At 61.1% G+C, this 83,428-nt stretch carries 68 protein-coding genes, 2 tRNA genes and 1 pseudogene; 32 read left to right on the top strand and 39 right to left on the bottom strand.

Annotation, left to right across the window (positions count from 1 at the left end):
* Positions 1-88 precede the first annotated feature (88 nt).
* The 6 genes from NKI61_RS10090 to NKI61_RS10065 form a co-directional block, all read right to left on the bottom strand.
* Entirely contained in the window at positions 89-1,117 is a 1,029-nt protein-coding gene (locus tag NKI61_RS10090; protein WP_352839296.1) for an HNH endonuclease family protein, read from the bottom strand.
* 2 nt (positions 1,118-1,119) lie between these two features.
* Positions 1,120-3,423, bottom strand: coding sequence for an AAA family ATPase (locus tag NKI61_RS10085; RefSeq protein WP_352839294.1), 2,304 nt, complete (start codon positions 3,421-3,423; stop codon positions 1,120-1,122).
* Between the two features lie 13 nt (positions 3,424-3,436).
* Positions 3,437-5,125: a patatin-like phospholipase domain-containing protein gene (locus NKI61_RS10080; protein WP_352839292.1), complete on the bottom strand. Its 1,689-nt coding sequence runs from the start codon at positions 5,123-5,125 to the stop codon at positions 3,437-3,439.
* Positions 5,126-5,400: 275 nt separating this feature from the next.
* Complete coding sequence (locus NKI61_RS10075) at positions 5,401-6,249, bottom strand: hypothetical protein (protein WP_352839291.1); 849 nt, start codon at positions 6,247-6,249, stop codon at positions 5,401-5,403.
* Between the two features lie 381 nt (positions 6,250-6,630).
* The gene (locus NKI61_RS10070; RefSeq protein WP_352839289.1) at positions 6,631-7,710 is read right to left on the bottom strand and encodes a hypothetical protein; all 1,080 of its coding nucleotides are present in this window, start codon (positions 7,708-7,710) and stop codon (positions 6,631-6,633) included.
* Positions 7,711-7,771: 61 nt separating this feature from the next.
* Positions 7,772-10,090 (bottom strand): S8 family serine peptidase, encoded by a 2,319-nt coding sequence (locus tag NKI61_RS10065; protein ID WP_352839288.1) that lies wholly within the window; start codon positions 10,088-10,090, stop codon positions 7,772-7,774.
* A gap of 337 nt (positions 10,091-10,427) precedes the next feature.
* Between NKI61_RS10065 and NKI61_RS10060 the strand changes: the two genes are divergently transcribed.
* Complete coding sequence (locus tag NKI61_RS10060) at positions 10,428-11,474, top strand: Y4kA family protein (RefSeq protein WP_352839287.1); 1,047 nt, start codon at positions 10,428-10,430, stop codon at positions 11,472-11,474.
* Between the two features lie 27 nt (positions 11,475-11,501).
* Complete coding sequence (locus NKI61_RS10055; protein WP_352839286.1) at positions 11,502-11,735, top strand: hypothetical protein; 234 nt, start codon at positions 11,502-11,504, stop codon at positions 11,733-11,735.
* A gap of 277 nt (positions 11,736-12,012) precedes the next feature.
* Here NKI61_RS10055 and NKI61_RS10050 read toward each other — a convergent pair.
* From NKI61_RS10050 to NKI61_RS09995, 12 genes and pseudogenes are all read right to left on the bottom strand, one after another.
* Positions 12,013-13,069, bottom strand: a pseudogene (locus tag NKI61_RS10050) (IS256 family transposase).
* Between the two features lie 271 nt (positions 13,070-13,340).
* Complete coding sequence (locus NKI61_RS10045; protein WP_352839285.1) at positions 13,341-14,651, bottom strand: tyrosine-type recombinase/integrase; 1,311 nt, start codon at positions 14,649-14,651, stop codon at positions 13,341-13,343.
* A gap of 212 nt (positions 14,652-14,863) precedes the next feature.
* Positions 14,864-14,939, bottom strand: a tRNA-Phe gene (locus tag NKI61_RS10040).
* Positions 14,940-15,153: 214 nt separating this feature from the next.
* Positions 15,154-15,345, bottom strand: a complete 192-nt coding sequence (yacG, locus tag NKI61_RS10035) for a DNA gyrase inhibitor YacG (RefSeq protein WP_023669280.1) — start codon at positions 15,343-15,345, stop codon at positions 15,154-15,156.
* The gene (locus NKI61_RS10030) at positions 15,342-15,968 is read right to left on the bottom strand and encodes a Maf-like protein (RefSeq protein ID WP_023747220.1); all 627 of its coding nucleotides are present in this window, start codon (positions 15,966-15,968) and stop codon (positions 15,342-15,344) included. Before NKI61_RS10030 ends, yacG begins: the two co-directional genes overlap by 4 nt.
* Before the next feature lie 19 nt (positions 15,969-15,987).
* Positions 15,988-16,206, bottom strand: coding sequence for a translation initiation factor IF-1 (gene infA / locus NKI61_RS10025; RefSeq protein ID WP_006200926.1), 219 nt, complete (start codon positions 16,204-16,206; stop codon positions 15,988-15,990).
* A gap of 185 nt (positions 16,207-16,391) precedes the next feature.
* Entirely contained in the window at positions 16,392-16,856 is a 465-nt protein-coding gene (locus NKI61_RS10020) for an arsenate-mycothiol transferase ArsC (protein ID WP_081725519.1), read from the bottom strand.
* Positions 16,844-17,329 (bottom strand): UPF0262 family protein, encoded by a 486-nt coding sequence (locus NKI61_RS10015; RefSeq protein WP_023669283.1) that lies wholly within the window; start codon positions 17,327-17,329, stop codon positions 16,844-16,846. The genes NKI61_RS10020 and NKI61_RS10015 overlap by 13 nt, the downstream gene beginning before the upstream one ends.
* A 6-nt stretch (positions 17,330-17,335) precedes the next feature.
* On the bottom strand, positions 17,336-18,628 hold the full coding sequence (gene hisD / locus NKI61_RS10010; protein ID WP_352839284.1) for a histidinol dehydrogenase: 1,293 nt from the start codon (positions 18,626-18,628) through the stop codon (positions 17,336-17,338).
* 134 nt (positions 18,629-18,762) lie between these two features.
* A complete protein-coding gene (locus NKI61_RS10005) occupies positions 18,763-19,197 on the bottom strand; it encodes a DUF2948 family protein (RefSeq protein WP_023753868.1) in 435 nt (144 codons plus the stop codon).
* A gap of 167 nt (positions 19,198-19,364) precedes the next feature.
* Positions 19,365-20,657 carry a UDP-N-acetylglucosamine 1-carboxyvinyltransferase gene (murA, locus tag NKI61_RS10000; protein ID WP_023753869.1) on the bottom strand — a complete coding sequence of 431 codons (1,293 nt, stop codon included), beginning with the start codon at positions 20,655-20,657 and terminating at the stop codon, positions 19,365-19,367.
* 134 nt (positions 20,658-20,791) lie between these two features.
* A complete protein-coding gene (locus tag NKI61_RS09995) occupies positions 20,792-20,986 on the bottom strand; it encodes a hypothetical protein (protein ID WP_023727781.1) in 195 nt (64 codons plus the stop codon).
* Between the two features lie 150 nt (positions 20,987-21,136).
* On the opposite strand from NKI61_RS09995, the gene NKI61_RS09990 reads away from it, so the two are divergent.
* Positions 21,137-21,211 (top strand) — tRNA-Thr (locus NKI61_RS09990).
* A gap of 79 nt (positions 21,212-21,290) precedes the next feature.
* Positions 21,291-22,964, top strand: a complete 1,674-nt coding sequence (locus tag NKI61_RS09985) for a DUF6538 domain-containing protein (RefSeq protein ID WP_352839283.1) — start codon at positions 21,291-21,293, stop codon at positions 22,962-22,964.
* A 23-nt stretch (positions 22,965-22,987) separates the two neighbouring features.
* Here the strand turns inward: NKI61_RS09985 and NKI61_RS09980 are convergent, their stop codons facing one another.
* From NKI61_RS09980 to NKI61_RS09955, 6 genes are all read right to left on the bottom strand, one after another.
* Positions 22,988-26,209, bottom strand: a complete 3,222-nt coding sequence (locus tag NKI61_RS09980) for a type I restriction endonuclease subunit R (protein ID WP_352839282.1) — start codon at positions 26,207-26,209, stop codon at positions 22,988-22,990.
* On the bottom strand, positions 26,206-27,201 hold the full coding sequence (locus tag NKI61_RS09975; protein WP_352839281.1) for a DUF4268 domain-containing protein: 996 nt from the start codon (positions 27,199-27,201) through the stop codon (positions 26,206-26,208). The genes NKI61_RS09980 and NKI61_RS09975 overlap by 4 nt, the downstream gene beginning before the upstream one ends.
* Complete coding sequence (locus NKI61_RS09970; RefSeq protein ID WP_352839280.1) at positions 27,198-28,316, bottom strand: restriction endonuclease subunit S; 1,119 nt, start codon at positions 28,314-28,316, stop codon at positions 27,198-27,200. Before NKI61_RS09970 ends, NKI61_RS09975 begins: the two co-directional genes overlap by 4 nt.
* 5 nt (positions 28,317-28,321) lie before the next feature.
* Positions 28,322-29,890, bottom strand: coding sequence for a type I restriction-modification system subunit M (locus tag NKI61_RS09965; RefSeq protein WP_352839278.1), 1,569 nt, complete (start codon positions 29,888-29,890; stop codon positions 28,322-28,324).
* 82 nt (positions 29,891-29,972) lie between these two features.
* Entirely contained in the window at positions 29,973-30,194 is a 222-nt protein-coding gene (locus tag NKI61_RS09960; RefSeq protein WP_352839277.1) for a hypothetical protein, read from the bottom strand.
* Positions 30,195-30,291: 97 nt separating this feature from the next.
* Positions 30,292-30,813 carry a hypothetical protein gene (locus NKI61_RS09955; protein ID WP_352839275.1) on the bottom strand — a complete coding sequence of 174 codons (522 nt, stop codon included), beginning with the start codon at positions 30,811-30,813 and terminating at the stop codon, positions 30,292-30,294.
* A 241-nt stretch (positions 30,814-31,054) separates the two neighbouring features.
* Here NKI61_RS09955 and NKI61_RS09950 point away from each other — a divergent pair, with 241 nt between their 5' ends.
* The 4 genes from NKI61_RS09950 (at position 31,055) to NKI61_RS09935 (ending at position 33,895) form a co-directional block, all read left to right on the top strand.
* A complete protein-coding gene (locus tag NKI61_RS09950) occupies positions 31,055-31,630 on the top strand; it encodes a recombinase family protein (RefSeq protein WP_352839274.1) in 576 nt (191 codons plus the stop codon).
* A 98-nt stretch (positions 31,631-31,728) separates the two neighbouring features.
* Positions 31,729-32,586, top strand: coding sequence for a hypothetical protein (locus tag NKI61_RS09945; RefSeq protein ID WP_352839273.1), 858 nt, complete (start codon positions 31,729-31,731; stop codon positions 32,584-32,586).
* Positions 32,587-32,610: 24 nt separating this feature from the next.
* Positions 32,611-33,039 carry a hypothetical protein gene (locus NKI61_RS09940; RefSeq protein WP_352839272.1) on the top strand — a complete coding sequence of 143 codons (429 nt, stop codon included), beginning with the start codon at positions 32,611-32,613 and terminating at the stop codon, positions 33,037-33,039.
* Between the two features lie 118 nt (positions 33,040-33,157).
* The gene (locus tag NKI61_RS09935) at positions 33,158-33,895 is read left to right on the top strand and encodes a hypothetical protein (protein ID WP_352839271.1); all 738 of its coding nucleotides are present in this window, start codon (positions 33,158-33,160) and stop codon (positions 33,893-33,895) included.
* A 398-nt stretch (positions 33,896-34,293) separates the two neighbouring features.
* On the opposite strand, the gene NKI61_RS09930 is transcribed toward NKI61_RS09935, so the two are convergent.
* Positions 34,294-35,199, bottom strand: a complete 906-nt coding sequence (locus NKI61_RS09930; protein WP_352797312.1) for a hypothetical protein — start codon at positions 35,197-35,199, stop codon at positions 34,294-34,296.
* 581 nt (positions 35,200-35,780) lie between these two features.
* Between NKI61_RS09930 and NKI61_RS09925 the strand changes: the two genes are divergently transcribed.
* The 6 genes from NKI61_RS09925 to NKI61_RS09900 all read left to right on the top strand — a co-directional run bounded on the left by NKI61_RS09925 (position 35,781) and on the right by NKI61_RS09900 (position 44,577).
* Positions 35,781-39,650 carry a caspase family protein gene (locus NKI61_RS09925; RefSeq protein WP_352597383.1) on the top strand — a complete coding sequence of 1,290 codons (3,870 nt, stop codon included), beginning with the start codon at positions 35,781-35,783 and terminating at the stop codon, positions 39,648-39,650.
* A 182-nt stretch (positions 39,651-39,832) separates the two neighbouring features.
* Positions 39,833-41,227: a multicopper oxidase family protein gene (locus NKI61_RS09920; protein WP_352839270.1), complete on the top strand. Its 1,395-nt coding sequence runs from the start codon at positions 39,833-39,835 to the stop codon at positions 41,225-41,227.
* A gap of 152 nt (positions 41,228-41,379) precedes the next feature.
* A complete protein-coding gene (locus NKI61_RS09915) occupies positions 41,380-42,702 on the top strand; it encodes an NAD(P)H-dependent oxidoreductase (RefSeq protein ID WP_352839269.1) in 1,323 nt (440 codons plus the stop codon).
* Between the two features lie 71 nt (positions 42,703-42,773).
* A complete protein-coding gene (locus NKI61_RS09910; protein ID WP_023689347.1) occupies positions 42,774-43,016 on the top strand; it encodes a type II toxin-antitoxin system VapB family antitoxin in 243 nt (80 codons plus the stop codon).
* A complete protein-coding gene (locus NKI61_RS09905; RefSeq protein ID WP_352839268.1) occupies positions 43,016-43,408 on the top strand; it encodes a type II toxin-antitoxin system VapC family toxin in 393 nt (130 codons plus the stop codon). Before NKI61_RS09910 ends, NKI61_RS09905 begins: the two co-directional genes overlap by 1 nt.
* A 269-nt stretch (positions 43,409-43,677) precedes the next feature.
* Entirely contained in the window at positions 43,678-44,577 is a 900-nt protein-coding gene (locus tag NKI61_RS09900; protein ID WP_352839299.1) for an MBL fold metallo-hydrolase, read from the top strand.
* A 67-nt stretch (positions 44,578-44,644) separates the two neighbouring features.
* Here NKI61_RS09900 and proC read toward each other — a convergent pair whose 3' ends face one another.
* The 3 genes from proC to NKI61_RS09885 all read right to left on the bottom strand — a co-directional run bounded on the left by proC (position 44,645) and on the right by NKI61_RS09885 (position 47,834).
* Entirely contained in the window at positions 44,645-45,460 is an 816-nt protein-coding gene (proC, locus tag NKI61_RS09895; protein WP_352839266.1) for a pyrroline-5-carboxylate reductase, read from the bottom strand.
* A gap of 87 nt (positions 45,461-45,547) precedes the next feature.
* Complete coding sequence (locus NKI61_RS09890) at positions 45,548-46,867, bottom strand: O-antigen ligase family protein (RefSeq protein ID WP_023746238.1); 1,320 nt, start codon at positions 46,865-46,867, stop codon at positions 45,548-45,550.
* A complete protein-coding gene (locus NKI61_RS09885; protein ID WP_023692395.1) occupies positions 46,836-47,834 on the bottom strand; it encodes a glycosyltransferase family 2 protein in 999 nt (332 codons plus the stop codon). Before NKI61_RS09885 ends, NKI61_RS09890 begins: the two co-directional genes overlap by 32 nt.
* A 167-nt stretch (positions 47,835-48,001) precedes the next feature.
* Between NKI61_RS09885 and NKI61_RS09880 the strand changes: the two genes are divergently transcribed.
* From NKI61_RS09880 to NKI61_RS09870, 3 genes are read left to right on the top strand one after another with little or no spacing between them, the layout of a single operon-like run.
* Entirely contained in the window at positions 48,002-49,174 is a 1,173-nt protein-coding gene (locus NKI61_RS09880; RefSeq protein WP_023715616.1) for a glycosyltransferase, read from the top strand.
* Positions 49,171-49,965 carry a WecB/TagA/CpsF family glycosyltransferase gene (locus tag NKI61_RS09875; protein ID WP_023715617.1) on the top strand — a complete coding sequence of 265 codons (795 nt, stop codon included), beginning with the start codon at positions 49,171-49,173 and terminating at the stop codon, positions 49,963-49,965. The genes NKI61_RS09880 and NKI61_RS09875 overlap by 4 nt, the downstream gene beginning before the upstream one ends.
* A complete protein-coding gene (locus tag NKI61_RS09870; RefSeq protein WP_352839264.1) occupies positions 49,962-50,885 on the top strand; it encodes a DUF6492 family protein in 924 nt (307 codons plus the stop codon). Before NKI61_RS09875 ends, NKI61_RS09870 begins: the two co-directional genes overlap by 4 nt.
* On the opposite strand, the gene NKI61_RS09865 is transcribed toward NKI61_RS09870, so the two are convergent.
* Positions 50,882-52,177 carry a lipopolysaccharide biosynthesis protein gene (locus NKI61_RS09865; RefSeq protein WP_352839262.1) on the bottom strand — a complete coding sequence of 432 codons (1,296 nt, stop codon included), beginning with the start codon at positions 52,175-52,177 and terminating at the stop codon, positions 50,882-50,884. The genes NKI61_RS09870 and NKI61_RS09865 overlap by 4 nt on opposite strands.
* A gap of 198 nt (positions 52,178-52,375) precedes the next feature.
* Here NKI61_RS09865 and NKI61_RS09860 point away from each other — a divergent pair, with 198 nt between their 5' ends.
* The 4 genes from NKI61_RS09860 (at position 52,376) to NKI61_RS09845 (ending at position 58,819) form a co-directional block, all read left to right on the top strand.
* Positions 52,376-54,667, top strand: a complete 2,292-nt coding sequence (locus NKI61_RS09860; RefSeq protein WP_352839261.1) for a GumC family protein — start codon at positions 52,376-52,378, stop codon at positions 54,665-54,667.
* A gap of 354 nt (positions 54,668-55,021) precedes the next feature.
* Complete coding sequence (gene folD, locus NKI61_RS09855) at positions 55,022-55,921, top strand: bifunctional methylenetetrahydrofolate dehydrogenase/methenyltetrahydrofolate cyclohydrolase FolD (RefSeq protein ID WP_023669302.1); 900 nt, start codon at positions 55,022-55,024, stop codon at positions 55,919-55,921.
* A gap of 17 nt (positions 55,922-55,938) precedes the next feature.
* A complete protein-coding gene (locus NKI61_RS09850) occupies positions 55,939-56,937 on the top strand; it encodes a GlxA family transcriptional regulator (RefSeq protein WP_352839260.1) in 999 nt (332 codons plus the stop codon).
* Between the two features lie 235 nt (positions 56,938-57,172).
* Positions 57,173-58,819: a vWA domain-containing protein gene (locus NKI61_RS09845; RefSeq protein WP_352839259.1), complete on the top strand. Its 1,647-nt coding sequence runs from the start codon at positions 57,173-57,175 to the stop codon at positions 58,817-58,819.
* A gap of 77 nt (positions 58,820-58,896) precedes the next feature.
* On the opposite strand, the gene edd is transcribed toward NKI61_RS09845, so the two are convergent.
* From edd to zwf, 3 genes are all read right to left on the bottom strand, one after another.
* Entirely contained in the window at positions 58,897-60,720 is a 1,824-nt protein-coding gene (gene edd / locus NKI61_RS09840; RefSeq protein WP_023740462.1) for a phosphogluconate dehydratase, read from the bottom strand.
* A 64-nt stretch (positions 60,721-60,784) separates the two neighbouring features.
* Entirely contained in the window at positions 60,785-61,501 is a 717-nt protein-coding gene (pgl, locus tag NKI61_RS09835; RefSeq protein ID WP_352839258.1) for a 6-phosphogluconolactonase, read from the bottom strand.
* Positions 61,483-62,952 carry a glucose-6-phosphate dehydrogenase gene (zwf, locus tag NKI61_RS09830; RefSeq protein WP_023669307.1) on the bottom strand — a complete coding sequence of 490 codons (1,470 nt, stop codon included), beginning with the start codon at positions 62,950-62,952 and terminating at the stop codon, positions 61,483-61,485. The genes pgl and zwf overlap by 19 nt, the downstream gene beginning before the upstream one ends.
* A 322-nt stretch (positions 62,953-63,274) precedes the next feature.
* Here zwf and NKI61_RS09825 point away from each other — a divergent pair, with 322 nt between their 5' ends.
* From NKI61_RS09825 to NKI61_RS09815, 3 genes are all read left to right on the top strand, one after another.
* Positions 63,275-64,021, top strand: a complete 747-nt coding sequence (locus NKI61_RS09825) for an SDR family oxidoreductase (protein WP_027049416.1) — start codon at positions 63,275-63,277, stop codon at positions 64,019-64,021.
* A 180-nt stretch (positions 64,022-64,201) separates the two neighbouring features.
* Positions 64,202-65,497, top strand: a complete 1,296-nt coding sequence (locus NKI61_RS09820; RefSeq protein ID WP_352839298.1) for a Mur ligase family protein — start codon at positions 64,202-64,204, stop codon at positions 65,495-65,497.
* Between the two features lie 86 nt (positions 65,498-65,583).
* Complete coding sequence (locus NKI61_RS09815) at positions 65,584-66,879, top strand: Mur ligase family protein (protein ID WP_352839257.1); 1,296 nt, start codon at positions 65,584-65,586, stop codon at positions 66,877-66,879.
* A gap of 21 nt (positions 66,880-66,900) precedes the next feature.
* Here the strand turns inward: NKI61_RS09815 and NKI61_RS09810 are convergent, their stop codons facing one another.
* The 3 genes from NKI61_RS09810 to NKI61_RS09800 all read right to left on the bottom strand — a co-directional run bounded on the left by NKI61_RS09810 (position 66,901) and on the right by NKI61_RS09800 (position 70,865).
* Entirely contained in the window at positions 66,901-67,746 is an 846-nt protein-coding gene (locus NKI61_RS09810) for an SH3 domain-containing protein (protein ID WP_352839256.1), read from the bottom strand.
* A gap of 275 nt (positions 67,747-68,021) precedes the next feature.
* The gene (locus tag NKI61_RS09805; RefSeq protein WP_352463242.1) at positions 68,022-69,308 is read right to left on the bottom strand and encodes an NAD(P)/FAD-dependent oxidoreductase; all 1,287 of its coding nucleotides are present in this window, start codon (positions 69,306-69,308) and stop codon (positions 68,022-68,024) included.
* Positions 69,309-69,428: 120 nt separating this feature from the next.
* Entirely contained in the window at positions 69,429-70,865 is a 1,437-nt protein-coding gene (locus NKI61_RS09800; RefSeq protein WP_352839255.1) for a glutamine synthetase family protein, read from the bottom strand.
* 147 nt (positions 70,866-71,012) lie between these two features.
* On the opposite strand from NKI61_RS09800, the gene NKI61_RS09795 reads away from it, so the two are divergent.
* Positions 71,013-71,720 carry an HAD family hydrolase gene (locus NKI61_RS09795; protein WP_352513155.1) on the top strand — a complete coding sequence of 236 codons (708 nt, stop codon included), beginning with the start codon at positions 71,013-71,015 and terminating at the stop codon, positions 71,718-71,720.
* A gap of 30 nt (positions 71,721-71,750) precedes the next feature.
* On the opposite strand, the gene NKI61_RS09790 is transcribed toward NKI61_RS09795, so the two are convergent.
* The 3 genes from NKI61_RS09790 to aceA all read right to left on the bottom strand — a co-directional run bounded on the left by NKI61_RS09790 (position 71,751) and on the right by aceA (position 74,074).
* On the bottom strand, positions 71,751-72,212 hold the full coding sequence (locus tag NKI61_RS09790; RefSeq protein ID WP_352513180.1) for a response regulator: 462 nt from the start codon (positions 72,210-72,212) through the stop codon (positions 71,751-71,753).
* A gap of 277 nt (positions 72,213-72,489) precedes the next feature.
* Entirely contained in the window at positions 72,490-72,732 is a 243-nt protein-coding gene (locus NKI61_RS09785) for an SMc00767 family acetate metabolism repressor (protein ID WP_352513154.1), read from the bottom strand.
* Positions 72,733-72,784: 52 nt separating this feature from the next.
* Entirely contained in the window at positions 72,785-74,074 is a 1,290-nt protein-coding gene (gene aceA / locus NKI61_RS09780) for an isocitrate lyase (protein WP_352626313.1), read from the bottom strand.
* A 250-nt stretch (positions 74,075-74,324) separates the two neighbouring features.
* Between aceA and NKI61_RS09775 the strand changes: the two genes are divergently transcribed.
* From NKI61_RS09775 to NKI61_RS09745, 7 genes are all read left to right on the top strand, one after another.
* Positions 74,325-75,752: a helix-turn-helix domain-containing protein gene (locus NKI61_RS09775; protein WP_352839254.1), complete on the top strand. Its 1,428-nt coding sequence runs from the start codon at positions 74,325-74,327 to the stop codon at positions 75,750-75,752.
* A gap of 150 nt (positions 75,753-75,902) precedes the next feature.
* Positions 75,903-76,802 (top strand): DUF2167 domain-containing protein, encoded by a 900-nt coding sequence (locus NKI61_RS09770; RefSeq protein ID WP_352839253.1) that lies wholly within the window; start codon positions 75,903-75,905, stop codon positions 76,800-76,802.
* 161 nt (positions 76,803-76,963) lie between these two features.
* Entirely contained in the window at positions 76,964-77,917 is a 954-nt protein-coding gene (locus NKI61_RS09765) for a DMT family transporter (protein WP_352839252.1), read from the top strand.
* A gap of 425 nt (positions 77,918-78,342) precedes the next feature.
* Positions 78,343-79,440: a polyamine ABC transporter substrate-binding protein gene (locus tag NKI61_RS09760; protein WP_023681872.1), complete on the top strand. Its 1,098-nt coding sequence runs from the start codon at positions 78,343-78,345 to the stop codon at positions 79,438-79,440.
* An 83-nt stretch (positions 79,441-79,523) separates the two neighbouring features.
* Complete coding sequence (locus NKI61_RS09755; RefSeq protein WP_023697298.1) at positions 79,524-80,663, top strand: ABC transporter ATP-binding protein; 1,140 nt, start codon at positions 79,524-79,526, stop codon at positions 80,661-80,663.
* A 9-nt stretch (positions 80,664-80,672) separates the two neighbouring features.
* The gene (locus NKI61_RS09750) at positions 80,673-81,638 is read left to right on the top strand and encodes an ABC transporter permease subunit (RefSeq protein ID WP_352839251.1); all 966 of its coding nucleotides are present in this window, start codon (positions 80,673-80,675) and stop codon (positions 81,636-81,638) included.
* Positions 81,635-82,453, top strand: a complete 819-nt coding sequence (locus NKI61_RS09745; protein ID WP_023669326.1) for an ABC transporter permease — start codon at positions 81,635-81,637, stop codon at positions 82,451-82,453. The genes NKI61_RS09750 and NKI61_RS09745 overlap by 4 nt, the downstream gene beginning before the upstream one ends.
* A 42-nt stretch (positions 82,454-82,495) precedes the next feature.
* Here the strand turns inward: NKI61_RS09745 and NKI61_RS09740 are convergent.
* On the bottom strand, positions 82,496-83,428 hold a 933-nt coding region (locus tag NKI61_RS09740), incomplete at its 5' end, for an AsmA family protein (protein WP_352839250.1).

Here is an 83,428-nt window from a genome sequence, read left to right as displayed (position 1 = left end):
TTCGCGGGAATCAGGTGACGTGAACAATCACCAGCCTGCCATGACCGCCCCCTCTCAGCGAATTTGCAGAACTTTCAGCACACTACCGCTACCCTTCTAACTTGATCTCAAAATGCCTCAGCCACTCCTGCGCAACCGCCGAGTAAGGCTGTTCCGGTTTGGCAAGGTTCTTCATCTCATCCAAGATGCGCCCGGCGAGATGATTGAGCCCTTTGACAATTGGATCGCGGGCAGCCGCCCCCGGGTTCTGCTCTTCTAGAGTACCCGCATGGGTTTCGGCCAGATCCAGCATGTCGAGTACCAGTTCGGAGAGGAAATCGAGATGGCGCAGCACGCGCGTGCGCGCCTGCACCAACCCGAGGCGGTTCAAGCCATAGACTTGGATTGAAACAGCACCGCGCTCGCTCAGCTTGCGCGCTGTCCCATCCGTTGCCACCCCTGGCGCCACGCTCACCGCAGGCAATTGCTCGGCCGAGGCGGCAGCTGCAGTCTTGCCCACCGGCAACACGAGGCTGATCAGCGCGTCAGGGTCATTGTGGAAGACTAGGTGCTCTTCAGGCTTATCGAAGCAGGGGTTGAGGAGGAGAGGCCGTTCGCCGGCAAGAGACGGTGGCACGCCATTGGGCTTGGGTTGCTCCCAGAGCACTCTGGTGCCAGCAATGGGGAACGCGTCCTTTTTGCCGCTCAGCACTGGGCGCATTTTGGCCTCCCGCAGCTGGCGGTCGAACATACTCAAGAGGTCAGTTGTAGATGTGGGCGTGATCTGCTTGCGGCGTCGGTTACAATCGATGCAGCTAGGCAGGAGGTTGGTCCATTCCATCGCCAACCACCAGTAGCCGGGGCCCGTTTGACCCTCGATAGCGCCTTTGGGCCGGAAATGCTCGATGTCTACAGGTGCAGTGCTGGAGTAGTAGCTTTCGCAGTAAGCGCATTTTCCGTGAAACAGGGTCTCGAGCCGGCGGCTCACCTCCTCATCCTTGTAGGCTTTGAATTCAAATGCATCGGGTTTAGGCAGCGCAAAGTTCGCCAACGCCCTATCGAACTCGGTTTTCCCAATATCGTCGGTTTTGGATAGACCCTTTGGCGCGGGCTCATTGCCACGATCGACGGCGCGCATGGCTAAACAGTCCTCAGGGCAGCAAGAATCTTGGTTTTGGTTTCCTGGCGGAGGCTTTCAAGGCGCGCATACTTGGGTTTGGATTCCAGACGGCGCTTGTTCATATATTCAACGACGGCTTCCTGTACCAACCGATGTACATCGGTGGCGCCGATGGGCAGCGCTTGAGTGATATCCTTCAAGAACGCATCGACGATTTTCTGCTGCTCCGGTTCCAACGTTTTGCCAGTCTTAGCCAAAGCGAGCAGAGCAGAGACTTCTGCAAACTTGCGTTCCGTATCGGGACTATCAGTCGAGAACAGGCTGAAGAGGTCCGACGTCAGCAACTGCTCGATGGTCAGGTTGGAAACCGGCAACTCGACAAGTGATTCCACCATGACCGGCAGATCGTCGCCCTGGCGATCAGCCACCGGAACTCGCTGCAACACAAGCACTTCACCATCAGCCATGCCGCGCAGGCAAAGTGGATCGTGGGTAGTGGCGATGAAGGTAACGTTGGGAAGGGCTTTGCGCAGCGCCCGCATAATCTGCATCTTCCAACGTGGGTGAAGGTGAGCTTCAACCTCATCGATTAGTACAAGTGCACATGCGTCCTCAAACCTAACGAAACCGGGATTGAGCTTCTTGTCCATTAGGCCTCTGAGGATGTCACAAGCCATCGCAAGCACTGATCGGTACCCGGACGAGACCGTGTCGAGCGGTGCGCGCAGCGTTGCTGTGCCGGGCGTATCGGCAGATTGCACCATCATGCAGCGTTTGTTGGAAGGCTCCCGCTCGATCACCTCGAAGTCGCCTTCGATAGAGAGGATGACGCGCAAGGTTCGGACGACCATGTCGAAGTCCGATTGGGGCAAGCGGAGCAGCCACTTTTCAGGATTGCTCAACACCCAATTGGAATGAAAGAGTGTTTCGACCGAGCTTGGCGGACGAGCGGCCTCCAGGTAATGCCGATAGGCGCCATAGGCGAAGACCTGAGGCGTGTGCGGCATGCTCGTTAGTGAGAAGCCCTCCTTGGTGATATCGAGCGTCCGTCGGCCATCGGGCTGAAACGTGATGTCGATAATTGCCCTCGGACGGGGTGGAGCCTGTTGGTCGCCCATATAGGCCGGATCAAGCACATATTTGCGCGCAGGTTTCGGCTTCAAGGCTTGTCGAGTCCGCTCCTCAATCATGGCGAGGGCTAGCGCTTCGAGGATCGAACTCTTCCCAGCGGAATTTTCGCCAAGGATCAAGAGCGAGGGAACGGGACGGCTGGATTCGTTTGATGAGGTCTCCTGGATTGTGGGCTTTGGGATTTTGACTGTCAGGTCAGCGAGACCTTTGAAATCGCGTACCCGTACCGAGGCAAGAGATTTCGGACCGGATACGGCGGGGAGGGCGGCGGCATCACCTTCGAGGCTTTTAGGTTGCCTGGCTTTGCCCGCCACCCGACTCAATGCGTTGATCGACTCGGTAAGGCGTTTCCTGCCGTCTGCACGCTGCGCTAGCCAGCCAAAAAAAGCCGGTGTGCCAGCGCTAGGGCCTGGTTGCCGAACGCGCCGGGATATCCCTGCGCATAGGTCGTGCAGGAGTAAGTTCCAAGTGCCGCTATGTTCGCCGACATCGAAATCGAACGGATCTGTTTCGGGTGGCAACGTATCGAAACTCGTGCCTTCAACAATCTGGGCGAGGATAGCGAGCCGTGACGCAAAGGCGCGCGTCCGGCTTGCCACCAATGCTGGCCGGTCGAGGTGAAAGCCCGCGATCGTCGCCGTGCCGCGGCGACTCTTTGACTCGAAGGCGCCGTCAGGTCGAACCGTCAGATGGGGTGAGATGCTGTCGGCGCAGGGATCGAGCCAAAGCGGTTTTTCAATTTGCAGCGATCCATCATCAGCACCCCTACCTGTCGTCATTTTCAAGTCCGGAAACGGGGCACGGCGTCCCCATACTGGAAAGAATTGCCCTGGCTCTGGATGGCAGGACTCGCAGATTGGATAGAGGTTCGCCCATTCGTCGACGAGCCACACGTAGTATAGATGCGAGAGCTTGCCGTCCTTAGAGGGCGACGCGTCGGCCGGCGGCCGAAAGCGGTGCGCTTTGAGAGGTAATCGCGATTCGCAAAAGGCGCACTTGCCTTTGAATAGGCTCGTGAGGGTTTCGAGGATGGTGCTGCTCTCAATCGCACCGTTCAGGATTGGCGCACGCTCCTGAACTAGTCGCTCAGGGGATTGTGAGAGAAAGCTATGGAGGACGCCACGCGCCGATTGAGCGGTGTCTGATCTGAAATACGCCGGCACATCAACCGAATTGCGGTCCACGTAACGCATCTACCGAGGCTCCTTAGGCTTCAGGCACGATCTGCAACCTGGCTTTATGCTTTGGAATGGCGCCCTCCTCGTGTCGCAACGGAGGCTCAAAGTCGTGTCGCGTGCGGGTCATCAGCAGGTCCATGCGATCCCATACCTGCCGTCGCCACGCTTTCGTCGAGCCTTTGTACGAAGGCGGACCATCAATAAGTCCGCTGATCGCTGCGGCAAAACTTGTAGGATCGGCAGGGTCGCCCCAGCCTCCTCGTACCTCCTCAAGCAACAGTTCAATTTGATAGTATGCGATAAGGAACCGTCGCCAGCGATGGTCGTTGAAGTCAAACGCCGTCACGTCATTAGATCTCGGCTGCCCCACCATCAGAGCGCCTGCCCGATCGCCGAAATCAGCAAGCGCGGCAATCGTGGTCGGCTCCATCTTCAGGTTGAGCCCGCCTTCGGTTTCCTTGAGATAAATGTCCACGATCCGCTCGCGGTAGCCGGACAGGCCGGCAAGTCGCCGATCCTGCCAATCCTTGGCAGTGTTGAGGATAGACATGGCGAAGGCTGGCAGCGAACGGCAGCTTCCGATGGGAAACCAGTTTGTATCACTAACTTTCATAGGCAGGTGGACACGCCTTGCCTTGCGGGTTTCGTCATAGTCGCCGAGGGAAATGCCGAATGTGGGCCGGCTAGGCAGCAGCGCATCGAAGAACTGCATTGGGAAGTTACTGGAAATGCCACCATCGCTGAACAGAACGCGCTTCGGTTTCGCCTCCTCGCCTTCCGACAGGTCCTCGGTGAAATCGATTCTGTAGAGCGGCACCGCCGCAATCAGCACTGGAAAGCTGAGGCTCATTCGAACGCCGAGTACGACTGGTAGCAGATCGGGCGATGGAAATTTGCGTAGCCCCGAGCGCTGATCGGGGTCGCCACAAATGGACGCCATATAGTCCACGATCCAATCAGGCAACAGTCGCCGCATCTCGCCTTCTTTCCAGAAGTAGTTGCCGTCGCCCAGAGAGGGCAGCACGTGACCCAGCCCCAGGGACAGGTTAGTCGTCATCATGCGAAGGGTGATGGGAGGGGATGCCGCTGCGAGATCGCCGAAGGTCAGTGGGTTGTGTCCAGCCTGGAAAGGACCCTTGCGGCCAGCAGACTCTTCAACCACCATCGCGAGCCAGTCGGAGAAAGCATCGAAAGGTGCGCCTGGCTGGGTGCGACCGGGACAGAGCCCGAAGTCGTGCTCTGGGAACCCCTTCATGATGTCGCAGTAGATAGCATAGGCAAGCAGTGTAAGTGCGCCTAGTACCACCGCGATAAGGCCAATCGTCAGAGCGAACGCTAACGGCGCGCCGCCCCACGCTGCCATCAAGACGGCAAGTATTCCGATCGCCAAACCACCCACCGTCCATGGCCAGTAGCCAGAAACGACAGGCCAGATAGCTGCCTTCAGCCCACCTTCGGCGATAGCGACAAAGACTCGGTGTAGCGCGCGCAGTTTCGGCCATGGCTGAAACAGGTCGCCCAGGTGCTTTGCCATCTCATCCGGGATCATTGCGACCCGGTCAAAGCCGCCACTATCGCGTCCCAACTCAGCCGCGGCGGCGACAGCTGCGGCGATGGCACCCGCGGACGCACCGCCGATATTGCGGAAGCGGTACCGATCCTTCAATTGTAGCAGCGCCCTAGGATAGACCACGCCCGAGGTGATCCCGCCCTTCATGACCACGTCACATTCTTGCGATGGCGCGCTAGCTCCAGTGATCATGCTCGAACCTGTTTGGTTGCAGGGACTCCATTTTACGGAAAGCTAATGGAAGATCGGCAGTCAGGCTAGAGCAAAGGAAGAATTAGATGAGTATAAGTGCCGACCATTGCGCTGCCGACTGGTTGGCGCCCGAAGAAACTTAGCCAGTAATTCTTCGGCCTATCGCACGTTGGAGAGAACGGCCCTCCAGGATCCTAACGCACGCTACTGCGACAACAGAAATTTACCATTCAGTCAAATCTGATGTGAAGCGAACTCGGACAATGGTCTGAAAGGCGCTGCTTGTCGATGGGAACTGGCGAAGGCCACGAAAATTGTTCCTCAGAATTCGGCTTGATCGCCGCAGCTGCCTTTGTCCCATAAAGGAAGAATTCTATCGGCAGGATATTGTAGTCATCTGAGTTGGCAATCGTTGTGGGGTTCGGATTGCGAAACTCACGCCAGCACGAAGACATATTTTCATAAGGCTGTCGCAGCATCAAAATGTCAGGCCGCGCGTCCTTGTCGACGCCGCTTGCATTGGGCGCGTACCCGGTCAAAGCGGTCCAGATTTCGTCGGGTTTCGAGCCTGGTTGTGCATCCAACCTACGATTAAAGTCGCCAACCACCAGCCATGCCTCTCCCGAGGCTTCTCGGGCTTCGATCCATTTCCGCAATGGGTACATCTGCTGTCCTAGTGTATCGCACGCTCGATTGGCCGGCGTCCCCTTGGCCGGATCGTCCTGCCATGTCCTGTGGTCGACAAAATCGTCGAAACAACCACTCTTAAGATGAACGTCCAACACGCGAAGTCGACCGGCGCCATTGGTACCGAGAGTCCCATCCAATCCCCAGCGAATGTCGCGCAGAACTGTGCCGTCTAGAAATTTGACATCGAGAGCAGGGTAGTCCGCCGTCGCAATGATCTTGAGTGGGGATCCAGGGCGCAAGGCGACAGCGGTGTATTGTGTCCGAGTGGCTCCAGTCGGCCTTTGGGCGGTCATACCTTGCGCGGTGCAAATGGGGGATGCAGCCAAACCTTCGGCCGCCGCGAACTGCCCGCTTATGCAATGTCGCCAACCGCCCGCGACAGGAAACACCGCGTCATGCCGCAGGGCTCGTCACTTCTTGCAGGAACATTACGTCAGCGCTGACCATATCGCTCCAGCGCTTGAAGTCTGTGTAGTCATTGCCTTCGCGCCTGTAGTCGCCTGGAAAAACTGTTACGGTATCTCCCTGGTAGACAAGTGTCTGAATATTCCAATTGCCGATTTTTACGTCGGCCGCTTGCGCAGTGGATGCGGCGATGCCGAGCCAAATCGATACAACAATAATGCTTTCATCGCGCCGTACCCCTCAGTTGCATCACACTCTAAACGTCCGCGATCAGGCCCGCATCCACAAACCTCAGAGACCAATGAACTCAGTGCTCTTTCCCGATCTGCAAGCAGGATGTTCGCACCACTAGCCGTCTTTCGGCGTTAAGGTGAGGTAAGAGGAAATTCTGTCTTTGCGCATTCCTTCTCGTTCTTCAAATCTGTTTTTGATGGAGCGCATACCCAAACGGCAACGCTGGGCGTGAAGTGGTTCAATGCATGCATCATTTCTGACTTTTTCTCAGCACAGTTTCGCTGTGCGCAGTCCACGAGAACTAAGCCGGGCGTGCGTATTGCCGCAGCTGGTGCGGTTTTCTGAAATTCACTTGACTGCCTTAAGGCGCGCTCAAGTGCGCGGTCCCAAAAATAGACGGGTTCTATTGCGAGTAGGTGGTCTTGATCGACACAGTCTATTGGCTCACCTCCAAGAGTTATGCCCTTGACCATGTCGGGGCAATATTTTGCCCTCGACTCTATCCGACTATCGTCGGCACGCTCGAGCGACATAAGTGAGCTGAGGACGTCCCCGTCATCCACGACAAGCGTGTTGCTGCCATACTTGTCCGAGTAATCAATGTCACAGGTGTTTGGGCCGTTGGTTGCGCCGTACCCGTCCACCTGCGGCCCCATATCTCGCAGTGCCACATTGATGAAAGTTGATCCTCCCGCGTCGAGCTTTACGTCGTCAAGTATCCTTTTGTGTGTATTAATATCTATCAGATAGAAATGGCCAGTAGTTATCTCTGAATTTTCGCCAATTATTGAGCACGCAAAATCCTGACGCGCCGTTACTGAAGACAGCCCCTTGTTTGTGAGGGTGAACCTTAGGAATGGAATATGTTTGAATACCTCGTCGACTTGAGACGAAGCAGGCGTGTCGTCGAGTCCGATGTTTATAAAATCGGGTCTAAGAAATTCAAGCTTTAGGACTGCGCCGTCCTGACGTAGTAACTTGAGAATATTTCCTTGAATTGGCACAATTAACGCTGCAGCGGCTATGACTGCCGCAGGAAATCCTATCCAGTCCTTTACAAACTTCGCTGCGTTTATAAAGCGGTCGCGTGTTGTTTCCGCTTTTCGTCCTATATCAGAACGACAAATCGGGCAAACAACCGCCTTGTCCGGAATTGTACTTTGGCATTTGGGACAGTGCTTCTCTTGTGTGCTTTGATGGAGTTCGGGCATTGTCACTCCTCATCTCCGGGCAGCAAAGCCTGCTGTGTAAAAACCGCGCAAGGCCGGCGGGTCAAGCAGCCCAGACTGCCGACCCTATCACGGCTAGCGCGAAAGGTTGCGGACCGTTGGGTACGTTCGAAGCCACGACCCGGACGCGCCAGTCGCCAGCGGACGCCACTCCGATGTCGATGACCTCAACGTTATTGGCAGCGTCGAACTGGGTGGCTCCTGCGGCTGCATTGCCCAAGTGGTTGACACCGTCGGGTCCTGTCAGGATCACGTTGAGGTTGTTGACGAGGCGAGGTCCCGGGAAATCGGAATAGGCAAGAACCAGGCGAAGCGGACCGGAGGCTGGCCCCAGGGTCAGGATACGTTCCAATTGGTTGCCGGTCGTGAGGCCGGCTCCCTCGTAAAAAAGGTTTCTCAGCGGCGGGCGAGGCGTCAGCACTGCGTCGAGGTTCACCCGCCCGTGTCCCTCGTCGTTATTGGGGCGTTGAGTGCCGTTTAGGCTGACCGCACCCGCAATCAGGGTCGCTTTGAGGAGCGCGGCTGACGGGCTGGTGATGTTGGCTTTCTTGCGCAGGTATTCGCGGATGAGGCCCACTGCACCGGCCGTCAATGGCGTGGCCATGCTGGTGCCGCTGTCGAGCATGTAAAGGCTCGACGAACCGAAGCGACCGTAGCCCCACTGGTTGGAGGCCACCACACGCGAGCGTGTCGACAGAATGTAAGTGCCCGGCGCGACGACATCTGGTTTAATACGGTTGTCGGCTGTTGGCCCCCGACTCGAGAAAGCCGCCATCTCATTCGGATTGTCCGCAAGCGGGTCGTTGTGAAGTGGTGGGCTCGGATAGTCGGCAGGCCAATATTTTCCGTAAGTCCCCGGCGAACCGGGGCGGTTGTTCTCGCTCGCTCCGACAGTGATGCAGTTCTTGGCCGTACCCGGTGAGGTGACGCTTCCGGGATCGACAACGCCGTCGCCGTTTCGGTCGGAGCCGTCGTTACCGGCCGCGAACAGGATGCAGAAATCGGGATGATCCCAAACGAACTGATCGAGCTGCTGGCACTGATCATCATAAGCGCCGGGATCGCCGCCGCCCCAGGAGTTGGAGTGAACGCGTGCGCCCTGCTGATAGGCCCAGGCGAAGAGTGTTTTAAGGTCCGCAGGCAGACCGGACAGCAGGTAGCGGCCGGGCTTTTCATTGAAGCTGGGATCTTTCCACTTCATTTCCTGTTCGACAGCCTGGAAGACCAATTTGGCCTTATAGGAAAGCCCGCGGACCGGGCCGACCAAGCCGGGAAGGTTTGTGCTACCGGTGCCATCGCCAAGTACCGAGCCAGAGGTATGCGTACCGTGCCCGCTATTAAGGTCTGCTGGACCATCATCGCTGCCCGGATTCTTGACGTAGGGCGCGTAGTAAGCCCCCATGGGATAACTCTTGACGGCAACCACGCGGCCTTTGAAATCCGGGTGGATTGTCTTGGGGTCGCCGTTGTCGAGACCGGTGTCGCACACCGCGATGATCTCGCCCGCGCCCGCGAGACCAAGGCCACTGGCGTTTGCCGCGGCCAGACTGGCCGCCGACCCCATGATCACCGCAGCCTGGTCATTAGTCGTGCGTCGGACCGATTGCGGCGCGATGTTCCGCACGCCGTGGACCCGCGACAAGTCACGCAACCGCACCTCAAGGCGGTCATCCTTTCCCTTGCTAGAAGCCTTGGCGCGCACAATCATCACGGGAGATCTCGGTGGGAAATCGAGAATTTCGAAGCCGAGACGGCGAACCTTGGGTAGCGCCTTTTCAGCCAAGTCTCTGCGGAAGAACTGTATCACATAGGCACCCGGCAGATACTGCGAACGCGGGGTCAGCGGATCGGGTTTTCCCTCTTTGCGGCCGGTCGCCTGCGGCGACAGTCGCGCCGAGTAAGGCAGGTGGCCCATCCATCGCACGGAAGGCAGAGCGGCCACCTTGGACACAGACTTGAGGTCCAAGCGAACGACCATGGTGAAACCCGACCACGGCGCGACGATCTCACCCCCGGCGCCGCGAACAGCGGAAAGCCAGGCTTTTTTGATGGGACCGACGAACTGAACCAGATAGTGATGCGGCCCCGGCGGCAGCGTCGGCGCGCCGCGATATCGGGGATGGGCTTTGGCCTCACCCGTCGCTGCGATGCGCGGGATGTTCGTGTCGATAGCTCCATCGGCGCCATCGATGACGTATTGGTCGCTGATGTCTTCGGTCAGTCGCCCTTGGCGGACGGCGTCGACGGCCGTGTCATCGACCTGCGCCACGAGGAAAGCAGGGTACGTGGCGAGAATCCGTGCGCCAGGCCTCGCCTCGATCGTCTTGCGATCGACATCGTAGATCTTGAGTGTTTGTGTCATCCGCAGACTTCTCGAAAAGGATCATTGAAAGACGAAGTGGTCGTCGCGTTATCCCGCAGTATGCAAAGCAGGATCTTGAACAGGGTCGAGTTCGACCCTAATGCCAGCAAACACTATATTCACTTCTCGCCTCTCTGCAAGGTCAAGTTCGGTAGTGGGCAGGGCCGCCTAAGATCCTTTTTCTCCATAAGTATCTGCAACAAATTCGTTTGGCTTGTGGCTTCAAGTTCGTCGCTAGACCGCATTTGTAGATCTGATCGGCTCAGGGAGGGCAGAAAATCAATTTTACTTTCTTAAAAAAAGAGGATCAAATCATTCTCCCAGTAGGTCGCAGTAAATGGCTGGTTGGGGAGGCTGGGGAAAAATGGGCAAAGTTCGATGGGTTTGGCTGGCTATGCCTATGCTTGGTGGGTGTGCTGCCTATCCACTGCCCGACGATGTTACGGGCTACAGCAGCCGTGACATTGCGACCCAAGTCCGATGCGACGCGCGATATGCGGCTCAGGATCTCTGGCTCATAGAGCGCTTCAAGGCATACGGGAAGCGAGTGCGATATGAAGGCATGGACGGCTCTGAGACTGCGGCATGGCTGCTGAGTAATCGAGAAAACTTTTACGCGCTTAATCTCAATCAAATCGAACCCAAGCGGGAACGCAACGCCTTTAACTTCTATCGTAACGTTTTAATAAGCTATGATTTTTCGTTGGACGGTACTTTCCAGAACGATTCTGGATTGTCGGCTTCCGTTCTCGGCGAATTCACCAGCCGGACCAATACGATTGGCATCGATATAGGCAGCACGCGCACACGCCAAGGTAAACGGCAGTTCCGCGTCTTCGACACCTTTGAGTCGTTGGCGATCAAAACACCAGAAGGACTGTGCAAGAATTTCAACAGAGTGACGCCTACGTCGAAGTTGCCGGAAAAGAGTTATACCAGTGCAACCAACCACCTGTTTCCGAGCACTGGAGCGCTTCGGATGCACAATCTGATCGAAGACTTTCTCGTTCAAAATGAGACCGGGAATTTGGGCGGCGAAAAGGACGACTGGAAGACCGCGCATATGACTGACACGATAACGTTCACTACGAAGACCAAGGGCGATCTATCTCCATCGACCAGCATCAATGCGGAAGGCACGGGATGGAGGCTCGCAAGCTTAGGTCTGACCAGCAAGAACTATAGGCAGGACGTCCACACAATCATCATTGACTTGAGCCTTTCGAGCAAACCGTCGACCATTGTGACGGATGAATACGGACGTCTCGCCTTGCCCGGGGCTAAGCCATTGATCGAAACCGGAAATCGAAATCTCGATCGTGCCAAGGAAGATAATTTCAGAGATGACTTCCGTCGTCTCTCGACAATCGTGACGTACAATTAAGGTTTTCTACGCCAACCGGAGGGTCAGATGGCATCGTTCGACGCCGCGGAATTTATTGAGGCCATGACTCAGATGGCAGCAAACGAGAAATTCAAAAAGAGATTCATTGACCAGGTGTCGGCTTCGCGATTGGCTATCCGGGTCAGTTCAGAGTTAGAAAAGATCTACCAGAATGTCGCGGCAACAGCGAACCCTGACGGCGACGTCCTCCATCCCTTTCCAACCCCTAAGCCGAGTCCAAAGCCCAAGAAAGGGAAGTAGATTTATCGCGCACGTCCTTTGCCCATTCGATAGTACTACCCTTGAGGGCGGCTGAACTGTGCGAAAAGGTACGGTCAAACACTGTCGAGTTTCATCGTTATGAGCAGCTATTGCTGGTTTGAGCAGCGGGCTTGCCCTGGTCAGCTTAACTGGACGTCCGTTATCGGAAATCGGACCCCGGGAGCGGCCAGTCGGCTTGCGGCCCCAAGATCGTGTCCCGCGGCGTGGTGTAGCTGGCGGCATTTAGTCGCCGTGCTCTCAGGCATGGCCGGGCTGATCAGCGCGCCACGGCTGGCAGGCTGATCAGGGGATCATCGCTCATCTGGCTTATCGTTTCCAGAGTCATATATCTGGCCCGCTGCACTGCCCATTCATCGTTCTGTTCGAGCAGGATTGCGCCGACGAGGCGCACGATCGCATCGTCGTTCGGGAAGATTCCGACGACCTCGGTGCGCCGCTTGATCTCGCCGTTGAGACGTTCGATCGGATTCGTCGAGTGGAGCTTGGCGCGATGTTCCTTGGGGAAGGTCATGTAGGCCAGCACGTCGGGCTCGGCGTCGTCCATGATTGTCGCCAGCTTCGGCACCTTCGGCCGGATCTGGTCGGCGACGGCGCGCCATTGTACGGACGCGGCCTCGGGCGTTTCCTGGGCGAAAGCGGTGGCGATGAAGGCTGAGACGACCCTGCGGCCGCTCTTGCCGGCATGGGCCAGCACGTTCCTCATGAAATGGACGCGGCACCTCTGCCATGTCGCGCACAGCACCTTGGTGACGGCCGCCTTGAGGCCTTCGTGAGCATCGGAGACGACGAGCTTGACGCCGCGCAGGCCGCGACGTGTCAGCTTGCGCAGGAACTCTGTCCAGATCGGCTCGGCCTCCGAGGTGCCAATCTCCATGCCCAGTACCTCGCGCCGGCCGTCCGCGTTGACGCCGACGGCGATAATAACGGCGACCGAGACGATCCGCCCACCGCGGCGGACCTTCAGGTAAGTGGCGTCGATCCACAGGTATGGCCAATCACCCTCGATCGGCCGATCGAGGTTAGCGCCTTCTCGGCCATGCGGCGCGGTTCGAGGAAACCTGGGAAGTAGCTTCCCTTCCTGAGCTTCGGGATGCGCAGCTCGACCGTGCCGGCCCGCGTCTCCCAGTCCCGGTCGCGGTAGCTATTGCGTTGGGCGAGCCGCAGCGGGTTCTCTCGCCATAGCTGGCGCCGGTGGCCGCGCCCACCTCCATTTCCATCAGTCGCTCGGCGGCAAAGCCGATCATCTCCCGCAGCAGATCGGCATCCGGGGTCTTCTCCACGAGCGTGCGCAGGTTCATCATGTCGTCGGTCATCGGTGGTCCTTCCGAAATGGGTTGGCGTCAACAACCAAACCCTACCGGAAAGCGCCGATGACCACCCACACCCCGCTCGCTCGCTACAGCGCTACTAACGGCGCGCTCGTGAGCGGCTTCGCTACCGCCGAGCTACACCACCTGATGGGACACGACCGGCCCCCGGCCCCAAACCAACCGTCATCATCCGCTAACCTTAATAGTGTCCTGGAAAGAAAGTTGACCCCTCCGGGCCTACGACTTGGCGACGACTTTCGGCGTCTTTCGACGGTCAGTATGATTTCCGGCGGTTGGAGATTTGTATCGGCGTTTGATGAACGGCCGCTGTTGGGTTCAAAGTGGATGGTCGCGTTATTGTATGGACAGCAGGTTTGCGGCGTCCCTCGGTTGAGTTCGCCCACGGGTTTTTGCTCTTGAGTTCATCCAGATAATCGGCCCACCACTGCATCATGTTGATGCGCTCCTCCCAGTGCTCTGCCCTGGCATAGGCGCGCCGAACGTCGTTGTTCTCAATGTGGGCCAGCTGCCGCTCTATGGCGTCCGGATGCCACTTGCCGCATTCGTTCAGCAGAGTTGATGCCGTTGCTCGAAAGCCGTGCGCGGTAGCTTCTTCCTTGCCGTAACCCATACGACGCAGTGCGGCGTTTAGCGTATTGTCGGAAATCGGACGTGAAGCCGATCGAACACTAGGAAACAGCAGCGATCCACCACCAGAAATTTCCCTGAGTGAAGTCAGGACGCTGATCGCCTGCTTTGATAGGGGTATGCGGTGCGGCCGTCGCATTTTCATGCGTGCTTCCGGGATGGTCCACACCGAGCTTTCAAAATCGAACTCTTCCCATTCAGCGACGCGAAGCTCCCCGGGGCGGGGAAACAGCAGCGCTATCAGCATCAGACCGGCCCGGGTTGTAGGCTGTCCGTCAAATGCATCGATCGCCCTCAGCAAACCGCCCAACGCCTTCGGGTCGGTAATCGCGGCGCGAGACGTTACGGTCGGACTGATGAGTGCGCCTCTGAGGGCGAAGGTCGGATCTGTCTCGGCGCGTGCGGTCGCGATTGCGTATCGAAACACGCTGCCGATCGTGGAGCGCAGTCGCCTGGCCGACTCGTATCGACCGCGAACCTCCACGCGGCGGAGGGCGGTAAGGATGGTGGCCGGGTCGATCTCCCGAATGCACTTGTCGCCAATTATCGGATAGGCAAAGTCGAGCAGCCATTTGACCTTGCTGATCGTCCGGTCCGCACGTCCCTCCTTCTTTAGTTTGTCAACATATTCGTCCGCGATTGAGCGAAAGGAGTCCTTTGCCGAATCGGCCTTCCGCAAGCTGCGTTCCTTTCCAGGGTCGACGCCAGCTAGCAGGAGCCTTTTAGCGTCATCGCGCGCCTCCCGTGCCTCGGCGAGAGAGATAAGGGGATAGCTGCCCAGCGCGAGCAGTTTCTGCTTGCCGTCAAAGCGGTAGGCGAGCCGCCAGAGGCGAGAGCCCGTGGGCTGTACCCATAGCTGCAGCCCGCCCCCATCAGATAATTTCACGAGCTTGGAAGCAGGGCGGGCATTTCGACATTTCACGTCAGAGAGGGGCATTCGTCAGGTCTCCCTTGGCTGTTTCGATACCATCAGGATGTCGAATACCAACGGAAATACCATCCCCCCGCCTCGTTGGACCAAATGCTCCTGAAGCGCTCCCTGTCCCGCTCAACTGCGCAATGCGACTGCAAAAGATCAACAATTCCAAGCGCTTGCAGAAGCTGCAGCGTAGAAGGTTCGGTGAAAGGGAGTGTCGGGAGAAGGGGGGATGGTGCCCAGAGGCGGATTCGAACCACCGACACGCGGATTTTCAGTCCGCTGCTCTACCAACTGAGCTATCTGGGCCTCGCCGGGAAACGAGACATCGCCTGACCGGATTTCAGGAAAGCGCCGTGGGGCACCCCTTGAAAGCGCGTGGGTTATAGCACGGGAATCCGGCCTGTCCAGCGCCTAAGCGCTGATTTTCCGGGGCAATTGTCGCAGACAATACCGACGCCGGCAAAGCAGCAATTGCGTAAGGTCGGCGAAGTGGAATTGCGCGGCCGGCACCGCCCAAACCCTACTTCGGCTCGTCGCTCTCGTCCTCGTCATCCCGCGCGGTGATGACATAGGCGCCCTTCAGCCAGCGGTTGAGGTCGATGTCCTTGCAGCGCTTCGAACAGAACGGATAGGTCTCGCGCGCCGACGGCTTGCCGCATTCGGGGCAGGGGCGCTTCGGGCGCAGTGGTGTGACCTTATCGTCCAGGCTCATGGCCGCGCGGTATGCCAGCTGGTGTGGACCTTGAAGCCTTCGCCCGAAAGCAGCGCCACTGTCTCGTAGAGCGGCAGGCCGACGATGTTGGTGTAGGAGCCGACCAGCTTGACGACGAACGACCCGGCGAGACCCTGGACGGCATAGCCGCCGGCCTTGCCGCGCCATTCGCCGGAGGCTACATAGGCGTCGATCTCCTCGCGCGGCAGCCGCTTGAAGCGAACCCTGGATTCAACCAGCCTTTGGCGCAGCTTGCCGCCCGGCGTAATCAGGCAGATGCCGGAATAGACCCGGTGCGAACGGCCCGAAAGCAGTCCAAGGCAATTGGCGGCGTCGTCCAGCGTCTCGGCCTTGGGCAGGATACGGCGTCCGACCGCGACCACCGTATCGGCGGCCAGCACGAAGCCCGGCGCATAGTCTTCCTCGCTTTTCAGCGAGGCCAGAGCCTTCTCGGCCTTTTCCTTCGACAGCCGCTTGGCCAGCGAGCGCGGATGTTCGGCGCGCAGCGGCGTTTCGTCGACATCGGCCGGCAGCACGCGGTCCGGCTCGATGCCGGCCTGTTGCAACAGTTCGATCCGGCGCGGCGAACCAGAGGCAAGCACGAGCTTCTGCAGGATGCTCATCGCGGTTCGCGCCGGACTGTTACTTGAAACGGTAGGTGATGCGGCCCTTGGTCAGGTCATAGGGCGTCATCTCGACCAGGACCTTGTCGCCGGTCAGCACACGGATGCGGTTCTTGCGCATGCGGCCGGCCGTATGGGCGATGATCTCGTGTTCGTTTTCGAGCTTCACCCGGAACATCGCGTTGGGCAACAATTCCGTCACGACACCCGGAAACTCGAGGACTTCTTCCTTCGGCATTCGATACCTTTGCTTGGATTGCAGTTCCGGCGCCCTGGAGCGCCCAGGCCGGAATTTCGGCGGAACCTATATGATAATCGTGCGCTTGTGAACACGCTTAGATCGCGTCATAAGCGACGCGCTCCAAGCTTTCGTTTTATGCATGTCGTTGTCTCAAAACCGGGACCGCTTTTGAGCGACATGCATCAATCCGCCGCGTTTTTTACCTCCGGAAGCAGAAAACGTCGGCTGATGCGCGCTTTCAGCCGTTCTCTCACGTCGCGATAGCTGGCCATGATCTGCTCGCGCCTGCCGCCGACATCGGTCGGATCCGGCATCGGCCAGTATTCGACGTCGACGGCAAGCGAGCGGGTGAGCTCGAGCGCGGCGTGGTGGGCTTCCGGCGCCAGGGTGACGATCAGGTCGAAATAATCGTCCTCGAGATCGTCCATCGAGCGCGGCTGGCGCTCGCCCAGCGTCAGGCCCTCTTCGGCCAGCACCGCGTCGACGAACGGATCGCGCTCGCCCCTGTGCACGCCGGCAGAGGCGACGAAAGTGGCCGGCGGCAGCATGCGCCGCGCCAGCTGCTCGGCCATCGGCGAGCGCACGGCGTTCATGCCGCACAAAAACAGTATCGAGCGGGGCGCCCCAGTCAGGTCTAACCCCGCCAGTGCAGCACGCAGACCAGCGTGAACAGCCGCCGCGCCGTGTCGAAGTCGATGTCGATCTTGCCGGCCAGCCGGTCCATCAACGTCTGCGAGCCTTCATTGTGCAGGCCGCGCCGGCCCATGTCGATCGCCTCGATATGGCTCGGCGTCGAGGATCGGATGGCGTCGTAGTAGCTTTCGCAGATCAGGTAATAGTCCTTGACGATGCGCCTGAGCGGCGTCAGCGACAGGATATGGGTGACGACATCAGCACCATCCTCTCGGGCGACCGCAAACACCAGCCGGGATTCGGCCAGCGACAGCTTCAGCCGATAAGGCCCGGCGCCGTCATCATTGACCGGCTGAAAGCTGTTCTCCTCGATCAGGTCGAAGATCGCCACCGCGCGCTCATGTTCGACATCGGGCGTCGAACGGCCGATCGACTCGTCGAGCTCGACATCGATCAGCCTTGCGCGGGTTTGATCGCCGTCCGCCATCGCCGCCTACATGTTCAGCCGGATGGCGACGGAGCGGCCATGCGCGTCGAGGCCTTCCGCCTTGGCCAGCGCAATCGCCGCCGGCGCAAGTGCTCTCAGCTGCACCGGCCCGAGCTTCAGGATCGAGGTGCGCTTGACGAAATCGAGCACCGACAGGCCCGAAGAGAAGCGCGCCGAACGCGCCGTCGGCAGCACGTGGTTGGAGCCGCCGACATAGTCGCCGATGACTTCGGGCGTATGGCGTCCCAGAAACACAGCACCCGCATTGCGCATCCTGGCCAGGAAGCCCTCGGCATCGTCGATGGCGAGTTCCACATGTTCCGCGGCGATGCGGTCGACCAGCGGCAGCGCGGCCTCGATGGTCTCCACCAGGATCACCGCACCGAAATCGCGCCAGCTGGCAGCCGCCGTCTCGGCGCGCGACAGGCTCTGCAGCTGCCGCTCGACCGCCTGTTCGACGGCCTTGCCGAAGGCCGGATCGTCGGTGATGAGGATCGACTGCGCCGACACGTCATGCTCGGCCTGAGCGAGAAGATCAGCGGCAATCCAGTCGGGATCGTTGCTGCCGTCGGCCACGACCAGCACTTCAGACGGTCCGGCGATCATGTCGATGCCGACCGTGCCGAACACCTGGCGCTTGGCGGCGGCGACATAGGCATTGCCGGGCCCGACGATCTTGGCGACCGGCCGGATCGTTTCGGTGCCATAGGCAAGGGCGGCAATCGCCTGCGCGCCGCCGACGCGGTAAATCTCTGAAACGCCTGCTAGATCGGCGGCCACCAGCACCAGCGGATTGATGATGCCGCCCGGCGCCGGCACGACGATGACGATGCGCTCGACGCCCGCCACCCTGGCCGGCACGGCGTTCATCAGCACCGAGCTTGGATAGCTTGCCGTGCCGCCCGGCACATAGAGCCCGACCGCCTCGATCGCCGTCCAGCGCGAACCCAACTCGACCCCGGCGGCATCGGTATAGCGATCGTCCTTGGGCATTTGTCGCTCGTGATGGGATCGGATGCGGTCGCGCGCGAATTTGAGCGCATCGACCGTCTGCGGATCGGCGTCTTTGTAGGCCTGCGCGATGTCGTCCTTCGACACGGCGATGCCGAGGCTATTGAGGTCGGCCTTGTCGAATTTCAGCGTGTAGTCGACCAGGGCAGCGTCGCCCTCGGCACGAACCCGCGCAATGATGGCACGCACGGCAGTGTCGACGTCCTCCGATACTTCCCGCTTGGTGGTCAGGAAGGCGGCGAAACGCTGCGCGAAACCGGCATCGGATTGGATAAGCGTAATGGCCATCGGCTGCGTCTAGATCATGGTGAGATTTGCTTGAAATCTCATCATGATCTAGCCCTTTGTTGGAGCATGATCTCTGGACAAACGATTCCCGTTTTGTCCAACAAAAACCGGCACCCACTTTTTGGGATCATGCTCTAGACCCTGTGCACCGGACGCGAGGTGGCTTCCCAGGCGCCGCCTATGTCGGCAAGCCGTGCCTCGATGCATTCGACGTCGAGCATGATCGCGCCGCCGCCGGAAAAGACCAATTCGACGATGCCGGCCGGCTTGCTGATTTCGATAAAGCTGATTGCCAGAAGCGACAGCACCTCGGCCGGCCGATCGCGGGCAATGCCGCTGGTCTTGGCGCCGAGCACGCGGTCGAAATGCAACACCGCCTGGCGCCGCTCATTGTGCTGGCTGAACAGTCCGGACTTCGCCTCCCAGACGAAGCGTTTCATGGTCAATATGAAACGCTTGGCCGAAGGCAGGTATTCGAGATCCGAGACCTTCATCACGGCGTCCTGGACGTGAGCCGAGACGATGCTCAGATCCTGATCGTCGAGCGCAATGAGTTTGAGGGCTGCCATGCCGAATGCACACCTGAAAGTTGGTTTCAGCCTTCTGTTAGGCGGTCTTTCCGGTCGGTGCAACCGCGACACAAATTCAACCCGAGGCTAGCGCCTCGGGTTTGAAGTGTTGGCGGTGGATGGAGGCAGCACCAGACGCCTGTCTGTCTGAAGCAACTGCCGTGCGGTCAAGCCGAAATCCGCTCGATCACCGCGCCGCAATTGGACAGCTTTTCTTCCAGCCGCTCAAAACCGCGGTCGAGGTGGTAGACGCGGTTGACCGTCGTTTCGCCTTCGGCCGCCAGACCGGCGATGACCAGCGACACCGAGGCGCGCAGATCGGTCGCCATCACGGGCGCGCCCTTCAGCTTGGAGACGCCGTCGACGATCGCCGTTTGGCCGGACAGCGTGATGTGGGCGCCGAGCCGGGCCAGTTCCTGCACATGCATGAAGCGGTTTTCAAAGATGGTCTCGGTGATGCGCGACTTGCCCTTGGCCATGGTCATCAGGCCCATGAACTGCGCCTGCAGATCGGTCGGGAAGGCCGGGAACGGCGCCGTCGTTACGTCGACCGGCGAAATGCCGGCGCCGTTGCGCCGGACGCGAATGCCGGAATTGGTCGGCGTGATCTCGGTACCGGTCTGGGCAATCACATCCAACGCGGTCTGTAGCAGCTCGGGGCGGGCGCCTTCGAGCACGACATCGCCGCCGGTCATGGCCACAGCCATGGCATAGGTGCCCGTCTCGATGCGGTCGGGGATGACGCGCACGCGCGCGCCCGAAAGCGAGTCGACGCCGTCGACGGTGATGGTTGGAGTGCCGGCGCCTGAAATTTTTGCGCCCATGGCGTTGAGGCATTCGGCGAGGTTGACGATCTCGGGCTCGCAGGCGGCGTTTTCGAGTACCGTCTCACCCTTGGCGAGCGCTGCCGCCATCATCAGCACATGGGTGGCACCGACGGAGACTTTCGGGAACACATAGCGATTGCCGACAAGGCGGCCATTCCTGGTCTTGGCCAGCACATAACCAGTGTCGACATCGATGTCGGCGCCCAGCGCCTGCAAGCCCTCGAGGAACAGGTCGACCGGCCGCGTGCCGATGGCGCAACCGCCGGGAAGCGACACTTTCGCCTCGCCCATGCGGGCCAGCAGCGGGCCGATCACCCAGAACGACGCCCGCATCTTCGACACCAGCTCGTAAGGCGCGGTCGTGTCGACGATGTTGCGGGCCGAGAAGTTGATGGTGCGCGAATAGCCCTCATTCTGCTTCTCGCGGCGGCCGTTGACCGAATAGTCGACGCCGTGATTGCCGAGAATGCGGATCAGCTGCTCGACATCGGCCAGATGCGGCACGTTTTCCAGCGTCAGCGTGTCGTCGGTGAGCAGCGAGGCGATCATCAGCGGCAAAGCGGCATTTTTCGCGCCCGAAATCGGAATGCTTCCGGCGAGCTTGTTGCCGCCGACAATTCTGATGCGATCCATGAGAGAATGTCCCCTCGGCCCGAAAGGCCGGTTTTCGTCAGTTTGCGTATCGGCCCGTCTAGACCATTGGCCGGCTTGGTTCAAGATTCCTGAGCCCGTTGGCCAAGTTGGCCGGCCAGTGTGGCCGATATCGGTCAGTCCTTGTGCATTTTTTCAGCAGCCGCCAGGCCTTCCGGGCGCTGGTCAGCGTCACCGGTGCGCCGCGAACGCGCTTGCGTCTTGCGCTTCATGAGATTGGCGCGCAACTGCTCGGCCAGACGGTCCTTGCGGTTAGTCCCGTCCTTTTTTGCCGGATCAGCCTTTTTCGGTGGATTTATCTTGTCGTCCATCGTTCCGTCCCGCCCGCGACTGGCAGGGCCTGCCGTTCAAGGGATAGCTAGCATTGTGGCGCCGCCATGTCAGCGAAACTTGTCTGGCAAAGCCTTTCACAGACGCCTTGCGCTTGCCGGTTCTATATGGCAGAAGCCCCGCCATCAGCGGCTGCGGTAGCTCAGTGGTAGAGCACTCCCTTGGTAAGGGAGAGGTCGAGAGTTCAATCCTCTCTCGCAGCACCAGTCTATCCCCTTGATTGGGAACAACTATCTGACTTTCTTGGTCTTTTTGCCGCCTGTCTGGTACACAGGGGTGGTACACATGAGCTTGAGAATGCCTGGACCTTGGAAGCATCCGAAGACTGGTATCTACTACCTTCGGCAACGCGCACCGACTGATTTGAAGAATACGCCGATGACTGGACAGGTCGCAATTCCTGTCGGCGACATCATCAGAGCCGTGAAGGCGGGCGCAGTCGTCAAGGTCAGCCTCGATACGAAAGACCCTGCAGAAGCCAAGAAGCGCCACCGCGAGGCAGATGCCGCCTTGCATGAGTTTTGGCAACGGTTCAGGGAAGGGCCTCAGCCGCTCACCAACAAGCAAGTCCAAGCCCTTGCCGGCATCCTCTACGCCCGCCTGGTCGACATGATGGATAGCGAGCCGGGCGAGGAAGGCATCTGGAAAGCGGTCCTGCGGCTGAATAAGGGCAAGGAGGAGGGCGGGGAGCTTGACCGCTGGTTCGGCCCGACAGTCGATGGATTGTTCACCGAGCAGGGCATCAACACCGACCCCCTCAGCCGGACCCGCGTCGTCCATGCGGCCTCCAAGGCAATTCAGCTTGCGGCTGAAACGAATCTCAGGAAGGCCGGAGGCGACTACTCGCCCGATGACGCGCGCAAGCGGTTCCCCAATTGGGAGGCCGAGCGCAGAGGCGCCAAGCCAGCGCCACGGGCGGCGGGGGAGTTGGACCTGTTCGCCCTGCTAGACCACAAGTTCGCGACACAGAGCCTCAAGGAGAAGACCAAGAGCGACTATGCGCGGGACCTCGCCAAATTCGTCAAGAGCAGCGGGCACCGGAATGCTCAGGACGTGACGAATGAGGACGTTCGGAAATGGCGTGACGAATTGATAGCCGAGGGGCTTTCGCCGTCGAAGGTCAACGGCAAGGCCCTTGCGGCATTGAGCGCGGTCCTCACCCATGCAGTCAGGGAGTTCGGACTACCGACAAACGTCGCCAGCGACATTCGAGACCGCAGAGACGGCCCCGCACCGGGCAAGAAGGGCTACGACATGGAGGAGGCCAAGGCCATCCTCAGCGCCACATTTGACGGCACGTCTAAGGACATCTCAACGCCCCACAGGCGTGCGCTCTTCTGGGTGCCATGGATTTGCGCTTACACGGGGTTGCGGGTGACGGAGATCACTCAGCTACGCGGCGTGGATGTCCAAGCGGATGGCGACACACCCTATTTGCTCATTTCGCCCCAGGCCGGCTCCACAAAGAGCGGCAGGGCGTGGATGACAGCCATTCATCCGCACCTCGTAGAGCTGGGCTTGTTGGATATGTTCAGCGAGGTGGGCGACGGTCCCGCCTTCTATGTTCCCTATCCCAATGGGGCCGACCTCACCAAGCTGACAGGCAAGCCCCGGTCAGCAGAGGCGGGCGTCCGCGTCGGAAATTGGATCACAGAGGAACTAGGCATACCCGCACCGGGCGGCAAACCCAACCACGCTTGGCGGCACCTGTTCACGTCGCTTACGCGTGCCCATGACATGGACAAGCAGGCTCGGGATTACATGCTTGGCAGTGGTGCCCAAGACGCGCGCGAAGGGTATGGCGATTGGCCGCCCAGCGCCCTCGCGAGGGAAATCAAGAAGTTACCGCGCTTCGACATCAAGGCATCGGCATGGAGGCCGTCAAACCAGGTCGTAGCGCCTCAACCCCAACGCGAGCGCCGGATGGGCAAAGCGAGAGCCCAGCGGAAGGCTGCGTGAGGTGGCGGGCGCAGTTGCTGCCCCTATAGCGCCACATGTTCGTTTGAAGCTCCCATCCGCTCGAACACGAACTGATAGGTCCGCTGGACCTTCTCCTCGAACAGCTTGCGGTCGTAAACCTCGGGCAGATGAGCGTCGAACTCCTCGCCGATCGTTTGCCGGACACCTGCCTTTGCCGTCTCCTTCGCCCGCCAGTCGAGAATGAGCTTCTCCTTCTTGAGCTTGGCCAGCAATTCTCGCGCCAGCTTCTTGACCTCGATCTCCTGGGTCTTTGTCAGTTTCGGTTCGGGTTTGGTCAGGATATCGAAGATCGCGAGTTCTTCTTCGCTCAAACCCTCGCGAATGTGGCGCTGCTCTTCTTCGTCGAGATCGCCGACAAAGGCCATCAGTTGCTGGAACATATCCTCGATATCCATGCTGCCGGTGTTGTACTCGTCGATCAGCTTTTGTAGACGCTCCAGAAGGCTCACACGGGCCGGGTTCTTTGCGGCCAGGTCTTTTGCCCGTTTCTCCGCCGTGCCCCTCAAAACCTCTGTGGCGGTCTTCTTGGACCCCTGGGCGAACAGTGCGGCAAGCTTGTCGAAATCGATTGCCGACAGGTCGAGCAACTTCTTCAGATCGGAGCCTTGCAGGATCGGAGCCCGGATCGCGATACCTGAAATCGCCTGATCAACCAGCCGTTCGATCTCCGCAAGCACGGCTTCAAGGTCTGTCGACGGCCCAGCCCTCGTGAGGCTGCGCATCGTCTCCGCTACGACCTGAAGGACCACCATAGCGCCACGATAGGGAAGCACGGCAGGGTCTGGCAGTGCCGCCTTGAAGAGCTTCCACGCCGTGCCAACCAGTCCAAGAAACTCGCGTTTGTCCTCGTCGGTGCCGAGCAGGGCTTCCGCCGCCTGTCTGATCTTTGCAGCGCGCTCAAAGCCTTGCGAGGCGATGACTGCATCCGGATCAACTCCCCGCGTGTCGGCAAAGGCCAGCGCCTTATCCAGTGCCGCCTTCAGTTCGGCGAGCAGTTGCGCCTTCTCCTTGATCGGGTCGGTTTCCACGCCAGGACGGGGCTTGGCATAGATCGCCAGCGCGTCCTTGAGGTTCCGAAACACGCCGACATAGTCGACGATGAGCCCCGCCTGCTTGCCGGACGCGACACGGTTCGCCCGCGCGATCGTCTGCATCAGCGTGTGGTTCTTCATCGGCTTATCGAGATAGATCGTCGAGCAGGTCGGCACGTCGAAGCCGGTGATCCACATGGCGCAGACGAAGACCAGCCTAAGTGGATCGTCCGCTGCCTTGAAGCGCTCGTCGAGTTCCTCCTTGACCATCCGTTGACGGTGCGGTCGGATATCGGCCCCGCGCTTTGCGATGACCTCGATTTCATTTTGCGATTGGCTGACGATGACGGCCATGTCGGTGGCCTCCAGCCACGCCAACTGCTCCTCCAGCGCCTTCCGCTCGACAGCGTCGGCAATTGCGACAATGCGGTTCCGCTGTTGCTTCAAATGCGCTGTCCAATGCACCTGCACCTTGTCGTACATCCGGACGGCGGTCGCCTTATCGATCGCCACAAACATCGCCTTGCCGCGATAACCGCGACCGGTGAAATGGTGCACCAGATCGGCCGCGACCTTGTCGAGCCGGTCGTCATTGGTGATGAGGTGGTATTGTTTGGCGAACCGCTTCGCCAATTGCTCCTCCGCTTCGGGATCGAGCCCGGCGTCGTCGAGAACCTTGGCGATTTCCTCATCGAGATCGGCGCTCTTGAGCTGTAGTTCCGGCAACCGGCTCTCGTAATAGAGCGGCACGGTGGCGCCATCAGCAATCGATTGGGCGAAGTCGTAGATCGAGACATAATCGCCAAACACCGTGCGTGTGCGGTGGGCTTCTTCGGCGATCAGTGGTGTACCCGTGAAGCCAAGAAACGCCGCATTGGGGAGTGCAGTTCGCATGTTGGCGGCAAGCACGTCGTATTGGCTGCGATGCGCCTCGTCGGTGATTACGATGACATCCGACCGCGTCGACAGGATCGGATAGACTTCGCCTCGCTCGGTGCCGAACTTCTGAATGAGCGAGAAGATATAGCGCTCGTTTCCGGTCAGAAGTTCCTGGAGATGCCTGCGTGATCCTGCTTGAACCAGTTGACGGTCTTTGGTCAGTACACCGCAAGAGGAGAAAGTGTCGGCAATTTGGTCATCGAGTTCCGTGCGGTCCGTGACGATGACGAAGGTCCAATCGCCAGGACGTTTCCTCATCACCTTGCGGCTGAAGAACATCATGGACAAGCTCTTACCTGAGCCTTGCGTGTGCCAGAACACGCCCAGACGCCCCTGGTTCTCCTTGAGCTTGCCGACGGCTTCCATAGCGCGGTTAACGCCAAGGTATTGATGGTTCTTGGCGAGAATCTTGATCAGGCCTTTGTCGCCTTCCTGAAACGCAATGAAGTTCTCGACGATGTCGAGGAAGCGTTGGGGACGACAGGTGCCTCGGATCAGGGTCTCTAGCGAGACGACGCCCTCTTCCTCTTCTTCGTCGATCTTCTTCCAGTCGGCAAAGAACTCGAAGGGCGCGAGCGGCGCTCCGAGTTTGGCTTCATGGCCATTTGAAAGGATGACGAAGGCGTTGGGGACAAAGACCTGCGGGATTGCGGTTCGATAATCCTTGAGATTGCCGGCGTAGGCGTCCGCGATCGAACGATAGAGCGCCTTGAGTTCGATGAAGAGCAGCGGGATGCCGTTGACGAAACCGACGAGATCGGCACGGCGGGTGTAGAGATCGCCTGAGAACCAGACCTGACTGGCGAGCAGGAAGTCATTCGTCCCAGCGTTCTCCCAGTTGATCGCGCGGACCGCCTCGTCGCGCAGCGAACCGTCCGGGGAGCGAACCTTCACCTTCACACCGTCGCGCAGCATTCCGTACAGATCGGCATTGGCGCGGCTTGGCTCCAGCGCTGTCCTTTCGCTTGTCAGCAAAGCATACGCCTCATCGAGGGCCGATTGTTGCAGTCCGGGGTTCAGCTCGGAGAGGGCCGCTCGGAGCCGATTTGGGAGAAATGCGTCACGGCGCGATTCGCGCCCCTCTGGGCTTGGCCGTGGCGCAGCGGGGGTGCCAAACTCGCCATAAAGATTAGCAGCCTGCCAGCCGAGGACCTTAAAGAGGTCGATTGCAGGTTGCTCGATAAGCTCATCTTCCGAGAAGCCGCGATAGCTCGGCGTCTTCTGTTCATAGATGAGATCGTCCCCGTCGCTCATACGTCTTCGTCGGGCTCCCCGTTCCCACCGCCATCAGCACCAAGATCGAGCAATTTCACTCGCGGGGCGAATGCCTGCCGAATCCTCTGCATCTTGTCGAGCATCCAGGCGTGCAGGTCGGAGTAGCCACTCGCCTCGGAAGGGTCGACATCGTTCAAGTAGAGCGCAATGCGGCTCGCCTTCTTATTCGGCAATTCCTGCCATTCAAGCGACTCGCCGACTGCGGCCTCGATCGCCGCACGGTCGAGCTTCAGCTCGCGGATGCGAACCTTGAGCGGGTCGTCGAACAGATAGAGCTCCACACCGATTCGTCGCTTGCTGGTGCTAATCGTGCAGAGGATTGCGAACCCAGCGCGACCGATGCGAAATTGGATCCAATTGTCCTTGTTCTGTCGATTAATTGCGAAGGAGGGATCGTTCTTGCGCAGATACTCAGCGAACGAGGCCCAATAAGCCAAACGAACCTTGTGCCGCTCGGCCAGTTCGCCCTCGCCCGACACCTTGGCGTCGACGGCGCGCGCCCAATTGTTCGGTTGGGCTACCACGCGGAAGAACGGCGCCGGGTCGCTGTCACCAATCGTCAGCGCTTCGACCTCCACCGCGAAGAAGTTGAAGCCCTCCTTGGTCGAGCTGTTCAGCCAATCGATTGCGGCGCGATGATCCTCGCGAATCGTCTCGGCGATCCAGACGGCGGTGGCGTCACTTCTCTGGCTGGCAATGTAGGTTATCAATTGCCCGAGGTGCCGGTGATCAGTGTTTCCGAACTGGTTCTCGATCAGTACCGGGTTACCGCTTTCGTCTTCGGCGAGAATATCGAGACGAAACTCGCCCGCCGGTACTTCGGTCGCCTTGAGTTCCAACTCGCCGATCTGAAGCGCCTCGCCGAGCAGGTCGAGGTTCTCGGCTAGCCATGGAGTGAACGTTTGCGCTTCGTGCAGCCAGACAGCCTTGGCCGAAATCGTCGTCAGCCGTCCGAGCCTGGGAAACGTCATTCGGCCGCCTCCAAGAGGTCTTCGACTTCCAAAACGCCGATCTCGCCGGCGATCAGTTTGGGCAAAAGGAGTTCTCGCTGCGCTCGAAGGTTGCGATTGGCCGCCTCCAAGATACCTCCCAACATCATTATTGGTGCCGCCACAGATTCAAACTGATTTCCTATGTCAGCGGATGGGATCAGTAATTGACAATCCCTCGCGTCCCCTTGCGAAATGAAGGGCTGCGCCGCTCCCCTTCGGGGCCAAAAACTTGATTTCTTCGTCGCTATATAGAGATACTCATTGCTCAAACCTGGAATATCGGCCCAAAAACGGATTGTGTTCTTGATGCAAGACCATTTTCCCCTCGTGATCCAGGTCCGCCCACAGTGCGCGCCGATGGCGCTAAGTACAATCCCAGTGCGATCGAAATTCCAATCTGGCAGCTTCCCATCCTGTCCTGTGGCACTGAAGGCCGGGAAGCCTTCCGTTACATAGGATTTCTTGGTTTTGGAAGTATCACCCCATTTGAGATTCGTTACATCGCCGAGTTTGACAACTTCCCATCCCACCGGGATCGACCCCAGCGGGCTGTCAATTAGAGGCAGTTGTTCGCGACCGGGAATGCGGAAATGGACGAACCATTCGTCATAGATGCGCTGCGCCATTTCCTCCAAGATCGAGATTCGGCGTGTGTTGTTCTCGACCAAATGGTCATAGGCGGAGAGGATCAAGGCGATGCGGCGCTGCGTGTCGAGGGGCGGTATCCGCGTGACGAGCTGATGCAAGTGATTTCGATTGACGCCAGGAACGGCACCGGCGGAGTTTTGGCTGCCTAATCTCTGTTGCGTTAGCCAGTAGGAGATGAAGCGCGGATCGTTTCCTTTAAAATCTCGCACGTACAGAGCAGTATTGAGGGGCCAGAAATCCTCCTCGACAAAAAACACCTCGCCAAGGGTACCATATCGCCCGGTTACCACTCCTGGGCCTCGTACCTTTGAACGTGAGTGATGTCCTGAACGACCACTAGAAGACAGGATCGGCACTCTGCCTGCCTCCCTTTCGCGCTCCGGCAGGTCATAGCCTCTCTTCAATTCGATGACATCTCCGAGCAGGCAATCGGTCCAGGTAGCCATTAGTTTCACACCACCAGACGCAGGGTTGGTAGCGTTTCGCCAATCTGCGCCTCCAATCCACGTGCTTCCACAGTTAGCCGCTCTAGTTCTTCCTGCAATTCTACTAGCCGTTCTGCAAAATCGACATTCTCCATGTCACCCGCTTTCGAGCCGACATAACGGCCGGGATTGAGGCTCCAGCCTTGCGCTTCGATCTCATCGATTGTCGCGGCCTTACAAAGACCCGCCACGTCAACGTAGCCGCCGTCGAGTCCGTTCGCCGCGAGCAGATCGTGGCTGCCCCAGTTGGCCTCGATTTCCTCGCCTCTCCAGAGCCGCGCTATGTTGGCCAACAACTCGATCTGCGCGTCGGTGAAGTCGCGATGTGCCCGGTCAATCTGGCGGAAGGTTTGGCGGGCGTCGATGAACAGCACCTGACTTGCCCGTTTGCCCGCGCGCTTCGCCTTGTCGAGAAACCACAGCGTGCACGGCAGTGTCACTGTATAGAAGAAGTTCGTGCCAACCGAGACGATGATGTCGACCCCGCCGCTCTTGATTAACTTACGCCTTATTTCCGCCTCCGAGCCTCGCGCGTCGGAGGCCGAATTTGCCATAACGAAGCCGGCGCGGCCGGTCTCATTCAAGGCGGACCAGAACAGCTCGATCCAGACATAATTGCCGTTGTCTGCTCTCGGCAGCCCGAAGGGGAAGCGGTCGGGGCGTTTGGCGACCGAGTCCTTCTCCTTGTCGACGCCAGTGACGTTGAAAGGTGGATTGGCCATGACGAAATCAAACTTGCCGATCACGCCGCCGAGATCGACGAAGGGTTCGTCATAATAAGCGTTGGCGTCCATGATGGTGCCGCCGAGGCCGTGGACGGCGAGATTCATCTTTGCGAGGCGAAGCGTCTCACTGACCTTCTCTATGCCGTAGATTGAAAGCTCCTTCTCCGGAGCGGCTTGGTGTGACCGGATGAAATCCGCCGAATGGACGAACATGCCTCCTGAGCCGCAAGCCGGGTCGAGGATACGCCCACGATAGGGCTCGATGATCTCAACGATCAGCCGGACAATGCTCGACGGCGTGTAGAACTCACCGCCCTTCTGCATCTCCTGCATGGCAAACTCGCCCATGAAATACTCATAGACCTTGCCGAAGGCATCGCCAGCTATCTCAATCGGGGCGAGCAGCTTGATCAGTTCGCGGAGCGTATCGTCGCCGACCGCGCCGTAGTTCTTCGGCAGCGCGTCGGCCAAGTCAGCATTGTGCTTCTCGATGTCCTCCATCGCGTGATTGAGCGCGCGGCCGAGGTTTGACCCATCGGGCAACTGCAGGAGATGCGAGAAGCGGGACTCAGGCGACAGATAGATGACGTTGCGAGCCTTGTAAGCATCAGGCCCAGGAGGCCCAAGACGAGTTCCTTCGCGTGGCTGCAGTTCCTTCTCGACCGCAGCGAACCTGCTATCCGCGTAACGCAGGAAGAGTAGCCCGAGGACTGGCCGGGAGTATTCAGACGGCTTGAGCCCGGAATTGGCACGAAGCTGGTCCGCCACGCTCCACAACCGCTTCTCGATCTCGGCCAGATCAATCGCCATCGAATGCACTCCCCCTACACACCACGAAGCAATACAACCCATGGGTTAATGATGGCAACCTGGCCTTCAGGAATCGAGGCACCTACAGCTCGATCCGGATGCCGTTGTAGATGATCGCCGAACCGGGGTTCATTCGAATACCCCAGCCAGGGTTGCTGATCATGAAGATTGCACCCTCCTCGATCGTGGCAAACTCCATCGCGTTCGTGACCTCATTATCGCTGCGCGGGAAACATTTGTAGTGAGTTGCGGACAGCCGGTAGGCTTCCTTCTCGACGCCGTTTGTGACCGCATAAATGCGCATGTGAACCTTTCATACTGAGATATTTCACCGAAAAATCCGTCTGCCCGATCGGATAATCGGCTGCCGGACAGTTCCCCCCGTACCCCCGCCTTTGCCTCTAGGCCATGTCGGAGTTCAAGTTGACAACCGTTATTGAATAATTCGCCTTGCCGACCTTCGTCGTTGCTCTCGCGGCCATGGTCGCAGATGCCACGAAATAGAATCGCTCTCCCGGCATGCTTGCCAACTTGTGCAGCGTTCGCCTCATTCTCTGGTCGATGACTCCATCGGGGTTGGCCGAGGTCGTTATCTCCGCCGAAATTAGCGCGACCTCTCCTCGGCATCCAAGCAGGTCGGGCTCTGTCGCCGTTCCCGTGGATGTGGGATGCCAAGTCCATTGCGTCACGTGGCCATACGCGGGCCGCTCTTTCAACCAATCAAGCGCGCGGATGATGAGGAACTCGTGCTGCAACTGATTGAGCAATTCGTAGCTTTGGGAGCGAAACTGCTGCAGGAGCTTCATTTGTTGGTCGAGATTGCCGATCTCACCTGAAAAGAGTTCTCGAGCACGTGCGGCAAACGTGGAGGCTCGCCGCTCCAAATCCGCTCGAAGCTGTCCGAGATCGTTGATGACCGGCATAGACCTGCCCTCCGCAGGCTCACGTACGCGTCTTGCGAGCGACTTGTCCAGACGGACAGGGTCTATTGGACGTCCAGTTTAGCGCGCCCTTTGGCGTCAGAAGAAATCGGCGGTGCGACGAAGCTTCGTCCAACGACTTGTCTCAAAATGTATAGCTTCCGAGATCAATCGTTGACACGTCTCATTTCATGTCTCATAAATTGTGTCTCACAAACTCTAGACATTTCGGAGAGATCCCGCCATGGCCGACCTCGCTTACATCCGTGTTTCCTCCATCGGCCAGTCGCTGGACGTGCAGCGCGACAAGATGCTCGCGGCTGGAGTAGAGCCCAAGAACATCTTCGAGGAGAAGCGGTCAGGGCTTGACACGGGAAGGCCGGAACTGAAGGCGTGCCTCAGAGCGCTCAGACGAGGCGACACCCTCCTCATAACTCGCATCGATCGCTTGGCTCGCTCTGCCACCGACCTCCTGAACATCGTCCTGGGGCTGGACAAGGATGGAGTGTCCTTGCGCGTTCTCGACCAGCAGATCGACACCAGCAGCCCGGCGGGTCGTGCGATGCTGCAGATGCTTGCGGTGTTCGCCGAGTTCGAGACAGCCATACGGGCAGAGCGCCAGATGGATGGTATTGCCAAGGCAAAGGCAGACGGTACTAAGTTTGGCAGGAAGCTCAAGGCAACACCGGAGCGTTCCGCGGAAATCAGGCGGATGCGCTACGATCAGGGCAAGACGGTTCCCGAGATCATGAAAGCGACAGGGCTCAGCAAGGCGTCGGTCTATCGCGTGCTGTCGCCGCAGGACGTGGTAGCGACATAGAGCGAACCGCTTCGCCGCTCCGCGACACCTTGCCTCCTTATAGCTGTTAATGTGCCCGCGTATGCGGGGTGGCTATTTCAACGATTGGAACTGTGTAGATGGACCAGATCACGCCGGCTGTGATCGAACTGGGTGACGAAGAGGATGAACGAGACAGGCGCTTCAACGCCTATCGGTTCGCCGCGTCGGAGAATGCAAAGGCGATCGTTAAGGAAGCGATCGAACTGCTGCTAAGCTGCGAAGCCCATTTCGGCCTCAGGACGAACAAGCGACGCGCCCGTGACCAGGAGACGTTCGACCTGACGGTTGACGCCATCCTGTCGGACCTCATGCACCATCACCTCGCTGGAACGTCGGGCGACATTTACGTTACGCGCTCCAATCGTGTACTCGGCGCGAAGAGCCGCTATCGTCCACGCGCCTACAGCAAAATGTTCCCATACATTCTCGACCTCATGGCGAAGCCGGAAATGGCCTATGTCGAACAGCTCATCGCTGCCCCGGTAGAGGGCGCCCCGAGAGCGACGGTCATCCGATCCGGTTCCCGGCTGTTTGATCGGCTCGTTGAACACGAGATCGGGATCGACGACCTCGATGAACACCCGCACGGCGAGACCATTGTCCTAAAGCGTATCAAGGACCGCAAGAACCACTGGGACGAAGGCGGATTGGAGGAGTACGGCGACACCCTGGACACGGAGCGATACCGTGCTGAACTTGACGAGATCAACCAGTGGATCGCTGATGCCGATCTACGGTTCGACCCGGAGGGCCTTCCATGGCCCAGGACGCAGTTCAGCATCCGCGACCGAAGGCTTCGGCGTATCTTCACTCAGTGCCGTTTCGACAGCGGAGGCAGAATGTTTGGTGGCTTCTGGCAGAGCCTTCGCAAAGATGAGCGCCGACAGGGACTATCAATCAGCGGCGAGCGTGCAGTGGAACTGGACTATGGGTAGGTCGGACCACGCATCCTCTACGGCATGGCAGGTCACAAGCCGCCATTTGAGGACCTCTATGACATCTGGGGCTACGGCTTGAACCGGCCCGGGATCAAGAAGGTCATGAGCGCCATGATCTTCGCTTCAGACACGTTGAACCGCTTCCCGAAGGGAACGCGCCGGCTGTTCTCCCGGAGCTACAAGGTCGGGGATGTGGTGGAGGCAATCGAGGCGAAGCACCCCATGATCAGGAACTGCTTCCACCGTGGTCTCGGGCACGATGCCCAGTTCATCGAAAGCCAGATCATGGTCGGGGTGCTACTGACGCTGAAGGATCAAGGCATCATGGCGCTGCCGATCCACGACGCTGTGATGGTCCCGGCCTATGCTGTCTCCACTGCCAAGGAAATCATGCTCGATACCTTTCATCGATATGCCCATGTGGAAGGCACTGTAACGGTGGAAGCATGAAGGGGATGACTCGAAGAGGGGATGATCTCTTCTCTCTTCTCTCCCTGATCTCCCCAGGTAAAGCCTTGCCTATCCCCTTCGGGTGGAAACCCACAGCTCACCATAGAGGGACTCGAGATTGAGCACGAATTGGATCACGAAGCGCGAGCGCAAGAGTGAGGTCAAAGCCCGAGCTGCAGAGCCAAGCCACATGTTCACGCGCTGCCGTGTCGTCGGATGCGACAGGCCCGCGAGAGCTGGCACCGACGATGGCCTGGACACGCGCTTTTGCCGTCAGCACTCCGACCACTATTCCCGCCACGGCAGCCCTTACAAGCGCTCCTACACCGCCAAGGAACTCGCGCCTTATCGCAAGGCAGCCCTCGCTTGGCTGGAGGCGAACGCCGAGGATCGATGGGTGCGCAACGCAGTCGACCGCGTGGAGACGCTCTACCGTACTGCAGGGCCGCACATAGAGGCGTTCAGGCTTCGAGGATTGTCGCCTGAGGTGCGAGCCAAAGCCGCCTGGGCGAGGCTGCGCAAAGCGATGATTGACCCCCGCCGTGTCGTGGCTGCATGGCTCGCCGTAGAAATGATAATCGCGGCGGACCCGAAGGCTGAGACCAAGGTTGAATACAAACACGTCCAAGCCGCTAAGCTCGTCCACAAAATGGCGTCTGGCTCGCATAAAAGTTGGGGCGATGGGCCAGACGCTACGGAGTTGCACGTTTACCCAAGATCGCGGGGGCGGCTTCTGCGCCATCTTGGCCGCGACCTTGACGGGGCTGTGTCGCTACTCAGTTCAAAAGTCGGAAAGCTCAAGGTGCCGGTGAACTCAACGGACAAGAAGAGCGAAGCACGTATCGATCTCGCTTAGCAGTTGGTTGGTCTCTCGCTCAGTCCTTGGAAACGCATTCGCGGTATGCATGTAGTGGTTCCGTTGCACTCGCAGCGATCCTTGGAACCGAGAAAAGCTATTTGCATCCAAATGAGCTTGATGGGTCTGCGGCAGCGCTCGCATTTGATGGAAAAGGTCGCCAAGAGAGCGCGTGAGCGGGAGCCCGTGACTCGCTGAAACTGCTTTCAAGGCGCTTTCAAGGGCACGAAGGCTATGAAAAATCTGCTGCAAATGGCGCCGGCGCACAGGCGAAACTCTGGACGACCCAGTTATTTCATCCAGTTCCTGCAACACAGGGTTTAGACTCGCATTTGCAATTCGGGCTTGTGCCCCCGCAGTGATTGCTTTGAGCGTACGGACCCGATTTGACCTACCACTCATTTGAACTTCTGGCTCCGCCGGCGATTGGACAGGTTTCCACTGAGCTTGAGAAGATCCAGCTCTTCGTCACTCTCGACGAAGGCCCACCCAGCGAAAGCGGCGGCCCGCAAGATCTTGTCAGGATCGGATCGATAGGTTGGGAGTTGCTCGACCAACGCGAGGCCGTACGGCGCGTCGCCGGTTGGATACGGCACCCCCCCGTCGAGTACATAACTCAACTCGGTTTGTCGTTTAACCAAGGGCGCTACGCTGTTGGTTGATATTCGACCTTCACCGAACTCGGCAACCACGACATCTTCTGCAAGGTAACGTGTGTCCAACCGACGTGCTGGCTTACTGACGTTGACGCGCTGGGCCAGAAGATCGTTGTCCTTCCGGCGACGCTGTTCTACCCAACGCATTGTTCGCGTTACCTGAAATAAGTCGGCGAATTTGGCTCTTGCTCCAACCATGATTTCATGTGGCAAAAAAGTTCTCTCGCCGATGACGGCCGCCTCCCTGGACAGCGCCACAAGCCTTTTGCTCTCAGCGAGGGAAAGGACTTCAGAAAAATCGCGCCCCAACCTGTCGCCTAAAGGCTGATCGGGTTCTCCTTCGAGTACCAAGACATTGCAAGTAGCGGGCGGCAGTGCCAAACGCGACAGAATCAGCCTCGTCTGCAACGATGAATTGTTCGACCTCTCATCGCTGCTTGGCAAGAAAACGCATAGAAGCCCTCTGTCACTGCCTACAAGAATGTCTGGCCCGCGAATCAGAAGTGGATGATCTGGTTCTCTAACAATCTGAAAATTGCTTGGAAGCTCACGCTCTAGAGCCCGGACAACGTTCCGACGCCGTTGAAGAAGATTCATGTTTCCCGCCACAAGCCAGTTATCCTCATCAAAACAAATGACGACACTCAAGACAACTGCCCTCGTCAGTCGCAGTGCCCGCTTAAGGCGTGTCCGCCACCATTGTCGATTGAGGTCATACAGGACGGGGAGCGCTTATGCCGAATCTAGTAATGCTTGCGAACTAGACACTGGAGTGGTACACAGGCGCCTATAGAGGTAGGAAAAAGACTAATAGATTCAGATTGTTATGCGGATGGTGCGTGAGTTCAATCCTCTCTCGCAGCACCAGTTCATTCCTTTGATTTAAAAAGATGCAGTCGCGAAGTCCGGGTCTCGTTGCGACCAAAAAAGCCGGCTGACGCAAAAGTGCCAATCCCGCGCATCCAACCGTGGCGCCTCGCCCGGAAACATTGAGAGAAAGAGGCTCTACGGGGCCGGACGACTGCTCAACAAGTCCGGACCTGTCAACTCACGAACAGGCCGGTCTGGCCGTATCCGGCATGCTGAACACTACCGCTCGCACGCTGAAAGCCAGCCTCCTCGTACGCATATCCACGACAAGAACACAGCTCGCCCAAGGACTTGCCATCGGCCGGCCATCATGATGCCATCTCGCCTGCGGAAGATAGCGTCGGGTTTTGGGGTAGAGAATGCTCTTTGGGCGAACGGCAGGTGCGACAGGGCGCATGTGCGCGGCAATTGCCGCAGCACTGGTGTGCCTATGCGCGTTTGGCCCCGCTTTGGCTGAAGAGCCGAAGGCGCTGAAAGGCGTCGCGCTCATCATCGGTCAGTCCGACTACCAGCATGTCGGCAAACTGCCCAATCCGGAAAACGACGCCCGCGCCATCGAGGAGATGTTCGACAGGCTCGGCTTCGAGACCAATGTCGCCACCAACCGCGACGCGCGCAAATTGCGGCGCGATCTCGAAGGCTTCGTCGACGATGCCGAGGGCGCCGATGTCGCCATCATCTACTATTCCGGCCACGGCATCGAAGCCGGCGGCGAGAATTATCTGGTCCCTGTCGATGCCGATATCTCGGCGCTCGACAATGCCGGCGAAAAGCTGGTGCCGCTGTCGTCCATCGTCGCCGAACTGAAGGCCAAGGTGCCGGTCACCATCGTTCTGCTGGACGCCTGCCGCAACGATCCGTTCCCGCCGGGCACGCTCCTGAAGCTGGCGCCGGGCGACCAAGGCAAGCCGATCGGCGCCGGCGGTCTCGGGGAAACGCGCGGCGTGGTTTCCCTGAAGGGCGGCGCCGACGCCAAGGGCTCGGTCGACGGCAGCCTCGGCCAGGTCATCGCCTTTGCCGCCGAGCCCGGCAAGGTTGCGCTGGACGGTCCGGCCGATGGCAACAGCCCCTATGCGGCAGCGATCCTGCGCCACATCGACACGATGGGCGGCGAGGAATTCGGCACCGTTCTGCGCATGATCGGCGAGGAGGTCTATCTCAAGACCAACGGCCAGCAGCGGCCCTGGGTCAATGAGAGCCTGCGCCGGCTGCTCTATTTCGGTACCCCCGCCGAGGCACCGAAAGGCGATGAGGGCGAAATCCTCAGGGAGCGGCGCCAGCTCCTGCTGACCATCTCGACGCTACCCGATCCGGAGCGCCGCCAGATCGAAACCATATCGCGTGACGGCAAGGTGCCGATGGATGGGCTTTACGCCATGCTGAAGGCGCTCGGGGTCGACATACCCAAGGATCCGGCTGAGCTCGACAAGCTGCTGCGTGGCCAGACCGAACGGCTGAAACACGTGTTGGCCGAACGCGAGACTTTGAAAAACCCGGACCCCGAAATTGCCAGGCTATCGAAACTCGCCGAACAGGCGGTTCAGGAAGGCGCGCTCGAAGCGGCGCAGAAATTCAACGAGCAGGCCAAGGCCCGCATCGGCGAACTTTCGTCTACGGTCGACCAGGCCGAGGCCGAGCTGAAGGCAAAGCGGCTCGAATTCGCAAAGGTTTTCGCCAGCAGCGCCAGAACCTACGAGATTTCCTTCAACTTCAAGGAGGCGGCTCAGGACTACGCCAAGGCCTATGAGCAGGCCGCGAAATGGAGCGACGAAGATGCGTTCTACTACAAGGCGGCAGAGGCCAACGCTCTGTCGGAACAAGGGGACTTCTCCGGCGACAATGCGTATCTCGCCCAGGCCCTGACAGCCTATGAACAGGCATTGACCTATGTCACCCGCGAAAAGTTGCCGCTGCTTTGGGCGGCCACCCAGAACAATATGGGCGCCACGCTTGCTACTTTGGGCGAACGGGAAGCCGGCCGCGACAACCTCGACAAGGCAGCTGCCGCCTATGAGCAGGCGCTGACCGTCTATACGCATGACGCCTACCCTGACGACTGGGCATCGACCTATGGCAATCTGGGCACGGTCTACTGGCGGCTCGGCCAGCGCGAGAACGGGACGGCACTGCTTGAGCGGGCAGTCGCGGCCTTCCGCTCGGCGCTCGAGGTACAGTCGTCGAAAAAACTGCCGCTTGAATGGGCGGCGACGCAGAACAATCTCGGCATCGTGCTGTCCGAGATCGGCGAACGCCAGACCACATCGGACAGTTTTCGCGCAGCGATATCGGCGCATCGCGCCGCGCTGACAGAATATCGCCGGGATCGCGTACCGCTCGACTGGGCATTGAGCCAGATCAATCTGGGTGTCGTTCTGGCGAGCCTCGGCGCGCGCGAAAAGGATGTACCGACGCTTGAGCAATCGGTCGCGGCCTTCCAGGCGGCGGCTGAGGAGATGACCAGGGAACGCGCGCCGGCGCAATGGGCGACGATCCAGAACAATTTGAGCACCGCATTCGAGTCGATCGGCGAGATCAACGGCGATATCGCCGCGTTGCAGCGCGCGCGGGAGGCGGCGGAGGCAGCGCTTTCGGTTCGGACGCGCGAGCACGCCGCGGCGAGCTGGGCGAACGGCCAGCTGACGCTGGGCAACGCCTTGCAGCGCCTCGGCGCCAAGCAGAAGAACAAGGAACTGCTGCTGCAGGCAGCCACCGCGTACCAGGCCGCTCTGTCCGAATATCCGCGTGAGAAACTGCCGCTTGACTGGGCTTCGCTGCAGCAGAATCTGGGATCGGTCAACGACACGCTCGGCGATCTCGATACGGGAACCGATTACTACATTCAGGCGGTGACCGCGTATCGTCAGGCATGGGAGGTCTATACCGCAACCGCCGCGCCGGGCGAGTTCGCTTCGATTGGTTACAGCCTTGCAGGCACGCTATCGAACTGGGGCGAACGCGCGGGGGACATCTCGACCCTGCGGCAGGCGATCGATGTCTACGGTCAGGTGCTCAGGGTTCGCACCCGCGACAAGGACCCAGCCAATTGGGCCAAGACGGAATTCCGCCTCGGCTGCGCGTTGATGATGTCAGGCAAGCTGGCCTCTGACGATCAACTGCTGCAGCAATCGGTCGACGCGCTGCGGGCGGCGCTCGACGGGCAGACGAAAGGCGGTGATGTCACGGAGATCGGCCAGACGCGGCGCGTGCTCGGCCAGACCCTGTCGATCCTGGGCGACGATACATCCAACCTGGACTTGCTGGCGCAAGCAGCCGACATGCTGGAAGCCGCGCTCCCCGCCTACTCCAAGGACGCCGACCCGGAGGAGTGGGCCAATATCAATTACGACCTCGGCTTTGCCGTCTACAGCCAGGGCCGGATTGGTGGCGACGCCACGTTCTACGCCAAGGCCGTGCAGAGCTTCGAGACGGCAGCGCGGATCTACGACGGTTTTCCCAACCGCATGCAATGGGCGCGCACCAAGGGCGATATCGGCAATGCCTTGCTGATGGCCGCGGACGGCAAGGACGTCGAGTTGCTCACCCGCGCGATTGCCGCCTATGACGCAGCGCTCAGCGTGGTAACGCGCGAGAATGCGCTGGCTGTCTGGGAGAACAATCAGAACAATCTCGCCGGCGGGCTGTCGAGTCTTGGTTACTGGGCGAACGATGTCGGCAAGCTGAAACGAGCCGCTCAGATCTACCGCGACCTCGCCACGGTGCGAACGATCGCCCGCGATCCCGATCTCTGGATCACCAACCAGACCAGTCTCGCGCAGACGCTGAGCATGATCGCGGCCCGCGAGCCTTCGGCTGAATTGTACGAGGAGGCGATTGTCGTCAACCGGGCGCTTGCCGAGCAGCTCGGTCGCGACCGCGATCCCGAACGTTGGGCCAATGCGCGCAACGAGATGGGCTATGCCTTGACCATGGCCGGCCGCGCCGAAAACAATGTCGCGCATTTCGAGGAGGCGGTGTTGGTCCTGCGCGAGGCGATCGTGGTGCAAAAGAAGATCAATTCGGTGCCGGCTGTCGCCTTCACGCAGGACAGCCTGTGCGACGTGCTGGTCGATCTGGGCGCCGCCCACAAGGACAAGGCGATGGCACAGGAAGCGATCGCCGCATGCCAGGACGCGCTCGTCATCTTCCGTGACAAGAAGATGGACGATCTCGCCGCCGGTTCCGAAAAGAACCTCGCCGAGGCACAGGCGTTGCTGGCCGAGTTGCATTAATCCGAGCCCGCGCTCCCGGATGCGGGCGAATGGTGGGCACGCCAGCGTTCACGCTGTTGCGCAAGCAGATGTCACCGGCTCGCCATGGCATGACAGAGATGCGATGTGGCAGTATCGGCTTGTGCGCCGGTCGCCACCCGTCATTCAGGACGACAGGTAATCATATTCCGTTGGAGCGCCAGATGACCCTATTCACCCGCCGCGGGCTTCTGAAAACGGCTGCGGTTGCCGGCGGTGGCGGCGTCGGGCTGGCAGCAATGACCAGGCTCAGCGGTTGGGCAGCTGTCACACCTGAGCCGGTGGTGCTCAAGACGGCAAAGATCCAGGCCAGGTTCATGGATGCGGGCGAGACCCGGGATGTCCTGACGTATGGTGAATCAGGCATGCCGCCTGTACTGCGGATGAAAAAAGGCGAGCCCTTTGCCGCGCGTCTCGTCAACGCCATCGACGACCCGACGACCATCCATTGGCACGGCATTCGCGTTCCAAACAAGATGGACGGTGTTCCCTTCCTAGTTCAGCCTTACGTCTATACCGGCGATCATTTCGACTACGCCTTCACCCCGCCCGACGCCGGCACGTTCTGGTATCACCCGCATTGCAACACGCTGGAGCAGATGGGCCATGGCCTCACCGGCGTGATCGTGGTCGAGAACCCCAACGATCCAAAATTCGACGCCGAAGCCGTCGTCAACCTGCGCGACTGGCGCCTCGGCGACGACGCGCAGTTCATCCAGCAATTCCGGCCGCGCGATGCCGCAAAAACCGGAACCTATGGCACGGTGCGCACCGCCAACTGGCTCGACCAGCCGCAATTCGACGCGCCGGCCGGCGGGTTGGTGCGGCTGCGGGTCGCCATCACCGATGTCACCCGCATCTACGCCTTTCGCGTCGAGGGTGGGGAGGCCGCGGTCATCGCGCTGGACGGCAATCCGGTGCCGCAGCGTTTTGCGCCCGATGCCTTGCTGCTCGGACCGGGGCAGCGCATGGAGCTCGCCATCCGCATGCCTGACCAGGAGGGCGCGATCGTCAGCCTGGGCGACATCAGGGGCACCAAACCCAAGGTCCTCGCCACCTTGCGCGCTACCGGAAGCTCGCTTAAGCGCGACCTGCGCGACCTCGCACCGCTGGAAGCGAACCCGGTGCCGGAGGTGGATCTCGCCAGCGCGAAACACATCGCGCTCTCGCTCAGCGCCACCGCGGAAAACGTGCCGAGCGACAGCATATGTGGCACGCTCGGCTACTCCTTCTGGGCCATCAACAAGGTGCCGTGGCCCGGCGACACGCCGGACCCGACCGCGCCTTTGGCCGAGCTGAAGCTCGGCCAAAGCTATGTCATCGACCTGGAAAACCTGACGCCGCAATCGCATCCCATGCATCTGCACGGCATGAGCTTCAAGGTGCTGTCGTCTTCGACGCGCCAGGTTCAGCCGGTCATCTCCGACACCTATCTCATGCAGCCCAACGAGAAGGTTCAGCTTGGTTTCGTCGCGGACAATCCCGGCGACTGGCTGCTGCACTGCCACATCATCGAACATCAGAAAACCGGCATGACGAGCTATATCAGGGTGGTTTGACGCCGAGGCGGGTCAATCAGCCTCTACCGGGGTTGGCCTCACCTGCCGGGCCTGTTGTCGGAGAAATTGCCGCCGTCCGCTGGTTTCGTTGGCAAAGCGGGGCCGTTCCCTGCTATTCCCGCCTGCAATCAAGAAGCCGTGGACACGCTTGCATGACCAATGTCGCCCTGACCGGACTGGCCCGCGATCTCGCCAGGCGCGCCGCCGAGGGCCGCCCGGTGCGCATCGGCGTCATCGGCTCCGGCGAAATGGGCACCGACCTGGTCACGCAAGGCATGCTGATGCCCGGCATCTCGGTCGCGGCCATCTCGACACGCCGCCCGCACACCGCCCGTGACGCCATCCGCATCGCCTATGGCGATGAGGCGATGGCGGTCGAGGCGGACAGGGGCTCGAAAGTCACCGCGGCGATCGAGGCGGGCAAAATCGCCATTACCACGAACGAGATGCTGGTCACCAATCCGCTGATCGACGTCGTGATAGACGCCACCGGCAAGCCTGGTGTCGCCGCCGATTTCGACTTGAAGGCGATGGAGCACGGCAAGCATCTGGTGATGATGAATGTCGAGGCCGACGTCACCATCGGCTGCTACCTCAAGCAGCAGGCAGACCGGCTCGGCGTCGTCTATTCGGTCGGCGCCGGCGACGAGCCGTCGAGCTGCATGGAGCTGATCGAATTTGCGTCGGCGCTCGGCTACACCATCGTCTCGGCTGGCAAGGGCAAGAACAACCCGCTCAACCACGATGCCGTTCCGGACGACTATCGCGAGGAAGCGATCCGCCGCAACATGAACCCGCGCATGCTGGTCGAATTCGTCGACGGTTCCAAAACCATGGTCGAAATGTGCGCCATCGCCAACGCCACCGGGCTGGTCCCAGACGTTCCCGGCATGCACGGCCCAAAGGCCGACCGCGATCAGCTGGCCAATGTGCTCATCCCGAAGGCGGATGGCGGCATCCTGTCGAAGAAGGGCGTTGTCGACTACACCATCGGCAAGGGCGTGGCGCCCGGCGTGTTCGTCATCGTCGAGGCGACGCATCCGCGCATCGTCGAGCGCATGGACGACCTGCACATAGGCCACGGCCCCTACTACAGCTTCTTCCGGCCGTATCACCTGACCTCGCTGGAAGTGCCGCTGACCGCGGCGCGCATCATGCTCTATGGCCGGCCAGACATGGTGCCGCTGCCGAGGCCGGTCGCCGAGGTCTGCGCGGTGGCCAAGCGCGATCTCGCCATGGGCGAGACTTTCGATGCCATCGGCGAGACTTGCTACCGCTCCTGGACCATGACCGTCGAAGAGGCGCGCGCCAATCTGGCAGTGCCGGTCGGCCTGCTCGAAGGCGGCAAGGTGCTGAAACCGGTGAGGAAGGGCGAACTGCTCACCGCCGACAATGCTACGCCCGACCGCACTACCAGGCTGTTCGCTTTGCGGAAGCTGCAGGATGATATGCTCTACGGGGCTGAGATGGCATGAACAGGCCAGCTCTCTGGCTTTGTCATGACAAGATCACTATATTGTAGTGACAGCGAACGGAGGCTTCCAGAATGAATCTCCAGATCAGAGACCCGCGCGCCCGTGACCTCGCCCGGCAGCTTGCCGAAAAGCGAAAGATTTCCTTGACCGAAGCGGTGATCGAAGCGCTCGAATCCGAGCTTCAGCGCGAACGTGAACGAGTTCCGCTAGCTGAGCGGCTGGCCGCCATATCGAACGATCTGAAGGCCAAGGCGGGAAGCGGTGGCAGGGATTTGACCAAGGATGAGATCGACGAGATGTGGGGACATTCCTGATGTTCATCGACACCTCGGTGGTGATCGCTGTCCTCGCCGGAGAGGAAGACGCCGCCGATTGGAGCCGCCGGATCGGGCAGGCCTCGATACGGATCACATCTCCGCTGGTCGTGCTCGAAGCGGCGATCCGGCTTTCATCGAAGTTGGTGGTGGAGCCGCTCTTCGCCGAAAAGGCGATAGAGGAGTTCCTGCGTGAGGCCGAGATCGAGGTGGTTCCGATCGAAATCGGTGATGCCAAGCTCGCGATCCAGGCTTTTTCGAACTATGGCAAAGGTCGCGGCCACCCGGCTCAGCTCAATCTCGCTGACTGCCTGTCATATGCCTCGGCAAAAAGCTGTGGGATGCCCTTGCTATACAAAGGGAAAGATTTTTCCCACACCGATCTGGCCTGATCCTACTCCCCCAGTTCCACGATTCGGCCAGCAGCTTCGTCAGCCGCTCCCGCCCAGCAGGCCAAATGCTGCCGCGCTCGCGCCATGGGCTGTTGACCTGCTCGCGCAACACGCCTGATCATTGCGCTCGTGCTGACGACGCAGACCATCGGCTGCCATTGTATGATCCATTCATACAGTCTGTCTCTTTGATCCGGGTTTTTCAAACGATGCCGAGATGCCAATCTCGATCAGTTGAACCCCCATTGAGGATTGAAATCTTGCAAACCATTTGGACAAGACGCGAGACGATGAAAACCCTTCTGGCAACGGGCATGGTTGCCATGCTTCAGCCTCTGGCTTTTGCAGCCAAGGCTGCCGGCAAGCTGGGATGGACCTATTTTCAGGCTGACGAGAAGGGTTTCCGCCGCACGCCGGTGCTGCTGACCGGTGAGAAGGAAGCCATCCTCCTCGATGGCGGATTTACGCTGTCGGATGGCCGTGCGGTCGCGGATGCGATCAAGGCGACGGGCAAGACTCTGACCACGATCTACGTCAGCTGCAGCGACCCTGACTATTATTTTGGCCTGCGTCCCATCGCGGATGCATTCCCCGGCGCCAAGATCATCGCAGCCGGCGCAACGGTGGCGGCGATCAAAGCCAATGTTCAAGGCAAGCTCGATGTCTGGAGCCCGCAGCTCAAGGACAATGGACCGAAGGTTCTGGCGGATGTCGTCATTCCCGAGGCTTCCGATATCACCTCACTTGAAATCGAAGGAAACAAGATCGAGATCGTCACCGTCGCCGATCTGAAAGACCGCCGGTATCTCTGGGTGCCCAGCCTTGAAGCGGTGTTCGGCGGCGTGCTGATCTCGTCGGGCGTGCATGTCTGGGTTGCCGACGAGCCAACCGTAGACGACCGTAAAAAATGGATTGCTGCGCTTGATGAAATCACGGCGCGCAAACCCAAAATCGTGGTGCCGTCCCATCAGGTAGCCGGCGCGCCGGACGGTCTTGCGGCCGTGGAATTCACCCGCGCCTACCTCGAAGCCTTCAACGAGGAAGCCGGGAAATCGAAATCCAGCGTGGAACTGATTGCGGCGATGAAGCGGCGCTATCCTGATCTTCTTGACGTCTCGTCGCTGGAACTGGGAGCAAAGGTCGCCAAGGGTGAAATGAAGTGGGGCTGATGCGGTTGGCCCGGGGCTAAGGCAGGAGCACACGGGCCACCTACAGCCCTGACGTATCGCGAACGGTTTACTTCCCCAATTCCACCGACCGCAGCCGTGCCGCTTCGACTGCTTCGGTCAGCAGCTTCGTCAGCCGGTCTTCGCCCATCAGCACGGCAAGGGCGGCTGCCGTGGTTCCGTTGGGGCTGGTCACCTGCTGGCGCAGGAAGCCGGGCTCCTCGCCGCTTTCGGCAGCGAGTGCAGCAGCGCCATAGACGGTCTGCATGGCCAGCAGCCTGGCGGTCTCGGTCGGCAGCCCTGCCTTCTCGGCTGCAACCGTAAGCGCCTCGATGAAATGGAAGATGTAGGCCGGACCGGACCCCGAAACCGCCGTCACCGCGTCCATCAGGCCTTCGTCGTCGATCGTCGTCACCACACCGCTCGCCGACAGCAGCTCGGCAACGAAACGCCTGATGTCGTCGGTCACCAGCGGGTTGGAATAGACCACCATCATGCCCTTGCCGATCGCGGCCGGCGTGTTGGGCATGCAGCGGATAACAGGCGCGAGATGGCCGAGTATGTGCTCGAAGGTGGCGACCGGCGTGCCCGCGGCGATGCTGACGAAGGTGGTCCTGCCGTCGCCGAAGCGCTTGTAGGCGGCGGTGACGTCGCGGATCACCTGCGGCTTGACGGCGATGACGACGAGGTCGGGCTCTGCGTCGGCGGGGATCCAGTTCGCGTCCGCGGCGACACTGCAACCGAGGTGCTCGGCGCGCTTGCGCAATTCGGCATTGGGCTCGACCACGAACACGGCTTGCGGGGCAAGCTTGCCGGATTTCAGCCAGCCCGCAAGCATGGCGTAACCCATATTGCCGCAACCGGCGAGAACAAGCCTGATCGTCATTGAGAGCCCTCCGAGACAAGGGTTCTCCTTAGACGCTAGCGGGCAGACGGGAAAGCCCCTCAAGGGGTGCTGGATCAGGCCAGCCGGTCAAGGTCGCCGGCGTACCGCGATCGGCCGCAGCGACACTTGCCGCAAGCCAAGCACGCCGAGCACGAAGAACAGCCAAACCGGGTCGCCGCGATGGAAGAAGAAGCTTTCCAGGAACGCGTTCAGCGCCGTGAACAGCACCACCATCATGAAGAAGTCACCGAGATAGATGTTCTCCTTGCGCGGCGGGATGCGCATGTAGTCGCGCAGCGGCGCGATCACGAAAGTGTAGACGGCAACGCACAGCGCCGGGATGCCCATCAGCACCGCAATGTCGAGATAGCCGTCATGGCCATGCACGATGGTCCGGATGTCCCAGGCCCGGTCGAAAGGCTGGTCCTGGCTCAGCAGCAGCGGCGTGCCCCAGAAGCTTTCATAGCCGTAGCCGGTCCAGGGCTTCTTCGCCAGCATCTCCCCGGAGAACTCCCACAGCGTCGTGCGCCCGGTGTAGGTGAGGTCGGGGAAATAGGTGGCCGCCAGCTCTTTCACCGGGGGGATGAAGACGATGCCTAAGGTACCGATGGCCGTCGCAATGATCGCCAGTGCAAACAGGATCGGCGTGCCGAACCGCATGCCGATCAGGCCCGGCAGCACGACGATCAGGATCGAGAACGGCACCAGGCCGGCCGTCGTCTTGGAGCCGGTGTGCAGCATGAAGATCATCGCCGCGCCGAAGATCGCCACGCCCCAGAACTTCTGGCCGCGCCGGAAGAGATAGAGGCCGGCGAAGCTGAAGCAGGCCATGATTGGTCCGGCAATGTTCTTGTGGGCGAACACACCACGCCACAGGCCGGCATGTTCGGGCTCCTGCGAATCGGCCGTATGCAGGGCCTCATGCGGAAAGACGATGAGGCCGATATAGGACAGGCCGATAACGACGATCGCGCAGAATATGATGACTTTCGAAAAACTGTCGGCGTCGCGCGGCAGCACCAGGACCGTCGCTATCGTCAGAACGCCAAGCAGCGTGAAGAAGGCCGCGCGCATGGCCGAGGACGGGTCGGTCGCGTTGATGACCGAAAGCATGAAAAAGCCGAGCATCAGGATCCAGGACGGGCTGAGCAGCGAGCGCACCATCTTGGGGTCGGCGAACGTCAGCAGTGAGAAGGTCGAAATGGCGCCGAGCGAACTGAAGCCGAGCTGGTTGACGATGTCGCCGCCGTCGCCGGTCAGTTCCGCGCCTGCCGGCTGAAACGGCCGGAACGACACGATGACGACGGCAAACAAAAGCGCGGCAATCGCCGTCGCCACGCCGTCGCGGGTGACGATGCCGCCCAGCAGCAGCTCGTCAGTTCTTCTCAGGCTGCCTGTATTGCTCATTGGCGTATCCGAATTCGGCAAGCACGCGGCCGAGCGAGACATAGACGGGGTAAAGCGCCGTCGACAGCGATCCTGTCCGCGCCAATTTGATTGCGCCGCGCACGGGCGAGGCTATCAGCAGCGCCAGGCTTTTTGCAAACACCTTGGCGCCGGCGAATGGCGTGCCGGCGCGCTTCTTCTTTTCGACCAGCGTCGAGATTACACCGTTGCGTAAGGATCGGGCGCGGATCCAGTCAGCCTCGACGCGCCGGGCCGGAACGCCTTCGCGCACCTTTGCCTCGGCGCACCAGCCAAGCACGAAACCTTTCTGCGCCGAGCGGCTGAGGAAGTCGGAATCGCCGCCGCCCATGAAGTTGAACCGCAGGTCGAGGAAGGGTGGCCCCATGATGGTGAGCACATTGCGCCCGACCAGAAGGTTGCCCGAGGAATAGAGTGCGGCCACGCGCCCGGTCTGGCGATAGGGCGGCGCAAACACCGGGTGCTCGGCCCATTTGGCGTGAGCAGGATCGGTAAACACCGGCACTTGCGGGCCACCGACAATGTCGGCGCCAAGCGTCTCCGCCGTCCTGCACATGCGCTCCAGCCAGTCCGCGTCGGCGATCTCGTCATCGTCGATGACCAGCAGGTGGCGGAAATCCGGAAAATGCAGGATCGCCGTCTGCCAGCCAGCATTGTAGGCACTGCAATTGCCCCGCTCATGCGCGATGATGACCATGCCCTTCATATCGTCGCGTTCGAACAGCGGCACGGCCGCCTGGGCGCCCTCACGCGCCTCGGCCTCGTTTTCGATGACGATGACGGCGAAGCGCCGGCTGGTTTGCTGTGCCTTGAGCGACGCCAGCGTTTCGAGCAGCAGTTGCGGCCGCTTGAAGGTCGGCAGCGTGACGACGGCTTCCATCGTCTCTGCGGCGAGCCCCGGAGAGCGTCCCGCAATCGAAACCGAACCGTCCGATGGCAAAGGGATCATCCGCTCCAGCCGCATGAATCTGGCTTTCGATAACACCGCGACGATAACGTTTCGTTAATCACCTTTCGCAGCGGCGCCTGCCGGTCCGCGCCTTTCAGCCGTTGCGTTGCGTGATTTAATCAAGGGTTCACCCAGCTTTGCTAGTGGCTGACGCCTGGATAGGTGAGATGCATCTGCTGTTCGCCACATCGATCGTGCCCGACGGCGCTCTCGCTTCGGGCTATGAGATCGCCAATGCTGCGATCATCGCCGCCTTGCGGCGCGCCGGCGTGCGCGTCACCGTCATTGGCTTCATCTGGCCGGGCAAGGCGCCCAGCGACCCCGAAAACACCTTCGTGCTCGGCGCCGTCGACGTGCGCACGGAAAGCGCCTCGGCGCGGCAGAAGCTCGCCTGGCTTGGCAAGGCGGTGCTGTCAGGGCTCACCTTCGCTTCCGTGAAGCTGCGCGCGGTTTCCGACAGCGAAGTCCGTGCCGCGATCGAGCGCGCCGGTCCCTTCGACGGCTATGTCCTGAATTCGGTGCAGTTCGCCGGCGCCTTTGAAAAACTGTTCGCCGACCGTCCCTCGATTTTCGTCGCCCACAATGTCGAACATGGTTCGGCCAAAGAGAATGCGGCAGCAGCAAACAGTCGCTTCCAGCGCCTGCTGTTTGCCCGCGAGGCCAGGCTGCTCAAGACCATGGAGGAGCGGCTCTGCCGCCGGGCTCGCTTCGTCTTCACGCTGGCCGAGGAAGACCGCGCCGCACTCGGCGTTGCCAGCGACGACCGCTCGGCGGTGCTGCCGCTGGTGACCACTGCCACGGCGCCAAAGCCGGTCAAGCCGCGCCGCATCGATTGCGACGCGGCGCTGATCGGCACCTGGACCTGGCAGCCGAACCGCATCGGCCTCGACTGGTTCCTGGAAAAAGTCGTGCCGCATCTTCGCCGGAGCTTTCGCATCAGAGTCGCCGGCAACATGCCGTCGGATATCACCTCTGCCCATCCCGGTGTCGAATTTGTCGGCCGCGTGCCCGACGCCCAGGATTTCGTGCGCGGCGCCGCCGTCATCCCACTGATCAGCACCGCGGGCAGCGGCGTTCAGCTCAAGACCATCGAAACCTTCGAACTCGGCCTGCCGTCGGTCGCCACCAGCCGTTCGCTGCGCGGCATCGATCATCGCCCGGCAAATTGTTTCGTCACCGACGATCCGGCCGCCTTCGCCGGCGCGCTGGAGGCAGCGGCGGCCGATGTCAGGGATGTCGATGGCAGCGCCTTCCATCGCCGGCAGATCAAGGCACTGGATGCCGCCATCAGGCTCGGCCTGGAAAAGCTCGGGCCGGTGGGGGAGGAGGTGTTTGCATGAACATGCACACCGCCCGCGCCGCCTTCGGGCTCGATACGCTGAAGACGATCCTTGGCATTTCGGTCCTTGCCATCGGCTGGGATGACGCGATCGCGCTGCTCACTCGTCTGATTGCCGAGCGGCGCTTCACCAAGGTCAGTTTTCTCAACGCTCACAACGCCAACATCGCCTCTACCGATCCGGTCTTTGCCGAGGCGCTCGACGATTTCCTCATCCTGCCTGACGGCGTTGGCGTCGATCTGGCGGCAAAGCTGCTCTACGGCGCGCCGTTCCCGGACAATCTCAACGGCACTGATCTCATTCCGGCCTTTCTGCAGGCATCGGCGAGGCCGCTGACCGTCGGGTTGCTTGGCGCCACCCGCGCCAACGCCGAGGCGGCGTCGGTCAGGCTAGCCGCTCTGGCGGTGCAGCACGAATTCGTCGTCATCCATGACGGCTATTTCTCCCCCGCCGAAGAGCAGGCGATCGTCGATCGCATCGAGGCATTGCGGCCCGACGTGCTGCTTGTGGCCATGGGCGTGCCGCGCCAGGAATTGTGGATCGCCCGTCATATCGATGCCCGCCACTGCACGCTGCCGATCGCCGTCGGCGCGCTGCTCGATTTTCTCTCCGGCACGGTGCCGCGGGCGCCTCTGTGGATGCGCCAGCTGAGGCTCGAATGGTTGTTCCGTCTGTGCATCGAGCCCGGCCGGCTGTGGCGCCGCTACGTCGTCGGCAATCCGGTGTTCCTGCTGCGTGTCGTCAGGCAGAAATTCTCGCGTCGGCCCGAGCCCGCCGGAGAGTTGCGGTGAACAGCCGCGTCGTGCCGAGCCCTGCAGCCGAGACCGGTGCCCTGCCGCAAACGCCGACGGCGGCGGTGGTGACCGCCAGCTATGCGCCGGATTTCGAACGCTGCCGCCTGTTGTGCGAGACCCTCGACCGCCATGTCTCCGGCTTGGCGCATCATTACATTCTGGTCGAGCACCGCGACGTGGCGCTGTTTCGCCAGTTGGAAAACGACCGCCGCAGCGTTGTCGACGAGCGCGACCTGCTGCCGCGCTGGCTGCGTGTGTTCGACGATCCGATGAGCCTCTTTCGCCGTCGCATCTGGCTCAGTCTCAAGACCCAGCCGCTGCGCGGCTGGCATGTGCAGCAGCTGCGCCGCATCGCCATCGCTGCGCATGCTGGAGAAGACGTGCTGGTCTTCTGCGATTCCGACGTCGCCTTCCTCAAGCCATTCGATCTGAGCGCCTTCTGGCGCGACGGCAAGGTGCGGCTGTTCCGGCGCGACGGCGTGCTGTCGAGCGACGGTCACGACGAGCATCGCATCTGGTCGCGCAATGCGGCCTCGGCGATTGGTATCGATGCATCCGAGGTTTCGAACCACGACTATATTTCGACGCTGATCGCCTGGCGCCGTCAGACCGTGACGGCGATGTGCGCCGAGATCGAGAAGGTGCACGCGCGCGGCTGGGTCGAGGTCATCGCTTCAGTGCGCCGGTTCTCCGAATGCATGATCTACGGCCGCTATGTCGACGATGTGCTGAAGGGCGCTGGCCATTTCCACGGCTCGGAGGAATTCTGCCGCGTGCACTGGACCGGCGAGGCGCTGTCGGATGACGAATTCCGCAGCTTCGTCGCTGCCATGGCACCGGGGCAGGTGGCGATCGGCATGCAATCCTTCATCGGCACCGATATCGGCCGCATCCGCCGCCTGATCGGATTGGCTTAGATTGCCTTGGCGGGCTTGCGCAGCGCCGAATAGGTCAGCAGCGCCGAGGCGAGATAGAGCAGCAGGAAGAGGACATTGAGCGATACGACAAGCCTGGGCGTGTCGGCAATCGTGGTCAGCACATAGGTCAACAGCACCGCCTTCAGCCCCGCCAGCAGGCCGAGGTTGAGCGCCCTGAGCGCGGTCTGGCCGCGGGCGAACAGCAGCTCGGCCTGGTATTCGACCAGGTTGCGCAGTCCCGGCACGCCGATTGCCAATGCCACCAAGGGCGCCGCCTCGGCGACATTCCGGCCAAGTGCATTGGGGAAGAAATGCAGCACGATGCCGAGTGCGGCCAGCGCCAATGTCGACACCAGGAACACGCCGGCTTCGATACCGCTCTTGACCCGCAGTCGCGACAACAGCTCCGGCGCCCGCATCATCTTCTGCACCAGCATCATCGAGAAGGTGCGGATCGGTATTGCCGTCAGGTCGACCAGCCGCATGATGATGGCATAGATACCGGCCAGATGCGGCCCGCCGATCGCCAGCACAAGCAGCTTGTCGAATTCCGACTGCAGGTAGAACAGCACTTCGGCTCCGGCAACATAGATCGAATCGGCAAGCCGCCTGAGATAGAGCTCGGTGCGCAGCCTCAGCCGCTGGCGTGGATAATAGAAGCCGAAGGCCAGCAGCAGCGAGGCGGCGTTGGCGCCGATGTAGAACAACGACCAGATCCAGACGCTGTGCTGGCCCGATAGCATGAACAGCACGGCGCCCAGCGCGCGGAACGCCGTGGCCACGATCGACAGCACGGCGGCGCGGCCGAATTTGCCGAGCCCGTTGTTGACGATCAGCACCACCTCGACCGGCCGCCACAAAAGCGCCTCTGCAAAGACGATTGCGGCAAAGACGGCCAGCGGAACGGTGCTGGCGAAGAAGATCAGGTAGACGCCCCACGAGGCGGCCGCCAGCAGTGGTAAGGACACGGCGCCAAGCAAAAGGAAGCCGGCGGTGAAGGTGCCGATCAGATTGGGGCGGATGGTGGCTGTGCGGTAAAGGGCCGAGATGAAGCCGAAAGCGAGGATGCGCGACAGCATGACGCCGGCCGCCGAGGCGGTGGCGAACATGCCGAACTCGGCAATCGACAGCGTGTTGGCAAGTGCGATGAAATAGGCAAGCGAGAACACCAGCCGCCCGCCGGCGCCGCTGATGGCTGAAAGATAGTCGCGAAACAGCCCCCGTCTTTCGGCGAGGAAGGTGCCGATGCGGGCGAGTGTCCGCCTTTGCGGTATGTCGCTGGCCTGCGTCATATCGAGGAAAGCCGTAAGCCGGAAAGCTTAACGTGCGGTTCTGACGCCATTTTACAGATCCCGGCAATGCGTGGCGAAGCGAGAAACTTTCACTTGCAGACTTCGGAAATTAACCTTTTGTTTCCCATGCCTGTTTAGCGTGACTTAACGATTGGCCGACCGCCGCTCCTGCGCCGTCGAAGGTAAAGTTTCGAGACAATGGTCGACAGGGAAAACCGTGAAGACTGGAGGCGCGAGCGCTCCCTCCTGGCGCTCGGCAAAGCCGTGCGCGGCGATGAGGCGGCGGATGCGTCGGCGGTCTCGATCGGTGACCGGGTGGATCCGTCATGGCGCGAGGACGCCGCCACGCGTCACCGCATAGCCCGCTCGCAACGCGAGGCGCGGTCGAATCCGGCGCCAACGTCACCGCCCGAGCCGCCGCAGTTCCAGGCCGACGGCGAACCCGTTTCGGCCGCCAGCGCGCGTGAGGAGCCTGTTTCCGGCCGGCGTCAGCAGCACGCCGCCTATGAGCTCCGCTCTTTCCACGAGCAGCGACCGGACCGCGACGACGATGACGGGCAGGAATGGAAGCCGCTGATCGATCCGCTCCAGGTCGTCCGCGGCATTAGTCGTTCCAAGTTGCTGATCGTCTCGACGACGATATTGGGCACCGTGCTCGGCGTCGCCGTCGCCGTTTCGACACCGAAGAAATACGAAGCCACCACACAGATGGTCATCGAGCCAGGCGACCTGAAGCTTTCCGACAACGATCTCACCCAACCGGTCGGGCAGCCCGATGCGGCGCTGGCTGTTGTCGAAACCCGCATCAAGATGGTGACATCCGGCAAGGTCCTCGACAAGGTCGTGGCCGATCTCAATCTCGTCGACGATCCGGAATTCAACGGACAGGGCTCTGGCGGCCTTGGCGTCCTGTCGCTCATTCGCTCGATACTGTCGCGCCAGGATGGCCCTGGCGGCGGCGGTGAAGTGCGCCGCCAGGCGCTGGCGGTCGGCAATCTGGCCAAGAGCCTGTCGGTTGAGCGCAGCGGCAAGAGCTTTGTCGTTTCCATCAGCGCCACCACTCAAAGCGCCGACAAATCGGCGAAGATAGCCAATACGACCAGGGACGTTTTCCAGCAGGAGGCGGCCCAATACCAGTTCGGGATGGCCGGGCGCGCGACGGACCAGCTGACGGCCAAGCTCGATGACCTGCGCAAGGATGTCGAGACAGCGGAGCGCAAGGTCGAGGATTTCAGGGCCACGCATGATCTCGTTGACGCGCAGGGCCATCTGATCAGCGACGACCAGATGCTGAAGCTCAACGAGCAGTTCTCAGTCACCCGGGCCCGTACGCTGGAACTCAATGCCCGGGCCGCGTCGGCGCGTTCGCTGGACGTTAATTCGGTCATCAACGGCACGTTGCCGGAAGAAATCAATTCCAACACGATGAGCGAACTGCGCGCGCAATATGCAGCTTTGAAGCAGGAGGCCGACCGCGCCGCCGTGCGTCTGGGACCGCGTCATCCCGAATACCAGGCGCTCAACGCCCAGCTCGACGGCTCGCGCGAGCGCATCGCAGGCGAACTGCGCCGCATCGCCTCGTCGCTGCAGGTCGATTTGAAGCGCTCGGTTCAGCTTGAGCAGGATCTCGCTTCCCGCCTGGCTCAGGCAAAGGTCCAGAGCGGCGACGTCAACAGCGATCTGGTCAGCCTGCGCGAACTGGAGCGTGACGCCACGGCCAAACGCTCCGTCTACGAACAGTACCTTCTGCGCGCCAAGGAGACCGGCGAACAACAGAACATCAACACCACCAACATCAATCTGATGACCCCAGCGCAACCGCCGCTCGAACCCAACGGACCGTCGCGGGCTGTAATAGCGCTGGCCGGCCTGCTGCTCGGGCTTGCTTCGGGCATCGGTCTCGGCGCCATGCGCGGCGCCTGTGCCAGCCTGCGCGGCGCTGCCAATTCGCGTTCGCGCGGCAGAATGGACGAGCGCCGCCCTCCGGTCGAGGACAAGATCTATCGCGCGCCGCTGCCTGCGCCGCCGCCGCCGGCAGCACCTCCGGTGTTGCCGGTCGAGACCGCTCCCGCCCGCAGCCCGGGTCTGTTCGACGGACTGTTCTCGGCGATGCGCAAAGCCACGCCGGGTAGCGGGACGTCAGGCGATCGGCCCGTCGAGACCTACCGCGCCCAACCAGCCGCCGAATATACCAAGCCGGTGCAGGAGACTGTGGGCTATCGCCAGCCGGACTTCCGGAACGAGGTTCCGAACGCCAATCCCCCTGCGCAGCAGCCTGGCTACGCGCAGCCTCGTCAGCCGGCTGACTATGCCTATTCGCAGGCTCAGCCGATGCCCGCGGCGTACGGGCAGTGGTCTTCTCCGCAGCGCGCTGGGGCGGCGCCGGAAGACCAGCAGGCGCAAATCGACGATATCCGCGCCGGCCTGCGCGAATTTCGCGAAGCGGTGCGCGAACTCACCGAAAGCCGTTCGCACCGCCGCTATTTCTAAGCAATTCCAGGAAAAGTGTGAAACGGTTTTCCCGGGAAAAGCGCGTAGCGCGCTTTCCCTTGGGAATTGCGACAAAACAAGAAATAAAGCGGTTCAGCCTTTCCGTGAAAGGATGAGTCGCTCTGAGCCCGTCAGCACAGAATAAAAGCTGCCGGTTTCGAGTTTACGGCATGTGACGGCGCTTTGACGGGATTGCTTAGGCCAAATTTCGTGAAAATGCCGCGCAGCATGACGCCCAAAAAAGCGCTGCCGTCGGGCTTTACCCGAATGGGCCGAACGTTTGGAACAACGACATGCACGAAGCAACGTTCAAGGCGCGCCGCGCCTTGGCTGGAATGATGTCGAGGATGGTTCATGGCCGAAGTGATTGACGGAAAGATCGTCGCCGCAGACGTGGTTCAGAAGGTCAAGGCCTTGACCGAGGACCTGGTCGCCAAGGGAAAGGCCCAGCCCGGCTTGGCGGTGGTCATCGTCGGCGAGGATCCGGCAAGCCAGGTCTATGTCGCGTCGAAGTCGCGCACCGCCAAGGAATGCGGCTTTCATTCGCTGCAGCACACGCTGCCGGCCGACACGTCGGAAGCGGCACTGCTGAAGATCATCGGCGAACTCAACGCCGATCCGGCCATCAACGGCATTCTGGTGCAGCTGCCGCTTCCCGCCCATATCGATGCCGGCAAGATCATCCAGGCCATTGCACCGCAAAAGGATGTCGACGGCTTTCATTTCATCAATGTCGGCAAGCTCGGCACCGGCGAACTCGAAACAGCCTTCGTGCCCTGCACGCCGGCCGGCTCCATGCTTTTGATCGAACGCGTGCGCGGCAAGGATCTTTCCGGCCTCAACGCGGTCGTCGTCGGCCGCTCCAACATCGTCGGCAAGCCGATGGCAAATCTGTTGCTTGCCGCCAACTGCACCGTCACCATCGCCCACAGCCGCACCAAGGATCTGCCGGCGCTGGCCCGCACAGCCGACATTCTGGTTGCCGCCGTCGGCCGGCCCGAAATGATCAAGGGCGACTGGGTCAAGCCCGGCGCCACCGTGATCGATGTCGGGATCAACCGCATTGCCGCACCCGAGAAGGGCGAAGGCAAAACCCGCCTCGTCGGCGATGTAGCCTATGCCGAAGCGGCCAAGGCCGCCGGCGCCATCACCCCCGTGCCCGGCGGTGTCGGACCGATGACCATTGCCATGCTGATGGCCAATACGTTAGCCTCAGCCTACCTTGCGGCCGGCTTGAAGCGGCCTTCCTTCTGACCCAGAAAGCAGCTTCTTTGCCGAACCTTGCTATACCCTCTGAACGGCCGGTCGTGGATGATCCCGTTCAAGGGGGCCGGCAATTCGCGTTCCTGCTGGTCGACAAGTTTTCGATGTTTTCGCTGGCAGCGGCGATCGATACCTTCCGCTCGGCCAACCGCCTGCTCGGCCGCGATTTCTATGGCTGGACGACGGTCTCGGCCGACGGCGATCCCGTCATGGCCTCCAACGGCCTGCCGCTCAAGATCGACTATGCCGTCGCCGATTTGCCGCCAGTCGATATCCTATTCGTGTCGGTGGGCCTGTCGGTCGAGTTCCCCGGCAAGAGCAAGGTGCTGGCGGCGCTGCGCAGCTGGGGCCGGCGCGGCAATGCGCTCGGCGCGCTGTCGGTGGGCTCTTACCTCCTGGCCGAAGCCGGTCAGCTCGAAGGCTATCGCTGCACCATCCATTGGGAAAACCGCGCCGGCTTCGTCGAGCGCTTTCCCGACATCAATTGCACCGGCAACGTCTTCGAGATCGACCGCAAGCGCTACACCTGCGCCGGCGGCACCACCTCGATCGACCTGATGCTGGAGATCGTGCGTGGCGACTTCGGCTCGAACCTCGCCAACGGCGTTGCCAACCAGTTCCAGCATGAGCGCATCCGCTCCGCCGGCGACCGCCAGCGCGTCGGGCCGGAGCGCGACCTGACCGGCAAGTCGGAGAAGCTAAGGCGCATCGTCGAACTGATGGCCGACCATCTCGACGAGCCGCTATCAGCCGTGCAGCTTGCCAAATCGGCGGGCCTGTCGGTGCGCCAGGTCGAGCGCTTGTTCCTGCGCCATTTGAGCGTCACGCCCGGTCGTTACTACATGCGGCTCAGGCTTGAGCGGGCGCGCGAACTGCTGCGCCAGACCAACATGCCGATCCTCGACGTGGCCATTGCCACCGGCTTTACCTCGCACTCCTATTTCGCGCAGAGCTATCGGCTGCAGTTCGGCCGTCCGCCTTCCGAAGAGCGGCGCACCACCTACTGATGTCGTGGTGCCAGCTCTGCCGGCGCCGATCCTATTACAATGCAACCGTTAGAAGCATGATCCCAAAAAGTGGGTGCCGGTTTTTGGAAAAGATCATGCTCCAACAAAGGGCTAGATCATGATGAGATTTCATCCAAATCTCATCATGATCTAGTAACCCGCTCCAGGCTTGTGTCCGGACGCGCTGTCAAATAGCTTCCGGCGCGGATCAGAGGGCGGCCTCAAGGAGATTTCGATGGCGGAATTTTTGCGGAGCGTCGCTGCGGCGCTGCTCCTTTTGTCGATGACTTCGCTCGGCTTTGCCGCCAACAAGGTTATCATCATTCTTGACGCTTCAGGCTCGATGTGGGCCCAGATCGACGGCAAGCCGAAGCTCGAGATCGCGCGCGAATCGCTGAGGACCGTACTGCAGTCGGTCCCGGGCGACGACGAGATCGGCTTAATGGCCTATGGCCACCGCGAAAAGGGCAGCTGCGACGACATCGAGCTGATCGTGCCGCCGCAAGCCGGCTCGGCTAGCGCCATTTCGGCCGCTGCCGACAGCCTGAAATTCCTCGGCAAGACGCCGCTGACCGCAGCCGTCAAGCAGGCGGCCGAAGCTCTGAAATACACCGAGGACAAGGCGACCGTGGTTCTCATCACCGATGGGCTTGAAACCTGCGAAGGTGACCCGTGCGCGCTGGGCAAGGAACTGGAGGCCTCAGGCGTCGATTTCACCGTCGACGTCGTCGGCTTCGGCCTGACCGCTGACGAGGGCAAGCAGATCGCCTGCCTTGCCGACAACACCGGCGGCAAATATATCCAGGCCTCGGACGAGAAGGCGCTGCAGGAAGCACTGGTCGAAACCGTCGCCGCGCCGGCGCCGGCACCCGCTCCGGCGCCTGCCCCTGAACCGGCAAAGCCCGAATTCAATTTCATCCCGAGCGTGGTCATGGCGGAAGGCGGCGATCCGATCACCGACGGCAATGCCTGGGAGGTCTACAAGGCCAAGGCCGATGGCACGCGCGGCGAGGCCGTCACCACCCAGTACAACAACTACGAGGCCAATCTCGAGCCGGGCGACTATGTCGTCGTCGCGCGCGCCGACGAAGCTCGGGCGGAACAGAAGGTCAATATCGAGGCGGGCCAGGTCTACAAGCCGCTCTTCACCTTGAACGCCGGCACCATGCTCATCCATCCGAAGCCAAGCCAGGGCGCCGAGATCAGTGACGAAGCCCATGTCGACTTCGCCTTCCCAGGCGGCAGCACCACCCACTATGGCGACACCAGGATCATCGTGCCGGCTGGTGAGCAGAAGGTGACGGTTGCGATCGGCAGCGGCTCGGTGACCGAGAACATCCAGCTCGCCGCCGGGCAGACTGTGGAAAAAGACATAGTCGTCGGCGTCGGCCATGCCGCCGTCAACGCCTACTACACTGCAGGTGGCGACAAGGCCGACTCCTCGGGCATCAGCGTCCAGATCGTCAAGGCCAAGAAAAAGATCGACGGCTCGCGTGACGATGTCGCCCACTCCTATGGGCCCGACAGCAAGTTCTGGCTGCCGCCGGACGACTATGTCGCGGTCACCTCGCTTGAGCTCGCAACCGTCGAGCAGCCTTTCAGCGTCAAGGTTGGCGACGTCAAGGACGTCAAGGTGACGCTCGATGCCGGCGTGCTGGTGATGTCGGCGCCGGGCGCCTATTCGATCGAGGTGCTGTCGTCGAAGAAGGATATCCAGGGCAACCGCAAGGCGCTCGGCCTGAACTATGGCGACACCTGGCAGCAGATTATCCCGGCCGGCGACTATGTCGTCCTCCGCCACATGTCCGATCAAGGCCATGACAAGGAAATGCCGGTGACGGTCAAGGCCGGCGAACGGAGCGAGATTACGGTTCAGCCGTAATCTCCATCCATCCCTCACCAAAGGGCGGCCTCAAACCGAGCTCGATCCGCCCTTTTTACAAAATAGGCAATGATGCCTCAGGCCGTGCCGAAAGCACTGGCGCCGTGGTCGGCGCGGCCGACCAACTGGCGGAAACCAGCGAACAGCTCGCGGCCGAAACCGAACTCGTTGCCGATGAGATCGATGTCGGCCGTGCGGCGCAGCGCGAGCTCGGGCCCCGGCACCAGCACTTCCAGCGTGCCGGCATCGGCGTCGAGCCGGATGATGTCGCCGTCATGGATCCTGGCGATCGGCCCTTCCTCGACCGCTTCCGGCGTTACATGGATCGCCGCCGGCACCTTGCCGGAAGCGCCAGACATGCGCCCGTCCGTGACCAGCGCGACGCGCTGGCCACGATCCTGCAGGATGCCGAGCACGGTGGTCAGCTTGTGCAGTTCCGGCATGCCGTTTGCCTTCGGGCCCTGGAAGCGGATGACGGCAATGAAGTCGCCAGTCAGCGTGCCGGCCTTGAAGGCTTCGTTCAGTCCCTGCTGGCTGTCGAACACCTTGGCCGGCGCCTCGATGACGCGGCGTTCCGGCTTCACGGCGGACGTCTTGATGACGGCGTGGCCGAGATTGCCGGCGAGCACTTTCAGGCCGCCGGTCGGCTGGAAGGCCTTCTTGAACGGCGCCAGCACCTTCTCGTCGCCGCTCTGCAGCGGCGAGGCTTCACGCACGACGCCGCCATCTTCGCCGAGCCGGGCCTCGACCGCATAGGGCCTCAGGCCTTCACCCCATACCGTCTGCACATCCTCATGCAGGATGCCTTCGTCGAGCAATTCGCGGATCAGGAAGCCGAGCCCGCCGGCGGCATGGAAATGGTTCACATCGGCAAGCCCGTTCGGATAGACGCGGGCCAGCAGCGGCACCGCTTCCGACAGGTCGGAAATGTCCTGCCAGGTCAGCGTAATGCCGGCGGCGGCCGCCATGGCGATGAGGTGGATTGTGTGGTTGGTCGAGCCGCCGGTGGCGTGCAGGCCGACGACGCCATTGACGAAAGAGCGCTCGTCGATCATGCGGCCGACCGGCGTGTAGGCGTTGCCGAGCGCGGTGATCGCCAGGGCTCGCCTGGTCGCCTCGCGCGTCAGCGCGTCGCGCAGCGGCGTGCCTGGATTGACGAAGGACGCGCCGGGCGTATGCAGGCCCATGATCTCCATCAGCATCTGGTTGGAATTGGCGGTGCCATAGAACGTGCAGGTGCCCGGCCCGTGATAGGATTTGGACTCCGCTTCGAGCAGTTCTGCGCGTCCGGCCTTGCCCTCGGCATAGAGCTGGCGGACCTTGGCCTTCTCGTCATTGGGGAGGCCCGTCGTCATCGGCCCTGCCGGCACGAACACCGCCGGCAGATGGCCAAAGGTGAGGGCTGCAATCACCAGCCCCGGCACGATCTTGTCGCAGACGCCGAGATAGACGGCGGCGTCGAACATGTTGTGCGACAGGCCGATCGCCGCCGACATGGCGATCACGTCGCGCGAAAACAGCGACAGCTCCATGCCGGGCTGTCCCTGGGTCACGCCGTCGCACATGGCGGGCACGCCGCCGGCCACTTGCGCGATGCCGCCAACTTCCTTCGCGGCTTCCTTGATCAGCGCCGGGAAGGTTTCGAAGGGCTGATGCGCCGACAGCATGTCATTGTAGGAGGTGATGATGCCGAGGTTCGGCACCTTGTCGGCGCCGAGCGCCAGCTTTTCAGACGGGCTGCAGACGGCAAAGCCATGCGCGAGGTTGCCGCAAGACAGGACGCCCCGGTTGGCGGTGCGGCTGGACGCCTCGGCGATGCGGCCGAGATAGCGCTCGCGGCCGGCTTTCGAGCGTTGGCGGATGCGTTCCGTGATGGCTTCGATGTCGCGTCTGGCTGTCATGGTCGGTCCTTTCGAGCCCCGGAAGAACGTCCTCCACCGTCTGCCGGGACTACTTTGCGTGAAATCAGGGTGCCCAGAACACCTCTACCGGGGTGGGTGCCGCTTCGAGCACTTTGCGGATGGGCTTTTTCGCACCCGGTCCCATCGCACCGTCGAAGGCGGTGCGCTTGTCCTCGCCTTCTATATGCAGCGCGATGAAGCCGGCGTCGACGATCCGCGCCAGCGGCAGCGTCAACCGGGGTTCGCCGGCGCTTGCCGCGTGAACCGGCAGCACGATCCTTGATGAGGCCGGGTCGAGCAAATCGCCGAGATTCTCGGCGTCGGGAAAGAACGAGGCGGTGTGGCCGTCGCCGCCCATGCCGAGCACGACGACATCGAGGGGCCAGGGCAGAGCCTTCAGCGCCGCATCGTCGGCCGCCGCGGCGGTCTCGATGCTTGCCGCGTCATGGTAGAGCGGCACGAAGTGCGCGGCAGCCGCCTTGTTCTGCAGCAGGTTGGCCGCCACCAGCCCCGCATTCGAGCGCGGCGAGGAGGCCGGCACGAACCGTTCGTCGACCAGCGTCACCGTCACCTTGTTCCAGGCGATCGGAATGGCCGAAAGTGCTGCAAAGAACTTTGCCGGCGTGGTGCCGCCGGAAACGGCAAGCAGGGCCGTGCCGCGCTCGTCGATGGCCTTGGTCAGGCGCGCCGCGACATTGCCGGCAAGGGCTGCCGCCAGATCCTGGCGCCCGGCAAAGCCGTTCCAGTTATAGACGGGCTCGCTCAATTGCTTTCGTGCCATGTCCGCCCGTCGCGTTCGATCAGCGCAATCGAGGCCGAGGGACCCCATGTGCCGGCCGTATAGCCTTGCGCCTCCTGCCTGGCGCTTTCCCAGGCGTTCTGGATCGGGTCGATCCACTTCCATGCCGCCTCGACTTCGTCGCGGCGCATGAACAGCGTCTGGTTGCCGCGGATAACATCCATGATCAGCCGTTCATAGGCGTCCGGCGCGCGACCGTCGAAAGATGTTGCAAAGCTCATGTCGAGCGGGATCTGGCGCAGCCGCATGCCGCCCGGGCCTGGATCCTTGATCATGATGAACTGCTTGACGCCTTCGTCGGGCTGCAGCCGGATCACCAGTTGGTTGGCTGAGATCGGCCCGGCGCTGTCGCCGAAGATCGAATGCGGGATCGGCTTGAACTCGATGACGATTTCCGAAACGCGGGTCGCCAGCCTTTTGCCGGTCCGGAGATAGAACGGCACGCCGGCCCAGCGCCAATTGCCGATCTCGGCCTTGATGGCGACGAAGGTCTCGGTGGAGCTGTCTTTGCCGAGTTCCTCGACATAGCCTTTCACCGCGCCGCCTGCAGAGGCGCCGGCGCGGTACTGCCCGCGCACGGTGTGCTTGGGTGCCTCATTGCCGTTGATGCGCTTCAGCGCCCGCAGCACCTTCAGCTTCTCGTCGCGCACGGCATCGGCATCCATCGACGATGGCGCCTCCATGGCAACCAGGCAGAGCAGCTGCAGCATGTGGTTCTGCACCATGTCGCGCAGCGCGCCGGCCTTGTCGTAGTAGGTGACGCGGTCTTCAAGACCGACGGTCTCGGCCACCGTGATCTGCACATGGTCGATATGGGCAGAATTCCAAAGCGGCTCATAGAGCGCGTTGGCAAAGCGCAGCGCCATCAGGTTCTGCACCGTCTCCTTTCCGAGATAGTGGTCGATGCGGAAGATCTGGCTTTCGTGGAAGTCGTCTCCAACCACGTCGTTGAGCTTGCGCGCCGAATCGAGGTCGCGGCCGATCGGCTTCTCCAGCACGATGCGTGAATTCGGCGTGATGAGATTGTGGGCTTTCAGCTGGTGCGAGATGTCGCCGAACAGCGCCGGCGCAACCGCCAGATAGAAAGCGCGAATGCGGTCGCTTTCGCCGATCGCCTTTTTCAGCTTGTCGAAGCCGGCACCCGTCGTCGCGTCGGCCGATACGTAGGACAGCCGGGCAAGAAATGTCTTGAGTTCCTCGGCGTCGATGTCGGCCGGCTTCACATGCTGGGAAATCGCCTGCTTGGCGAAAGCCTGGAATTCCTCGTCGCTCATCTTGGAGCGCGAGGTGCCGATGATGCGGGTCGGCTCGGAAAACTGGTGGTCGCGCTGGCGGTGGTAGAGCGAGGGCAGCAGCTTGCGTTCCGACAGGTCGCCGGTGCCACCGAAAATGATGAAGTCGAAAGGCTCGACGGGAATGATCTGGCTGGTCATGGTCTGTCCGCTTTGACGCCGCTCGCTGTGACGCGGCAGGATATAATCTAATCGATTTAAACTATCCAGTGCCATGGTGTCACATCAAGGCCAAATCACTGCATATTGATTCGCTCCAAATGTGCCTTGACACTGGCTGCCACCCGGAGGCTTTTCGTCAAGCGATGGTCCCGGGGCTTTCGCGCCTGCAACATAAAGCGGGAATGTGACGAAAGCTAATGCGTGTCGCCCAGAAGTGCGAAGCGGTTCTGGGAGACAGACACGCATCAAACAAAAAGGAAAAATGCGCTTGCGAGGTGGGTCTTCAATGAGCGGAAAAAGCATGCGTCTGGAAAACAAGGTTGCCGTCATCACGGGTGCTGCGTCAGGTTTCGGCGAAGGCATGGCCAGGCGCTTTGCCGAAGAGGGCGCCAAGGTCGTCGTCGCCGACCTCAACGCCAAGGGCGCGGAGCGCGTTGCAGCAGAGATCGGCCAGGCCGCGATCTGGACCCAGACCGACGTTTCGCAGCGTTCCGAATTCGACGAGATGGTCTATGCCGCAAAAAGCGCCTTCGGCCGCATCGATATCATGGTCAACAATGCCGGCTACACCCATCGCAATGGCGACATGCTCGACGTCGACGAGGCGACCTTCGACCTGATCACTTCAGTCAACATGAAGGCGATCTACCACGCCGCACTTGCCGTGGTGCCGATCATGGAGCGGCAGGGCGGCGGCGTCATCCTGACCACGGCTTCGACCGCCGGTCTGCGGCCGCGTCCGGGGCTCACCTGGTACAATGCCTCGAAGGGCTGGGCGATCACCGCGACCAAGTCGATGGCGGTCGAACTCGCGCCCAAGAACATCCGCGTGAACTGCCTTTGCCCGGTCGCCGGCGAGACCGGCATGCTGGAGAAATTCATGGGCACTGACACGCCCGAGATCCGCGAGAAATTCCGTGCCTCGATACCGCTCGGCCGTCTGTCGACGCCGCTCGATATCGCCAACGCTGCGCTTTGGCTTGCGTCGGACGAAGCCGCCTTCATCACCGGCGTGGCGCTGGAGGTCGACGGCGGCCGCTGCATTTGAGCAATTCGGGAAGTCCCTCGCTGTTCGCAATGCACGGCAGACAGAGCAACGTCGGCAAAAGTTCGCATCGGTGCGCCGGCCGGCCGAGGAACGAACAGTTGACGTCGTCACGCCGGACCCCAGTTTGACTTCTCGATCACCCGAAAGGCATAACGGGATCGTGGATAGTGTTGGCGGGTGATGAAGATCAGGCAGCAGAAAAGTCGCTATGATCTGGGATGGCGGCTGCGGCTTTACCTGGCCACGCGTGCGCGGGCGCGAAGCAAGGCAATTTTCATCGGCATTACCGGAAGCTCCGGCAAGACCACGGCGGGAAGCCTGCTTGGACACATCCTGGCCGGTCATGGTTCGGTCCATACACAGGTTCTGGCCAACACGATGAAACTGTTGGTCTCGACGCTATCCAGGCGAATGGGAAAGGGCGGCAAAACCGACTACGTCGTCTTCGAGGCTGCTGCATTCGGCCCGGATACAATGAAGCCCATGGCCGAATTGCTTCGCCCCAACGTGGCTGTTGTCACAATGGTCCGGCTGGAGCATCGCGCCAGTTTCAAGACTGTCGAAAACGTCGCACGAGAAAAAAGCGCCCTGGTCGCGGCGCTGGAGCCGGGCGGCTTCGCGATGCTCAATGCCGATGACCCTCTTGTGATGGGCATGGCCTCGGCGAGCGATTGCCGTTCCGTCACATTCGGCACATCGGAGCAGGCGGATTATCGCGTCAGCGATATCGAGGCCTCCTATCCCAAGCCGTTGCGGTTCTCGCTCCACTGGCGCGGCGGTGTGCTCGATATCGAGACGTCGTTCCCCGGCGAGCATTTCTGGCTGCCGACTTCAGCGGCGGTGGCAACCGCTCTTGAGCTGGGCGTGCCTGCGCAGATGGTCAAGCACAGGATCGCGACGTTCCAGCCTCTGGAAAATCGCGGCCAGGTGCTCGTCCCCGCGGGTGGCCCCCACTTCATCGTGGATGCCGCAAAGGCGCCCTGGCATTCGCTGAGCCTTGCCTTCGACATGGTAGCCGGATCGACATTTGGGCGAAAACGTATCGTTCTTGGCCAGCTATCGGATTTTTCCGGCTCGAATAACAGATATGCCCAAGCTTACAGCAGCGCGCGCGAGATTGCAGACCAGGTGATTTATGCCGGCGATCATGCCCATCGCTCCAAGGCGAACCAGGCAGATCGCGACAGCGGCCGCTTCATCGAATTGCGCACGGCGAGGGAAGTGTCGGACTACATCGCCCAAACCGCGCAGCCTGACGAGTTGATCCTGCTCAAGAGCTCGTCCAATCTGCACCTCGAGCGTGTCGCACTTGCCTGGACCCACAACGTCCAGTGCTGGGTTTCGGTATGCGGCAAAACCGAGGGATGCGAGCAATGCGGCCTCTATGAAGTGCCGTTTGAGCAGCACCGTGAGTTTGTGGCGCAGAGAAAATCGAAGCGCCGCAAGCACAGACTGCTGCGGCTCCTCGGTCGCTAGAACTCTTTGGCTCAAGCACGCCAGCGCCCGTTTGACTCTGGAACTTGGCACGACGCATATTAGGCTGGGCTAAAAGCTGGCGGGGTGTGAAACTGGAATCGCTGAAAATTCGCAAGGACTTGGGCTGGGCGCTGCGACGGCTGCAGGCGCGCTGGGTGCGGGCGCGTAACAAGGCGACGTTCATCGGCATTACCGGCAGCTCCGGTAAATCCACATCCACCAGCCTGCTTGCACACATACTGGGCGCCCAAGGCAAGGTGCATCTACAGGCCCAGGCCAATACAATGCCTGCGCTCATCCGAACGCTTTACAAGCGCCTGAGGAAGGCCGGCAAAGTCGATTACGTCGTTTTCGAAGCCGGCGCTTCCGACTTCGGCACGATCAGCGCCATGGCGCAGATGCTGAAGCCGAGTGTGGCGGTGGTTACGATGATCCGTCTGGAGCATTTCGGCAAGTTCAGGACTCTGGAAGCTGTGGCGGGAGAGAAGCGGGCGCTGGTCGAGGCACTCCAACCCGATGGACTTGCGGTTCTCAATTGCGATGACCCACTGGTGATCGGCATGGCGTCTGGCGCGAAATGCCGGATTGCGACCTTCGGCCAGTCCGGCGAGGCAGACTACCGCGTGAGTGACGTGCATGCCGCGTATCCGGAATTGCTGCGGTTCACCCTTCATTGGCGCGGTGGCAGCCTGAATATTCAAGCGCCTTTTCCCGGCGAGCAATTCTGGCTGCCGACTGCAGCGGCCATGGCCGCCGCCTTGGAACTTGGCGTCCCGCCAGAGCAAGTCGTAGCAAGAACGGCATCGTTTGCACCACTGCCCAACCGCTCTACGGTGCAAGAGGTATCCGCGGGTCCGAAATTCCTGGTCGATACGGCCAAAGCGCCCTGGCATTCGCTCAACATTGCTCTGGAGATGATTGCAAAGGCCAAGGCCGCTCGCAAGCGCATTGTGCTTGGGCAGATATCCGACTACGCCGGCTCGTCGAGGAAATACGGCAGTGCGTACAAGATCGCTCGCGAAATCGCCGATGAGGTCATCTACACGGGCGACAATGCGCATCGCTCGCGCGCCAGCCAGGCCGACCGCGACAGCGGCCGGTTCATTGAGCTTCGCAGTCCCAAGGAAGTTTCGGATCACATCAAACAGACGGCAGTCCCAGGAGAACTGATTCTGCTGAAAAGTTCGTCCAACCTTCATCTGGAAAGGATCGCGCTCGCCTGGACGCACGATGTGAAATGCTGGACCCCGCTATGCGGCAGGTCAGAAAGCTGCCAAATGTGCGGCCTCTATGAGGTGCCGTTCGAGGAACACCGGGATTTCCTGGCGAAGCGCAAACTTGCTCGCAGGAGACACCGTTTCAGGTGGTTGCTCGGCGGCTGACCAGATCTGGCGGCTTGTGTCTCAAGCCCCGGTCTTGATGTAGCTCTTGTAGATCCAGCCGCGCTTGCCGTTGTAGACGATCTGGCACCATTTCTTGCAACTCACCACCTGCACCGACGACTTGGCGGGCACGGTGCCCATGGCGGCGGCGTTTTTCTGCGGACCGCTGCGCATTGTCACCGTCCTGAGGATGCGTCCGGTGCCGGCGGCAGCAGCCACCTTCTGTGGCTTGGCCTTGGCCTGGGTATCGTTCGTTGCGGCGGAAGATTGCTCGTCTGGAAGTTGCGGTTTTGGCGTCGGTATGGCGGCGGTTTCCGCGTCGTCGTCATTGGCGGGAGCAGCGACCTTTGACAACTGCGTCGTGGCGTCGCCCTGGGCCGCCGGTTCTTCGAATGCCGCGGCATCGGACGGTTTGGCGGCAGCCTGCTCGGTAGGCGCCTGATCGGATGGCGTCGCGGCAGGGTCGCTGTTGGATTGCGCCGCAGTCCAGCGCGGATCGTTGGCCGACAGCGGCGGCATCGCAGCCCCACCCACAGCGACCGTCGATGAAACCGCGTCGCCCTTGCGCGCGGCTTGTGGCGCCGCTACCGCTGCAGCCGTCGCTGCGACCGGGGCAATCTTGGTCGTCTTGACCGGAAAAGTCGGAACGTTCTGCTGTGTGCTGGCGATCGCTTGCCGGTCGGTGGCCGGCAATGCCAGCCAAAGCGCTATGCCCGCCACGCCAAGCAGCGCTGCGGTGCCGACCGCGGCGATCACCAGATGCGAATTCGTGCGCACCCCCTGCCAGAAGGAGGGCCGCATGTCATAACCGAATTGCATGGCGAAGCGCCGACGTTCCGGCGCGCCGAAACTGAAGGGCTCGTTCACTCTTGCCACCTCCAAAAGATGGGCCGGTGTTCTTTCGATCGGCGCCGGCAGCCCGGCATTCGATCGGCATCGGTCCCAACAACAAAGCGGGCAGGCCCGCAGAAATCCCCGTTCAATCGCCCAGAACCGGCATCCTTTGCCCTTGATTGTGGCATCAGTGCGCCCTCAGGGGAATTGTGCGCCCTTGTTAAGGATTCTGCAACGTCTCGCTGCGGCAACCAACAGCTCAATAGAATCAGCTCAGTACCAGCCCCGGCTGATATGAGATACTTTCCCTATATTCGGTCCCTCAGGGCAAACCAGTTCAGTGCGAGGAACAATAATGGCGTTCTAAAGCGCCGGCCACCTGGAAAAGCCGGGATGTTCAGGTCCTCGATCAGCTTCAGTCTGTCGCGGTTGCCGGCGACGGCCTGGGCATAGAGCTTGCCGAAGAAGTTCGACAGCATCACGCCGTGGCCGGAATAGCCTCCGGCCGAGATCACATTGGGCATCACCTCGCGCACGAACGGTTTCCTGGGCATGGTGATGCCGACATAGCCGCCCCAGCCATGGGTGATCTCGACATCGCTCAGCTCCGGATAAAGCTCGGCTATCTGCCGGCGGATATGGACATGGATGTCCTTCGGATCGTTGACGCCATAGACCTCGCGCCCGCCGAACAGCAGCCTTCCATCCCTGGATTTGCGGAAATAACGCACGACGAAACGCGAATCGTCGACCGCCTCGCCGCCCGGCAGCACTTTCGAGTCCACGCCCAGCGGCACCGTCGCGCCGATGAAGGAACCGATGGGCATGATGTGCGCGGCACTCACCGGCTCGAGCGTGCCGCCATAGGCATTTACACCGATCAGGCATTTCTGGGCGGTGATGGTGCCTCTCGAAGTCGTCACCCTGACCTTGCCGCCGCTGGAGGTAACACCGGTCGATAGTGTCTGCTCGAACAGGTGCGCGCCGGCCGCTGCCGCGACCTTTGCCGTGCCGATCACCAGCTTCATCGGGTGGATGTGTCCGGTGCCGGTGTCGCGGGTGCCGCCGAAGTAGCGTGTGGAGCCCAGCCGTTCGGCCGTTTCCCTGGCATCCATGAAGGCGATGTGCGGATAATTGAAGCGGCCGGCCATGATCTCGGCATGCGCCTTGTAGTCGTCGAGATAACGCGGCTTGTGCGCCACGGACAACTGGCCGGGCATATAGTCGATGTCGATCTGGTTAACGGCGGCGAATTCGAGCAGGTGCGCTTTCGCCTCCTCGGCAAGGTCGAACAGCGCCTTGGCGCGGGAGAAGCCGTATTCGGCCTCCATCTCTTCGGCCCAGGCGCGCTGGCCCGTGCCGAGCTGGCCGCCATTGCGCCCTGAAGCGCCGTCGCCGAAGCGATGCGCCTCGATCAGAACGACGTCGGCTCCCGCCTTCGCCAAATGAGCGGCCGCCGACAGCCCGGTGAAGCCACCGCCGACGACGACGACGTCGCAGCTGCGGTCGCCGTCCAGGGCAGGGTACTCAGGGCGTGGTCCGGCTGTGTCTTCGTACCAGGAGCGACCGGGGGAGATAGGTGATTGGTAAGGCATGGGGACACCAGCCAATGGTGAATGGTGAATGGCTGCGAGACGCACGACGTCTGCGCTCATCCATCCAATATGAAACTACTCACCATTCACTATTCACCATTCACACGACGAAGTCGCCGCTCACACGTTGAGCAACAGATACTCCCGCTCCCACGGGCTGATCACTTCCATGAAGGTCTCGAACTCCGCCCGCTTGATCGCTGCATAGGTTGCGGCAAAGGACTTGCCCAAAAGGGCGCACAGCTCCTCGTCGCCCTCGAACAGGTCGACGGCTTCGAGCAGGCCGCGCGGCAGGTCGATCTCATCGGCGTTTGCGGTGGTCAGCACCGGAGGCTCGGCCTTGATCTTGTTGGTGATGCCGATCAGCCCGCAGGCAAGTGAGGCCGCCAGCGCCAGATAGGGGTTGGCGTCGGAAGACGGGATGCGGTTTTCGACACGCCGCGCCGCCGGATCCGAGCGCGGCACGCGGAACGCCGTGGTGCGGTTGTCATAGCCCCATTTGTTGTTGACCGGCGCCGAGGCCGACTGCGTCAGCCGGCGGTAGGAATTGACGTAGGGAGCAAACATCACCAGTGCGTTCGGCACATGCTTCTGCATGCCGCCGATGAAATGGAAGAAGTCGTCGGTTTCCGAGCCGTCCTTCGCCGAAAAGATATTCAGCCCGGTCTTCTTGTCGATGATCGACTGGTGGATGTGCATGGCAGAACCTGGCTGGCCCTGGATCGGCTTGGCCATGAAGGTGGCATAGATCTCATGCTTCAGCGCTGCCTCGCGAATGGTGCGTTTGAACATGAACACCTGATCGGCGAGCTCGACCGGATCGCCGTGACGCAGATTGATCTCGAGCTGGCCGGCGCCTTCCTCGTGGATCAGCGTGTCGATCTCCAGGCCCTGGCTTTCGGAGAAATGGTAGATGTCGTCGATCAGTTCGTCGAACTCGTTGACGCCGGCGATCGAATAGCCGGCTCCGCCGCCGATTGGCCGCCCGGAACGCCCGACTGGTGGCGTCAATGGGTAATCCGGGTCGGGGTTCTTGCGCACCAGGTAGAATTCGATCTCGGGCGCCACCACCGGCTTCAGCCCGCGCTTGTCATAGGCTGCTACCACGCGCTTCAGGACGTTGCGCGGCGTGAACTCGACCGAACGGCCATCCTGATGGACGAGGTCGCAGATGACGGCGGCCGTCGGGTCTTCTTCCCACGGCACCACGGTCAACGTCGACAGATCCGGCATCAGCTTCAGGTCGCCATCATCCTCCGGATAGTGGAAACCGTTGCCGTCCTTGGGATAGCCGCCCGAAATCGTCGTCATGAACACTGCCGATGGCAGCGCCAGCGAGGTGTTGGAAGTGAATTTCTTTGACGGCATCATCTTGCCGCGCGCGACGCCAGCCTGATCAGGCGTGATGCATTCTATGTCTTCGATGCCGCGCCATTCCAGCCAGGCGCTGACTTCCTTCCAGTTCTTCACGCCGCGTTGATTTTTCACGAAGGCAGGCGTTCGGACGCGTCCTCCGCGGGTCGACGGACGGACTTCCTTTTTCGCAGGCGGCATCATTCACCAGTTTGGGTTGCAATTATCACAGTATAGCTGTTGCCGGTGATGGAAGGGAAGGGGAGCTGCCTGTCTTCGCCTTCCTGGTTGAAAATCGCGCCACGCAGATTAGGGTCAACCTCCCGCAGATCGAGCAGCAGAAGACACCGTATGCCAGGCAAATTGACCACGATCGGCTTCGACGCCGACGATACCCTATGGCAGAACGAACAGTTCTTCCGCCTGACCGAGAAGCATTTTGCAACCCTGCTCGCCGACCATGGCGATACCGAGCACATTTCGGCACGGCTGCTGGAGGCCGAGAAGCGCAACCTTGCCGTCTACGGCTTCGGCATCAAGGGCTTTACCTTGTCGATGATCGAGACGGCAATAGAAGTGACCGAGGGCCGTGTGCCGGGGTCGACCATTGCCGAAATCCTTGCCGCCGGCCGCGACATGCTGGGACATCCGGTCGAGGCTTTGCCGCATGCGCGTGAGACCGTGGAAAGGCTTGCCGGCGCCTACCATCTGGTGCTGATCACCAAGGGCGATCTGTTCGACCAGGAGCGCAAGCTGGCGGCGTCCGGCCTTGGCGACCTGTTCGATGCCGTCGAGATCGTCAGCGACAAGAGCGCCGCCACCTATGCCAGGATCTTTGGCCGCCACGGCAGCCCGCAGGACAGCATGATGGTCGGCAATTCGCTCAAGTCGGACGTGGTGCCGGCCATCGAGGCCGGGAGTTGGGGTGTGTATGTGCCGCACGAGCTGACCTGGGTGCTCGAACACGTCGAGCCGCCGGTCGAGGCACCGCGATTTCGTCAGCTTGTCGATCTTGGCGAACTGCCGGCTTTGATCGAGAGCATCGGCAAGGAAGGCTGACCGCCCCGCACGCGTTCGGGCGGATTGCGATCAGCCGCGCCCGAGACTGATCAGCCGGTCGACCACCGGCTGCAGCCTTTCGGTGGTGATCGGCTTGGTTACCACCACATCTACCACGCTCGACAGGCCCAGGCTGTCGGGCGTGCCGGTGTTGGTTGAAAGCAGGATCACCTTGGGGAGCGACCGCCCAGATGTCCGCCGCAAGGCGTCGATGGCCGCCATCAGCGCGCGGCAGTCCTCGTTGTCGGGGCCGCCATCGAGAACGACGGCGCCCGGAATGAGGGTTCGCAATGTCTTGGCCGCCATTTCGGGCGACTCGGAGATCGGCTTCAGTCCGGACTTCTCGACGATCTTCGACACCACCACCCGGTTGATCGGCGATTTTCCAACGACCAGCACGTGGGAGAAATCCGTTGATATCTCGGAGTTCGCGTCCCTGCTTGACGAATTCAGATGTTTGGCGGTGTCGGTCTCGCGGTTCACAGGGCACATGGGCGGGGCGGGCACTCGGCGCTGCTTCAATGCAGGGTTGAAATCCGAGAGCCAATTGGCGTGAGATCGCCCGCCATGTCAAGCTGAAATGACGGACCTGCGAAATATAGCCGGAAATATTAAACCCCGGAGACAAAGTCTGTTTTCGAACTGTAGTTAAGTTTACGCTCAAAAGCGAAAGTCACCCGCGCTGAAAACCCGCGGGTGACGTTGAAATCGGCCAGTGAGCGGCGGGGCCCATAAGTTCCACAAGCACAAAGCTTCCGTAAGGGAAAGATCAGCCGTGACTCTTCTGCGTGACGATCACCGGGATCAGCAGGTCGCCCCAATTGCCGTCGCCGCCATGATGCCGGGCCGAGCGCACCAGTTCCACCGAGACGCCGGCCTCGACTGCCTTCATCACCGATTGATTGAGCCTGTGCAGGTCGTTGGCCAGCATGCGGATGGTCGCCTGTTGGTCGACACTCATCGTGGTGGACTGCTCGTCTGCACGTTCCTTGACGCGGCTTATCGATGCCATTTTCTTCTCCCTTGCCCTTCGGGCGTTTCCTCTGTTGGTTATGTCGATCGGTTCATTCCGCTGCCGGCTTGAACTGGGCGTGCTCGGTGGATTCATGCATGGCGGTGGTCGAGGACTGGCCGCCGCTGATCGCCATCGACACGGCGTCGAAATAGCCGGTGCCGACCTCGCGCTGGTGCTTGGTCGCGGTGTAGCCGTGGACTTCCGCCGCGAACTCGGCTTCCTGCAGTTCGGAGTAAGCCGCCATTTGCCGCGCCTTGTAGCCGCGGGCCAGTTCGAACATGCCGAAGTTGAGCTGGTGGAACCCGGCCAATGTGATGAACTGGAACTTGTAGCCCATGGCGCCGAGCTCGCGCTGGAACTTGGCGATCGTCGCGTCGTCGAGGTTCTTCTTCCAGTTGAACGACGGCGAGCAATTATAGGCGAGCAGCTTGCCCGGATGATGCCTGCGCACGCCTTCGGCGAATTTCTTGGCCTGCGCCAGATCGGGGTTGGATGTTTCGCACCAGATCAGGTCGGCATGCGGCGCATAGGCAATGGCGCGCGCGATGCACGGTTCGATGCCGTTCCTGACCTGGTAGAAGCCTTCAACCGTGCGGCCGGCATCGTAGTCGACGAAAGGCTGGTCGCGCTCGTCAATGTCGGAGGTCAGAAGCTTTGCCGCTTCCGCATCGGTGCGTGCCACGACTAGCGTCGGCGTGCCCATCACGTCGGCCGCCAGACGCGCCGCGTTGAGGTTGCGGATATGCGCGGCGGTCGGGATCAGCACTTTGCCGCCGAGATGGCCGCACTTCTTCTCAGAGGCCAGCTGGTCCTCATAGTGGACGCCGGCAGCGCCCGCCTCGATGAACGCCTTCATGATCTCGAAGGCGTTGAGCGGTCCGCCGAAGCCGGCCTCGGCATCGGCGACGATCGGCGCGAACCAGGTGTCGACCGACAGGCCGTTGCCTTCCGAGGTCTCGATCTGATCGGCGCGCTGCAGCGTGCGGTTGATGCGCTTGACCAGTTCGGGCGCCGCATTGGCGGGATAGAGCGACTGGTCCGGATACATGGCCGACGCGGTGTTGGCGTCGGCGGCGACCTGCCAGCCCGAGAGATAGATTGCCTTCAGCCCGGCACGCACCTGCTGCATCGCCTGGTTGCCCGACATGGCGCCGAGTGCATTGACGAAGTCTTCCTCGTGGATGAGCTTCCACAGCCGGTTGGCGCCCATTTCGGCAAGACTCTGGCGTATCTGGACCGACCCGCGCAGCCGCTTCACATCGTCCGGCGAATAGGCTCGTTCGATGCCGTCGAAGCGGCCTTCGGGCGCGGATGGGACAAGATTGTAAAAATCAGTCATTGGTCACTCCAGATCAATCGATGCCAGTGTCTTGAAACGCCGCGCCCCTGGGATGGTGTGCGTCGTCTGTGTGTGACATCATTTACATTGCGCCGTGACGAGAGCGAGGAAAACCGCCATTTCCGGTAGAAAATAAGAGAAAACCTGTGTTGTATTTGACTGCTTGCCGCTGTAAATCTGTCATGATTGTAAAAAGATAGTGCGCCGTTCATCGCTCGCAAGTCGTGTAAATTCCTGTCAAGGAAAGCCGGTGGCCGACCAGAAGATATTCGCCGGGCCGCGCATCCGCCGCATCCGCATCGCCAAAGGCCTGACCCAGACGGCGATGGCCGAGGGGCTCGGCATCTCGCCGTCCTATCTCAACCTGATCGAGCGCAACCAGCGGCCGCTGACGGTGCAACTGATCCTGAAGCTGGCCTCTGTCTACAAGGTCGACCCGCATGAATTGCAGGGTGAGGCGAGAGGGTCGATCTCGGCCTTGAAGGAAGTGTTCGGCGACCCGCTGCTTGCCGGTGAGCTGCCGGGCGACCAGGAACTGATCGAACTGGCCGAGGCAGCCCCCAACGCATCGGCTGCGATGATAAAACTGTTTCGCGCTTACCGCGAGCAGGCCGAGCGGCTGTCCGATCTCAACGAGCTTCTGGCGCGCGAGGGCCGCGCCACGGCGCTGTCCGGTGCGCGGCTGCCGATCGACGAAGTGCACGAGATTTTCGAGCGCCGGCCGAACCATTTTGCAGCACTGGAGGAAGAGGCCGAGGCCTTCACCTCGATGCTCGACCCCGGCGACGATCTGTTCGGCGCGCTGAAGGCGTGGCTGAAGCGCGAGTATGGCATCGTCGTCAAGGTTCTGCCGGTCGCCACCATGCCGAACTGGCGCCGCCGTTATGACCGTCATTCGCAGCGTCTTTTTCTATCGGAGCGGCTGTCGCCGTTCGACCAGTTGCGCGAAGTCGCCATGGAGGCCTGCCTGATCCGCATGACGGTCGCGATCGCCGGCGAAATTCAGGCGCTGAAGCTCGGTACGGACGAAGCCCGCCGGCTCGCCCGCTTCGAGTTCGGCCGCTACGCCGCCCATGCCTTGATGATGCCCTATCAGGCCTTTCATGCCGCCGCCGTGCGGGCTCGTTACGACATCGATGTGCTGCGCTCGCGTTTCGGCGTCTCCTTCGAACAGGCGGCGAACCGCCTGACCATGCTGCAGCGTCCTGGCTTGTCCGGAGTCCCGTTCTTCATGCTCGAGGTCGACAATGCCGGCAACCGCTTCCGCAAGGCCGGCGGCCAGGGCTTTCCGCAAAGCCGCTTTGGCGGCGGCTGCCCGAAACTGCCGGTCCATGCCGCTTTCGCTTCGCCTGGCCAAATCCTGGTGGAGGCGGTGGAAATGCCCGACGGCGCCGAGTTCCTCTGCATCGCACGCACGCTCGAAGGGCCGCAGGGTTCGTTCTCCGAGCGTCCGCGCCGCACCGCGCTGCTGTTGGGCTGCGATATCGGCTTTCGCGACGAGATCGTCTATGGCGCCGGGCTGCCGGCAAAGGCCGGACAGGGCGCCGCCACGCCGGTCGGTCCTGCTTGCCGGCTGTGCGAACGCATCGGCTGCCTCGCCCGCGCCGAGCCGCCGGTGACCCGTCCGCTGGGCCTCGACGAGATGGTGACGGGCCTGAGCGCTTTCGATTTCCAGTGATGCTCTCGAGCTGGCCGTCCCGGAAGACTGGAGCTATTGGCCTTAAGCAATAGAGTGCGGCCCGAACCACCGCCGAACCAAATATTGATTAAGCATCGGCGCTGCGCTATCGAAAGGTGAGCCGCAGGGCAGCCAAGGGGGGGACGGCTTATGAACAGGAAAGCTTTGTGGCTTGGCGTGGCGCTTGCCGTTTCGGCAGGGCCAGCTCTGGCGGAAAAATCCTCGGAATTCTTCAAGGACTATCAACAGTATAGTGACGACGGCAAGGCATTCCTGGACAAGATCGATCCAAAGACCGGCGCGGTCGACCTTCCCGAAGGCATCCATCTCGATTTCAAGGACAAGTTCTATTTTCTGGGCAAGAAGGACGCGACGTCCGTCCTGACCGAGGCCTGGGGCAATCCGGCTGATACCGCGTCCGAAGCAATCGGCATGATCTTCCCGGCCAAGTACGAGCCCATCGCCGGCAACGGTTGGGGCATCGAATTGCGCTATGAAAAGATCGGCCATGTCGATGACGCCGACGCCGCATCCATCGACTACACCGAATTGCTGAGCAGCATGCAGGCGGACACATTGTCGGCCAACGATCAGCGGGTGAAGGACGGCTTTCCCCCGATCAAGCTGATCGGCTGGGCCTCGCCGCCGGTCTATGATTTCGTCCACAAACGGCTGCACTGGGCCAAGGAACTGCAGTTCGGAGACGATACCGTCCACACGCTCAATTACGACGTCCGTTTCCTCGGCCGGGAAGGCGTCTTCGTGATGAGCTACATCGCTACGGTCGAACAATTGCCGGAGATCAAGCAGAGCCTGGACGAAGTGCTGGGCGTGGCGGACTTCAACACCGGCAAGAAATACACCGATTTTCTGCCAGGCACCGACACGGTCGCCGCGGTTGGCATTGGCGGCCTCATCGCCGGAAAACTCGCGGCAAAGGCCGGCCTGATTGCAGTCGCGCTCATCGCCCTGAAAAAGTTCGGCATTCTGCTGCTGGTACCGTTGGCCGGTCTCTGGCGCTTTATCCGCGGCAACAAGGGCATGTCCTAGAAACGGCGGTGTTTGCCCGTATGGCTGCCGGTTGGCGGTGCGCCAAAGGGAATGCCGGGCTGGGTCACGTCCGGCGGTAGCCTATGCGCTAGGCGAATACGGCACGTTTCTGTCGTCCATTGTGCATCATGCCACCCCGAGATAGCCGACAGTCGCACCCCATGACCGATACCGCATCTTCTCCAATCGCCGCACCGCCGATCGTCTCGCCGCGCGAAGAGCGGGTCGGCTTGCTGCTGGTGTTCCTGTCGGCGCTGATGTGGAGCTTTGGCGGCACCATCGCCCGCTTCATCGACACCGCTGACAGTTGGACGGTGGTGTTCTGGCGCGCGCTGTGGGCGGCTGTGTTCCTGATTTGCTTCATGGCCTGGCGCGACGGCTGGCGCGGCATGTTGCGGCTGTTTCGCGACATGGGCCTGCCCGGCCTTTCCGTGGCCGTCTGTTTCGCCACGGCATCGACGTGCTTCGTTGTCGCGCTCGCCTACACCACCGTTGCCAATATCCTGTTGATGCAGGCCGGTGTGCCGCTGCTGGCGGCATTGCTTGCCTGGGTGCTGTTTCGCGAACGCGTCGCCGTCGCGACCTGGGTGGCGATCGCCGCCGTCATCGCCGGCGTCGCCATCATGGTGTCGGAATCGCTCGACGGCGCCGTATCGCCCATCGGCGACGGGCTGTCGCTGCTGATCGCCGTCATGTTCTCGATTGCCACCGTCATCACCCGGCGCTTCGCCCATGTGCGCATGACGCCGGCGACGTGCCTCGGCACGATGCTGGCAGCGGCTTTCGCCGCATCGCAAGCCACGCAGTTTGCCACGTCGACCCACGACATGGCTTTCCTGTTTGCCTTCGGCGTTATCAATCTCGGCCTGGGCCTTGCCTTCTTCGCCACCGGCGCGAGGCTGGTTCCGGCGGCGATCGCAGCACTCCTCGGCACGTTCGAGCCGATCCTCGGACCGATCTGGGTCTGGCTCGTTCATGGCGAGGTGCCCTCGGTGCGCACCATCATCGGCGGCGCGGTGGTGGTCGCCGCGCTGCTCGTCCATATCGCGCTTGAATTCAAGCGCCAGGCGAGGCCTGCACGGCCGGGGACCACTGGCCTGCCATCCCCTAATTGACCCGCCTTTCCCTTGGTTGAGCCCGTCTTCCCTAATAACGCCCGTCTTTCCCCAATTAGCGAAGCCGCACGCCCTATTGACCGAGCTTCCCCGCGCGGGCCATTGACAACCTTGCTGCGGCACGGGCAGGCTGGGGCACGGCAACAACAAGACAGGCTTATCTTGCCAAGTGTCCCCGCCGGTCGGACCAAGACCGGACCACAGCGTCGTATCCCTGCCAGCGCCGCGGCGAAAGCCTCTGACGGCGTCAGCGCGCCCGCCATGCGGGCACACAGAGCCATCATCTGCCGCTCGTCGAACCGCCCGGACGGCGCTGGCAGTTCATGCTTGTGGCTGCCCGGAAAGCTCAATACTCTGAAGCAAATGCCCAATCGCGCTCGAACAGCGACGACTTGGCGAAGGAACACTCATCAAAGGAGAACAGCATGATCCGCAAAGCGCTCTGGCTTTCGGCAACCTCGGCATTTCTGACGCTTTTCGCCGTTGGCGGCCATGCCGAGGATCGCGTCGTCAACGTCTTCAACTGGTCGGATTACATCGACAGTTCGATCATTGACGACTTCACCAAGGAGACCGGCATCAAGGTCGTCTACGACACCTTCGATTCCAATGAAATCCTCGAAACCAAGCTGCTTGCCGGCGGCAGCGGCTATGACGTCGTCGTGCCCAGCGGCAACTTCCTGGCCCGCCAGATCCAGGCCGGCGTGTTCCAGAAGCTCGACAAGTCGAAGCTGCCCAACATTTCCAACATGTGGGACACGGTTTCGGAGCGCACCGCCAAATACGATCCGGGCAACGAATATTCGATCAACTACATGTGGGGCACGGTCGGCATCGGCTACAACATCAAGAAGGTGAAGGCTGCACTCGGCACCGACAAGATCGACAGCTGGGATGTGTTCTTCAATCCCGACAGCCTGGCCAAGCTGAAGGATTGCGGCGTCTATGTGCTGGACTCGCCGGCCGACATCATCCCGGCGGCGCTCAAATATCTCGGCCTCGATCCGAACAGCACCTCACCTGACGACATCGCAAAGGCCGAGGAGACGTTGCTGAAGGTGCGGCCGTATATCCGCAAATTCCATTCGTCCGAATACATCAACGCGCTCGCCAACGGCGATATCTGTTTGGCGGTCGGCTGGTCGGGTGACGTCTTCCAGGCACGCAACCGCGCGGTCGAGGCCAAGCAAGGCGTCGAGATCGGCTATTCCGTGCCCAAGGAAGGCGCCCAGATGTGGTTCGACCAGATGGCGATTCCCGCCGATGCGCCGCATGCCGCCGAGGCACTCGAATTTCTCAACTACATGATGAAGCCCGAAGTGATCGCCAAGTCGTCCAACTATGTGCTGTACGCCAACGGCAACAAGGCTTCGCAGCAGTTCGTCGACAAGGCACTGCTGGATGATCCGGCGGTCTATCCGGACGCCGAGACCTTGAAAAAGCTCTATACGGTCCAGCCCTACGATCCCAAGACCCAGCGCCTGATCACGCGCAGCTGGACCAAGATCGTCACCGGCCAGTAAGCAATGCGACATGGTCCCGGCAGCCACCTGCCGGGACCATTCTTCTCTGGGGCAAGAAGCAAAAAAATAGGACGGAGTGGGACATGAAATCGCTTGGCAGCATCCGCAGGGATTTCGCGCCATGGAACGACCCGAACGCCAAGCCATATATCCAATTCGAGAACGTCACCAAGAAGTTCGGTGACTTCACCGCCGTCAACAATCTGTCGCTGACCATTTTCGAGCGCGAGTTCTTCGCCCTGCTCGGCGCGTCGGGCTGCGGAAAGTCGACGTTGCTGCGGATGCTTGCCGGCTTCGAGGAGCCCACCGCCGGCCGTATCCTTCTCGACGGCCAGGACTTGCGCGGCATCCCGCCCTACCGCCGCCCGGTCAACATGATGTTCCAGTCCTATGCGCTGTTCCCGCATATGAGCGTGGAAAAGAACATTGCCTTCGGCCTCAAGCAGGAAGGCATGCCGGGACCGGATATCGAAAAGCGCGTCGCCGAGATGCTGAAGCTGGTGAAGCTAGAGCAGTTCGCCAAGCGCAAGCCGCACCAATTGTCGGGCGGCCAGCGCCAGCGCGTCGCGCTCGCCCGCTCGGTTGCCAAGCGGCCAAAAGTCTTGCTGCTCGATGAGCCGCTCGGCGCGCTCGACAAGAAGCTGCGCGAGGAAACGCAGTTCGAGCTGATGGACCTGCAGCAAAATCTCGGCCTTACCTTCGTCGTCGTCACCCACGACCAGGAAGAGGCGATGACCATGGCCGACCGCATCGCCATCATCGACAAGGGCGAGGTGATGCAGGTGGCGACGCCGGCGGAAGTCTATGAGGCGCCGAGCTCACGCTTCGTTGCCCACTTCGTCGGCAATGTGAACATGTTCGAAGGCAAGGTCGCCGAGCGTGCGGCAAACACCACGCGCATTACCGGCGCGACAGGGGCCCAGATCGTCGTCGAAAACAGCACCGATACAAAGGCCGGTTCCGACATCGTCTTCGCCATCAGGCCGGAGAAGATCAAGGTGTCGTCGAAGAAACCGGCCGACGCAGTCAATGCGCTTGAGGGCGAGGTCTACGACGTTGCCTATCTCGGCGACATGACCGTCTACCACATCCGGCTGGATGACGGGCAGATCATCAGGGCAAGCGCGCTCAACGCGGCGCGAGTCACCGAGGACCCGCTGACCTGGAACGACCGCGCCTGGGTCTCCTTCCGGCCGGATGCCGGCGTCGTGCTGACACGGTAGGGGGCGGCCATGTCCAACATTGCACTCACCGACGCCGGTCCATCGGCCGCGGCCAAACCGTTCCTGATGCGGCTCGGTGCCGGCGTTGTCAGCCGGCTCGTCATCATCGTGCCTTATCTCTGGCTGCTGTTCTTCTTCTTCATCCCGTTCATCATCGTCTTCAAGATTTCGCTGTCGCAGTCGGCGATCGCCATGCCGCCCTACACGCCGGCGCTCGATTTCAGGGACGGCATGTCCGGGTTCTTTGTCCGCTTCCGCGAACTCAGCGTCGACAATTATGTCTGGCTAACGCAGGACGCGCTTTACTTCAAAGCCTACGTGACCAGTGTTATCATCGCTGCTGTCTCGACGATCCTGACCTTGCTCGTCGGCTTCCCGATCGCCTACGGCATGGCCCGCGCGCCGGCGACGATCCGTCCGACCTTGCTGATGCTGGTTATCCTGCCGTTCTGGACGTCGTTCCTGATCCGCGTCTATGCCTGGATCGGCATCCTCAAGCCCGAGGGTCTGCTCAATCAGCTGCTGTTGTCGCTGCACATCATCAATCAGCCACTGATCATCCTCAACACTTACACGGCGATCTTCATCGGCATCGTCTATTCCTACCTGCCATTCATGGTGCTGCCGCTCTATTCGTCGCTGGAAAAGATGGATTACTCGCTGATCGAGGCGGCAAAGGATCTCGGCTGCCCGCCGACATCAGCCTTCTGGAAGATCACGTTCCCGCTGTCGCTGCCCGGGGTCATCGCCGGCTGCCTGCTGGTGTTCATTCCAGCGGTTGGCGAGTTCGTCATTCCCGATCTGCTCGGTGGCTCGCAGACGCTGATGATCGGCAAGACCTTGTGGAATGAATTCTTCGCCAACCGTGACTGGCCGGTGTCGTCGGCCGTCGCCGTCATCCTGCTGCTGCTCCTGATCGTGCCGATCATGCTCTTCCAGCAGGCCCAGGCACGCGCCCAGGAGCAGGACAAATGAACGCCACCTGGAGCCGCTTCAACGTCACCTCGGTCGTGCTGGGCTTTGCCTTTCTCTATCTGCCGATCGTGCTGCTCATCGTCTTCTCCTTCAACGAGTCGAAGCTGGTCACCGTCTGGGGCGGCTTCTCGACCAAATGGTATGCCTCGCTGTTCCACAATCAGGGGCTGATGGACGCCACCTGGGTGACCGCGCGTGTGGGTGTCATCTCCGCCACTGTGGCAACCGTGCTCGGCACGCTGGCAGCACTGACCTTGACCCGCTACACCCGCTTCCGCGGCCGCATCCTGTTTTCCGGCATGGTGTTTGCGCCGCTGGTCATGCCGGAAGTCATCACCGGCCTGTCGCTGTTGCTGCTGTTCGTTGCCGTCGGTCTCGACCGTGGCTTCCTGACCGTGACGCTTGCTCACATCACCTTGACCATGTGCTTCGTGGCTGTCGTCGTGCAGTCGCGCCTGGTGTCGTTCGATCGTTCGCTGGAAGAAGCTGCCTTGGACCTCGGCGCAACGCCGGTAAAGACCTTCTTTCAGATCACGCTGCCGGTGATCATGCCGGCCATCGTCTCCGGCTGGATGCTGGCCTTCACCTTGTCGCTTGACGATCTGGTGATAGCCTCCTTCACCTCCGGGCCTGGCGCCACCACGCTGCCGATGAAGATCTACAGCCAGGTGCGTCTCGGCGTGACGCCGGAAATCAACGCCGCCTGCACCATCCTGATCGCCGTCGTGGCGGTAGGTGTCATCATCGCTTCGGTCGCCAACAAGCGGCGTGAGGTGCAACGCCAGCTCGACGAACAGGCCGCGCAGCGCGGTTGATTGCGTCAAACGAGGGATAGGGCGGTCCCGGTAAGGGTCCGCCTATTCGCCTGAGACGCCGCGGCTGATCGGCGAGATGAACGGCGTGCTCCAGGTGCCGCCGACGAAGAATGACGACTGGTTGGATCCCTGCTGGCCATTGACCGGTGCCGCTGCCGGGTCGGCCTGGGTGACACCCCCCGAAAGCGCCAGCCCGCGTCCGCCGTAAGAGGCGATGCCGGACAGCCAGACCTTGTATTTCGCCGAATTGGCCTCGGCCTTGTCCAGCCTTGCCACACCCTTCGAGATGGTGGCCTTGAGCTCGGCGCCGTCCATCGGCAGTGTCCCGTCCGAGACGTCGTCGAGCGCGAAGAAGCCGCCCTGTTCCGTGTGCTTCAGAAATGCCGGCAAATTGAGCCCGCTCAGCGCGCCCGGCCCGAACGTCGCAGAGACCGAGCCGTCCGCGTTCTCGAAGATCGAGTCCCAGGATTTGCCCGGCCCTTTGAGAATGACCGAGACAGTGCCGGTGCTGGCCGGCACCAGCCGCGTCATTCCGGCCGCGGTGCCGAAAGCGGCGCCGTCAATGTCGGAGGCGAGCAGCCGGATCTCGACCTGCGAGCCCTCCGGTTTGCGGTCGAAACGCAGGCTACTTTGCACGTTGCCGCCAAAGGCCGACGCATCGGAGATATCGAAGACGGCAAGCCCGTTCTTCACCTGCGCCGTAGCGGCGACGTCGGCAAGCTGGATTGCGCCGGCCGAGGCATGTGCCGCTGACAGCCTCAGATCGAGATTGATCCGGTCGGCGAAGCTGGTGTCGATTTCGCCGGGACCGGTCTCGCCGGTCGGCGCCAGCGGCGTGAAGGCCGAAAACAGCGACCTGAGGTCGAGCGTATCGAAGGCGAGTGTGCCTGATATCACCGGCAAGGCGTCCCCGAACGAAAAATCCAGCGCCCCCATTCCCGGGTGGTTGTCGAGCGTCACCGCGGTGTTTTCGAA

Origin of the sequence: Mesorhizobium sp. M0514 (assembly GCF_040321145.1) — a bacterium.
GTDB lineage: Bacteria > Pseudomonadota > Alphaproteobacteria > Rhizobiales > Rhizobiaceae > Mesorhizobium.
This window is presented reverse-complemented; position numbering and strand designations above follow the sequence as displayed.

Coding starts and splice junctions, on each gene's coding strand:
- NKI61_RS10090 (WP_352839296.1), bottom strand. CDS start 1,117: ATGCGCGCCGTCGATCGTGGCAATGAGCCCGCGCCAAAGGGTCTATCC.
- NKI61_RS10085 (WP_352839294.1), bottom strand. CDS start 3,423: ATGCGTTACGTGGACCGCAATTCGGTTGATGTGCCGGCGTATTTCAGA.
- NKI61_RS10080 (WP_352839292.1), bottom strand. CDS start 5,125: ATGAAGGGCGGGATCACCTCGGGCGTGGTCTATCCTAGGGCGCTGCTA.
- NKI61_RS10070 (WP_352839289.1), bottom strand. CDS start 7,710: ATGCCCGAACTCCATCAAAGCACACAAGAGAAGCACTGTCCCAAATGC.
- NKI61_RS10065 (WP_352839288.1), bottom strand. CDS start 10,090: ATGACACAAACACTCAAGATCTACGATGTCGATCGCAAGACGATCGAG.
- NKI61_RS10060 (WP_352839287.1), top strand. CDS start 10,428: ATGGCTGGTTGGGGAGGCTGGGGAAAAATGGGCAAAGTTCGATGGGTT.
- NKI61_RS10055 (WP_352839286.1), top strand. CDS start 11,502: ATGGCATCGTTCGACGCCGCGGAATTTATTGAGGCCATGACTCAGATG.
- NKI61_RS10045 (WP_352839285.1), bottom strand. CDS start 14,651: ATGCCCCTCTCTGACGTGAAATGTCGAAATGCCCGCCCTGCTTCCAAG.
- yacG (WP_023669280.1), bottom strand. CDS start 15,345: ATGAGCCTGGACGATAAGGTCACACCACTGCGCCCGAAGCGCCCCTGC.
- NKI61_RS10030 (WP_023747220.1), bottom strand. CDS start 15,968: ATGAGCATCCTGCAGAAGCTCGTGCTTGCCTCTGGTTCGCCGCGCCGG.
- infA (WP_006200926.1), bottom strand. CDS start 16,206: ATGCCGAAGGAAGAAGTCCTCGAGTTTCCGGGTGTCGTGACGGAATTG.
- NKI61_RS10015 (WP_023669283.1), bottom strand. CDS start 17,329: ATGGCGGACGGCGATCAAACCCGCGCAAGGCTGATCGATGTCGAGCTC.
- hisD (WP_352839284.1), bottom strand. CDS start 18,628: ATGGCCATTACGCTTATCCAATCCGATGCCGGTTTCGCGCAGCGTTTC.
- NKI61_RS10005 (WP_023753868.1), bottom strand. CDS start 19,197: ATGGCAGCCCTCAAACTCATTGCGCTCGACGATCAGGATCTGAGCATC.
- murA (WP_023753869.1), bottom strand. CDS start 20,657: ATGGATCGCATCAGAATTGTCGGCGGCAACAAGCTCGCCGGAAGCATT.
- NKI61_RS09995 (WP_023727781.1), bottom strand. CDS start 20,986: ATGGACGACAAGATAAATCCACCGAAAAAGGCTGATCCGGCAAAAAAG.
- NKI61_RS09985 (WP_352839283.1), top strand. CDS start 21,291: ATGAGCTTGAGAATGCCTGGACCTTGGAAGCATCCGAAGACTGGTATC.
- NKI61_RS09980 (WP_352839282.1), bottom strand. CDS start 26,209: ATGAGCGACGGGGACGATCTCATCTATGAACAGAAGACGCCGAGCTAT.
- NKI61_RS09975 (WP_352839281.1), bottom strand. CDS start 27,201: ATGACGTTTCCCAGGCTCGGACGGCTGACGACGATTTCGGCCAAGGCT.
- NKI61_RS09970 (WP_352839280.1), bottom strand. CDS start 28,316: ATGGCTACCTGGACCGATTGCCTGCTCGGAGATGTCATCGAATTGAAG.
- NKI61_RS09965 (WP_352839278.1), bottom strand. CDS start 29,890: ATGGCGATTGATCTGGCCGAGATCGAGAAGCGGTTGTGGAGCGTGGCG.
- NKI61_RS09960 (WP_352839277.1), bottom strand. CDS start 30,194: ATGCGCATTTATGCGGTCACAAACGGCGTCGAGAAGGAAGCCTACCGG.
- NKI61_RS09955 (WP_352839275.1), bottom strand. CDS start 30,813: ATGCCGGTCATCAACGATCTCGGACAGCTTCGAGCGGATTTGGAGCGG.
- NKI61_RS09950 (WP_352839274.1), top strand. CDS start 31,055: ATGGCCGACCTCGCTTACATCCGTGTTTCCTCCATCGGCCAGTCGCTG.
- NKI61_RS09945 (WP_352839273.1), top strand. CDS start 31,729: ATGGACCAGATCACGCCGGCTGTGATCGAACTGGGTGACGAAGAGGAT.
- NKI61_RS09940 (WP_352839272.1), top strand. CDS start 32,611: ATGGCAGGTCACAAGCCGCCATTTGAGGACCTCTATGACATCTGGGGC.
- NKI61_RS09925 (WP_352597383.1), top strand. CDS start 35,781: ATGCTCTTTGGGCGAACGGCAGGTGCGACAGGGCGCATGTGCGCGGCA.
- NKI61_RS09920 (WP_352839270.1), top strand. CDS start 39,833: ATGACCCTATTCACCCGCCGCGGGCTTCTGAAAACGGCTGCGGTTGCC.
- NKI61_RS09915 (WP_352839269.1), top strand. CDS start 41,380: ATGACCAATGTCGCCCTGACCGGACTGGCCCGCGATCTCGCCAGGCGC.
- NKI61_RS09910 (WP_023689347.1), top strand. CDS start 42,774: ATGAATCTCCAGATCAGAGACCCGCGCGCCCGTGACCTCGCCCGGCAG.
- NKI61_RS09905 (WP_352839268.1), top strand. CDS start 43,016: ATGTTCATCGACACCTCGGTGGTGATCGCTGTCCTCGCCGGAGAGGAA.
- proC (WP_352839266.1), bottom strand. CDS start 45,460: ATGACGATCAGGCTTGTTCTCGCCGGTTGCGGCAATATGGGTTACGCC.
- NKI61_RS09890 (WP_023746238.1), bottom strand. CDS start 46,867: ATGAGCAATACAGGCAGCCTGAGAAGAACTGACGAGCTGCTGCTGGGC.
- NKI61_RS09885 (WP_023692395.1), bottom strand. CDS start 47,834: ATGATCCCTTTGCCATCGGACGGTTCGGTTTCGATTGCGGGACGCTCT.
- NKI61_RS09880 (WP_023715616.1), top strand. CDS start 48,002: ATGCATCTGCTGTTCGCCACATCGATCGTGCCCGACGGCGCTCTCGCT.
- NKI61_RS09875 (WP_023715617.1), top strand. CDS start 49,171: ATGAACATGCACACCGCCCGCGCCGCCTTCGGGCTCGATACGCTGAAG.
- NKI61_RS09865 (WP_352839262.1), bottom strand. CDS start 52,177: ATGACGCAGGCCAGCGACATACCGCAAAGGCGGACACTCGCCCGCATC.
- NKI61_RS09860 (WP_352839261.1), top strand. CDS start 52,376: ATGGTCGACAGGGAAAACCGTGAAGACTGGAGGCGCGAGCGCTCCCTC.
- folD (WP_023669302.1), top strand. CDS start 55,022: ATGGCCGAAGTGATTGACGGAAAGATCGTCGCCGCAGACGTGGTTCAG.
- NKI61_RS09845 (WP_352839259.1), top strand. CDS start 57,173: ATGGCGGAATTTTTGCGGAGCGTCGCTGCGGCGCTGCTCCTTTTGTCG.
- edd (WP_023740462.1), bottom strand. CDS start 60,720: ATGACAGCCAGACGCGACATCGAAGCCATCACGGAACGCATCCGCCAA.
- pgl (WP_352839258.1), bottom strand. CDS start 61,501: ATGGCACGAAAGCAATTGAGCGAGCCCGTCTATAACTGGAACGGCTTT.
- zwf (WP_023669307.1), bottom strand. CDS start 62,952: ATGACCAGCCAGATCATTCCCGTCGAGCCTTTCGACTTCATCATTTTC.
- NKI61_RS09825 (WP_027049416.1), top strand. CDS start 63,275: ATGCGTCTGGAAAACAAGGTTGCCGTCATCACGGGTGCTGCGTCAGGT.
- NKI61_RS09820 (WP_352839298.1), top strand. CDS start 64,202: ATGAAGATCAGGCAGCAGAAAAGTCGCTATGATCTGGGATGGCGGCTG.
- NKI61_RS09805 (WP_352463242.1), bottom strand. CDS start 69,308: ATGCCTTACCAATCACCTATCTCCCCCGGTCGCTCCTGGTACGAAGAC.
- NKI61_RS09800 (WP_352839255.1), bottom strand. CDS start 70,865: ATGATGCCGCCTGCGAAAAAGGAAGTCCGTCCGTCGACCCGCGGAGGA.
- NKI61_RS09795 (WP_352513155.1), top strand. CDS start 71,013: ATGCCAGGCAAATTGACCACGATCGGCTTCGACGCCGACGATACCCTA.
- NKI61_RS09790 (WP_352513180.1), bottom strand. CDS start 72,212: ATGTGCCCTGTGAACCGCGAGACCGACACCGCCAAACATCTGAATTCG.
- NKI61_RS09785 (WP_352513154.1), bottom strand. CDS start 72,732: ATGGCATCGATAAGCCGCGTCAAGGAACGTGCAGACGAGCAGTCCACC.
- aceA (WP_352626313.1), bottom strand. CDS start 74,074: ATGACTGATTTTTACAATCTTGTCCCATCCGCGCCCGAAGGCCGCTTC.
- NKI61_RS09770 (WP_352839253.1), top strand. CDS start 75,903: ATGAACAGGAAAGCTTTGTGGCTTGGCGTGGCGCTTGCCGTTTCGGCA.
- NKI61_RS09765 (WP_352839252.1), top strand. CDS start 76,964: ATGACCGATACCGCATCTTCTCCAATCGCCGCACCGCCGATCGTCTCG.
- NKI61_RS09760 (WP_023681872.1), top strand. CDS start 78,343: ATGATCCGCAAAGCGCTCTGGCTTTCGGCAACCTCGGCATTTCTGACG.
- NKI61_RS09755 (WP_023697298.1), top strand. CDS start 79,524: ATGAAATCGCTTGGCAGCATCCGCAGGGATTTCGCGCCATGGAACGAC.
- NKI61_RS09750 (WP_352839251.1), top strand. CDS start 80,673: ATGTCCAACATTGCACTCACCGACGCCGGTCCATCGGCCGCGGCCAAA.
- NKI61_RS09745 (WP_023669326.1), top strand. CDS start 81,635: ATGAACGCCACCTGGAGCCGCTTCAACGTCACCTCGGTCGTGCTGGGC.